General features: G+C 47.0%; 96 protein-coding genes, 1 tRNA gene and 3 pseudogenes (1 of these 100 running past the window's edge). 33 read left to right on the top strand and 67 right to left on the bottom strand.

Translation table 11 applies throughout. From position 1 onward, the window contains the following. Together DW642_RS09765 and DW642_RS09760 are read left to right on the top strand one after the other, a co-directional pair. A protein-coding gene (locus tag DW642_RS09765) for a sensor histidine kinase (RefSeq protein WP_055267777.1) crosses the window boundary here: on the top strand, positions 1-705 show its 3' portion. It extends 198 nt beyond the left edge of the window; 705 of the gene's 903 nt are visible here — the last part of the coding sequence; its start codon lies off the left edge, out of view; its stop codon occupies positions 703-705. A gap of 6 nt (positions 706-711) precedes the next feature. After that, positions 712-1,212 (top strand): DUF4368 domain-containing protein, encoded by a 501-nt coding sequence (locus DW642_RS09760; protein ID WP_117510059.1) that lies wholly within the window; start codon positions 712-714, stop codon positions 1,210-1,212. Between the two features lie 139 nt (positions 1,213-1,351). On the opposite strand, the gene DW642_RS09755 is transcribed toward DW642_RS09760, so the two are convergent. From DW642_RS09755 to DW642_RS09650, 21 genes are all read right to left on the bottom strand, one after another. Beyond that, positions 1,352-2,932: a glucose-6-phosphate isomerase gene (locus DW642_RS09755; RefSeq protein WP_022462042.1), complete on the bottom strand. Its 1,581-nt coding sequence runs from the start codon at positions 2,930-2,932 to the stop codon at positions 1,352-1,354. 123 nt (positions 2,933-3,055) lie between these two features. Then, positions 3,056-4,048: a 6-phosphofructokinase gene (gene pfkA / locus DW642_RS09750; protein WP_022462041.1), complete on the bottom strand. Its 993-nt coding sequence runs from the start codon at positions 4,046-4,048 to the stop codon at positions 3,056-3,058. 81 nt (positions 4,049-4,129) lie between these two features. Further along, a complete protein-coding gene (locus tag DW642_RS09745; protein WP_022462040.1) occupies positions 4,130-7,603 on the bottom strand; it encodes a DNA polymerase III subunit alpha in 3,474 nt (1,157 codons plus the stop codon). An 11-nt stretch (positions 7,604-7,614) separates the two neighbouring features. Continuing rightward, the gene (locus DW642_RS09740; RefSeq protein WP_117510058.1) at positions 7,615-10,791 is read right to left on the bottom strand and encodes an ATP-binding protein; all 3,177 of its coding nucleotides are present in this window, start codon (positions 10,789-10,791) and stop codon (positions 7,615-7,617) included. 178 nt (positions 10,792-10,969) lie between these two features. Next, complete coding sequence (locus tag DW642_RS09735; protein WP_022462037.1) at positions 10,970-11,821, bottom strand: CvfB family protein; 852 nt, start codon at positions 11,819-11,821, stop codon at positions 10,970-10,972. Positions 11,822-11,834: 13 nt separating this feature from the next. Further along, on the bottom strand, positions 11,835-13,304 hold the full coding sequence (locus DW642_RS09730) for a nicotinate phosphoribosyltransferase (protein WP_055218976.1): 1,470 nt from the start codon (positions 13,302-13,304) through the stop codon (positions 11,835-11,837). 66 nt (positions 13,305-13,370) lie between these two features. Further along, positions 13,371-14,075: an acyl-[acyl-carrier-protein] thioesterase gene (locus DW642_RS09725; protein WP_117510057.1), complete on the bottom strand. Its 705-nt coding sequence runs from the start codon at positions 14,073-14,075 to the stop codon at positions 13,371-13,373. A gap of 78 nt (positions 14,076-14,153) precedes the next feature. Then, positions 14,154-14,225, bottom strand: a tRNA-Gln gene (locus DW642_RS09720). A gap of 135 nt (positions 14,226-14,360) precedes the next feature. Continuing rightward, positions 14,361-15,539 (bottom strand): cation diffusion facilitator family transporter, encoded by a 1,179-nt coding sequence (locus DW642_RS09715; protein ID WP_117510056.1) that lies wholly within the window; start codon positions 15,537-15,539, stop codon positions 14,361-14,363. Between the two features lie 337 nt (positions 15,540-15,876). Continuing rightward, positions 15,877-17,466 (bottom strand): ABC transporter substrate-binding protein, encoded by a 1,590-nt coding sequence (locus DW642_RS09705; RefSeq protein WP_117510054.1) that lies wholly within the window; start codon positions 17,464-17,466, stop codon positions 15,877-15,879. A gap of 237 nt (positions 17,467-17,703) precedes the next feature. Continuing rightward, entirely contained in the window at positions 17,704-18,171 is a 468-nt protein-coding gene (locus DW642_RS09700; protein ID WP_117510053.1) for an Hsp20/alpha crystallin family protein, read from the bottom strand. A 505-nt stretch (positions 18,172-18,676) separates the two neighbouring features. After that, on the bottom strand, positions 18,677-19,267 hold the full coding sequence (locus DW642_RS09695) for a hypothetical protein (RefSeq protein ID WP_005423172.1): 591 nt from the start codon (positions 19,265-19,267) through the stop codon (positions 18,677-18,679). Further along, complete coding sequence (locus DW642_RS09690) at positions 19,264-21,702, bottom strand: glycoside hydrolase family 3 C-terminal domain-containing protein (protein ID WP_242991165.1); 2,439 nt, start codon at positions 21,700-21,702, stop codon at positions 19,264-19,266. Before DW642_RS09690 ends, DW642_RS09695 begins: the two co-directional genes overlap by 4 nt. 26 nt (positions 21,703-21,728) lie before the next feature. Next, entirely contained in the window at positions 21,729-24,590 is a 2,862-nt protein-coding gene (locus DW642_RS09685) for a glycoside hydrolase family 3 C-terminal domain-containing protein (protein ID WP_117510051.1), read from the bottom strand. A gap of 183 nt (positions 24,591-24,773) precedes the next feature. After that, a complete protein-coding gene (locus DW642_RS09680; RefSeq protein WP_117510050.1) occupies positions 24,774-26,081 on the bottom strand; it encodes an ATP-binding protein in 1,308 nt (435 codons plus the stop codon). Positions 26,082-26,104: 23 nt separating this feature from the next. Then, complete coding sequence (locus DW642_RS09675; RefSeq protein WP_117510049.1) at positions 26,105-26,809, bottom strand: LytR/AlgR family response regulator transcription factor; 705 nt, start codon at positions 26,807-26,809, stop codon at positions 26,105-26,107. Positions 26,810-26,838: 29 nt separating this feature from the next. Then, on the bottom strand, positions 26,839-27,588 hold the full coding sequence (locus tag DW642_RS09670; RefSeq protein ID WP_055226331.1) for an ATP-binding protein: 750 nt from the start codon (positions 27,586-27,588) through the stop codon (positions 26,839-26,841). A gap of 67 nt (positions 27,589-27,655) precedes the next feature. Then, positions 27,656-27,850 carry a hypothetical protein gene (locus tag DW642_RS09665; RefSeq protein ID WP_015542178.1) on the bottom strand — a complete coding sequence of 65 codons (195 nt, stop codon included), beginning with the start codon at positions 27,848-27,850 and terminating at the stop codon, positions 27,656-27,658. Between the two features lie 16 nt (positions 27,851-27,866). Further along, positions 27,867-29,015, bottom strand: coding sequence for a cobaltochelatase CobT-related protein (locus tag DW642_RS16250; RefSeq protein ID WP_242991164.1), 1,149 nt, complete (start codon positions 29,013-29,015; stop codon positions 27,867-27,869). 675 nt (positions 29,016-29,690) lie between these two features. Further along, entirely contained in the window at positions 29,691-30,623 is a 933-nt protein-coding gene (locus tag DW642_RS09655) for an AAA family ATPase (RefSeq protein WP_117510047.1), read from the bottom strand. 85 nt (positions 30,624-30,708) lie between these two features. After that, on the bottom strand, positions 30,709-31,479 hold the full coding sequence (locus DW642_RS09650; RefSeq protein ID WP_055226248.1) for an ATP-binding protein: 771 nt from the start codon (positions 31,477-31,479) through the stop codon (positions 30,709-30,711). A 168-nt stretch (positions 31,480-31,647) separates the two neighbouring features. Between DW642_RS09650 and DW642_RS09645 the strand changes: the two genes are divergently transcribed. Further along, positions 31,648-32,295 (top strand): TetR/AcrR family transcriptional regulator, encoded by a 648-nt coding sequence (locus tag DW642_RS09645; protein ID WP_019162593.1) that lies wholly within the window; start codon positions 31,648-31,650, stop codon positions 32,293-32,295. Here the strand turns inward: DW642_RS09645 and DW642_RS09640 are convergent. After that, a complete protein-coding gene (locus DW642_RS09640) occupies positions 32,217-32,843 on the bottom strand; it encodes a DUF3786 domain-containing protein (RefSeq protein ID WP_055226247.1) in 627 nt (208 codons plus the stop codon). The genes DW642_RS09645 and DW642_RS09640 overlap by 79 nt on opposite strands. 230 nt (positions 32,844-33,073) lie before the next feature. On the opposite strand from DW642_RS09640, the gene DW642_RS09635 reads away from it, so the two are divergent. Further along, positions 33,074-33,595: an Rrf2 family transcriptional regulator gene (locus DW642_RS09635; protein ID WP_330410129.1), complete on the top strand. Its 522-nt coding sequence runs from the start codon at positions 33,074-33,076 to the stop codon at positions 33,593-33,595. On the opposite strand, the pseudogene DW642_RS09630 reads toward DW642_RS09635, so the two are convergent. Then, positions 33,517-33,912: pseudogene (locus DW642_RS09630) on the bottom strand (MATE family efflux transporter); the annotation flags it as partial. The gene DW642_RS09635 and the pseudogene DW642_RS09630 sit on opposite strands and share 79 nt — an antisense overlap. Before the next feature lie 229 nt (positions 33,913-34,141). After that, complete coding sequence (locus tag DW642_RS09625) at positions 34,142-34,363, bottom strand: hypothetical protein (protein ID WP_055221757.1); 222 nt, start codon at positions 34,361-34,363, stop codon at positions 34,142-34,144. 357 nt (positions 34,364-34,720) lie between these two features. Between DW642_RS09625 and DW642_RS09620 the strand changes: the two genes are divergently transcribed. The 6 genes from DW642_RS09620 (at position 34,721) to DW642_RS09590 (ending at position 40,033) form a co-directional block, all read left to right on the top strand. Continuing rightward, the gene (locus DW642_RS09620) at positions 34,721-35,614 is read left to right on the top strand and encodes a DegV family protein (protein WP_055267132.1); all 894 of its coding nucleotides are present in this window, start codon (positions 34,721-34,723) and stop codon (positions 35,612-35,614) included. 171 nt (positions 35,615-35,785) lie between these two features. Beyond that, entirely contained in the window at positions 35,786-36,337 is a 552-nt protein-coding gene (locus tag DW642_RS09615; protein WP_117510046.1) for a stage V sporulation T C-terminal domain-containing protein, read from the top strand. A 255-nt stretch (positions 36,338-36,592) separates the two neighbouring features. Next, the gene (locus DW642_RS09605; RefSeq protein ID WP_022462693.1) at positions 36,593-37,537 is read left to right on the top strand and encodes an ABC transporter permease; all 945 of its coding nucleotides are present in this window, start codon (positions 36,593-36,595) and stop codon (positions 37,535-37,537) included. Between the two features lie 77 nt (positions 37,538-37,614). Further along, entirely contained in the window at positions 37,615-38,418 is an 804-nt protein-coding gene (locus DW642_RS09600; RefSeq protein ID WP_022462692.1) for an ABC transporter permease, read from the top strand. Between the two features lies 1 nt (position 38,419). Further along, on the top strand, positions 38,420-39,298 hold the full coding sequence (locus tag DW642_RS09595) for an ATP-binding cassette domain-containing protein (RefSeq protein ID WP_117510044.1): 879 nt from the start codon (positions 38,420-38,422) through the stop codon (positions 39,296-39,298). A 3-nt stretch (positions 39,299-39,301) separates the two neighbouring features. Then, a complete protein-coding gene (locus tag DW642_RS09590) occupies positions 39,302-40,033 on the top strand; it encodes an ABC transporter ATP-binding protein (protein ID WP_117510043.1) in 732 nt (243 codons plus the stop codon). A 2-nt stretch (positions 40,034-40,035) separates the two neighbouring features. On the opposite strand, the gene DW642_RS09585 is transcribed toward DW642_RS09590, so the two are convergent. Then, complete coding sequence (locus DW642_RS09585) at positions 40,036-41,019, bottom strand: dipeptidase (RefSeq protein WP_117510042.1); 984 nt, start codon at positions 41,017-41,019, stop codon at positions 40,036-40,038. Positions 41,020-41,305: 286 nt separating this feature from the next. On the opposite strand from DW642_RS09585, the gene DW642_RS09580 reads away from it, so the two are divergent. From DW642_RS09580 to fucO, 5 genes are all read left to right on the top strand, one after another. Next, entirely contained in the window at positions 41,306-42,703 is a 1,398-nt protein-coding gene (locus DW642_RS09580) for an alanine/glycine:cation symporter family protein (protein ID WP_117510041.1), read from the top strand. Between the two features lie 147 nt (positions 42,704-42,850). Beyond that, a complete protein-coding gene (locus DW642_RS09575) occupies positions 42,851-43,939 on the top strand; it encodes a hypothetical protein (RefSeq protein WP_117510040.1) in 1,089 nt (362 codons plus the stop codon). 66 nt (positions 43,940-44,005) lie between these two features. After that, complete coding sequence (codB, locus tag DW642_RS09570) at positions 44,006-45,250, top strand: cytosine permease (RefSeq protein WP_117510039.1); 1,245 nt, start codon at positions 44,006-44,008, stop codon at positions 45,248-45,250. 136 nt (positions 45,251-45,386) lie between these two features. Beyond that, positions 45,387-45,968, top strand: coding sequence for a TetR/AcrR family transcriptional regulator C-terminal domain-containing protein (locus DW642_RS09565; RefSeq protein WP_117510038.1), 582 nt, complete (start codon positions 45,387-45,389; stop codon positions 45,966-45,968). Between the two features lie 187 nt (positions 45,969-46,155). Further along, positions 46,156-47,304, top strand: coding sequence for a lactaldehyde reductase (gene fucO, locus DW642_RS09560; RefSeq protein ID WP_117510037.1), 1,149 nt, complete (start codon positions 46,156-46,158; stop codon positions 47,302-47,304). A 238-nt stretch (positions 47,305-47,542) separates the two neighbouring features. Here the strand turns inward: fucO and tig are convergent, their stop codons facing one another. Further along, the gene (tig, locus tag DW642_RS09555; RefSeq protein WP_158555010.1) at positions 47,543-48,778 is read right to left on the bottom strand and encodes a trigger factor; all 1,236 of its coding nucleotides are present in this window, start codon (positions 48,776-48,778) and stop codon (positions 47,543-47,545) included. A 243-nt stretch (positions 48,779-49,021) separates the two neighbouring features. Between tig and DW642_RS09550 the strand changes: the two genes are divergently transcribed. After that, positions 49,022-49,477, top strand: a complete 456-nt coding sequence (locus DW642_RS09550; RefSeq protein ID WP_117510035.1) for a hypothetical protein — start codon at positions 49,022-49,024, stop codon at positions 49,475-49,477. Between the two features lie 61 nt (positions 49,478-49,538). Here DW642_RS09550 and DW642_RS09545 read toward each other — a convergent pair whose 3' ends face one another. The 7 genes from DW642_RS09545 to ispE all read right to left on the bottom strand — a co-directional run bounded on the left by DW642_RS09545 (position 49,539) and on the right by ispE (position 56,894). Further along, positions 49,539-49,991: a DUF1934 domain-containing protein gene (locus tag DW642_RS09545; RefSeq protein ID WP_022462143.1), complete on the bottom strand. Its 453-nt coding sequence runs from the start codon at positions 49,989-49,991 to the stop codon at positions 49,539-49,541. A 39-nt stretch (positions 49,992-50,030) separates the two neighbouring features. Then, positions 50,031-50,855, bottom strand: coding sequence for a glutamate racemase (gene murI, locus DW642_RS09540; RefSeq protein ID WP_055221779.1), 825 nt, complete (start codon positions 50,853-50,855; stop codon positions 50,031-50,033). Positions 50,856-51,052: 197 nt separating this feature from the next. After that, entirely contained in the window at positions 51,053-51,799 is a 747-nt protein-coding gene (spoIIR, locus tag DW642_RS09535) for a stage II sporulation protein R (protein WP_117510034.1), read from the bottom strand. Positions 51,800-51,895: 96 nt separating this feature from the next. Further along, entirely contained in the window at positions 51,896-53,632 is a 1,737-nt protein-coding gene (locus DW642_RS09530) for a GerAB/ArcD/ProY family transporter (RefSeq protein WP_117510033.1), read from the bottom strand. 3 nt (positions 53,633-53,635) lie between these two features. After that, on the bottom strand, positions 53,636-55,168 hold the full coding sequence (locus tag DW642_RS09525; RefSeq protein WP_117510032.1) for a spore germination protein: 1,533 nt from the start codon (positions 55,166-55,168) through the stop codon (positions 53,636-53,638). A 144-nt stretch (positions 55,169-55,312) separates the two neighbouring features. After that, positions 55,313-56,026: a GntR family transcriptional regulator gene (locus tag DW642_RS09520; RefSeq protein ID WP_055221789.1), complete on the bottom strand. Its 714-nt coding sequence runs from the start codon at positions 56,024-56,026 to the stop codon at positions 55,313-55,315. Further along, entirely contained in the window at positions 56,013-56,894 is an 882-nt protein-coding gene (gene ispE / locus DW642_RS09515) for a 4-(cytidine 5'-diphospho)-2-C-methyl-D-erythritol kinase (RefSeq protein WP_117510031.1), read from the bottom strand. Before ispE ends, DW642_RS09520 begins: the two co-directional genes overlap by 14 nt. A gap of 356 nt (positions 56,895-57,250) precedes the next feature. On the opposite strand from ispE, the gene DW642_RS09510 reads away from it, so the two are divergent. Beyond that, positions 57,251-57,994 (top strand): AzlC family ABC transporter permease, encoded by a 744-nt coding sequence (locus DW642_RS09510; RefSeq protein ID WP_117510030.1) that lies wholly within the window; start codon positions 57,251-57,253, stop codon positions 57,992-57,994. After that, positions 57,984-58,286: an AzlD domain-containing protein gene (locus DW642_RS09505; protein ID WP_330410127.1), complete on the top strand. Its 303-nt coding sequence runs from the start codon at positions 57,984-57,986 to the stop codon at positions 58,284-58,286. Before DW642_RS09510 ends, DW642_RS09505 begins: the two co-directional genes overlap by 11 nt. 60 nt (positions 58,287-58,346) lie before the next feature. On the opposite strand, the gene DW642_RS09500 is transcribed toward DW642_RS09505, so the two are convergent. The 3 genes from DW642_RS09500 to DW642_RS09490 all read right to left on the bottom strand — a co-directional run bounded on the left by DW642_RS09500 (position 58,347) and on the right by DW642_RS09490 (position 60,589). Then, a complete protein-coding gene (locus tag DW642_RS09500) occupies positions 58,347-59,876 on the bottom strand; it encodes an alpha-N-arabinofuranosidase (protein WP_117510029.1) in 1,530 nt (509 codons plus the stop codon). A gap of 136 nt (positions 59,877-60,012) precedes the next feature. Then, on the bottom strand, positions 60,013-60,207 hold the full coding sequence (locus tag DW642_RS09495) for a hypothetical protein (protein ID WP_055226225.1): 195 nt from the start codon (positions 60,205-60,207) through the stop codon (positions 60,013-60,015). Further along, positions 60,194-60,589, bottom strand: coding sequence for a BrnT family toxin (locus DW642_RS09490; protein WP_330377069.1), 396 nt, complete (start codon positions 60,587-60,589; stop codon positions 60,194-60,196). Before DW642_RS09490 ends, DW642_RS09495 begins: the two co-directional genes overlap by 14 nt. Before the next feature lie 199 nt (positions 60,590-60,788). Here DW642_RS09490 and DW642_RS09485 point away from each other — a divergent pair, with 199 nt between their 5' ends. Further along, complete coding sequence (locus DW642_RS09485; protein ID WP_117510028.1) at positions 60,789-62,081, top strand: L-cysteine desulfidase family protein; 1,293 nt, start codon at positions 60,789-60,791, stop codon at positions 62,079-62,081. A gap of 57 nt (positions 62,082-62,138) precedes the next feature. Beyond that, a complete protein-coding gene (locus DW642_RS16785; RefSeq protein ID WP_368250375.1) occupies positions 62,139-62,258 on the top strand; it encodes a DUF6783 domain-containing protein in 120 nt (39 codons plus the stop codon). Positions 62,259-62,267: 9 nt separating this feature from the next. On the opposite strand, the gene DW642_RS09480 is transcribed toward DW642_RS16785, so the two are convergent. The 4 genes from DW642_RS09480 to DW642_RS09465 form a co-directional block, all read right to left on the bottom strand. Continuing rightward, positions 62,268-63,197, bottom strand: coding sequence for a nucleoside hydrolase (locus DW642_RS09480; protein ID WP_070103170.1), 930 nt, complete (start codon positions 63,195-63,197; stop codon positions 62,268-62,270). Between the two features lie 122 nt (positions 63,198-63,319). Then, positions 63,320-65,020: an ABC transporter substrate-binding protein gene (locus tag DW642_RS09475; RefSeq protein WP_117510027.1), complete on the bottom strand. Its 1,701-nt coding sequence runs from the start codon at positions 65,018-65,020 to the stop codon at positions 63,320-63,322. 73 nt (positions 65,021-65,093) lie between these two features. After that, complete coding sequence (locus DW642_RS09470; protein ID WP_055226220.1) at positions 65,094-65,984, bottom strand: carbohydrate ABC transporter permease; 891 nt, start codon at positions 65,982-65,984, stop codon at positions 65,094-65,096. A gap of 11 nt (positions 65,985-65,995) precedes the next feature. Continuing rightward, positions 65,996-66,952 carry an ABC transporter permease gene (locus tag DW642_RS09465; protein ID WP_055226218.1) on the bottom strand — a complete coding sequence of 319 codons (957 nt, stop codon included), beginning with the start codon at positions 66,950-66,952 and terminating at the stop codon, positions 65,996-65,998. A 403-nt stretch (positions 66,953-67,355) separates the two neighbouring features. Here DW642_RS09465 and DW642_RS09460 point away from each other — a divergent pair, with 403 nt between their 5' ends. Beyond that, a complete protein-coding gene (locus DW642_RS09460; RefSeq protein ID WP_158555009.1) occupies positions 67,356-69,023 on the top strand; it encodes a sensor histidine kinase in 1,668 nt (555 codons plus the stop codon). A gap of 84 nt (positions 69,024-69,107) precedes the next feature. Next, on the top strand, positions 69,108-69,866 hold the full coding sequence (locus DW642_RS09455; RefSeq protein ID WP_117510026.1) for a response regulator transcription factor: 759 nt from the start codon (positions 69,108-69,110) through the stop codon (positions 69,864-69,866). 95 nt (positions 69,867-69,961) lie between these two features. On the opposite strand, the gene DW642_RS09450 is transcribed toward DW642_RS09455, so the two are convergent. The 6 genes from DW642_RS09450 to DW642_RS09425 all read right to left on the bottom strand — a co-directional run bounded on the left by DW642_RS09450 (position 69,962) and on the right by DW642_RS09425 (position 75,282). After that, complete coding sequence (locus DW642_RS09450; RefSeq protein ID WP_055226212.1) at positions 69,962-70,588, bottom strand: GntR family transcriptional regulator; 627 nt, start codon at positions 70,586-70,588, stop codon at positions 69,962-69,964. 214 nt (positions 70,589-70,802) lie between these two features. Beyond that, positions 70,803-71,234, bottom strand: coding sequence for an RrF2 family transcriptional regulator (locus DW642_RS09445; RefSeq protein ID WP_055226207.1), 432 nt, complete (start codon positions 71,232-71,234; stop codon positions 70,803-70,805). Between the two features lie 147 nt (positions 71,235-71,381). Then, entirely contained in the window at positions 71,382-71,750 is a 369-nt protein-coding gene (locus DW642_RS09440; RefSeq protein WP_199596440.1) for a prenylated flavin chaperone LpdD, read from the bottom strand. Beyond that, entirely contained in the window at positions 71,744-72,319 is a 576-nt protein-coding gene (locus tag DW642_RS09435) for a UbiX family flavin prenyltransferase (RefSeq protein WP_117510025.1), read from the bottom strand. Before DW642_RS09435 ends, DW642_RS09440 begins: the two co-directional genes overlap by 7 nt. 18 nt (positions 72,320-72,337) lie before the next feature. Continuing rightward, entirely contained in the window at positions 72,338-73,738 is a 1,401-nt protein-coding gene (locus DW642_RS09430) for a subtype B tannase (RefSeq protein ID WP_117510024.1), read from the bottom strand. Between the two features lie 74 nt (positions 73,739-73,812). Continuing rightward, positions 73,813-75,282 (bottom strand): UbiD family decarboxylase, encoded by a 1,470-nt coding sequence (locus DW642_RS09425; RefSeq protein WP_055226200.1) that lies wholly within the window; start codon positions 75,280-75,282, stop codon positions 73,813-73,815. 229 nt (positions 75,283-75,511) lie between these two features. Between DW642_RS09425 and DW642_RS09420 the strand changes: the two genes are divergently transcribed. Next, positions 75,512-76,411 carry a LysR family transcriptional regulator gene (locus DW642_RS09420; protein ID WP_158555008.1) on the top strand — a complete coding sequence of 300 codons (900 nt, stop codon included), beginning with the start codon at positions 75,512-75,514 and terminating at the stop codon, positions 76,409-76,411. A gap of 101 nt (positions 76,412-76,512) precedes the next feature. Continuing rightward, a pseudogene (locus DW642_RS16650) lies at positions 76,513-76,767 on the top strand (beta-galactosidase); the annotation flags it as partial. Positions 76,768-76,885: 118 nt separating this feature from the next. Here the strand turns inward: DW642_RS16650 and DW642_RS09410 are convergent. Then, on the bottom strand, positions 76,886-78,193 hold the full coding sequence (locus tag DW642_RS09410; RefSeq protein ID WP_117510022.1) for an O-acetylhomoserine aminocarboxypropyltransferase/cysteine synthase family protein: 1,308 nt from the start codon (positions 78,191-78,193) through the stop codon (positions 76,886-76,888). 358 nt (positions 78,194-78,551) lie between these two features. On the opposite strand from DW642_RS09410, the pseudogene DW642_RS16780 reads away from it, so the two are divergent. Then, positions 78,552-78,650 (top strand): annotated as a pseudogene (locus tag DW642_RS16780) (DUF6783 domain-containing protein); the annotation flags it as partial. A gap of 27 nt (positions 78,651-78,677) precedes the next feature. Here the strand turns inward: DW642_RS16780 and DW642_RS09405 are convergent. The 5 genes from DW642_RS09405 to DW642_RS09385 all read right to left on the bottom strand — a co-directional run bounded on the left by DW642_RS09405 (position 78,678) and on the right by DW642_RS09385 (position 86,523). Beyond that, on the bottom strand, positions 78,678-79,586 hold the full coding sequence (locus DW642_RS09405) for a LysR family transcriptional regulator (RefSeq protein ID WP_117510021.1): 909 nt from the start codon (positions 79,584-79,586) through the stop codon (positions 78,678-78,680). Positions 79,587-79,708: 122 nt separating this feature from the next. Then, positions 79,709-80,641, bottom strand: a complete 933-nt coding sequence (gene cysK / locus DW642_RS09400) for a cysteine synthase A (RefSeq protein ID WP_117510020.1) — start codon at positions 80,639-80,641, stop codon at positions 79,709-79,711. Positions 80,642-80,781: 140 nt separating this feature from the next. After that, a complete protein-coding gene (locus tag DW642_RS09395) occupies positions 80,782-81,306 on the bottom strand; it encodes a spore maturation protein (protein ID WP_117510019.1) in 525 nt (174 codons plus the stop codon). 77 nt (positions 81,307-81,383) lie between these two features. Next, the gene (locus tag DW642_RS09390; RefSeq protein ID WP_117510018.1) at positions 81,384-83,594 is read right to left on the bottom strand and encodes a glycoside hydrolase family 36 protein; all 2,211 of its coding nucleotides are present in this window, start codon (positions 83,592-83,594) and stop codon (positions 81,384-81,386) included. Between the two features lie 178 nt (positions 83,595-83,772). Continuing rightward, a complete protein-coding gene (locus DW642_RS09385) occupies positions 83,773-86,523 on the bottom strand; it encodes an alpha-mannosidase (RefSeq protein WP_117510017.1) in 2,751 nt (916 codons plus the stop codon). 301 nt (positions 86,524-86,824) lie between these two features. On the opposite strand from DW642_RS09385, the gene DW642_RS09380 reads away from it, so the two are divergent. Next, positions 86,825-87,970, top strand: coding sequence for a substrate-binding domain-containing protein (locus tag DW642_RS09380; protein WP_055226181.1), 1,146 nt, complete (start codon positions 86,825-86,827; stop codon positions 87,968-87,970). A gap of 7 nt (positions 87,971-87,977) precedes the next feature. On the opposite strand, the gene DW642_RS09375 is transcribed toward DW642_RS09380, so the two are convergent. Further along, the gene (locus DW642_RS09375) at positions 87,978-89,015 is read right to left on the bottom strand and encodes a helix-turn-helix domain-containing protein (protein ID WP_158555007.1); all 1,038 of its coding nucleotides are present in this window, start codon (positions 89,013-89,015) and stop codon (positions 87,978-87,980) included. A gap of 476 nt (positions 89,016-89,491) precedes the next feature. Between DW642_RS09375 and DW642_RS09370 the strand changes: the two genes are divergently transcribed. Continuing rightward, entirely contained in the window at positions 89,492-90,238 is a 747-nt protein-coding gene (locus tag DW642_RS09370) for an SDR family NAD(P)-dependent oxidoreductase (protein WP_199596439.1), read from the top strand. Positions 90,239-90,525: 287 nt separating this feature from the next. On the opposite strand, the gene DW642_RS09365 is transcribed toward DW642_RS09370, so the two are convergent. Beyond that, entirely contained in the window at positions 90,526-91,287 is a 762-nt protein-coding gene (locus tag DW642_RS09365; protein WP_117510014.1) for a sulfite exporter TauE/SafE family protein, read from the bottom strand. Between the two features lie 140 nt (positions 91,288-91,427). Next, the gene (locus DW642_RS09360; protein WP_055226165.1) at positions 91,428-91,850 is read right to left on the bottom strand and encodes a MarR family winged helix-turn-helix transcriptional regulator; all 423 of its coding nucleotides are present in this window, start codon (positions 91,848-91,850) and stop codon (positions 91,428-91,430) included. A 225-nt stretch (positions 91,851-92,075) separates the two neighbouring features. Between DW642_RS09360 and DW642_RS09355 the strand changes: the two genes are divergently transcribed. Next, positions 92,076-93,416, top strand: a complete 1,341-nt coding sequence (locus tag DW642_RS09355; RefSeq protein WP_117510013.1) for an MATE family efflux transporter — start codon at positions 92,076-92,078, stop codon at positions 93,414-93,416. 210 nt (positions 93,417-93,626) lie between these two features. Here the strand turns inward: DW642_RS09355 and DW642_RS09350 are convergent, their stop codons facing one another. The 3 genes from DW642_RS09350 to DW642_RS09340 form a co-directional block, all read right to left on the bottom strand. Beyond that, the gene (locus DW642_RS09350) at positions 93,627-94,367 is read right to left on the bottom strand and encodes an energy-coupling factor ABC transporter ATP-binding protein (RefSeq protein ID WP_117510012.1); all 741 of its coding nucleotides are present in this window, start codon (positions 94,365-94,367) and stop codon (positions 93,627-93,629) included. Positions 94,368-94,478: 111 nt separating this feature from the next. Continuing rightward, on the bottom strand, positions 94,479-95,249 hold the full coding sequence (gene cbiQ / locus DW642_RS09345; protein WP_117510011.1) for a cobalt ECF transporter T component CbiQ: 771 nt from the start codon (positions 95,247-95,249) through the stop codon (positions 94,479-94,481). Positions 95,250-95,270: 21 nt separating this feature from the next. After that, on the bottom strand, positions 95,271-96,263 hold the full coding sequence (locus DW642_RS09340) for an energy-coupling factor ABC transporter permease (RefSeq protein WP_117510010.1): 993 nt from the start codon (positions 96,261-96,263) through the stop codon (positions 95,271-95,273). 505 nt (positions 96,264-96,768) lie between these two features. Between DW642_RS09340 and DW642_RS09335 the strand changes: the two genes are divergently transcribed. Then, positions 96,769-98,226 (top strand): alpha-L-fucosidase, encoded by a 1,458-nt coding sequence (locus DW642_RS09335; protein ID WP_117510009.1) that lies wholly within the window; start codon positions 96,769-96,771, stop codon positions 98,224-98,226. Between the two features lie 259 nt (positions 98,227-98,485). Here the strand turns inward: DW642_RS09335 and DW642_RS09330 are convergent, their stop codons facing one another. From DW642_RS09330 to DW642_RS09300, 8 genes are all read right to left on the bottom strand, one after another. Then, the gene (locus DW642_RS09330; RefSeq protein ID WP_117510008.1) at positions 98,486-99,937 is read right to left on the bottom strand and encodes an RNA-guided endonuclease TnpB family protein; all 1,452 of its coding nucleotides are present in this window, start codon (positions 99,935-99,937) and stop codon (positions 98,486-98,488) included. Beyond that, entirely contained in the window at positions 99,924-100,547 is a 624-nt protein-coding gene (locus DW642_RS09325; RefSeq protein ID WP_055220391.1) for a DUF6088 family protein, read from the bottom strand. The genes DW642_RS09330 and DW642_RS09325 overlap by 14 nt, the downstream gene beginning before the upstream one ends. Before the next feature lie 152 nt (positions 100,548-100,699). Beyond that, entirely contained in the window at positions 100,700-101,680 is a 981-nt protein-coding gene (locus DW642_RS15860) for a hypothetical protein (RefSeq protein ID WP_158555006.1), read from the bottom strand. Further along, positions 101,681-102,181: a hypothetical protein gene (locus DW642_RS09320; protein WP_117510007.1), complete on the bottom strand. Its 501-nt coding sequence runs from the start codon at positions 102,179-102,181 to the stop codon at positions 101,681-101,683. 32 nt (positions 102,182-102,213) lie between these two features. Then, positions 102,214-103,092 carry a hypothetical protein gene (locus tag DW642_RS09315; protein WP_055220385.1) on the bottom strand — a complete coding sequence of 293 codons (879 nt, stop codon included), beginning with the start codon at positions 103,090-103,092 and terminating at the stop codon, positions 102,214-102,216. 22 nt (positions 103,093-103,114) lie between these two features. Continuing rightward, complete coding sequence (locus DW642_RS09310) at positions 103,115-103,684, bottom strand: hypothetical protein (protein WP_117510006.1); 570 nt, start codon at positions 103,682-103,684, stop codon at positions 103,115-103,117. Between the two features lie 63 nt (positions 103,685-103,747). Further along, on the bottom strand, positions 103,748-104,314 hold the full coding sequence (locus tag DW642_RS09305) for a hypothetical protein (RefSeq protein WP_117510005.1): 567 nt from the start codon (positions 104,312-104,314) through the stop codon (positions 103,748-103,750). A 24-nt stretch (positions 104,315-104,338) separates the two neighbouring features. Next, complete coding sequence (locus tag DW642_RS09300; protein WP_117510004.1) at positions 104,339-109,240, bottom strand: hypothetical protein; 4,902 nt, start codon at positions 109,238-109,240, stop codon at positions 104,339-104,341. A gap of 272 nt (positions 109,241-109,512) precedes the next feature. Here DW642_RS09300 and DW642_RS09295 point away from each other — a divergent pair, with 272 nt between their 5' ends. After that, a complete protein-coding gene (locus DW642_RS09295) occupies positions 109,513-110,262 on the top strand; it encodes a LytR/AlgR family response regulator transcription factor (RefSeq protein WP_117510003.1) in 750 nt (249 codons plus the stop codon). A gap of 5 nt (positions 110,263-110,267) precedes the next feature. Then, positions 110,268-111,599, top strand: a complete 1,332-nt coding sequence (locus DW642_RS09290) for a sensor histidine kinase (RefSeq protein WP_117510002.1) — start codon at positions 110,268-110,270, stop codon at positions 111,597-111,599. Positions 111,600-111,638: 39 nt separating this feature from the next. Here DW642_RS09290 and DW642_RS09285 read toward each other — a convergent pair whose 3' ends face one another. Next, positions 111,639-113,432 carry a family 43 glycosylhydrolase gene (locus DW642_RS09285; protein ID WP_117510001.1) on the bottom strand — a complete coding sequence of 598 codons (1,794 nt, stop codon included), beginning with the start codon at positions 113,430-113,432 and terminating at the stop codon, positions 111,639-111,641. A 394-nt stretch (positions 113,433-113,826) separates the two neighbouring features. On the opposite strand from DW642_RS09285, the gene DW642_RS09275 reads away from it, so the two are divergent. Both DW642_RS09275 and DW642_RS09270 read left to right on the top strand, forming a co-directional pair. Further along, complete coding sequence (locus DW642_RS09275) at positions 113,827-114,813, top strand: aldo/keto reductase (RefSeq protein WP_117509999.1); 987 nt, start codon at positions 113,827-113,829, stop codon at positions 114,811-114,813. Positions 114,814-114,902: 89 nt separating this feature from the next. Beyond that, positions 114,903-115,277: a nucleotide exchange factor GrpE gene (locus tag DW642_RS09270; protein ID WP_158555005.1), complete on the top strand. Its 375-nt coding sequence runs from the start codon at positions 114,903-114,905 to the stop codon at positions 115,275-115,277. Positions 115,278-115,343 lie beyond the last annotated feature (66 nt).

Below are 115,343 nucleotides of genomic sequence, written 5' to 3'. Positions count from 1 at the left end.
TATAATGAAAAGCAAAGACAGTCCATTGCAAGCACATTACGGCACGAAATGTATTTGAAAGAGTCCATTGCTAATATTTCACATGACTTGCGTACCCCTCTGACGGTAATACTTGGCCATTTACAATTATTAAAAAAGGAGAATTTATCAGCAGGTCAAACACAGCGTATAGAAACCATTTATAATAAAGCAGAAAGAATGAAAGCGCTGATACAAACCTTTTACGATGTTTCTGTAATAGACGCAAAAGAAGTAACTCCTGTGCGTGAAGATTTCAACTTAACAAATTTGCTGATAAATCTTATCACAGAGAACGCCCCAGCATTGGAAGCAAAAGGCATATCTCCTGTAATTGGTCTGCCAGATCATTCCGTTTATCTCCATTCGGACTATGGTATGGTAGAACGTATTTTTCAAAATCTTATTATAAATGCTATTCGATATTCCTCTGGCTCGATTAAAATTGACCTGAAGCAAGGCAAAGAAAAGAGTGCTATTTTTATCATTGAAAATCCCATTGATAGTAAGGTGGAAATAGACCCAAACCGACTATTTGAAAGATTTTATACCGGGGACAAATCAAGGCATAATAGTGGTACAGGAGTGGGGCTTGCTGTGGTAAAACTATTAACTGACAAGCTCGGCGGCAATGTGTTCGCTAAAATTGAAAATGATACACTAACCATTTCATTGGAAATCAAATAAACAGTATTGTTTCAACTGCCGGGCGACGGCAAAGAAAAAAAGCCGTCGTACAACAGCCCTTTTGACACGCCCATAAAACCAGCGGCGGCTTTGAGAAATCAAGGCCGCCGCTTCTCTTTGCCCAGCGCAGGATCGGCGGCCCACGGAGGGAGCCGCCATGCTGATATACTGTCCCGTGACTATGAATTGGAACAGACTAACCTTACAAACCTTGTCGAATATCTTCGGCAAGAAGTCAAGGAACAGGAAAAGCAGAAAGTCAATGTCAGACAGTTTATTGCAGCGGTCAGGAAGTACACTGATATGCAGCAGCTTGATGCCTCTGTTCTCCGGGAGTTTGTGGAGAAAATTTATATCTCCGAGGTTTATACGCCGGACGAGAATGAGCCGCGCATCAAGGTCAGAGAAATCGAGATCGTCTATAACTTCATTGGTGCATTTGATTTTGAGGACGCAAGGGAGCAATCCCAAGCAGCCCAAAAAGAAAAGAAAACCGGCGTAGCCTAAACTACGCCGATTCTCTCACATAAATGTTTTCTTACGTCACCGCCCCTAAGCAGGGCTTTGTCTACAGTCTGAAATCTCCCGGAGTTTTTCCGGGAGATTTTTTTCACAGGACGCCTTTTCTGATCAGAAAATAACGCTTTTAGATATTGAGCAGATCACTGAATACTTTCAGTGCTCCGTCTGTCTCGTGAGCCAGAACGCGTTTTGCAAGGACTTTACCAAGCTGTACGCCTTCCTGGTCGAAGCTGTTTACGTTCCACAGGAATCCCTGGAACATGATCTTATTCTCGAAGTGTGCAAGCAGTGCTCCCAGCGTCTTCGGATTTACCTGATCTCCGATAATGATGCTGGACGGACGGCCGCCTTCGAAGTTTTTGTTTTTATTCTCATCTGCTTTACCGCAGGCAAATGCAACGATCTGAGCTGCTACGTTTGCGCAGAGTTTCTGCTGGCTGGTGCTGCCCTGGATGTCGACATCGGTCTCCATCTGGTTATTGCGGAAGCCTACAAACTGCAGCGGAACGATATCAGTTCCCTGATGCAGCAGCTGATAGAAGGAATGCTGTCCGTTGGTACCTGGCTCGCCGAAGAGAACCGGACCGGTCGGGTAATTGACCGGCTCGCCGAAGCGGTTGACCGATTTACCGTTGGACTCCATATCTACCTGCTGTAAGTGAGCCGGGAAACGGTTCAGTGCCTGGGAGTACGGAAGAACTGCAGTGCTTGGATAGCCAAGAACGTTTCTCTCGTAAACACCGATCAGCGCATCGAGCATCTCCGGGTTCTGTAATACGTCTTTGTTTGCAGAAAGTTTATCTTCTGCTGCAGCGCCCTCGAGGAATGCTGCGAATACTTCCGGTCCGAAAGCCAGGGACAGAACAGCGCCGCCGACTGCGGATGTGGAAGAATAACGGCCTCCGATGTAGTCATCCATGAAGAATGCTGCCAGATAGTCGTCGCTCTTTGCCAGCGGAGAAGTCTCACTGGTAACGGCGATCATATGCTTGGATGCATCCAGGCCTGCATTTTTCAGAGCGTCTTTTACGAAGGACTCATTGGTCAGAGTCTCCAGTGTGGTTCCGGATTTGGATACCAGAACGAAGATGGAATGTGCTACGTCGATCGAATTCAGAACAGCTGCTGCGTCATCCGGGTCAACGTTGCTGATGAATTTTGCTTCCATTTTGAAGCAGCCGTTTTTCTTTGCCCAGTTTTCCAGAGCCAGATACATCGCACGCGGGCCAAGGTCGCTTCCGCCGATACCGATCTGCACAACGGTGGTGAATTTTTCACCTGCTGCGTTGGTGATCTCACCTGCATGTACTTTGTTCGCGAACTCTGCGATGCGGTTCTGCTGCTCTACGTAGAAAGCACGTTTGTCTACGCCGTCTGCCGTAACGGTGTTTCCGAGCTGGCCGCGGGTCAGCTGATGAAGCACGAGACGGTTCTCTCCGGTGTTGATGACAGCACCGTTGTAAAGCTCCTCAAATTTTTCAGAAAGCTGTGCCTCTTCTGCCAGTTTTACGAGTGCGGCAAGGACATCCTCATTCACCTGTTTTGCTGCGTAGTTATACGCAAGTCCTTCTGCCATCGGAACGCTGTAAGATTTTACGCGCTCTGCTCCGTTTTCGCCGGACATCACCTCGGCAAGATTGACACGCTCCACTTTTTTCAACTCCTCAAAAGAAGCCAGTTTATCAAGATTGTTCCAGGTAACCATTGTTAAGTTCCTCCTGTTTTTTTATTTTGTCTCTCTATTCCGTCCGCGGAAACATTTTTATTCCCGCTATTATACCAATGAAACAGACTGCTTGCTAAAAACAGTCTGTTTCGTGATATTTTTTTATTTCGTATAGTTATAAGAAAGAGCTCTTGCGATCTCCCACTGATATTCCGGCAGAGTCTTTGTCATGGACAGTGCCTCATCGATATCGTAATCTACATACTCACCGTTCTTGTATGCAACAACGCGGTCTGTTTTGCCTTCCAGAAGAAGGTCAACTGCGTAAGCACCCATGATGGACGCATATACACGGTCTTTACATGTCGGGCTTCCTCCACGCTGCATATGTCCAAGGATCGTTGCACGGGTCTCGATGCCGGTTGCAGCTTCGATTCTGCGCGCCATGCTGGTGGAATGGCCGATGCCCTCAGCATTTACGATGATATGATGTTTTTTGCCTTTTCTACGGTTCTCGATGATGTTGTTGATGATCTTCTGCTCATCGTAATCGTATTTCTCCGGAAGAAGAATATCCTCTGCGCCGTTTGCGATACCGCACCACAGAGCGATATATCCGGCATTACGTCCCATAACCTCGATGATCGAGCATCTCTCATGGGAAGTGGAAGTATCTCTTACTTTATCAATGGCTTCCATTGCAGTGTTTACCGCGGTATCAAAACCGATGGTATATTCTGTGCAGGCGATATCCAGGTCGATGGTTCCCGGTACACCTACGGTGTTAATTCCAAGAGCTGCCAGTTTCTGCGCTCCTGCAAAAGATCCGTCTCCGCCGATAACTACCAGTCCGTCGATGCCGTGTTTTCTGCAGACATCTGCAGCACGTTTCTGGCCTTCCGGTGTACGCATCTCTGCGCAGCGGGCGGTATAAAGGATGGTACCTCCGCGCTCGATGGTGTCGGATACATCGCGGGCTGTCATGTCGATGATTTCTTCGTTCATCAGTCCGTCGTAGCCTTTCAGGATACCTTTCATCTGAACGCCCTTCTGCAGACCTCTTCTTACGGCTGCACGGATCGCTGCGTTCATACCTGGTGCATCACCACCGCTGGTAAGCACTCCGATTGTCTTTACCTTGTTAGTCGTTGCCATATGAATTCCTCCATCTCATCACACACATTAATAAACGAGTAGTTTTATTTATTAATCACACACAGTTTTATTTTAAAGCATTCAGGCCCTTTTTTCAATACTCTTTTCTACAACTTTCACGTTTCCGGTACCGAATTTTGCCTGAAGTGACGCCACCAGACGGGCATCTGCCTGCACATTGCGGCTCGGCGGCAGTTTTTTCATCGCTTTGATCGATTTGATGTAGAGAATCACGCTGTCCTTGCCGTCGGATTCATGCAGCATCTGGTACAGATCCGCCACTTCTCTCTCGTACGTTTCCTTGTCCGGGAACTGGATCCAGAGCTCTTTCGGGATGCCTGCAAACGGGAAAATTTTCTCGCAGATCAGCTTGCTCGGCTTATCATCCTCCGCGGAAACACGGCCCTGGATGAAGACACGCGCATCGGTCTGCATCATCGCTGCGTTTTTCTCGTAATCGCGCGGGAATACGACGATTTCCATACTGCCGACGAGGTCCTCGAGTGTGAGAAATGCCATTGTCTTGTTATTCTTTGTATATTTGATTTTTTTATCCGTGATAATGCCGCCGACAATCTCTTTCGCGCCGTCGGTGACGGATGGGAAACCCGTCTCCTCATCCGGCTGGAAGTCTGTCGTTACCGCGGAAATGTTCTTCCGCCAGCACTCTTCCTGCTCCTCGAGCGGATGACCGCTGACGTAGATGCCGAGCACCTCTTTTTCGAGCGCCAAAAGATCACTCTTTTCGTATTCTCCGACATCCGGGTACACCGTTTCATACGACCGTTTGGTCGTCTCGTCTACGAAGTCAAACAGACTCATCTGGCCGCTTAACGAATCTTTTTTCTCGCGCGCCACATCATCGAGCACATTGGCGTAGACGAACATGAGCTGCTTTCTCGTCACGCCGAAGCAGTCGAATGCGCCCGCCTTGATAAAGTTCTCGACGGTCCGCTTGTTGACTTCTTTTCCGCTCAGACGCTCCGCGAAATCCTTTAACGAGCGGAACGGTCCGTTTGCACTCCGCTCCTCCACGATCGCCTCCATGACCGGCTTTCCGATGCCTTTGACCGCCGCCATGCCATAGCGGATCGCCTGGCCGTCTACCGTGAATTTTCCTTCGCTTCGGTTGATGTCCGGCGGCAGAATGGAAATGCCCATCTGGCGGGAACTCAAGATATACTCTGCGACTTTTCCCGGGTTATCGATGCAGGAGGTCATCAGAGCCGCCATGAACTCAACCGGGTAATAGTATTTCAGCCATGCCGTCTGGTACGATACGAACGCGTACGCCGCCGCATGGGATTTGTTGAAGGCGTATTTCGCGAAGTCGATCATCTCGTCGTAGATCTTGTTCGCTGTCTTCTCATCAATGCCGTTTTTGATACAGCCCGGCACGCCCTCGGCCTCGTTTCCATAAACGAAATTCTGGCGCTCTTTTTCCATGACAGATGCCTTTTTCTTCGACATCGCACGGCGCACCAGATCGGCCCGTCCAAGCGAATAGCCCGCCAGTGCCTGTACGATCTGCATAACCTGTTCCTGGTAGACGATACAGCCGTACGTCGGCTCCAGAATCGGTTTTAAGAGCGGTGTATCGTACGTAACGGATTCCGGGTTGTTTTTTCCTTTGATGTACTGCGGAATAAAATCCATCGGGCCCGGACGGTACAGGGAAATTCCGGCGATGATGTCTTCAAGGCTCTGCGGTTTTAACTCCTTCATGAAGTTTTTCATTCCCGCACTCTCGAGCTGGAACACACCGACCGTTTTCGATGCGCCGATCATGCCGAGCACTTTCGGATCGTTGTAATCGATGTGAAGCAGATCAATTTTCTTATTGCTGTAACGCTCTGCGAGCTTTGTCGCATTCTGGATGACGGTCAGGGTCCGAAGCCCTAAGAAGTCCATTTTCAGAAGTCCCAGTTCCTCGAGCGTCGTCATCGTGAACTGCGTGACGATCGTTCCGTCGCTTCCTCGCGAGAGCGGCACAAATTCCACCAGCGGACGCGAGCCGATGACAACACCGGCGGCGTGCATCGACGTGTGGCGCGGCAGACCTTCAAGTCTCCGTGACATGTCGATCAGATGTGCAACCTCTTCATTGCCCTGGTACAGCTCCCGCAGCTCGTGGTTCATCTGCAGTGCCTTGTCGATCGTGATATTCAGCTCATTCGGAATCATCTTCGCAATCGAATCGACCTGTGCATACGGCATATCCAGCACACGGCCGACATCGCGAATGACACCGCGCGCCGCCAGTGTACCGAATGTGACGATCTGTACAACGCGGTCCTTGCCGTATTTTCTCGTTACATAGTCGATGACCTCCGGGCGGCGTTCGAAGCAGAAATCCACGTCGATATCAGGCATGGTAACTCGTTCCGGGTTCAGGAAACGCTCGAACAGGAGCTGGTACCGCATCGGATCCAGCTGTGTGATGCCAAGGGTGTAGGAAACAATACTTCCGGCCGCCGATCCTCGTCCCGGTCCGACCATGATGTCGTGGTCGCGCGCAAATTTGATGAAATCCCACACGATCAGGAAGTAATCGACGTAACCCATCGTTTTGATCGTATCAAGCTCGTATTTCAGCCGCGCTTTCAGTTCATCCGTCGCCGGGTGATACCGTTCCTCGAGGCCGTCGTAGCAGAGCTTATTTAAGTATTCCCAGGAAGTGTATCCTTCCGGCACATCGAATTTCGGAAGTTTTGTGACACCAAATTCAATCTCCACATTACACCGGTCTGCAATTTTCTGTGTATTTTCGATTGCCTGCGGTGCATAGGGGAAGAGCGATGCCATCTCCGCCTCGGATTTCACGAAATACTGGCCGCCCTCGTAGCGCATGCGGTCCTCATCCGTGATCTTCTTTCCGGTCTGCAGGCACAGAAGAATATCGTGGGAATCCGCATCTTCTGCGTACGTGTAGTGAATATCATTCGTCGCCACCAGCTCGATGCCGGTTTCTGCCGAGAGGCGCATCAGCTGCTGATTGACCATCCGCTGCTCCGAGATGCCGTGATCCTGCAGTTCCAGGAAGAAATTGCCTTTTCCGAAAATCTTCTCATACCGCAGTGCGGCCTCTTTTCCCATCTCGTACTGGTTCCGCACCATCGCACGCGCCACCTCACCTGCAAGGCAGGCGGAAAGCGCGATAATGCCCTCGTGATACTTTTCCAGAATCTCCATGTCGACACGCGGCTTATAGTAAAATCCATCGATAAAGCCCGCAGAAACAATCTTCATCAGATTGGAATAGCCCGTATTATTTTCCGCCAGCAGAACCAGATGGTAGTACCGGTCCTCTCCGCGGCTGGTTTCGCGGTCGAAACGGGAACCCGGCGCCACGTAAACCTCACAGCCGAGGATCGGCTTGATGCCCTGCGCGCGGGCTTCTTTATAAAAATCGATACAGCCGAACATGACGCCGTGATCGGTGATCGCGGCGCTGTTCATGCCAAGCTCCTTGACTCTGGCAACGTACTCTTTGATCTTGTTCGATCCGTCCAGAAGGCTGTATTCGGTATGTACATGTAAATGCGTAAAACTCATCGTTTTCTCCTCTATTTTCCAAAGGCATGTTCCGTTGTCTCCAAGATCGTCTGCACCAGGCTGTCCGGCTCGATCGGCTTGGTCAGATGGCTGTTCATGCCCGCTGCGCGGCATCCCTCTTTACTCTCTTCGGAGGACTGCGCCGTCATCGGGATGATCGGGACTTGTTTTGCTTCCGGAAGCTCCATGGCGCGGATCTGCCGCGCTGCCTCAAGACCGCCCATCACAGGCATCATCAGATCCATTAAAATCACATCAAATTTCTGCGGATTCGCCGCATACTTTTCGACCGCCTCGCGGCCGTTCCATGCCTCTTCCACCGTCGCACCGTGATCGGTCAGGTAAAACTCGGCGATTTCCATGTTGATCTCATTATCCTCGACAAGCAGAACGTGGAAGTGGACAAGCTCTTTTCCTGCGATCCGTGTCTTTACTTCCTGAATCCGCTGTCCCTCGCAGTCAATGTAAAACGGAAGCCGGAATACATACGTCGTTCCGACGCCCTGCTGGCTCGTTACCTCGATCGTGCCCTGCATTTTTTCGATCAGTTCTTTGACGATCGACATGCCAAGGCCCGTTCCCTTGTACTGCGTTCTCGCACCGGACTTCTCCTGTGTGAACGGATGGAACAGCTCTTTTTCGATAAATTCGCTGCTCATTCCGATACCGCTGTCCATGATGCGGAACTCGTAGACGACCCGGGTTCCGTCGCAGGAGACTTCGCCCGCATACGTATCGATCATTCCGCCTGGCTTGTTGTACTTGATTGCATTGCTGAAGAGATTCAGCATAATCTGCCGCAGGCGCAGCGGACTGCCGATCAGTCTCGTGTGCGTCAGCTCACCGCGGTGCGTACGGTGGGTAATGCCCATCTCCGTAATCTGCGCATTGACAAGGGATGCCACATCATCCATCAGATGCGTCAGGTCAAAAGAAGCGCTCTCGATCGTCTCTTTTCCGGACTCCAGCTTATTCATATCGAGCACATCGTTGACGAGTGCCAGCAGATGGCTTGCGGAAAGATTGATTTTATCGAGGCAGTCGTCCACTTTTGCCTCATCCTGCCGGTTTTTGCGGATGATATCCAGCATGCCCATAATGCCATTGATCGGCGTGCGCACATCGTGGCTCATGCGGTTCATAAATTCTGTTTTTGCACGACTTGCACTGTCTGCAGCTCTAAAGGCATCCTGAAGCTGTATCTTCTCCCTCTCTTCCCGGCTGTGGAACTCTGACGTATCACGGAAAAGGATCATGCCGTGTACCACAACGCTCTCCCGCTTTGTCTTTCGGTCGTAGACGGTATCCTGTGACATAAGAACCGTCTTCTGCAGCCATATTCTTCTGCCGGACTCATCTGTTTCCTGATACTCCACGACTACCTGCTTATCTCCGTTTTCAAAGCGCTGCAGCAGTTTCTTCGAGGAATCCACAATGCGGTATGATTCCAATGTCTCCTCCGCGACAAACGCACTGCATTCCCCGCAGTATTTCTCGTAGGAACACGGCAGATCTATATTGAGGTCAAATTTCTTCTGCCCGCTGTGGTAAAAAATCTGCTCCAGCGAATCATTCGTCAGATCAACGGCGAACACGGCCTCGGCCGTCTCGAGAAGTGCCTCGGCGTAGTGGCTGTTTTCAATGATCGACTGTTTCATCTGTTCATAGTATTGGTCGAGCTGTTCTTTTTCATTCCGAGCAGCTTCCCCATTGGAGCGGAACCGCTCAAAGCCCATCAGAAAATGGTGCAGTCCGCCATCCTCGGCCGCGTCGTAGAACAGAATGGTGACTTTTCCCCGGCAGAGCGCTTCCCCTTCGCTGCCCTCCTGATACTCGTACAGAATTTCTACGCTCTCTTCTCCCTTCTGATAGCACTCCTTCAGATGGGTAAGATCCAGCATTCTACGCATTTCCTTTCTCTTTTCCTCATCCGTGATGCCCTGCACAATATGCTCGGCCGCACCGGTATAGCTGCCGTCCTCGGCAAGGAAAAAGCCCGAAACGGCACGCAGAATCCGGTACTGGTCCTGTCTTGCATTGCAGTAAATACAGTTGGAAAAATGGTATCCCTTTTTCTTTACGACGTCCAGCGCTTCCAGGCTGATCTTCCGCTCTGCGGCGGCTTCTTCCATCTTCGCGCGGTTTTTGTCGATATACATGTTCTGGTCCGCATGGCGGAACAGTTCCCGGATATCACAGTCTTCAAATTCCGTGGACAGTGCATAGCCTCCGGCGTAGCTGATCGGCATCTCCGGGTGCTGGCGGGAATATTCTGCCGTCTGCGTGCGGATGTGATTCATGCACGCTTCCACTTCTTCGCGGTTCAGTCCGCGCAGAATGGCAAGAAACTCATCTCCGCCGTTTCTTCCGACGAAATACTCCTCCGGGACTGCTTTTCGAAGCTGAACGGCAAAGGAACGGATATATTCGTCTCCCTTGTCGTGACCCAGACTGTTGTTGATCGTGCGCAGATTGTTGAGGTCAAACACGCAGACCGCATACACGCCGGAAATTTCTTCTCCTCCGTCGCTTTCCTCCAGAATCTCTTCGCATTTATTTTTATTTGGCAGGCCCGTCGCCTCATCGAGATAGACTTTCTTCTGCAGAATACGGTTCATCGCCGCATAGCGGACGGCCTTGATCAGCTCCATGCCGATGACAAACACCAGACCGATGATATCTCCTACTACCACCTGCTCCAGCTTCTTCAGCGAAGACGCCATTCTCTGCGAATACGCTTCCGCAAGGCCCGTCGCCTCGTCACAGATTTTGAAAAAGGTCTCACTCTTTTCGATAATCGCGGTATTCTCATATCCTTTTTCACGCACCAGCAGAATCTCTGCCTTCAGCTCTTCAAAATACGATGCCAGCTCCGTCATCTTATCCTGAAAATCCCGGTCATCCAGGCGCACCAGATCCAGCTCGCTGCTTCCGTTCTGCAGACCGTCGATATAAGCGTTGATGTCTGCAATCATCGTATCCTGCGGTTCTCCCGCATCCTCCAGCTTGATAATCCGCTGCGTTTTTCCGCGCACCAGACCGGCATAGTTGACAACGCGGGCCGTTCCCTGTATTTTCTCGACCATCGACATAATGCAGAAAAACAGAATAATCAGAATGATCGTCAAAACCGTCATTGCGGTTTTGGAAATAAAAGATGTTTTTTTCTTACTTTTCTTTTTCTTCATCGCTCTCCATCAGATCCTGTGTCATTTTTTGTCATATAGATCATATTATAAGCGCAATCCTCTCTTCGCGCAACCGCAAACCGGGCGCAGAAAAAATTTCAAAATTTTATCTGCTGTCTGACACAAAAAAAACGGACACCGGAGAGGATGTGCTTCCTGTCCAGTGCCCGATTTTTTCTTATTTTGCTTTTTCTGCCGTCCAGATTTTACCGTCGCGGATGACAACCTGTTTTTCTTTCATCAGATGGCCGACCGCACGCTTAAATGCTGCTTTGCTGAGGCCGAATTCTCTCTGAATCACTTCCGGTGATGCTTTGTCATCAAATGGAAGGACACCTGCAAATTCCTCGATCACAGAAAGAACGCTCTCTGCATCGATTGCGATCTGCTCGTACGCTTTTCCGCGTGCGGACAGGGAGAGTTTTCCGTCCTCTTTGACTTCTGTAACGCGGCACTCAAGTTCCTGGCCGACATGATAGTCTGCCTGTGCTTCTCTCTTTGGAATCAGGCCGGAGTAGCGGTCATCAACAGCAACGAAAACGCCGAAGTTTCCGCTGATCTCGTAGATTCTTCCCTTTACGATATCGCCTACGACGTACGGAGAATTGGTTTTCAGGAAATGGTAAACCTTCATCGTTGCGCAGAGACGGTCGCTCTTGTCGATGTAGAGGGAAACCAGAACCTCATCACCTGGATGGAGGCGGCGGGTCTGCTGTTTAAACGGAAGAAACAGATCTTTTTCCAGACCCCAGTCCAGAAATGCTCCGATCTTTCCGGTAGCAGCTACGTTTAAGACAGCCAGCTCTCCAAGCACCAGCTTCGGCTCTCTGGTTGTCGCAATCAGACGGTCGCTGGAATCGCGGTACAGAAATACTTCCAGCTCATCTCCCTCTTTTGTTCCTTCCGGCACCTGTTTGATCGGCAGAAGAACACGTTCCTTCTCGCCTGCTTCCCGGGTCTCCCCAAGATAAATACCGAATTCTACTTTCTTTACTACTACCAGCTTTTGCTTTCTTCCTATATTTAACATTTGACTTCCTTTCTTACTGCTCGCCGAGAGCCTTCATGCTCATCTCCTCGAGCAGGTCGCTCTTGATGTGGTACAGCTTGTCAGACAGATCCACATAAACCTCATGCGGATTGACCAGACGTTTTGACTCCTCCCAGAGGGTATCTTTCTCTCTGGTGCAGATGTCGCGGATCTCCATGACGGATGGAGAAGTGTAGACGCATGCGCCCTTCTGGAAAATCGGAACGAGGAGCTCGCGTAAGGTGTAGGTTCCGCCTTTGATCTTCGTCTTTTTCCAGGTCTCGATCGGGTCGAAGATGATCATATCTTTGCTCTCGTCGAAGGTCTCGTCTGCGAGGCAGATCAGGTCGGCACGGATCTTTCCGGTTTCTTTATCATAAATACGATAAATCGTCTTATTGCCCGGGTTTGTTACTTTCTCGGAGTTCTCGGACAGCTTGATCTTCGGTGTGAATTCTGCGTCATCTTTATCTTTTGCTGCTGCCAGCTTGTAAACGCCGCCGAATGCCGGCCAGTCACCGGATGTGATCAGGTTGGTGCCGACGCCCCAGGAATTGATCTTCGCACCCTGGGTTTTCAGGCTGTCGATCAGGTACTCATCGAGGTCACTGGATGCGGAAATGATGGCATCACCGAAACCTTCTGCCTCGAGCATCTGATATGCTTTTTTCGACAGGTAAGCCAGGTCACCGCTGTCGATGCGGATGCCGTAGCCCTTCATCGGTAAGCCCTCTGCTCTCATCTCTTTGAAGACGCGGATCGCATTCGGAACACCGGATTCGAGAACATCGTAGGTGTCTACGAGAAGAATGCATGCTTCCGGATACATTTTCGCATACGTTTTGAATGCGGTGTACTCATCCGGGAAGCTCATGATCCAGCTGTGTGCGTGGGTTCCCTTGACTGGAACGTCAAACATCTGTCCGGTCAGGACATTGGAGGTTCCGATGCAGCCGCCGATCATGGCAGCACGCGCGCCGTAGATACCGGCATCCGGTCCCTGTGCACGGCGGAGTCCAAACTCCATGATGCCGTCGCCCTTTGCCGCGTAAACAACGCGGGATGCTTTCGTCGCGATCAGGCTCTGATGGTTGATCATGTTCAGAATCGCGGTCTCTACAAGCTGTGCCTCCATGATCGGAGCGACAACTTTTAAGAGCGGTTCTCTTGGAAATACGACGGTTCCTTCCGGGATCGCATAGATATCTCCGGTGAAATGGAAGCCTCTTAAATACTCCAGGAAATCATCGTTGAAAATATGGAGGGAACGGAGATAGTCGATGTCATCCGGTGAAAAGTGAAGATCGCGGACATACTCGATTACCTGCTCAAGTCCTGCACATACGGCGTATGCGCCGCCGCATGGATTCTTTCTGTAAAATGCATCAAATACCACGATCTGATCGGACGGGTTCTCGTAGTAGCCCTGCATCATGGTAAGTTCATATAAATCGGTTAACAGTGTAAGGTTCTGCGCTCTCATGGCAAATTCCCCTTTCCTCATTGTGTTTATTACGTTCGTATCTTATTCTTTCCGATTGTACCACAATCATTGAAATTCCACAACTACGTATGGCTGTCCTTTTTCATCGTTCAGCGAGATAAAACAGCCGTTTTCCGTCTCGGCGCGCAGCGGATGCAGGACATCGCCGAGGTGCGCCTGCTGTTTGTATTCGGCGCGCATCCGGCGCACGGTGAAGTTCTTCGGAAGGCATTCACCGGCAAGGGAAATGAACTGTGCGTTATTGACGTGGTGGTTCGTATCGAGGTTGTGCGGCTGCACCGGGAACGGTTCGCCGATGAAATCTGCTTCCGGCATTTTCACTTTGCGCTCGCCGAAATCCTCGTCGATCGGATCGTCAATGCCATAGGCGTCTGTCGTCTCTTTCGGTGCGCGGACGGGATGACCCGTTTCCATATTGACGTAAGACCAGATGGAGTTGGCACAGGCGAGCATTTCGCCGTCTTCTGTTTCCATCGTGAAGTTACGCATGCCAAGAAATCCTTTGAAGCCGCTCGCCCATGTAGTGATTTTTACCGCTTCACCAAGGGATGGATAGCGGCGCACATGAATCTGCCACGCGGACAGCACCCAGGCGCAGCCTCGTTTTTTGAGCTCCGCAACGCCCTCGCCGATCGCTTCCGACTGGAAGGTACTGCAGTCCTGAAAGTAATTGATCAGCCCCGGCAGGGTGAGATTTCCGTCCTCACCGATTTCGCTGTAGCGGATTCTGCTCGTAAAGGAATACTTCATCGTTTCGTTCCTCCTGCTGTATTTGTTTTTGAGCATCGAAAAAGGCCTCAGGTACGAGACCTGAGACCTTTTAATGAGCTGGGCTACCTGGATTCGAACCAGGAACTGACGGAGTCAGAGTCCGTTGCCTTACCGTTTGGCGATAGCCCATTGCCTTGCGACAAAATGTATAATACACTATCGCAAGTGAAAAGTCAACACCTTTTTTGAAATTTTTTTATTTTTTTCAAAAAACTGACTTTTGGAACATTTTGGAAGGGATTTGACGGCTCAACCCGGCCGTTGTCACTCTCCCGCCACGTATTTTTTGTCGATGTTGACGACGCATTCATACTTCTCATCCATTTCCTTCATCAGCGCCCCGATCTGCCCGATCACGCGATCACAGTCTTTCTTCTTATAAGAATACGGGATTTCAAGATCAAAAATCAGCTTCTTTTTCTCCGCCCCGTTGATCATACGGAAATCGTGGAAGGAAAGCTCCGGATCGAGAATGGAAATTACGTTTCTTACCTTCTCCTTTGTCGCAAGAACCGTCGCATCGTGGATCTCCACCGGATCCATGTGGATGACCAGCAGAATCCCCAATTTTTTGCCGACCTCATGTTCAATGCGGTCGATAATATCATGCGATACCTCGATATCGACATCTCGCGGCACCTCCGCATGGATCGATGCCATACTTCTGCCAGGCCCGTAGTTGTGGACAATCAGATCATGGGTTCCTACAATTCCTTCATAGGAAGCAACCTCTTTCATGATCCGTGCATACAGATCCGGATCCGCGCCCTGCCCGATCAGCGGTTCCAATGTATCTTTTGCAATGGAAATACCGGACCACATAACGAGTACCGCCACAACAAGTCCTGCGATTGCGTCGATATTAACCGAAAGGAAATGGCAGATCAATATAGAAGCGATCGTTGCGCTCGTCGTGATCACGTCGCCCATGGAATCCGCCGACGTTGCCAGCATCACCTTCGACTGAATGCGGTTTCCCAGTTTTCGGTTGAAAAGCGCCATCCACAGCTTTACACCAACCGAGAGCACCAGAATCAAAAACGGAACCATCTGAAATGTGATCTCTTCCGGATTGCGAATTTTCTCCAGGGAGCTCTTTAAAAACGTAAAGCCGACTTCAATAACCAGAAACGAAACGATCAGCGCTGCAATATACTCGATCCGTCCATGCCCGAACGGATGCTCTTTGTCGGCCGGTTTGTTTGCCATCTTGACACCAACAAAGCTGATGACCGAAGATGCCGCATCGGAAAGGTTATTGAACGCATCCGCCATGATCGCCAGAGAATGCATCCCAACACCGATCAGCAGCTTGGCGGCAAACAGCAATACATTGCAGCAGATTCCTACCATACTGGATAAAATACCATATCTCGTCCGCACATCCGCATTGTCAGTGTTCTCATACTCTTTTACAAAACATCTTACCAGAAAATCTGTCATGGGTTCCCCTTCTTTCCACAATACATTCAGAAACATTAGCTTAGATAAAAAGGGCCTCACGCATCGCCGCGAAGCCCTTATGTTTTTTCTGTCTTTTTCTATAGTAGGCAGTGTTGAAAAAAAAGTCAAGCCTAACATATTTTCGGAGATTCTATCGACAGAGAGAAAAAGCAACGCAGACTGCTTCTTTTCAGCAATTCTGCGCCGCTTTTTCTCTGTTTTTTCAGATTTTATCTCTTTTCAGGCAGATTTGACAATCGAATGAGAGTTTTTCTTTTTCCTGCCTGAAATAGCGTTACCGCCCACCGGTACCCAGCGAGCCGTAACGGAATAGCTACTATTTTACTTTATAAATTTTCGCCATATCCTGCACATACAGCGGATAGAACCGATAGCCCGCAAAATCGCTCCGAAGTGCAACCTCACATGCCATATCCTCGATATACAGGTTTGCCGCATCGTCACAGAGCAGTGTTTCCATTTTTTTGTAAATCTCAACCTGCTCCTCTTCATCCGTGCTGGTCTTAACCTGCTGATACAGTTTATCATACTCTTCGTTGCTGTAGTTGATAAAGTTCTTGGATGATGTTGAGGTAAACCGTTCCAGCAACGCGCGTCCGGTCAGATATGCCGCATCAACGCCGACAACCGTGGACTGGAACTTCCGGTCTGCATATACATCCGACAGCCAGCTGTCCCACTCGACCTGCTGAATTTTGGCAGTAACACCGATCGCTTTAAGCTGCTCTACCAGAACCTGGGCTGTATCGATATGCTGCTGATAATTGTTCGGCACTGTAATCGTAAGCTCAAATCCATCTGGGTATCCGGCTTCTTTTAACAGTTCTTTTGCCTTCTCAATATCCTGATTATATCGCTCTGACAGTTCCGGCACATAATATTTTCCAAATGCCGGGAACATGCTGCTTCCGATGATCGTTCCTTTTCCGTCCGCAATCATATCCAGCACTTCCTGGCGGTTTGCCGCATAGCACAGCGCCTGGCGCACCTTCACATTGTTGAGCGGTTCCACGGCATTGTTCAGATACAGCGCCTGTACCAGGTTCATACCGCCGTCATAAATCGTAAAATCGGAATCTTCGGCAAGCTGCGCTGTCTGTGTGGAACTGAGACGTGCATACATGTCCAGTGTACCGGATTTCAGGTTTGTTACGACTGCATTGCTGTCCTTGACAATTCGAAATGTTACCTTGTCCAGATACGCCTGATTTTCCGTATCCCAGTAATCGCTGAATTTTTCAAGGACAATGTTTTCCTGCGGGGACCGTGATACATAGTGGAACGGGCCTGTTCCGACCGGATCTGCTTCCAGATCTTCCACATGCTCAGGTACAATCGCTACCGTCAGATAGGCAAGAAACTCGGTGTCTGCCTCTTTTAAATAGATGTCGATCGTGCTCTCGTCCGGAATTTCAACCTTGTCCACATTGGAAAATGCCTCTACCAGAGGCGTTCCGTCTCCGTTGATACCCGCACAGCGTTCGATTGAATATTTTACATCCTCTGCAGTGACGGTCGTTCCATCGTGGAATTTGACACCATTCCGGAGCTTGAAGGTATAAACCTTTCCATCCTCCGAGATCGAATGACTCTCTGCCACCGCATCGTTCAGATTTCCTTCTTCATCGGGCTTTACAAGGCCCTCATAAATATTGAATAGGATTTCTTTCGTTCCTGCCGCAACAGATTTGTGTGGGTCAAGACTATCCTCAATGTCCTGAGGAATTCCTACCGTGATGGAACCTCCCATAACAGGTTCCCCTGTCGGGGTTGATTCCGTTGATACCTGAGAACTTGTGGTATCGGAAGAATCTGCTTTCCCATCCTTGCCATCCTGGCATCCGCCAAGTACAACAGTAAGAGCTGCAACTAAAAGCAGCGCAAGTACGCTTCTTCTTTTCTTCATGATTTCTCCTTTTGATACGAGTTCTCTCATTTTGTAATTGTCACGCCTATTGTATCCGACCTGTTCCCAAATAGCAAGTACATTATTGTATACAATTTATTTTCCGAATCCGAAAATCACGTATATCCGCCCGCGTATTCCGGATTCTTTCCCTCGGGATGTACCAGAAAAGATAAAAATTTTGCCGCCCGGGAATTTTAACATTCCCGGGCGGCAAACGCTTTTGCTTTTTTTCTTTTATCCTTCAATGGAGATTGTCTTTTTCTGCTCCACAGCCGGTTTTGCTTCCTTCTTCGGTACAAAGAGTTTCAGCAGACCGTGTTTAAATTCAGCCTTGATATCCTCTTCGGTAATATCCTCACCTACATAGAAGCTTCTGCTGCATGCACCTGCGTAACGCTCTTTACGGATGTAGCGGCCGCTCTCTTTTTCTTTCTCGTCTTTGTCAAGACCTTTCTCTGCACTGATGGTCAGATAACCATTTTCCAGTGTGGCCTGAACTTCATCTTTTGTGAAGCCCGGAAGGTCAACCACTACCTCGTAGCCATTATCCAGCTCGCGAATATCTGTTTTCATCACATGGCTGGCTTTGCGGCCATACAGTTTCTTTTCTGTATTCTTCATCTCTTTGTCATAATCATAGAACGGAAAATCGTTGAAAAAGTCATCAAATAAATTTTCTCCAAAAATACTAGGCATTAACATAAGTCATCGCTCCTTCTTATTCTTCTCATGGAACCTGATCCATGCTTTTTCTCCGGTTTTTCTTTTCACCGGATCTTTTTGTTTACCTGTTTCTTTGGAACGGAAAGGCTTCCGGATACCGGAGGTTTTCTTCTTTTCCTCTCTTTGTATCCCTCTTCCTTTGTTCTAGCTGTAATATAACACTTATTATTAGCACTGTCAAGAGGCGAGTGCTAATTTTTTGTGAAGAATTTGTGAACGCTACGAGCCATGCAAAATGGTGAAAAAAGACGCCCTGCTAGTTTACTTGCAAAGGCGTCTTTTTTTGCTATTTTATAGGGCGACAGCCCTACAGCGAGGGAATTCTTTCCCGAGCTGTGCATGGCGTAACATTCTCTTTCGCACTCGATTTTCTTGGTTTGACCACATTTTTACGACAAATTCTTGGAAAAATATATTTGTCTGATTTTCTTACTACTCCTCATCTCTTTTATTATTAGATTTCAGGCATACTTGCTAATTTCTTCTATTCAGCCTTCCCCTCTGGGAAAATAATTTTAAACACAAAGAAAAAAATCACCATGGAAACTCCACCTGTAATAATTGTCACAAGCATGTTATAGACTGCCGGTGCCACATATGCAGATGCAACCGGCATCCACAGATTATTAAATCCATTACAAATCAGTGAGATTACCACCCATGCAACAAAATACCAGATTGCCTGATATACAGGATTTCCATGGCTTTTAAAAGTAATATTTCTCTGCAGTGGAAAATTAATACACTGTGCAAGAAATGACCCCAATTCATAACTGATAAAATAGCCAAGTCCACCACCGATCAGTATATTCCCCGTTGCATCACGCAATACATTATACCCCAGCAAACTCCATGTAAATTTTACTCCAAACAGATTCATGGAAACCTTTGGCCACATAAATTCTGTACCAGCCAGACCAATTCCCAAAATCCCTGGTAAAAATGTAAATACAAGATACTGGAATACTGTCACGCCCATACTGAATATAACAAAATAGAATATCTGATAAAGCCATTTTGCAATAGCAGAATGTTTCTCTTCAAAACATTTCCATATATTTTTTATATGATTCATCTGCACTTCCCTCCGGCTCCTTTTAATAATTTTTCATATTTCTTATTATTTCTTCTGTTTCTGAAATATCCGCCAACTACTTTTTTTACTCCAAGCATAAAGTGACCATTCACAGCATCGACAATTCCATATACCATTTCCATACTGACTGCCCCGCCGGTCATCTTGGCAATCCCCCGGAACGGCATATTGTAAATAAAAAGAATATTCAGATCTGGCTTTCCCTGTGCCTCACTCTTCTTTTTCATTTTTGTGAGACATCTATATATCAGTCTTGCAAGTCGGCTTTTTGCATAATACATCTGACAAATTGCATCATTGATTTCCAGATTTCCACTCCATCTTCTGTTCGGTATCTCATGGCCAAGAAGTTCACGAAATTCCTCATCTGATATTTTCTGCACGATTCCTGTATAATAGTAAGGCATTTTTGCCGGATTATACGGATACCCTTTACTATTTCCTGTTCTCTCGGTCATACCTGTTAAACGAATATCTGCAACACTGGCTCCTACCATAATCTGATAAGTTCCTGTTTCTATTTCCCACTGTCTCGTTTTTATATTCCAATAACGGAATGTCTTATCATCAAAGGGAATCCTGAGCTGTCTGCTTTCTCCTGCCTTTAGATAAACTTTTGCAAAACCTTTCAGTTCTTTTTCCGGTCGGAACACGATTGCATTAGGAAGTCCTACATACATCTGAACAACCTCAGCTCCATCTCTGTCACCTGTATTGGTAACCGAAACTTTGATTCCATCCTCTTCTATGATAAGATCAGAATATGTAAATTCCGTATAGGAAAGTCCAAAACCAAATGGAAACTGCACCCGTACTTTTGAAGTATCATAATAGCGATATCCTACATAAACACTCTCGCGGTATTCCGATGTTTTCTCATTACTTGGATAATATCGAAATGCCGGTGTCTGTTCATAAGATATGGGATATGTTTCTGCCAGTCTTCCTGATGGGTTCACCTTTCCGGTCAGAATATCCAATGTTGCAGAAGCGCCTGCCTGTCCATTCAGATAGCCATGCAAAATCGCTTTGCAGCAGGTGTGCCATGGCATTTCTATCGCAGATCCTGCACTCAGTACTCCAATAATATTTTCATTCACTTTACTGATATCCTGCAGAAGATCTATCTGATTCTGCGGAATACGCATATGGGTTCTGTCCAGTCCTTCTGATTCACTGATCTCATCAAGACCAAAGCAGAAAATTACAATATCCGCATTCATAGACAAATTTAATGCAAACTTTCTATCATTCTCATCTACATCTCCATTTCTATGATAGCCTCTTGTCATTCCCAGAATATTCAAATCATATTGTTGCAAAATCGATGACATATCTTCTACTTTTGTTGGATTGACCATAGAAGATCCTGCCCCCTGATATCTAGGTGAAAAAGCAAAATCTCCAATAACAGCGATGGATTTTTTGGTATCCAGCGGAAGAATCTGTTTTTCATTTTTTAGAAGAATCATGCTTTCTGCTGCTGCTTTCCTTGCCAGTTGATGATGTGCGTTTCTGTCAAAGTTTTTATCTGAAAGCTTCTTCCCTGATGTCAGTTCCATCACTGCATCCACCAGTTCTCCAACTCTTTCATCCAAATCCGCTTCCTTCAGCTTTCCATTTCGGACAGCTTCAATCACTTCTCTTGCAGAATCGTACCCACAGGACGGCATCTCCAGATTTGATCCGGCAGCAACACCTTTCACATGGTCATTGCTTCCGCCCCAGTCTGTTACTACAATTCCATCAAATCCCCAGTCTTTGCGCAGGATATCTGTCAAAAGATGTTTGTCCTCATTAGCATAAATCCCATTAATCTGGTTGTAACTGCTCATGATTGCTTTTGCGTGTCCTTCTTTAACAGCTATCTCAAAACCGGTCAGATATATTTCTCTTAATGTCCGTTCGTCAACAACTGCGTCCATTGCCATTCTCCGAAGTTCCTGACTGTTAACCGCCAGATGCTTCGGGCAGGCATAAACGCCTTTACTCTGTATTCCACGAATATATGATGCTGCCATCTTCCCGGAAAGATATGGATCTTCTGAAAAATATTCAAAATTTCTTCCACATAATGGGCTTCTTTTAATATTCAATCCCGGACCAAGCAGGATATTTACATCCATACTTGCTGCTTCCTCTCCAAGAGCCTGTCCAATCTCTTCCCCCAGATCCTGATTCCAGCTGTTTGCTATCGTCGCTGCTGTGGGAAAACAGGTTGCATTCAAGGATGCATTCAGTCCCAGATGATCTCCTGCTCCCGCCTGTTTTCTGATTCCATGCGGTCCATCTGAAAGAAAGATGGACGGGATGGAAAGCCTGTCAATTTCTCTGGTCTGCCAGACAGTTTTTCCACTGAGTATCGCTGCTTTTTCTTCTATTGTCATCTTTTCAACCAATTTTTGCTGCTTCATAACTGTTTTCCATCCCTCTTTCATCCTTATTCAGCATTCTTTCTTTTCTTATATCCTCTGATTACCAATACTTCCATTCCTGCTATGAAAAGTGCTATTACTACGTCGATACCAATTCCTGCTTTTTTCCAGTTTTCCATACCTATTTCTTTGTGTTTTCCATCATAAGCCCAGCTGCTTACAACTGTATACATGACATTTTTGCAGGCATTTCTCATCTGAAGTACAGATGTTGGATGCTCCGGATTAGCTACATTGTTCTCTTCTCCGTTGAATGTGGACAGCATTGCATCTACTCCATTTGCCAATGCTGCATCTGCATTCATAAATCCATGACCATTGTTTCGGAAGAAATCTGTAAGTGCCATTCCTCTGAATCCCCATTCATCTCTGAGAACTGTCTTCATAAGGTTGCTGCTTTCTCCAGTCCATTTATCTCCAAGGAAACTCCAGGAAACCATAACCGCATTTGCGCCACCCTGTTTCACAGAAATTTCAAATGGTTTCAGATAGATTTCCCTGATTGCCTGCTCGTTCGACCAGACACTTACCATTTTGGCGTTGCCTTCATACATAGCAAAATGCTTGATGTAAGAATAAACTCCATAGTTTCTTGCTCCTTCTACTGCTTTTGCTCCCATATTTCCTGAAAGAACTCCATCTTCTGAGAAATATTCATAGTTTCTTGCACCAAATGCAGTTCTATGAGTATTCATACCTGGTGCATACCAACCTTCTGCACCCATTTCCTGGCTGATCTTGCCCATGCATTCACCCCAGGCCTGTGCAAGTTCCTTATTCCATGTGGAAGCAACCACAACTTCAATTGGAAATCCAATAGAACCAACTCCTGTAAAGTTGTTATTAATTGCTGCTGGTCCATCGAAATCAAGTGTAGCCACTTTTCCCACAGAATCCATCGCAGCTGTCTGATAACCAGCCATTGCAATCATATTTGCCATTTCATCAACGGTAAGCTGATCCAGAAGTTTTTCCCAACGAGGATCGTCATAATCAGCATCACGCATATCAGCTAATGTAAGTCCATTATCTGCTCCCGTTGTCGGCATTACATCCTCATCATTGAGGTATGTAGTCTTATCAAAGTTGCTGTTCAGATGATATTCAGAAACATATGGCTCACCCAGTTCTGCAGATGCCGGCGCTTTTGTAGCCTCTTCATAATTTGCAAAATGCTCTGCTCGTGAAAGATATGTCACATCGCCTTTTGCATTTTCAAATACATTTGATGCTGCAATATCATCTGATGCTCTTTTATTTTCTCCCTTATATACTACATCATCACCTGCAGTATAAGTTTTCTGATCCAGCACAGTGTGTGAATCGCTGTTGATTGAAATCACATAATCCCCTTTTTCAAGAACATATGCTTTTGCATTATTCTCATCATAAGAAGCCATATCTTCTATACTGAATGTAACTGTAACAGTCTGAGTTTCTCCCGGCTGAAGCAGATCTGTTTTTGCAAACTCGATCAGATTTGCAGAAGATTTCTCGATTCCGCCATTTGTATATGGCGGTTTATAATACACTTCTACTACATCTTTTCCGGCAACATATCCTGTGTTGGTTACTTCTACATCTACAGAAATCTGTCCGTCTTTTTCCTCCAGTTCACCCATTTTCTGTTCAAATTCCGTATAACTCAACCCATATCCAAATGGATACTGTACAGTCTTATCGTAATCAATCGAACCTTCCTGTGCAGCTGTTTCATAATACTTGTATCCTACATAAATGCCTTCCGCATAATTCGTAAATGCCGGAGCATACACCTGAGCGGTTCCTGCGTTCATTCCTTCAACAGCCATATCTGCCAGATTTGTATACTCCGTTTTTTCTGCATTATTCCACCACGGAGCAGTCGTCATATCATAAATGAATGTATCCGGTGTTTTTCCGGAAGGATTGACTTCACCTGAAAATACTTTACCGAGTGCATTAAATCCCACATTTCCCGTTCCTGGGCACCATACAACAGATTTAATCTGAGGATATTCATCTACGAAACCAAGTTCAAACTGATTTGCTCCATTATAAATTACGATCACATTGTCAAAGTTTGAGCAAACCATATCCACCATATCTCTCTCAGTTTGTGAAAGCTGTAAATAATGTTCTCCCTCCGGGAAATCGTCATACTTATCTGAATTATTATCATATGCCGCTTTACTTACATCCATAGGAATATCATTATGACCTTCACCTGCTTTTCTGGAAAGAACCACAACTGCCACATCAGAATATTCTTTCGCGCTTTTAATAAGCTCATCACTGTAAGTATCTACAGGTGGCTCCGGTAATGTCCAGCTCTGTTTCTGGATAGACATTTCCGGATTATCTGCACCATAATTGTTATAAAAATTAACCAGTTCCTGGTTAATAGAAAATCCGGCATTTTCAAGTCCCTGATTCAGACTGACAATATCATACAGATCATTAATTCCACCGGAACCAGCTCCTCCGTAAGCCGGATTAATAGATTCCCATCCAAAAATATTCAGTTTTTTTGTTTCATTTAAAGGAAGCAGGCTTTCATTTTTCAGAAGAACAATTCCGTCTTCCATTATCTCTTCCGCTACTCCTGCAGCTTCTTCATTTGTTGCATCGCTTAAAGTTCCATTTCCCGTTGCAAGTCCAATCAACGTAGCCATTGGTTTAAAACAGATCATATTCACGCAGACAACAACTGCAAGAACCATTGCGATCGCAGCTTCCCCTCTTATCAGAAATCTTTTGTCCCTGGACATCCTGCGGCATGTGATCATAATTACGATTCCAATTACAAGTGCAGTAACAATACCGATAATATACGGTTTACATAATTGTAATACCGCCAGAACATCTTCCATTTCAACACTGATCATTCTCTTTTTTCCTCCTTTGACTCTCTCGTCTTTTTCAGGTGTCATTTCCTGTTAGCATTACTATAACATGGTTATTATTTCATGCCGTTTTTGGCACCAGATGCAGCAAAGATGGCACAAAATACTAAAAAAGGTCCACCGGACCTTTTTGTCGTATGCTTGGCAACAAAAATACCCAGAGCATCACAATACTCTGGGTAAAAGAATCTTTAGTTCAAACCAATTCTGCTGTACTCCAAATACTACAGAACCATCATATTTTTCTACAGCTGTACGAATACTCTTCAATCCAAAACCATGGTTTTTACTATCCTTTTTTGTTGTTGTAACCAGATCCTCTTCATTTTTGGAAATTTCTGCTTCACAATAATTCTCTATCTTGATAAACACAAATCCTTTTTGAGCGGATACTGTCAGATGGATCAGTCTTTTTTCCGGATCTGGAATCAAAATTACATGTTCAATCGCATTATCCAAAGCATTTCCAAATATAGAACATATATCTGTTACATGCATATAATCCAATAATTTTCCGTCTGCCACACAGGTAATCTGTATATGATTTTTTCGACAATGGAAAATCTTAGCTGCCAAAATCGTATCAAGTACCTGATTCCCCGTTCTGCTTATATTTTCAAAAGCAGCGATTTCCTTTTCCATGGAATCAATCCATTTTTTTCGTTTCTCTTCATCTGATTCCGCACGAAGTCCCGTTATCTGGTGTTTCAGATCATGGTATTTCATTTGTATAAGATCCAAGCTGTCCTGATAATTTCGGTATTGATCATACTGGCTTTTCAGCATCACATTCATTACTGAAAGTTCTTTCTCGGCAACATACTCACTGATTCTGCTCTGATAAGCATGCAGGATTGCAATTCCTCCAAAATCGATTAGTGTTCTGATAGAAAAAACATCTGCACGTTCTCTGCTCGCAAATGGTGCATTTTCATTTAAAAAACTCAGATTACTAAAAGCAAAGGTTGCAACAGCCATGATGGCCGCCGCTGCTACTTCCTTTACTGTCATCTGTTCAAGGTAATTCTGCTTCAGAAGATCTTTTTCTAAATAAATGTCAATCGTAAAGCAGCCTCCAAAAACAACCATCGTAATCAGAATTTCAACCCAGATTCTCTGATTTCCCCATGTCTGTACACCAGATACCATCTGCCACTGCAGCGAAGCTGTAAACTCAGCAAGAACAAATGCGCGGGCACAGCAATAAGCCGCTCCCAGAGGCTTCATATTTCCTCCGACCATAAGAAATCCATACATCATACCTGCAGCGATCATCATACAGGGAATCCACAAAATTTCAGTTACGCTGCCTGTTAAAGTCAGAAAGATACTCTGCATTGCCAGCATGAAAAGACTGCCTGCCAGAAAATGTACAGATTTCATGTTTTCTTTTTTTAGGATATAAAGATAAACCAAACATGATCCCCACTCTGCTATTGCCGTATAAATTCTCGGAATATCCTGATATAACATAGTATCCTCCATTTCACATGAAATCATTCCATATTGAGGTTTTGCAAAAGCAGATTCATGAATTCTTTTTTTCTGGTTCTGCTGACCGGTATATGCACATTATGGATCACGCAATCAGAACCAACAAATCCCTCTACATGATTCATATTTACCAGGTATCCCTTTGCACATCGAAAAAAATTATGTACCGCAAGTTTTTCTTCGAGTTCTTTCATCGTAATTCTTGAACAGTAATCTCCTCTCGAAGTATAATAAATTACATTATGTCTCTGCCCCTCAATATAATAGATATCTGCTATATCTATCTTCACAACTCCTTCCCCAATCGGAATCGTAAGGAATTCTTTAACCTCAGAGCGCATACGTCCAACTGCTTTATCCAGTTTCTGCGAAAAAGAAAAGTACTCAACTGGTTTTACCACATAATCCATTGCATCAACTTCATATCCACGTACTGCATATTGAATCATATTTGTAATAAACATAATAATTACTTTCTGATCCATCTGACGGATTTTTTCTGCTGCTGTCATACCGTCCATGAACCGCATCTGAATATCCATCAAAATAATGTCAAAACCGCCACTGTAATTCTCAGTGATATCTTCTCCATCACCAAATACCGTAACCTTTATTGATCTTCCCCTTTCCGTTTGATATTTCCGGATATACTCTGTTAATTGTTTTACGTAAATTTCTTCATCTTCCACAATTGCAATCTGTATCATCCTATACCCACCTAAATCTCCTTATTCTGTTAAATAGAAAGTAGAAATTCTGTTAAGTTTTCAATAGCATCTGGTTTTTCTGATAGTTCTTTCCCCATCAGTCCCTCTCCCATAATACCAGGATCCGCACTAAGAGATACAGCGACTCGACTTGAATTCCATACAGCTTCATACATCATTTCCTGATTCTCTTTTGTTACTTTATTGAGAACGTAATAAAATGGTTTTTGAATACTTTCCGATAATTCCCCGATTTTTTTGGAAAGCTGTAGGGATTCATAGGATGGATCTATGATTATCAATATCAAATCTACACCGTTATCAATTCCACGTCCAAAGTGTTCAATACCAGCCTCCATATCCATTAGCGCAAATTGGTCTTCTGTAAGCCTGAGATTTTGGATAAATTGAGTCATAACAGTTCCCATAGCACAAGAGCACCCTTCATTTGCCTGATGAATTTTTCCACTTGTCATCAGTTTTACACCGTCCTTCAGACTATAATAATCTTCCGGTATATCATCTATAGTCCAGGTTTCCTCAAAAAACTGATGAGTAAATTTTGATAACATCATATCATTTAAAACATTTTGCTTACCACCGAAATAGTCTGTAAAATCTCTGGGAAGCTTCATACCCAGCTGTCGGTGTAGACCATAATTAGATTCATCGGAATCAATTACCAAAATTTCTTTTCCTCGTCTGGCTAAAGCCTTAGCCAAAAGACTGGTTACTGTACTTTTTCCACATCCACCTTTTCCGCAAACTGCTATTTTCATCTCTATCTTTACTCCTTTTCTTTTTTCTAAATAATAAGCATTACATATGACCATACTTCAAACTGTCTTACTCCACTTCCTCCAGTTCTGTTCCTTCTGGAAGAATATATCCGCAGTTATCACATACTCCATCCTCTGCAAGTATCCCGTCTTTCACAAAGGCTTCAATACCTCCCGGTTCATGACAGCGTGGACAATCTAATTCCTGTATCTTTTTCTGATTTCTTACATCCTGGCAATTGGCAAATTCAATTTTACCCATAGTGATTCCTCCATTTTCATTCCATATCAATTTGTCTTCGCAAAAAAGTTCCTACCATACGGGAAAAATTGCTGATATTACGAATATAGGCAAAGTCTTTTCCATAGATTCTCTTTTCCACGGAGAGCTCTTCTTCATTCCCTACAAAAATACCAATTACGAAAATTCCCTGATTTCTGGCCCGACGTACCTCATATGCAGTATCTTTCACAGCTTTTTCTCCGTCATAGATCTTGGGCTGGCGGGTTCCTGGTCGTTGTATGCTCATATCACAGGGTTTTCCATCACTTAATACGATTAAAATCTTATTTTTTTCCGGTCGCTCCATGAGAGAGGAACCGACTGTTTTCAGTGCAAGCCCATCTCTGTTATTGGCATATGCACGAAATTGAAAGATTCTTTCATTTGTTTCCCTTGGATCTTCATAATCCCGAAATCTCTGAAGTACTGTATATCCCCAGAAAGCACAGTATCCTGTCACCCGATGAGGAATTCCTGCCTGGCTTAATGCTTCACTGATAATATATCCCTGCGCCGCTACCTGAGCCTGTCTGTCAGCCTGGGAACCACTGGAATCAATCAGGACGTCTATTACAAACTCAGAATCGTCAGATCTCTTTTTTCTATTAAATAACTTGTCATCGTCTGTTCTTCCAATTTTCCATAATCTCTCAGGAACAAGCTGTCCTGCATCAGATCTGCTGACAAAATCATCCTTTCGGATTATAAAGGCCCGTTTCAGTGACTCTGCCAACACAGAAATATTTCTTTTAATGATCCAGTGATTATTTCCATAATAGGCTTTATTTTTTTCAAACTGAAGCTGAGAAAAACGGTATTGATTATTTTTAATCACAGGGCTCTGTAATATTCCATCTGTAAGATACAGGTTACAGTTTTTATGGATTCCTGTACAAAATTTCCGGTTGACTCTGGCCTGCTCCGATTCACTTAGATACGATTTTCCGTAATTCAGTTCCACATATTCCCGTATCCGTCGCACTGCCTGTGGATTTATATTCTCCGAGCTTTCCGGAACTTCTTCATTTTCCGGAGAGAAATAAAATCTTTTTTTCTTTTTGTTTCTGATATCCAGACTCATCATCTTTTTTTTGAGATTAGAAAGATATTTTTGAATGATGTCTTCCATCTGTTCATCTGTCATGCATTCCTGCCACGCGTCATTGGTCAATGCCATATCCGGTAAATTCAGAATCTTCTCCAGATTTCCATTCTTTTTTTCAAAAGAGGGATCCAGAACATGATTATAAATCTCATCTATCACGTTTATGACATCTTCCGTATTTTCCGCATCCTTCAGAGAAAGAATCTTGTACAATGCAATCTCTGCCTGTGGATCCATTCCCTCATCGTCTGTGTTCTCCAGAACATGCCTTATATACAGAAGCCTAATCCTGTGAATCAGGTCTGTTCCAGCTTTGTCTGATACCTGTTCTTCCTCGGCCTTTTCCAATTCTCTGAACGCCTGTTCTCTGATTTCCTTTGTTCCCAAACGTTCTCGAATGATAAAACGATTCACTGCAGCATCCATGCATAATCCAGCAAGAGGCAAAAGCATATCTTCTCCAGCAGAAAAATGTATTTTTTTCATCAAATACATGCCAAGTTTCTTCTGATCAAAATATCGTGCAAAGGCACCCTGTTTCACTGCCTCATACAGAACCGTTTGTTTTGAATAAACATATTTTTCTGTGTCCGGTTCAAATTCCATATCATAATCACCACTGACTGTCCAAAAAAGATTTCTGATACGATTGCTGATCTCCAGACGATGTTCTTCCAGTTGTTTCGCCGGCCATCTGACATCCTCCATACAAGTTTACCCCCATATGTCTTTTCCGGTCCAGGAAGATGGGATTCTGGTAGAAACCACATCTTCTACGATCTCTTTTTCAAATACATCAAAACTTTTATTTATGATTCCCATCTGGATTGCATCAATTGGAGAAAGTCCGCTTCTTGTTGCTTTTACAGCAGAAACCAATCCTCTCAGGTCAAGAGATTTTGTTGAGATTTCTCCATGGTAAGCTTTGATCTGCAAATCCAGAAACAGTCCTGCAAAAGCTTTCAGTGCACTTTTTTTCCCATCTGGAAAATGTTGCCTTAATACAAAAAGGACACTATCCTCATCCATTTCAGGCATATCGATTACCATAAACCTTGAAACCAATGCTTCATTTAGCTCTCTGGTACCTGCGTAACCATAATTCATCGTGCCGATAAATCGTGTTGCCGGATGAAGTAAAATCCTGTTATATCCTGGAATATCGATTCTGCGCCGATGATCCAGTGTGGCATGCAGTACAGAAACCGCATCATTTTTTGCCATATTGATTTCGTCCAGGATTCCAAATCCTCCAAATTCCGCGCATTGGTAGATGGGGCCTTTCCGAAGGCGAACCTCATTATTTATAAAGGTATCCGTTCCAATCAGATCGGCACTGTCTGTATTTACATGAAAAGAAATGTCGTATTCCGGTCTTCCGAATATCCATGCCAGTGTCTCACATAGTACATTTTTCCCTGTAGCTTTCGCACCGGAAAGTAACAGGTTATCTCCCTGAAGAAGCGCTGCTATTGACATTTCCAGAATCTTTTTCCCATAAAACAGGATATCCGGTTTTTCTACCCGTTCCTTTACCTGATCCTCTACCTCATAACGCATGTGAAAATCTCTCAGTTCTCCAATTAGTTCCTGCGCTATCTTCTGGTCTTCTAAATATTTTTCTATTTCTGCCCAATGATTTCTCATGAAGATTTTCCTTTCTTTACAATTAGTTATGCCAAATCAGATAATATTTCTGTTTACTCAATCTTCAAACTTTCAATCCTCCAACTCACAATCCCAACTTCTTTACAATTTCTCCCAGTGCACTTCTTACAGGAGAATCTTTCGGAAGCTGTATGATCGGCTTTCCATCACAGTCATACTGATATACCTGGTCATCATGTGGCACAACCCCTAACAATTCCAGTCCCTGATTTCGAATTTCTTCCAGAGTTCCGGCATCCAGTTTTCCATCCGGAACACGATTCACGATTAATCCAGTTTTCTGTGGTTTAAAGTTTAACTCCTTCATCAGCTTTGCAATACGTCCGGCTGCCTGAACACCTCTTCTGGAACAGTCACTTACAAGAATGGCAACTTCCATCATTGGCAGGATTCCTCTGCTGATATGTTCCATACCCGCTTCGTTATCAACCACAATATATGGATAATGGCTTTGCAGTTTCTGAACCTGGGTCTGCACAAGACCATTTACAAAACAATAGCAGCCCTGTCCCTGGGTTCGTCCCATTACCATCAAATCATAATCGTCTTCTTCTGCAATCGCATCAGAAAGACGCATTTCCAGATATGCCTGTTTTGTCATACCGGAGGGAATCTGATATCGTGGGTCTATGCCTGCCCGCTCAATTTCTTCTCTCAGCTCCCCAAGTGTGACCTCCGGCTCAACACCGAGCACTTCGTTCAAATTTGCATTTGCATCTGCATCCACCGCCAGGACCGGACGTTTTCCGCTTTCACATAAATACTGGATCAACAATCCACAAAGAGTTGTTTTTCCTACGCCGCCTTTTCCTGATACTGCAATTACATGTCCCATGTTTTTCCTCCTAAAATTCTGAACAATCTGTTGACTTTTTCTTTAAACCTCATTATAGTTGTTACTATATAAATTACAATAATCAATCTGTGAGATTTGTATGGTTACTCAACACATCAGAAAAATTGTTGAGAAATTATATGATACTAACTAATACAGGAGTATATAATGTCAGAAAAAACGAGAAAACAAGATCGCCGTACCCGCTATACCAGGCAAACCATAAAAGATACGTTCTTAGAGTTGTTAAATCAGAAAAGTTTTACGAAAATTACAGTTACAGAGATCTGCAAAAATGCTGAAATCAACCGTGGCACTTTTTATCTTCATTACTACGATATCCATGATGTATTATCAGATATTTTTAATGATATGACTCAGGATATGTTAACAACGGTAGATCATTTATTCTGTCTAAATCAAAAAAGCTGTTCCTATCCGTTCTGTCAGAAAATACAGATGGAATCACAATACAGGGCACTGTTTCTGGATGATGCAATTGCCCCTATTCTTCTGGAAAAAATAGCAGAAAATACAAAAGAAGGCTATGTGACCTGGCTTATGTCACACAGCCTCCTGACCTTTGAACAGGCAGAATCGGTTTTTTATTTTCAAATGAATGGCTGCCTTTCCATCAACAGACTGATGCTCCGCAATCATTGTAATGACTGGAAACAAATTCAGACAGTAATCGACAAATTTATCAAAGCCGGGTTGGAAAGTTTTCTGATTCATGATCAGAGAGAAGAAAAGGCTTCCGATAATTTTTGCAGCAAAATTTCTCCAACTGTTACCGCATCTTCTACACTCAGATAATGATCGGCATGATCCTGAAGAAATATTTTGCCAGATGCAGGAAATTCTTCATCTGCAAACCATATCTTTAAAGTTACCGGATATCTTGGCAGAACTGGAAAAACAGCACACAGATCCGCCTTTGTTTCTGTGAATTCTGCACCCAGGTTTTTACATGCTTTCTGAATTTTCTCAGGATCTTTATCCTGCAAAAGCTTTTCCAGTTTCTGCTCTGCAGTCCGGTCAAACTTGGTTCCCCGTATCAATCCATCTTTCAGGTTACCAAAAGTAATGAGCTTCTGTGAGCCTTCTGTGCCATCGGCCATATCCAGATAATGCAGCAATGTCAGATAATGCCATTCGTCCACGTTTGAGTTAATACGAAACTCAGGGAGTTGAATTTCAATTGTTTCATAAAAACTCAGTACTTCAAGCACATTCCGGCTGCTATGAAAAACAGCCCCGCTTTTTGCAGCAATCTCCTCTCCGGAACGATTTTGCAGCCGTTTTACTGCTGCCTGCAACATTTCCTGAAATGCACGATTTTCTGTTTGATTTTTGTATTCCATAAGTTCTCCTTTGTGAACATTTATAGTATCTGTGTTGACTTTTCCTTTAATCTCCATTATAGTTGTAATTATATTATTTACAATCATCAAAGCATTAAAAAATGTACAGTTTATCAACACATTAAAAAGAACTGTTGAGAACTTAGGATGTTTTAAACAAACCAGAAATATTTTCATCCCAAAAACGTGAAAACAAGATCATTATATCATACTACAAGGAGTTTCTTATCATGAAATATTCAACGAAATTAAGTGATGCTGTTCATGTGATGGTTCTGATTGCTATCAACCAGGAAAAATCCCTCTCCAGTGCCTCAATTGCAGAAAGTGTCCATACAAATCCCGGCTTTGTACGCCAGCTTATGTTAAAACTAAAAAAAGCGGAACTTATGACAAGTGTAGCCGGACATGCCCGTCCTTCTCTTTCAAAACCAGCCGATCAGATTACATTGCTGGATATTTATAAAGCAGTTGAAGGTGATAAACCATTGCTTCATTTAGATACTCATACCAATCCAGATTGTGGCGTTGGCATTAACATTCAGTTATCTTTGCAGGGATTTTATAATGAAATTCAAAAGGCTGCCGAAGAAAAAATGAATACGATTACTTTACAGGATATCATAGATACCTACTATCAGCGGATATCTATAGAAAATAACTTACAGAATATAAGTACTTCTGTGTCTACTGTCTGCGATGAAATATATGCTTTCACCCCAAAGATACCAAATAATAAGCAGACCACATAAATGATCACACCAAGAAACAGACTGTTTCCCGCTACCTTTGCAGCTTTTTTACCGTTTCCCTGTCCAAGCGTCCTTGCTAGAAGCGCATTGGTTCCTACACCGGTTCCGATTCCTACTGCCACCATAAGCATCTGTACCGGAAATACCAGTGTCAGTGCATTTAATGCCTCTTCACTTCCCACTCTCATATTTCCTACAAATGCACTGTCTACAATGTTATAGACTGCCTGCAATGCCATAGATAAGATCATCGGAATTCCCATCCTGATCATCAGCTTATTCACCGGCATCTCCTTCATCTTGTTGCTTTCCGCCATTTTGTTTTAACTCCTTTCTTTTTGGCACAAAAAAAGTGTTCACCTTATCTTATAAGCTGGACTTACGCTGACAGGCTACACACTTTTCACGGCAATATTTATTTTCTGCAAACCAAAAACGAGCAGCCGGTAAACTGGATTTACGCTTACTCGCCACTCGTTTTCTGTAATTATATTGCCTCTTTTTTCAAAAAGTCAAACAAAATTTTCTCCTTACCGACCGGCACTTTTATTCCGTAAAAGTATAGCGTACAAAAGAACCTTTATTATCTCCTGTTACTATTACAACATCTCCACTTTCATTGCACATGGATTCAAGAACCGGAAATCTTCCGTTTTCTTTTACATAAGCTTCCGGACTGACTGCTTCTGCTTCGATCAAAGTTTTTTTACTATGTTTCTCCCCTCCACACGGATTTATTTCTTCAATAAAGATTTCATACTCATGCATATACGGTTCCTCCTGAAAATAGTTTTATAAAAGCGAGCAGTATCATATGGTTTTTTCCCACATCATTACACTACTCGCTATGATTCTATTATAAAACGATTTTATTTTTATTTCAAAAGCGGTTTTTACTAAAAATACATCTGCCGTTTTTAGTCATTATTACTATGCATTGATACCTGGTCAAATTTCTTCCGAAAACAGATGATTTCAGGAATCAACTTGTCGGCACACTCCTTTGTAGTATGTTGTCTATCTTCCATTGAAATCTCTCTTCTTTGGTGATACAATGTGCTACAATGCTTATCAAAAGTTACATCATTTTGGGGGACATTTACACTACAAAGGAGAATTTTATTTATGTTTCAGGTTTTTGTTGATTCAGCGGCAAATCTGCCTGCTGTTACTGCGAAAAAATACGATATCCATGTCGTTTCTTTCGTCAATCTTGTGAATGGAAAAGAGCTGGTCTGCTTCGACCCGGATCTGTCACCGGAAGAGGAGCTTTCCAAAGGAAAAGAATATTACAATGCCATGCGCACCGGCTGTGAAATCAAGACCGGACTGATCAGCACCGCAAATTTTGCGGATGCGTTCCGCACCGCTCTTGAGGCAGATCAGGATGTCATCTATCTTTCCTTAAGCAAAAACATCAGCGGAACTTATAACTCCGCAAGACTTGCTGCCGAGGAGCTTCTTGAGGAATACGGCGGAAAACGTAAAATCCGCCTCGTCGATTCCCTGAATGCCTCTCTTGCACAGGGCATCCTCGCCATCTATGCCAGCGAAATGCGCGATCGGGGCATGAACGTAGACGAAGCGGCAGATCTTCTGGAAACCTACGTTAGCAAAATGAACGGTGTTTTCACCGTCGGCGATCTGAAATATCTTTCCCGTACCGGAAGAATCAAGGGAAGTGTCGCTGTGGTCGGAAATATGCTGAAAATCAAACCGATTCTGCGTGGAAGTGAAGATGGCTATATTGTTTCCTACAAGAATGTCCGCGGACGCAAAGCCGTTTTAAATGAACTGATCCGTCTTTTCTGTGAAACGATCGAAGAACCGGAAAAGCAGATCGTCGGAATCGCACATGCAGATGCCTATGAGGAATCTCTTTATATGATGGAAGAAATCCAGAAAAGAGTGAAGGTGCGTGAGTTTATCAATACTTCCTACGATTACTGCACCGGAAGCCACGTCGGACCGGATACGATCGCTTTGTTCTATCTCGGAAAAGACCGCAGTCTTCTGTAAAAGGAGCAACCAGACTAACCACTGCTGTTCCACTGTATTTTTCCGAAATTGCTGCAAACAGCGGAAATACTGTTTCTTTTTTCCATGCATAATTCCACCTGTTTTTCCACATACTACCCATACAGCACAAATTATGGAAAGTACATTGCGGAAACAGGAGGAATTTTTCATATGAAAGCGACGGGAATTGTTCGAAGGATTGATGATCTGGGGCGTGTGGTAGTTCCCAAGGAAATCCGGCGCACGATGCGGATCCGGGAGGGACAGGCCATGGAAATTTATACCGGACGGGAGGGTGAGATTATCCTGAAGAAATACTCACCGATCGAAGAGCTGGCGGAATGCGCAGCAGGGTTTACAAAATCAATTTCAACGGTGACCGGATGTCTCGTCTGTGTTTCGGATCAGGAACAGATTGTGGCGGCAAACGGGCCGGAACAGAAAAATTATCTTGGCAAGTCCATCAGCAGCCGGCTGGAGGAGGCGATTCTGAACCGGAAAACAGTACTTGCGCGTCCCGGTGAAAAGGCTTATTTTTCAATTTTGGAAAACACAGACAATACTACTCCTCTGCCGGAGCTCATTTTTCCGATTCTCTCCTCCGGTGATGCCATCGGTTCGGTCATTCTCTGTGGCAAAGACAGGGATTCCCTGCCGGGCGACACGGAAAAAAAACTCCTCCAGGTAGCGGCAACGTATCTCGGACGGGAAATGGAAAACTAAAAAGGTGACTTAGTAAAGGCAATTTAGCAAAGGCTTTCGCAGAATCCGCACCGGTTATGCAAAGGCCTTTTTCTGTTGCAATACCGTTCGAGATATTCCAAATTTACCTTGCTATTTGTACCTGCATTGTCTACAATAAAAATGACGTGCACGAAAACCTTCAGCCGATACGCCCGAAGCTTTTCTGTGCCTGCTTTTATAAGCCGGGAAAAATTCCCGGAGTATCCTACATTACACAAGGAGGAATTTCCATTCATGAAATACATTGCAAAGAAATTCGGCTCTCTCCTTCTTACGCTGCTTCTTGTATCCTTTTTATCGTTCTTTGCCTTTTCCGTCATACCCGGAGATGCGGCAAAATCGCAGCTTGGAACGGAGGCGACGCCGGAGCGGATTGAGGCTCTGCAGAAGGAAATGGGGCTGGATCGGCCGGTTCTGGAACGGTACGCTTCGTGGGTAACCGGCTTTTTTCATGGAGATCTCGGCACCTCGTATTCATACTCGATGCCGGTCGGAGAACTGATCCGCGATAAAGTTCCGATTACCATCGCTATCACCGTTATCGCATTCCTGATGATCCTTGTTGTCTCGATTCCCATCGGCATTTTCACAGCACAGCACGCCGGAGGCCATCTGGACCGGCTGATCATGACGATCAATCAGGTGATCATGTCTGTGCCGGGATTTTTCATCGGTATTCTGATCACGTATCTTTTCGGTCTGATTCTCAAATGGTTTCAGCCGGGCGCCTATGTGCCGATTTCTGAAAATTTTTCCGGTTTTATCGGTTATCTTGTTGCACCGTCTGCCGCTATTGCACTTCCGCGCTGTTCCATGGCTGTCAAAATGCTGCGCAGCTCTGTGCTCTCGCAGCTCGATGCCGACTATGTGCGCACCGCCTATTCCCGCGGAAACAGTACACGCCGTGTTATGTATCACCATGTGCTGAAAAACGCCCTGATTCCGGTACTGACCTTCTGGGGCATGACAATCGCAGATATTGTAGCAAACAGCATTATTCTGGAACAGGTTTTTTCGATTCCGGGCATGGGCAATCTTCTGATCACTTCGATCTCCAACCGCGATTACCCCGTGGTTCAGGGCATCCTTGTACTGATCGCCGCCCTCATTATTATCATCAATTTCGTGGTAGATCTGCTGTATGGCAGAATTGATCCGCGTATCCGCGTAAAAGACTGACGGGAGCTTTCGATCATCAGCTCCCGCGACCGAAAGGTCGCAGGGAGCCGCCCACGACAAAGGAAAGGGTTTTCATTATGAAAAAGAAACGCAATCTCACGCTGATCATCGGAGCTGTTCTCACCGCTTTTATGCTTCTGTTTCTTCTGATCGGCTTTTTCTACACACCGTACGACCCGGATGCAATGAACGGCGCAGCCAAGTTTGCTGCTCCCTCTCTGTCGCACCCGTTCGGCTGCGATCACTTTGGACGCGATATTTTCAGCCGCGTCTTAAAAGGAACCGGTACAACCTTCTTCGTCGCTTTCGCTACTCTGCTGCTCGGCGGAACCATTGGTGTCCTCGTCGGTGCGTTCACCGGGTATTTTGGCGGATGGATTGACGAAATCCTGATGCGCATAAACGATGTCATTGTTTCCTTTCCGGGAATCCTGCTGGCGCTGGTATTTATCGCGCTGCTTGGCCCCGGCAAATACAACGTGATCCTTGCACTCGGTATCGTATTCATTCCGAGCTTTGCACGTATCACCAGAAGCGAATTTCTCGCACGCAAAGATATGGACTATGTCAAAAGTGCCCGTCTGATGGGTGTTTCCCATCTTCGGATCATATTTGTACATATCCTGCCAAATACGGTCCCGTCCCTTCTTTCGATGGCAGCAATCGGTTTCAACAACGCCGTTCTCTCCGAGGCCGGCATGAGCTTTCTCGGCATCGGTGTCCAGCCGCCCGATGCCTCGCTTGGACGGATGCTCTCAGAATCCCAGACGTATCTGATGACTGCTCCCTGGGGCTCTGTTTTCCCCGGTCTTGCTGTCATTTTACTGGCGCTTGGCGTATCGCTCCTCGGCGACGGATTACAGAAGAAAGGCGGTAACTGATATGGCACTTCTCGATGTACGTGACTTAAAAATTGCATTTTACGATACCACGCCACCGACCGAAGTGGTAAAAGGCATCTCCTTTTCCTTAGAAGAAGGTGAGACGCTTGGCATTGTCGGGGAATCCGGTTCCGGCAAAACCCAGACGGCGCTCTCCATTCTGCACCTTTTAAAGGAAAATTCCGCCGTATCCGGCGGAGAAATTCTCTACGAAGGTTCTTCCGTTGCGCACGCTTCCAGCCAGGATCTGCAGCGCATCCGCGGAAAAGAAATCAGTATGATTTTTCAGGAGCCGATGACCTCTTTAAATCCGGTTCTGACCATCGAAGAACAGATTGCAGAGGGACTGCTGATTCATGAGAGCTGCACACCGGCAGAACGTCATGAAAAGGTTCTTGCCATAATGCATGAGGTCGAGCTTCCCGACCCGGAAAAGCTTTGCAACAAATACCCTCACCAGCTCTCCGGCGGTCAGCGCCAGAGGGTGATGATCGCTGCGGCGCTTATTACAGAACCGAAGCTTCTGATTGCAGACGAGCCGACAACAGCTCTTGATGTGACGATTCAGTCGCAGATCTTAAAGCTGCTGAAAAAAATCAATGAACGCCATCACACGGCGATTCTTTTTATCTCACACGACCTCGGCGTCATCCGTTCGCTCTGTGACCGGGTCATCGTCATGAATCATGGGACGATTGTGGAATCCGGCAGTGTAGACGATGTCTTTTTCCACCCGAAGGAAGACTACACCCGCCGCCTGCTCGATGCAATTCCGAACCGACGAACATCGCTGCGAAAGCGAATCAAAATCGCTCCAACAGCTCAATGGCCGACAGGCTCTGACAAAAAAGCTGCTCCGCCGGCGGAAAAGGAGGAATAACCCATGGAAGAAATCAGTCCGAACAACATTCTGAAAGTCAGCCATATTTCTGCCTCCTATCAGGAGGGAAAGCAGAGAAAAACGGTGCTTCATGATATCTCTTTCGAGCTTCATGAAAATGAAATTCTCGGTCTCGTCGGAGAGAGCGGATGCGGAAAATCGACACTCTCCAAAGTGATCTTAGGATTTATCCGCCCAGATGAAGGCGAAATAATTTCGCAGGTCGACCATCCGCAGATGATTTTCCAGGATCCGTTTTCTTCCCTGAATCCTGCGAAGAAAATCTCCTGGATTTTAGAGGAGCCGCTTCGGATGCAGAAGGTTCCAAAAGAAGAACGAAAAAAACGGGTTCTTGCGATGGCCGAAAGAGTCGGCCTCTCCGCAGAGCACCTGAAACGCCGCCCGCATGAGCTCTCCGGCGGCCAGCGCCAGAGAGTCAGCATCGCGGCCGCACTGATCCAGGGCTCACGCCTGATCCTTGCCGACGAACCGGTTTCCGCTCTCGATGTGACGATTCAAAAGCAGATCATGGAGCTGATGGTTCAGCTTCAGGAGGAGCTTCAGCTCTCGATTCTCTTTATCTCGCATGACCTCAACGTGATCTATCAGATGTGCGACCGGGTTCTCGTGATGAAAGAAGGCCGGATTGTGGAGAACGCGGAGACGGAAGAACTGTTTGCGCATCCGCAGAATGATTATACAAAGGAGCTTCTGGCGGCATCACCGGAGCTGTAGTTTTATTTCCAGCATTCTCTAAACACCCGAAGTACATTCTTGGAAAAGACCTTCTCGATCTCCTCATCGGTGAAACCGTCGTGGCTCATCACATCTGCGAGATGCTGCATATGCGCGGTGTCCGGCACATCCGTTTCACCGCTGAAACCGTCAAAATCGGTTCCAAGGCCGATGATATCGATACCGCCGACGTTGCGCAGATATTTCATATGGCGTACCATATCCATCGTCGATGCCTTTTTCGTTGCCGGCTCCTCCTCGCGCAGAAACGACGGACAGAAATTGATACCGGTGACGCCGCCACGCTCTGCGAGCTGACGAATCATTTCATCCGAAAGGTTTCTCAGATGGAAGCACGCGCCGCGCGCATTGGAATGGGACGCAATGACCGGACCTCTCGTATGCGCAAAAACGTCGCGGATTCCGGCATCATTTAAGTGTGATAAATCGATCACTATGCCGAGCCGCTCCATCTCCTCGACAAAGGCAATACCGGTCGGTGTCAGCCCGTTTTCAAGATCCGGAAGATATGGCTTTCCCTCTTCCTGCGCCGGGTTCGGGAATCCAAGCTCATTCGGAAAGTTCCAGGTCAGCGTGGAAATCCGCACACCGAGATCGTACAGTGTGTGCAGTTTTTCGATACTGCCTTCGTAAACACCACCCTCTTCGACGGTCATCACCGCACCTATTTTTCCTTCCTTCTGTACCTGCATCAGATCCGCATACGTTTTGATCTGACAAATGCGGTCCGGATACCGTTCCACCTCTGATTTCCAGAGATCAGCCAGCTTTCTCACATGCTCAAACGGTGTTTCGTCTTTCAGTCCCTTCAGGAACGTAAACAGAGAAAAGCACTGGCAGAGGCTGCCGCCCTTTTCCAGCTTATCCAGATTGATCTGAAGATCCGCATCCGCAAGATGCTCCTGTTTTTCCTTCCACTGCAGCGCCGGGATGGTGTCGCAGTGCATATCAATTACCTGAAACATGGCAATAATCCTCTTTTCTGTTTTTTCTCTATTCTATCATATTTCGCTGCATTCCTTCACAAAAACTGGAAGAAAACGGAAAAAACCGCCTGGCTCATGGTAAACCCATAAGGCTAGAGAAAATATATCTTTCCGGAATCGCAAAAAATTTGGGGGTTCCGCGTTTTTTCTCGAAAAAAACTTGCAAATCTCGTCTGAGATGATATACTTTTTGCATTGTGTTACTTTATGAAAGCACTGATCTTCCAAAAAAGTGCTTCTGCTTATGAAAAAGAAAGAGGTATCTATGCTCCAACTGATTGAAACCATCAACAATGCCGTGAACAATTTTATCTGGGGTGTTCCGGCTATGATCTGTATTTTCGGTGTCGGTCTTTACCTGAGTCTGCGCACCCGTTTTCTCCAGATTCGAAAATTCCCGTATGCGATCCGCACAACGCTCGGAAGAATGTTCCGCAAACGAGATGCTTCCGATGGCGCAATTACACCGTTCCAGGCGGTCTGTACAGCACTTGCCGCCACGGTCGGTACCGGTAATATTGCCGGTGTTGCCGGCGCTATCGCTATCGGCGGACCCGGCGCCGTGTTCTGGATGTGGGTTTCCGCCCTGCTCGGCATGTGTACGAAATTTGCCGAGGTAACACTGGCTGTTTTCTATCACGAGAAAAATGCCAACGGGGAACTCGTCGGCGGACCGATGTATTACATCAAAAACGGTCTCAGCAAAAAATGGCATTTTCTGGCCTATCTTTTCGCTGCTTTCGGTGTACTGACTGTGTTCGGAACCGGAAATGCAACGCAGGTCAACACCATCACAACCGCAGTCAACTCCGCACTGATGAATTACCATGTGATCTCAAAGGACGCGGTCCCGACCTCCAACCTGATTCAGGGTATCATCATTGCGGCACTCGTAGCGCTGATCCTGCTCGGCGGTGTCAAACGGATCGCACAGGTAACAGAAAAGCTCGTTCCGTTTATGGCTCTGTTTTATATTGTCCTTGCCATCGGTGTAATTTTGCTGAACCTCAACCGGATTCCGTCTGTTTTCGTTTCGATCCTTGAGGGCGCCTTCCGTCCCTCCGCCGTTACAGGCGGTATCGTCGGAAGCATGCTTATGAGTGTAAAAAAAGGTGTGTCCCGCGGTATTTTCTCAAACGAGGCAGGTCTTGGTACCGGTTCGATCGCGCACGCCTGTGCCGACACAAAAAAGCCTGTCAAACAGGGTATGTTCGGTATCTTTGAGGTATTTACTGATACGATCGTGATTTGTACCTTAACTGCACTTGTTATTCTCTGCAGCGGTACTTCCATCACCTACGGACAGGCTGCCGGCGCAGAGCTGACCATCAGCGGTTTTACCCTTACATACGGAAACTGGGTTTCGCTGCTCACCGCGTTCGCGATGTGCTGCTTCGCCTTTTCCACGATTCTCGGATGGGGACTTTACGGTGCACGCTGCATCGAGTTTTTATTCTCCGAAAGAATCACAAAATATTTTATGGCCGCCTATGCGCTGGTTGCCATCCTTGGCGCCACCGCAAACCTCGGCCTGATGTGGAGCATTGCCGAGACCTTCAACGGTCTCATGGCGATCCCAAACCTGATTGCGCTCTTCCTGCTTTCGGGCAAGGTTGTGGAGCTTACAAAGGAATACTTTTCCGGAGAAGGCAAAACCCGGTAAAATTCCTTTTCTCGCGGCGCATTCCCTTCTTCTGTAAGAAAATCATGTAAATTCGCCTTTTCCCTTGACAATCAGGTTGCTACCCCTTACACTGTTAAAAGTTTATAACATGTTTACCAAAGAGGGAAAACCGGGAGGAACTTTTGAATGGAAAAATGGAATGAAGTAAAACTGGTGCCGGAGTTTTCGGAACAGGGCGTGGACTGCTACCGCCTCGCAGGCGGCGATTATGAGAACGAATACTATGTCGTTTCCGAAGCAGAGACAAGAAAGCTTCTGAACACACCGGAGGTTGTCGGATATGAGGTTTATCACTGCCTGATTCCGTCTACTTCACAGATGCTTTATTATTTTAAAGAGCAGGGAAAGGTAACCGCAGCCAACATCCTTTCCATCCTGCGCGGCGCTTTGAATTATCCGCTGGAGGAAAGCTGCTACCGTGAGCACATTCGTGTACATGACATCAGTTTTCTGTCAAGTGAGCGCGTCTTTAAAGAGGAAGAAATCGCAGGGCTGGAAATCAAATACAGCAAGCTGACGATGGTTCCGGGAAGCACACTTCTGATCGGCGATATTATCGCAACGGGTGAGACGCTGATCCACTGCCTGCGCTACGTAACCGATTTCTATCGTGAGCATGGTGCTTCCCTTCGCAACATTATCATCTTTACGATCGGCGGCACAACCGGAATCAAAATCCTGGAACGTCTCACAAAAGAAATCCGCGAGTTCTGGCCGGAATTTGAAGGCTTTATCACCGTATATTACGAAGGAATCTTCAGCACCTATCAGGACAAGGGCGTATCCGGAATCAATCTGCCGGATGTCGATTTCTACTGGAAAGACGGTATCATTGCACCGGAGTTCCGAAGAGAAACGCTTTCCATGCGCGATCCGCTGTTTGAAAAATGCATCATCTACGATGGCGGTGCAAGACGCTATGAAATCCACGAGCATGTCGAGGAGGTTCTCGATTTCTGGAATAAAATGCTGGAGAAGGCCGACCGGATCGACTTCACCAGACTGCTCGAGGAGAAGCTCGGCTGCCCGCTTGGCGCATCCTACGAAGAGTGGATTCACATCAATCACTACGAAGAAATCGATGAACGTGTGGCCAAATGGCTGTACCGCCAGGAAAAAGGCTATATTGCAAGCCTTGGCGATGCTACCCTGAAAGAAATTGCGGCTGAACGAATTGAAGAGTTTACCGCAGCACTTCGCAAATACATGCTGTAACAAAAAACCATTTCTTACGGTTCGCTGAATTTCGGCGAACCGTAATCACAGTTTTCAGGAGATATTATGGAAAAAGAAAAGAAAGTAAAAGATGTTGACTTCGCGGACAGCGCGGTTCCGTCTTCTGCCCGGAAAAATGTAGTAACCATGTTTATGATCATGCTTGGCTTCACCTTCTTCTCGGCAAGCATGTGGGTCGGCCAGCAGCTCGCTGACGGCCTCGATTTCTGGGGCTTTTTGGGATCACTGATCCTTGGTGGAATCATTCTTGGTATTTATACCGGTCTGCTCGGCTACGTCGGTGCAAAAACCGGTCTGTCACTTGATCTTTTGTCCCAGAGAGCCTTTGGCGAAAAAGGTTCCTATCTGCCGTCAGCCATGACCAGCTTTACGCAGATCGGATGGTTTGGTGTCGGTCTTGCCATGTTTGCAATTCCGGTTTCCAAGGAGCTGCTCGGCGGAAGCACTGCGGCACAGTGGGGACTTGTTATTCTTGCCGGCGTCTGCATGACCGCCTCTGCCTATTTTGGTATTGAATCTCTGACCATCGTCAGCTATATCGCTGTACCAAGTGTTGCCATTCTCGGAACGATCGCCATGGTCATGGCCGTAATGAGAGGCGACGGAACGATCATCGATCAGTTTGCCAAATCCAGCGGATCTCTGACTATCATCGGCGGTGCCGGTCTTGTCATCGGCTCCTTCGTTTCCGGCGGAACCGCAACCCCGAACTTCGCACGTTTTGCAAAGGACGGAAAAGCGGGTGCCATCACCACGGTTGTGGCCTTCTTCATCGGAAACTCCCTGATGTTCTTCTTCGGTGCCGTTTCTTCCATCTTTGTCGGCGGAAACGATATTTTTGAGGTTATGGTCCGCCTGAACCTGTTCTACCTGGCTGTTCTCGTTCTCGGTCTTAATATCTGGACTACAAATGACAACGCTCTGTACACCGCAGGCCTTGGTCTTGCCAACATCTTCCATCAGAGGAAAAAACCGATGGTTCTCCTTTCCGGTATCATCGGAACGGTTGCCTCCGTATGGCTGTACTACAACTTCTGCGGCTGGCTCAACATTCTGAACTGTACTCTGCCGCCGGTCGGCATGATTCTGGTGCTCGCCTACTTCATGAACAAAGAGGACTTTGAAGCCGATCAGCCGAAGCTTAAAACCGTAGACTGGTTTGCGGTTGCCGGTGTCATTCTCGGTGCCATTGTTGCGAACCTCTTACACTGGGGCATCGCTTCCATCAACGGCATGGTTGTTGCCGCTGTATGCTACTGTGTCGGACAGGCCGTAAACAAAAGAAAATAGGCAAAATCGTCCTGAATATGTTCCTGTATCTTATCTCCGGAACATGTTCAGGGCTTTTTATTTTTTCGGATTCGCGTTATAATATATGCATAACTCTGCATAGTTACAATTTTCGAAACGAAAGGAAACTGCCCGGATGATCCATTCCACCGTATCTGCTCCCAAAGGAGAAAAAACAAAATACCGTCTTGCCGAATCCATGAAGGAGTGCATGAAAACAACGCCCATCGAAGAGATCACCGTACGCCAGATCTGTGAAATCTGCGGTGTTACCCGCCAGACCTTCTATCGTAATTTTCTCGACAAATACGATCTGATTAACTGGTACTTTGATAAATTACTGACAAAATCCTTCGAACATATGGGGCGCGGAACGACCGTTTTTGACAGTCTGGAAAAGAAATTTACCTATATTCAGAAAGAAAAAGCTTTTTTCGCCGCTGCCTTCCGCTACGACAAACAGAATTCTCTGCGTGAACACGATTTCGATCTGATTCTCGCGTTCTACGAAAATCTGATTCACGAAAAAAGCGGCAGTCCGGTTTCACCGGAAATACATTTTCTTCTCGAAATGTACTGTCAGGGTTCCATCACCATGACCGTAAAATGGGTGCTTACCGGCATGGATCTGACACCTTCCGAGTTTGCCGCTCTTCTCGTCCGGGCAATGCCGGAGGACTTAAAAAAACTGTTCCGGAATCTGCAGCTGCTCTCTTAGAATTTCCCGCAAACAGCTCTTGTTATTTTTCACAAATTTTGTTCTGTTGTTTTTGTCACAATGGCGATTTTTTTTAAAGTGTTACACTTCGCTTCTTCTGTCACTTTCTTTTTCCCTTCCGGATTTGTTAATATAATAACAAGTTCAGTAAAACCATTTATTCATTTTAGAAGGGAGTTTTTCAAACATGGCAAATCGTATTAATTTAAATGCAACCTCTTATCACGGAGCAGGCGCTATTGCCGAGATCGCAAATGAAGCAAAGGCACACGGCTTCAAAAAAGCATTCGTATGCTCTGACCCGGATCTGATTAAATTCAACGTTACTTCCAAAGTAACCGATATTCTGACCGCAAACGGACTCGACTATGAGCTTTACAGCGATATCAAGCCAAACCCGACCATCGAAAACGTAAAACACGGCGTAGAAGCTTTCAAGGCATCCGGCGCTGACTATCTGATCGCCATCGGCGGCGGTTCTTCTATGGATACCTCTAAAGCCATCGGTATCATCATCGCAAACCCGGAGTTTGAGGATGTCAGAAGCCTTGAGGGCACCGCACCGACCAAAAATCCGTGTGTACCGATCATCGCCGTTCCGACTACAGCCGGTACTGCTGCAGAGGTTACCATCAACTACGTTATCACCGACGTAGAGAGAAAACGTAAATTCGTATGCGTTGACCCGCACGATATGCCGATCATCGCAGTTGTTGACCCGGATATGATGTCCTCCATGCCGAAAGGCCTGACCGCTTCCACCGGTATGGACGCTCTGACTCACGCAATCGAAGGCTACACCACAAAAGCTGCATGGGAAATGACTGACATGTTCCATCTCAAAGCCATCGAACTCATCTCCAAATCTCTGCGCGGTGCTGTCGCAAACACCAAAGAGGGACGCGAAGGAATGGCTCTTGGCCAGTACATCGCAGGTATGGGCTTCTCCAACGTAGGTCTTGGAATCGCTCACTCCATGGCACACACCCTTGGTGCTGTTTATGATACCCCACACGGTGTTGCATGTGCCATGATGCTTCCGATCGTTATGGAATACAACCAGGAGTGCACCGGTGAGAAATACCGTGAAATCGCACGTGCCATGGGCGTTGCAGGTGTAGACGAAATGTCTCAGGAAGAGTACAGAAAAGCAGCGATTGATGCTGTTAAGAAGCTGTCCACAGACGTTGGAATCCCATCTGTTCTCGAGGCAGTCAAAGAAGAAGATCTGCAGTTCCTTGCAGATTCCGCACACGCAGATGCCTGCGCACCGGGCAACCCGAAGGATGCAAGCGTAGAAGATCTGAAGGATCTGTTCCGCAAAATCATGGCGTAACGAACACAATTCGTTTCCCACATGCGAAGCGGATATTCGCAATCCGCTTCGCTACTTGCTCATAACCAAATAACTGCTCCGCAGTTTATCAGAAGGAGCTTGCACTCCTCCTGATACAAGCAAGTCCCCACCCACTGCTTATTGCTTTTCGCAATGGAAGCAGGGGACTTACTTGATTCGGTTAAATCACCCCGGAAAACAGAAATTTTTATCCTGTTTTCCGGGGTGATTTCTCTTTTTATTCTACTGTATTTCCGTCTGCATCCACAGTCACAGTATTGACCGTTGCATTGTCGAGAACTATATTGATCATGCGCTCCATCATGATATTGCGCACTACCGTATCTTCCCCGTAATAGTCATTGGCTGCCTTCAGGAAATCTTCCTGCGACATATTGGCATTGGCTGCCTCGTCGTTTAAGATCTGCTGGTAATCCTGGTCATCTGTAGTCCAGCCTTCTGCCTCTTTTACGGCATCCAGAAGAAGGGCACTTTTTGCCATCGTTCCTGCATACGTTGCTTTCTCCTGATTGTAGGTTGCTCTGTCCGCATACTGCTCCAGATAGTCGTCCAGGGAAATGCCGTAATTCTGAAGATAAGTGGTATACCGTTTATCGTAATCTTCTTCGCCAAGGGTGATATAGGATTTCGGAATTTTGTGAAACGTACAGCCGTCTGCCATCTGCTGCATCGCGTCATTCTGCAGATTATTTTCCGCTGTCGTCTCATTTGCAGCCTCCAGCTCTGCGCGTTTTCCGGCACGGTATTCCTCCACAGTGCTGTAATCTGTATTCTCTGCTACCCATGCATCGTCGAGTTCCCATCCGTCAATGTTTTCTGCCGGGCGGGTAAACGCATTTACCGTAACGGTAAACACAACATCTTTTCCTGCCAGATCGGTACTCTGATAGCTGTCAGGGAATTTCAGGTTCAGATCCTTTGTCTCCCCTGTTTTCATTCCAATGACACCATCCTCAAATCCATCGATGAAGGTACCGGATCCGATCACCAGATTGTAGGAATCGCTACTTCCGCCGTCAAACTCCTTGCCATCAACTTTGCCAACATAGGCAATATCGGCGGTGTCGCCTTTTTGTACGGTGGCATCCGGATCGTCCATGGTGACAGCTGTCTCTGCCATAATGGCCGTCTGTACGTCATCATCCGTTACCTGCTCTACTTTCTTTTCCAGTGTGAGCTTTTTGTAATCTCCAAGTGTTACACACTCTGCCGGATCAACTTCCTCATCGACAACCGTAATCCCGTCTACATCACTCGGGGAAGCGTATTCCTCAGAAGCTGTGCTGTCGGACGATGTGCTGCCTGCGCTCGACGCATCGGATGCTGAGGAAGCGCTTGTGCTGCTTGCGCTTGATACGGAACTGCTGCTTGTTGTATTGTTTTTTCCACATCCGCTCACACTGGCTGCTCCCAGTGTCATGAGCAGAAGCATGACTGCTGCTTTTCTTTTCATTCTTGAATTTTCCTCCATACTACGCCGTTCCCGGCGCGTTGTAAATCTCATTTTACCATACTTGTCTGGTAAAAAAAAGGCTGGGGCTCCGATTTTAGAAATTCTTATGATTTTCGACCGTAAAATCGCCTGGATTGCGCTAAAATGTGTTTGCGTTTTGCCGAAATCAATGTTAGAATGTTCATAGACTGGCATTGTATGTTCCGATGCCCACATTATTTTTTGCAGAGGAGGAATAGAGGGATGAAACCCTGGATTATCGTATTAATCGTATTAGCTGTCATCGCTGTCATCCTTGGTCTGCTGTATTACTTCGGTAAAAAAGCACAGACAAAACAGGCCGCACAGCAGGAACAAATGGAGGCCATGAAACAGACTGTCTCCATGTTGATCATAGATAAGAAAAAGCTTCGCATGAAAGATTCCGGACTTCCACAGATGGTCATCGACCAGACACCGAAAATGATGCGTCGTGCAAAACTGCCGATCGTCAAAGCAAAAGTCGGTCCGAGAATCATGACCCTGATCTGCGACGCTGCTATCTTCGATCAGATCCCGGTAAAAAAAGAAGTCAAGGCTACCGTAAGCGGTATCTATATCACCGGAGTTCGCGGCATCCGCGGTTCTTTAGAGCAGCCGGCAAAGAAAAACGGCTTCTGGCAGAAAATGCTCCGCAAGGCACGCGGCGAGGAAAAATAAAATTTCATCTGAAAATGCAGATACCCGAGTTGAATGATTTTCATTCTTCCCGGGTATTTTTTTATAAATTCAGTTTTCCGCCTTCCCGCGGTCTTACCTCGATATCGATTACGCAGTCCCCCACGTAGCTGTCGTTGATGTCGAGCGCGTATTCTGCCTTCAGTAAAATCTGATCCGGCGTCTCTTTCATTCTGACCTTCGTCGCCGCAACTCCCATGTTGATCATGCCATATGGCGTATGATAAAACGAAATGTTCTTTTTATCTTCCTCAAAAATCATATGGACATCAATGAGGCCGCGCTTGCGCACCTCGAGGGCGTTTTCCGTAAATTTGATCATGTTGTGCGTCATCATGTCAAAGCCTTCGGTTGCCTCGTCGTAGATCAGAAAGTGATGGCCGTTTTTCTTGTAGTACGAACCCGTCGTCATAACCTCCACCGGTTCTTGTTCGCCGGATTCCTCATCCATCAGATACTGCAGTCCGCGGATGCTGATGAGTACGTCTTTTTCCATCCTTTTCTGGTGTTCCTCTCTCTTTTCTGTATGTCGTTTTTAATAGTTTTCAATCTGTACCTGTTTCGTATCGCTGATCTGCTCCGGCAGAACGGAATGTGCGAAGGCATTGAACCGCTCCACGCCGTCGCTTGCGAAGAACTGGTATTTCTGACGGCCCAGCTCATCGTTTCCCGGATTCTCCAGATCCAGCTCCCGCAGCAGTCTGCGCAGTGCCTGTGAGGTTTCGTATGCCGGGTTGACGAGTGTTACTTTTTCTCCGACTACTTTCCGCAGCAGAGAACGCAGCAGCGGATAGTGGGTGCATCCCATAATCAGCGTGTCGATGTCTTTATCCAGAATCTCTGCCAGATAGCGGCGCGCCACTTCCTCGGTGATCGGATCTTTTGTCCAGCCCTCTTCCACGAGCGGCACAAACAGCGGACACGGTTTTCCGTAAACGGTGATCGCCGGATCTGCCTCGGTAATGAGCTGCTGGTAGAGGCCGCTCTGAATAGTGCTCTCGGTTGCGATGACGCCGACGCGCTTGTTCTGCGTCGTCTCGACGGCCATCTGTGCACCCGGTTTTACCACGCCGATGATCGGGAGATCAATCTCTTTTTCGATCGTATCGAGTGCCAGCGCACTTGCGGTGTTGCAGGCGATGACGATTGCCTTGACCTGCTGGGTTTCCAGAAAGTGTACGATCTGACGGGAATAACGGATGACGGTGTTCTTCGATTTGGAACCGTACGGCACACGCGCAGTATCTCCAAAATATACGATTCGTTCGTCGGGCAGGTTTCGCATAATCTCACGCACTACGGTCAGTCCGCCAACACCGGAATCAAAGACGCCGATCGGCGCCTGTCTGTCTGCTTTCATACTTTCCTCCATTTTTCATCCGGCATTACTTTTTTGTCATGCCGAATGGGGTTCATTTCTATATTTAATATATCTGAATTTTTACATTTCTTTTTTCATTTCACGACCCTGGTTAAAATAGGTCGCTGATACATTATTTTAACCCGAATGGAGGAATATTGCAATCATTTCTCTTGAAAGTCTTTCGAAAAATCCGCTTAACGCCAGAAAAACCGGAACGAAATCCGGTCACTTTTCAGGATTTCGCGGTAGGCGGCGTCACTCAACAGATTCTGCAGCGGAATCCGGCTTTTTTCGACTTTTTCTGCACTTTCGCCGTCCTCGTTTACGGGGCGCAGGGCATCCGAAAAGCATATGGACGGATACAGCATGCACCACCAGTTATGCCCTTTGGCTCTGCCGATGTTGATCTGAAGAGCGTCGTACGTTCCGGCGGGGAGAATATAATTGCCCGTTTCTTTTTCCTCAAAACTGGCTTTTCCGTACGTTACGGTGATATCGTCAGTACTGCCTCCTGCGCGCAGCGTCTGAAGGGCGGCGGCACGGATGGAGGGCTCGTTTTCACGCAGGATTTCTTCGGTTTCTGCTTTTGTTTCGGCTCCGTGCAGGATCGTCTGCAGTTCTTCGGCAACGGCATCGCGTACCTGAAGCTTGATCTGCTGGTCGGAGGCGCAGTCGCTGTTGGCTCTTACGTGAAAGCGCACGATCTTTGCAGCGACTTCCTGCTGCAGACGGGACTCGCGGAGAAGATTGGCGGTTCCGGAAAGGATCAGCGCCGCAATGCAGACGGGGAGCCAGCGGCGGCAGAAAATTTGAAATGCCGCCTGGAATTGACTTCTATGCTGGTTCCCAAATGTATTTCGGGGCTGCGCCTGCCTGTCCCTGGATTTCTTCTGTGTCTGATTTTGATTCCGTTTCCGGCTCTGTACTTTTTTCTCATTCATATGCTGCCTCCTGTTTTTTCCAGTTTTGCCGGATTTCAAAACTTTTATACACAGACACTCACTACCCGCTCCGATATTCCATACACTTTAAACCTTTTACGGCGCTTTCGGAATCCACGGAATGCTCCTTTCGTTTTCCAACGCATAGCACAAGTCCGCCAGTGTCACCGCCTCTTTTCTTTTCACCCGGTTGTCATAAATTCCGCACAGGTACTCACCGACGGACTCCACCTGTTTTCCGTTCTGCTCCATGATATCTTCTGGTTTTTCTGCGTGAAACAGATAGGCACTGTGTCCAAGCGCACGGTCCTGTTCCAGGTACTTCAACAGTTCTTCCATCCGTCCCCGGTCACTGAGCAGTGCATCGGAAAATACAATCGCCTGGACGTGTCCGGTGTCGAGATCATATTCCTCTGTGCTGTCATATTGCTGCGCAATCTCCTCAAACGTCTCCGCTTCAAAGAACAGCGATGCGGGGTCCTCGTCGGTTCCCTCCTCCTGCTCATCCTTTCCCTGGCCGGTCACCACCGCAAGATTCGCAGGCGCATACCAGACGCGCCATTTACCGCCAGCCGTCTCCTTTTCTCCGCCGCTCTCACTGACCGCCGTCCCGGTTTCTTCCCCAGTTTCACTGTTTTCCGGCGCAGTCGCCTCTTCCGACATATAATCAAAGGCAACCGCCAGTGGATACAGCCGCTTTTCCGGCTCTACTGCCCCGCAGGATGACAGGAAAATCATACTGCCCAGCGCCAGACACACAAGCCGCAGTTTTTTCATATGCTTCTGGCAGAAGCCGAGCAGCACCGTGATGGCAAGGAAAAACGGAAAGTAACCGTATCGGACCGACCAGCCGCTTTCCGCGCATGACAGCAGCCATATAAAAAGCACTGTACCGATCTGTACATAGAGATTCTGCGGTTTCCACAGTCCCGTCTTCTCTCCGATCAGCGATACGTAAAACAGCAGACTTCCCAGTGTGAACAGCAGTCCCATCAAAAGAAATGCCATCCACAGAATATCAAACCGCTCCAGAAATCCACCTGGCAGGCTCGTTCCTGCCATTAACAGTAAGAGCGGGTCCTGCGCCGCAGCCGTGCCGCGCCGGCCGAAAACGCCGAGCAGCGCCATGCTTCCTGCAATTACAAGAAGCCCCGTTTTCCAGATACTCTGCGTCACCGGAAGAATGACACTCCTGTGCTCTTTCTGCACATGCCCCAGTAAAAACGGCAGCAGCGCAATCGGTGTTCCATTTTCCAGTGTTCTCCACACATTCCACCCAAAAAGTATTCCGTTATCCACAATTTCAACAGACTTTGCTGTCTTCCAGGCATCCTCAAACGAGGAAAAATGCATCTGCGGAACCGTCAGCAGAAGCAGAATCAAAATCCCGCCCACAATCCACGGATAGAGTGCTTCCGCCAGCCGTCCTCTTTTCTGTACTTCACTGCCGACACCAAACCCGGCCGCCGCGAGCAGAAACAGTCCGCAGAGCTCCTGCGGTACACCCGCTGTCAGATACGCGGCGGCAAGCTCTGCCATTCTGCGAAGCAGTGTTCCGCCGAGGAAAAGCAGATAACACAGATACATCACTGCCAGAAGGAGTTTCCCAGCCTTTCCCATCACGCTTTCCAGGCGGCAGTAAAGCCCGCCAAGGCGCACGAGATAAATGCACCACACCGCCAGCAGCCCATATCCAACGAAAATCCCTGCCATACCGGGCAGGCCGTCCGATGCGCTGTACGCCGCGAGCTGCCAGAACGCCGGGCAGAGCAGAACGAGCACGATCTGGCGTTCCATCTGGCGCTGTGAAATTCTGTCATTTTCCGAAAACATGCGTCACTCTCCCCTTTCCTGTTTTTCTTCCGGCTCCGCAGCTTTTCTGTTTTTCCGCAGCCGCACTCTCTGATTGCGCTTTGTAAAGACCGGCCGCTCCCGCATCTGATGCAGCGGCGGCCGCCATACGGAATCCTTCGGCGCATGGTAGCCCGCAAGTCCTTTCCCGACGAACGGCATCAGATAGGGAATGCCAAAACTCGTAAGCCCGGCAAGATGACCCGCGAGAAGAAACGTGCCGAGCACCATGCCGAAAATGCCGAGCCATCCGCCGAGCAAAATGAAGCCGAACTTCAGCAGCCGGAACGGCGCACCAAACTCTTCGTTCGGAATCGCCAGCGAACAGAGCGCCGAAACCGCAACCACAACGACGGTCATCGGGCTCACCAGATTGGCGGAAACCGCTGCATCTCCGATGATCAGCCCGCCCACAATTCCGATCGTCCCGCCAAGCGGCCCCGGCATGCGCACACCGGCCTCGCGGATCAGTTCAAAAGCAAATTCCATCAGAAGAATTTCCAGAATGCCGGGGAACGGAACGCCTTTCCGCGCTTCGGCGAACGCCAGCAGGAGTTTGGTCGGAAGCACCTGCGTGTGAAAGCCCGTGACAGCCAGGTATCCGCCCGAAATCCACAGGGCGAGAAAGACCGCCGCATACCGCAGCAGCCGCTCAAATGAGACGATCAGAAAATGATGATACCGGTCCTCACTGACCTTTAAAAAGCTGTCAAATGATGCCGGGAAGAGAATCCCGACCGGGGAATTATCACATAAAAGCAGGATTCTTCCGTCCAGAATCTCCATCGCCGCGCGGTCCGGCCGTTCGGTCGTCTCGAATCGCGGGAACGGCGATTTCCACTGCGGTTCGCAGAGCTGCTCGACCATGCCGCTGTCAAAAACGCCGTCCACCTCCCAGCCGGCAATCTGCTGTTTTACCTCTTCCAGAAATTTCGGATAAATCAACTCTTTCTCATACACCAGAGCCAGAACCGTATCAGAACGCGCACCAAAATGTATCTCCTCCACTTTCAGATCGGTGGTCCGCAGACGCTTGCGGACGAGTGCCGTGTTGGTTTTGACAGAGTCGGAAAAACCTTCATTAGAGCCGCGCAGCACTTTTTCGGACTCCGCTTTTTGCACTCCTAAATTGGGATAACCCTTCGATCCGATCTTGACTGCACGGTCATAATGATCCACAAAAAGAATTGCATTTCCCGCAAGCATGGAAGCGAACGCAGCTTCCATGGTATCAAATTCCAGTGCATCCGAAATTCCGAGCTGATTTTCCGAGAGAGCCCCCGGGATATCTGCCTCGGGAACCTCCATCAGACGGTTCAACAGCTTCCCGATCACGGAATCCTTCAACATAACGCAGCTCACCGCCACTTCTACGTAGATCAGCAGCGCACCGGTTCCGCCCGTTTTGCCGAGTTTCATCGGGCGGATCTGAATATCATCGCAATTTTCACACCATGTACGGATCACGCTTTCATTTTCCGCCAGTGTGAGTGAAATCTGCGTCTTCTCTTTTTCCATGCCTGCGTCCCTCCTTCTCCTCCTTTTGAAAGCTTCCGAAAAACCATCTGGAGAAATATACTCTGCAAAATTTCATAAAAAAACATTCTGTCACGATTTTTTACTCTGTAACAGAATGTTCCTTTTTCGAAATTTTATACGCTTTTATTTTTCTTCTACACCCGTCATGCTCTGGTGATGTACGGTCTGCATAATACTCTCCTGCTGTCGCTCGATATGCTCGCGGATCATCTTCTGTGCGCCTGCAAGATCCCGATTTTTCATACGTTCATAGAGGGCATCGTGCTCCTCGACCAGGGAACGTCGGGATTTTACATCCTTTAAATATTCAATCCGGTAACGGTACATTTGCTCCCGCAGATTGTTCAGCAGCTGAATCAGGCGCTCGTTGTTCGTCGCCTGATAAATCACATCATGGAATGCCACATCTGCCTGTGCAAGCTTCTGCAGATCATCCGTCTCTGTTGTCTCCAGCATTTGTTCAAAGCTGCGCGATGCCTGATAAAGCTTCTGCAGTTCGCTCTCTGTAATCCGCTGACACGCCAGTTTTACCGCCAGCTCCTCGAGTCCGAGCCGCACCTCCAGCACATCGTTCAGATCTTTTTCCGTGATCTGCGCCACCTGTGCACCCTTTCGCGGCACCATGATTACAAGGCCATCCAATTCCAGCATGCGAATCGCTTCACGGATCGGCGTACGTGAAACGCCGAGCTGATTTGCCAGCCGGATCTCCATCAGCCGTTCACCCGGCTTTAACTCCCCGCGCAGAATCGCCTGGCGCAGCGTGCGGAACACGACATCGCGGAGCGGAAGGTACTGATAATCCTCCATCTGCAGGTCTAACTCATTTTTTGCCATACTTTGTACCTCCCGGTTTTGATACAGTAGTCAGGAATGTCTGTTTCGACAGTCCGCTTATTTTTAACTGATCGCGGGCAAATTCTGCCTTGTCCGGATCGTCGAAAATGCCGAATACGGTCGGGCCGCTGCCGCTCATCATCGCATTGACCGCACCGTTTTTCATCATCTGTGCCTTGATCTCATCGATCACCGGATACGCCGGACACGTCACGGATTCCAGCACATTTCCCATGCGGTCCGTGATGCCGTACAGGTCATGATTTCGGATCGCCTCTACCATGCCGTCGATATCCGGATGCTCCGTCACCTCATCAAGATGCAGGTTTCCATAGACAAATTTCGTCGAAACATTGATGCCCGGTTTTCCGATCAGCACGTAGCACATCGGTACGCCGGGAAGGGATGTCAGCTTTTCGCCGATTCCTTCTGCCAGCGCTGTACCGCGCATCACACAGTACGGAACATCCGCTCCGATCTGCACACCCCGCTCCATCAGCTGGCGTTTTGTCAGACCAAGCTGAAACATGCGGTTAATTCCTACCAGTGCTGCTGCCGCATCCGAGCTTCCGCCCGCCATGCCGGCCGCTACCGGGATAAATTTTGTCAGGTTCATATCGACTCCCTGATGGATATCAAATTCATCCATCAGAAGCTTGGCCGCTTTGTATACGAGATTTCCGTCATTACACGGAAGGAACGGCAGATTGGTTGTCAGCCTTATGCCAGGTTCTTTGCTCTCCTTTATTTCCAGCTGATCGTACATCTGGATCGTCTGCATTACCATGCGGACTTCATGGTAACCATCCTCTCTTTTTCCGGTCACATCAAGACCAAGATTTATTTTTGCAAGCGCACGCAGTTTCATCGTAGGCACCACCTTCGGTAATGTTTTTTGTATACATAGATATTAATGGATTTTTCTTCTATTTTCAAGCGTTATCTTCTGTTTTTGTACATAATTTTATACAATTCAGTTCAACAGACTTAGAAACGCAGGTGTAAGCAGTGGCTGCGTGAAACGAACAAGAACAAAATAAGAGTTTACGAACCTGTCGAAACTTGCTATAATTTTCACCAGAAGATTGCGAGAGTGCAAAGCACGTAGCAATCTGGTATCAGACCATGTCTGAAAAAACCTTTTCGTAAGCTGCGAATCCCAGATTACGGAAAGGTTTCTCAAACAAACTCTGATTTTTACGCAGGAGAAGGAAGTAATTTTTTATGAGTTCACAAAGATCTTATTCATTTTCCCGCCAGGTTCTGATCAATGGAATCCGCGATGGTATTCCGATCGGGCTTGGCTATTTTGCGGTCTCGTTTTCGCTCGGCATTGCAGCGCGTAAGGCAGGTCTTAGTCCTTTTCAGGGCTTTCTCGCCAGTCTTTTCAACAATGCTTCCGCCGGAGAATACGCTGCCTTTACACTGATTGCCGCCAACGCAGGCTATCTGCAGGTCGCTATCATTACGCTCATCGCCAATGCGCGGTATCTTCTGATGAGCTGTGCGCTTGCCCAGCGCTTTTCGCCGGACACGCCGTTTTTCCACCGTTTTCTCATTGGTTACGATGTAACGGATGAACTGTTTGGCATCACAATCGCGCGCCCGGGCTGGCTGAATCCATATTATACATACGGTGCCATTCTCGTCGCTGCTCCCGCGTGGTCGATCGGCACGGCTCTTGGCATTATTGCCGGAAATCTGCTGCCGCTGCGCGCTGTCAGTGCCTTAAGCGTGGCGCTGTACGGCATGTTCCTTGCAATCATCATTCCCCCGGCGAGAAAGAGCCGTGTGGTAGCGGGTCTTGTTGCCGTCAGCTTTTTCTTAAGCTTTATCTGCAGCTATCTCCCGGGCATCTCCACTCTCTCCGACGGAACCAGAACGATTCTGCTCACCGTTCTGATTTCCTGCGCCGGAGCTATCCTGTTCCCGGTAAAGACAGAGGAGGAAAATGCTGATGTACAATAATTATATCTATATCGCCGTCATGGCTCTGGTTTCCTACACAATCCGGATTCTGCCGCTGACGCTGATTCGGAAGCCGATTAAAAATCAGTTTATTCAGTCGTTTCTGTACTACGTTCCATACGTGACGCTGTCAGTCATGACCTTCCCGGCGATTGTCCATGCAACACAGAGCCCTGTTTCCGGCGCACTCGCGCTTGTCGTCGGCATCGCAGCCGCATGGTTTGGTGCAAGCCTGTTTCAGGTTTCGGTGGCATGCTGTGCCGTGGTGTTTGTGATTGAATTGTTTTTGTAATAGAAATGAGCCGCCCTGTGGGAACAATCCTTTTCCCCGGGGCGGCCCGTTTTGTATGTATTACTTTTCTGTTTCTGTTTTTCTGAAATGATAAACGCTGACCGAAGCCGCCGGCAGTGCAATCTGGAAGGAGTCTTTTTCCCGTGCAGGTGCTTTTCCTTCTTTGCAGCGGACTCGGTTCGGATGTTTCGCATCGTTGTAGTTCTGCGGATCTTGGGAGTACAGTGTTTTGGCCTCAACAAATTCCGGATACTGTTTGAATTTCAATTCGATTTTCTTTGATTCGCTGTAGCTTGTATTTACGAGGTTGACGTAGATATCATCATTTTTGATCGAAGCAAAGATGCAGACCTCAGGATCTTTGTTCTTTTCCTCAAAGCCAAGCGTATACGCACCCTGATGCACCTGATACATATCGAACACATCGTAGTTTGGTGTCAGAATACAATGCTCACCATCCGTCAGGAACAGGGAATTCAGGACATTGACAGACTGTGCCACACATGCCATGCGCACATCCCCGGTATTGCGGTGGAAGATGTCGAGCGTCAGTGCGGTTGTAACGGCATCGCGCATCGTACACTGCTGATACAGCGCCGGGCGTGCATTAAACGCACTGCTGTGCCAGTTGCCCCACTCACCGACAATCAGTTCACATTTTCTCGGTGCCGCCTGGAACGGACCCTCCGGTTTCGGAAGTGCCTCAAGACCAGCGTCTATCAGGCGGCGCTGCTCGTGAATGACATTTTCCAGCTCTTTGCATCCATTGATCACATCATACCACTGTTTTTCATCAAACTTTTTCTCTGTCTGAAGCTGTTTCAGATTCCAGTTGTAAAAATGGAGATCATAGCCGTAAAGCGATGGCATACGGTATTTTCCCATCTCCTTAAAAAAGTCTTTCGTCCACGCAGCACGTTCTTTCGGCTTATTTCCATCCGGGCCGCTGGCGATGCATTTCATGGAAAATGCCTGATCGCCGCCTCCAAACGACGGACAGGAGGAACTGAATTTCCGGTATTCGTTCGCATACATCTGCGGCGTCATTTTTCCACCGCCGTCCCATACTTCATTTCCGATACCCCAGTATTCAATCTCGAACGGTTTTTCATGGCCGTTTGTTTTTCGTTCCTGCGAAAGTGCCGTCGGCTCTTTGCGGTTACAGTACTCCATCCACTCTCGCATCTCGGATGGAGAGCCGGTCATCATATTGATATTAAACCATGGCTTCGCGCCGATCATCTCGCAAAATTCCATCATCTCGTGTGTACCGAACTGATTGGGATCCGTCTCGAAAGTACCGAAGTTTTCATTGTATGTAACCGGCCGCTGCTCCCGCGGGCCAATACCATTCCGCCAGTGATACACATCCGCAAAGCATCCGCCCGGCCAGCGGATCACCGGCGGGTGCAGCTTCTGAAATGCATCCACAAGGTCTTTTCGGATTCCATGATAATTCGGAATTTCCGAATCCTCTCCAACCCAGATTCCATCATAAATACAGGAGCCAAGAAACTCGATAAAGTGTCCCTGCAGTTCCGGGTAAATATATTTTTCTCCAGCTAATTTTCGAAACGTAATCTTCTGCATAAAAATCCTCCAAATGAAAGGGTGGTGTGTATTTTTGCTACTTTTCAGTATAGGACACTTTAAAGGAAAATACAATTTATTCTGAAAAGATCTCCGTAAAACTAGGATTTTCTGGTTTTACGGAGATCACAAATTTTTATGCTCTTTTTTTGCCTGCTCCCCTCGGCGGATTTACCCGTCGAAATTTTAGCGCCCGTTCTGGAGTCGTTTCCGGACAATCTTCATCAAATACAATAGGTTTTTCTTTTGCTGCTTTTAGTTCCCTTAATTCTTCTTCTGAAAAAGCGAGTTCTTTTATCAGGCTTTCTGTCATTTCTTTAGTATTTACCATAATAAAGCCCCCTTTCAAAATTGGTTGCATATCTTGCAGAGATTAATCTTGTCACATCTATTTCTGCCCCATTTTCATTTTTCCGTATTCTTTCCGTATACACTACAAACAAAACATCATCACTTTTTATATTTCCGATCATAATCTCTGTATTACGCTCTATTTGCGCTGTCCCTGCAGATAAATCACCTATGATATCATATCGATCTTCAACATTACTATTTTCCTCATCATAATATTCTATTCGATCATAATCAAAAAATACACGGGCAGCACTTTTAAATGAAATTCCATGTTTTTCTATATTAATTTTATTCTTTTTCTCATCATATTCGAAAATCATTCCACCAAGTGAAAATGTTACAGTTTTGCTATTCTCCAATGATTACCTCCGATTTCAGTATTTTACTGTTTTTATCGTATCATCTTTTCTTTTCTGCGTCAATGCATGATGTTAATTCACAAATTGCAATTCTCTACTTGACATCTGATATTATCAGTGATATATCAATAGTATAATCAGAAAGAAATGCAAGATTTACCAGTTGATAACGCATAAAAAACTATACAGGAGAATTTTCATGGATCAGAAATTATATGACAGTTATGTAAAGATTTTAAAAAACGAGCTTGTTCCGGCGCTTGGCTGTACAGAGCCGATTGCCATTGCATATGCGGCAGCAAAAGCACGCGAAGTACTCGGACAGATGCCGGAATCGATCGAGCTTTGCTGCAGTGGAAACATCATCAAAAACGTAAAGGGTGTTAAAGTTCCAAATTCCAACGGTCTGAAGGGCATTGATGTTGCGGCAACGCTTGGCGTCGTCGGAGGCTGTGCCGAACGTGAACTTGAAGTACTTGAAGATGTGACCGAGGCAGATATTGAAAAGACAAAAGAACTGGTACAGCAGGAATTCTGTACCTGTACTTTAAAAGAAGGCGTAGAGAATCTCTACATTGTTGCAAAAGTCATTGCCGGAGAGCACAGCGCGGAGGTAACGATTGTAAACCGTCATACCCTGATTTCACGCATCGTAAAAGATGGTGAGATACTTTATCAGATTGCGGCTCATGAGGATTCCCCTGAATACGTTGATAAAAGTGTGCTGAACGTCAAGGATATTCTTGAATTTGCCGATACTGTGAAGATCGAAGACATCAAAGAAATTCTTGACCGTCAGATCACCATGAACTCTGCCATTTCCGATGAAGGTCTCCGTCATCCATACGGTGCACAGGTTGGCCGCACGCTGCTGAATGAATACGGCAATGACGTAAAAATCCGCGCCCGCGCCCGTGCAGCGGCAGGCTCCGATGCGCGTATGAGCGGCTGCTCTCTTCCGGTCGTCATCAATTCCGGCAGCGGAAACCAGGGCATGACCGTTTCCCTTCCTGTCATTGAGTTTGCAAAAGAATGGAACGTTTCCCAGGAAAAACTGTACCGCGCACTCGTTGTCAGCAACCTGATTGCGGTTCATCAGAAAAAATATATTGGAAGTCTTTCCGCTTACTGCGGCGCCGTCAGCGCAGGCTGTGGAGCCGGTGCCGCCATTACCTATCTTTCTGGCGGAACTTATGAAGATGTCAGTCTGACGATCGTCAACACCATTGGAAACGTCGGCGGTATTGTCTGCGACGGCGCAAAATCCTCCTGTGCGGCGAAAATTGCATCCGCTGTTGACGCTGCTATTCTCGCCCACTACATGGGCCAGCATCACAGAAGTTTCCAGCCGGGCGAAGGTATCGTGCGGGAAGATGTCGAGGATACGATCAAGAGTATGGGATACATCGGAAGAGTCGGCATGAAAGATACCGATACGGAAATCCTGAATATTATGATCGACCGTGTGGATATTGACGAAGTGTGTAAATAACGAAAGTATTACGATAGACAGCCATCTGGACAAACTTGCACAGATGGCTGTTTTTATATTGCTCTTTCTGTCCATACAAAAACCCGCTGCGACGCCCTCTGTCGAACAAAATTTCCGATAAATTGTGACACACATCTTGTGGAAAGCTTTTTTCAAACAGGCTCTGATTTTGATTAGCAGTCCCTGTCACATCCCATAATTCAATTTCAGTTTCGCAAAAAAGTCTCTCAACGTCAGCTCCGCATTCGGATCATGGTAAACGCGAATTTTGCGGTTCTTTCCGGTGAAGTGATAGCTCATGTCCTCATAGCTGATTTCCGGCGCTTCTACCATTTCATAGAGGTCGGTACGCTGTACCTCTGCCAGCAGCAACCCAACTGTCGGAGAATCGCCGAGACCCCAGATTTCGCCGTGCGGCCATTCCTGGAACTGATAGAAGGTGTTGTTAAAGTCTACCATCTGCTGATACAGATAATTTCCAATTTCTCCACATGGCTGAACATTAAGCTGCAGCTCGGCAAGAGAAACTGTTACTTTCTTGTATACGGTAGACGGAACCTGCCATACCTTCATGCCGGATTTCATCACAACGTTTGCAGCTGCGATATCCTGGCGGAGGTTGAACTCTTCTCCCCCTTCCGGATACGGTGCTCCGCCGATCCAGATGGCGGTCATGCGGTCTGCGATTTCCGGTTTCATCAGAAGTGCGGAGGCAACGTCGGTCAGTGCTCCCTGGCAGGCGATGAACAGCGGATGCGGATCATCTTTCATGGCTTCTTCGGCGATCAGCTTTGCGCCATCCGACACGGCCGGAGTCTGCTCGTCCTTCATCGGAAATTCCGATCCTTTGCAGACCGGGCATACGCCCTGCCGATCCATCAGATCCAGCACTTTATTGACCTCGTCCATGCTCGCCTGTGCCGTGTGGCCATCGCCATAATCGCGGGAGAACATGTTGAAGTGACACGGAACGATGCCTTTCAGAATAAACATCGGTGTCATCAGGTGATGTGCCAGTGCGAACTGGTCGTCCGCCTCATTTTTGCAGTCTGTGCTGACAATCATACGCACGCGTTTGTTGTCCGGCACGGAAAATGTGTAATTCATTTTTTTCATAGTAAATCCTTTCTGCTGTAAAAGCCAAAAACATACAAAGCAATCCGCCCGAAGACCGCACAGCTTTACGGTTTCCGGGCGGATTTGCCTTAGATCTAATTATACCTAATGTTGATCTTTCGTTAGTTTGCTTCTTTTGCTGCTGCAATCGTATCAAGGTTAGACTGCGGAGTTTCTGTAGCTCCTCCGTTTTTATCCAGCCATTTATCCAGCTGCTCCTGTTTTGCATCCATAACAGTCTGCAGTCCGGCTGCATACAGCGCATCATTCAGTTTCTGGAGTGTTTCTTCTACACCAGCAACTCCGACAGAGCCTGTCTCAAGTGCTGGACGATACGTATTCAGTGCATTCTGCAGAGCTGTGATCTGTGTAGAGTATTCAGAAGAATCCCACATAAATCCGTATGCCGGTGAATACTGTGCCCAGTCGTTATGGTGCTGCAGTTTATCCCAGTAATTTGCATCCTTGGAACCATCATTCCATACGTATGTGTTAAACTGATTGCCCATAAACCATCCTGTATTCTGATGATATTTAAAGTTAGAAGCATCTTCACCATCTACATAATAAGCAGTACCATCATCCAAAACTTTATAGTTTACATCCTGAATACCATTCTGCCACAGATTCATAACCTCCGGATCTGTATACAGCGCGGAGATAAACTTAAAGGCCATTTCCGGATCCGCACTGTTGGTTGCGATACCAGTATCATAAAAACTTACGTTTGTAGTTGAATATCCACCTTCTACATCCTGTCCAAAATACATTGCATAGCAGTCTGTTCCTGTAGATGCCTTTGCCTCAACAAGATAGCCCGGTTTAATTGCTGACATATAAGAGAACGTATTTCCGGCTTTCATCATAACTGCAGATCCCTGTGTATCCGTCAACGCATCCGGATAAATGTATCCTGCATCAAACCATTCCGCCAGCTGGGTTACTGCTTCTTTGTAAGTATCGGTTTCAAACTCATTCACTACGGTTGTGGAGTCATGATCAGCCTCCCAGTCCAGAACACCGAACTGATCCGCTAACTCGTCGAAAAATGCAAGACGTCTCATCGGGCTTGCACTTCCCTGCAGATACAGAGGTGTCATTTCCGGATGTGCTTCTTTTACTTTCTTGAAAATTTCAGTTGCAACCGACCAGTCATACACTTTTCCGGTGTATTCATCCTGATTCAGCTCCAAACCATATTCTTCTGCGATACCAAGCTCATCACAGATATCTGCTCTCATAGTCAGACCACCAAGTTCAACCGATTCCTTCTGTGCCGGGAAGCCGAACAGAATACCATTCATGGAACCTACCGTTGCATTTGCCTCACCAAGTACATCCTTAATGGCCTGTCCTTCCGGAGTATCCATATATTGATTCATGTCGACAATACCATTCATTGCAATCCAACTGGAAGCATTGCTGTAATAAATTGGCATAACATCCAGCTCATCACCACCGGAAATCATCAGCTGAATCGTCTGCTGATATTCTGCATACTGCAGTGGAAGAAATTCCACTTCAATATGGTATTTCGGAATCATATATTCATTCAATGCATCCTGTACTGCAGTACGTGCTGCGTCATCCTGCTCGTAGAACTCGACGAAGGCAAATACGAGATGATAAGGATTTTCTTCCGTATACTCACCAAGCTCTGTTTTTGTTACGGAAGCATCTGCCTCGCCAGATGCCGATGCTGTTGATGTTGTTCCAGAAGAGCTCTTGGATGAGCCGGAAGTGTCTCCACTGTTTCCGCAGCCGACAAGCAGGCCGCCCACCATTGTCGCTGCCAGAAAAGCAGCAAGCATTTTTCTTTTCATATAAAAATTCCTCCTTAAAATAAGTTTATCACGAAGCAGCCCTTTTCGCTGCTAATGATTCATTCCATCTGTATCAGCCTTTGACTGCACCAAGAGCGATACCTTTTGCATAATATTTCTGGAAAGATGGGAAAATCAGCATAATTGGCAGAATTGCTACAAATGCGATTGCCATCTGGATTCCCGTTGCCGGAATGGTCGATGCAGCTGCTGTCACATTCGAGTTGGAGCTCTGTGTCAGGAACTGAATATTCTGTACCATCTGGTTCAGAAGGTTCTGTACGTTGTACAGACCTGTATTCTTAACGATATAGTACAGACCATTGGTCCAGTCATTCCAGTAAGCAAGGCCTGCAAAGGTGCCCATTGTTACCAAGATCGGTTTTCCAAGCGGAAGTACGATTTTCCAGAAGATGGTAAACTGGCTTGCACCGTCAATCTCTGCCGCCTCGTATAATCCATCCGGAATGCTTGTGGTAAAATAAGTTCGAATCATCATAACATTCCATGCAGAAAGCAGGAAGTTTGGAAGCAGCTGTGCAAAAATCGTATCTTTGATATGGAAGGTACCTGTCCACATAATGTAAGATGGAACGATACCGCCGTTGAACAGCATGGTAAAGAACACGAAGAACATCATCACATTTCTGCCCGGAAGATTTTTTACTGACAAAGGATAGGCCATCAGAGCAGACAGAAGGACATTCAACAGAGTTCCGACTACCGTGACACCAATACTTACTCCATAGGCCTTCAAAATCTGACCTCCGGATTTGATGATGTAGGAATAGGACGCGAGGGAGAACTTCTTCGGAAAGAAGGAGTATCCATTCGCTACCAGTGTGTTTTCATCTGTAATAGAAGACATAAATAACAGAATAAACGGTAAGATAATGGCAAGCGTCCAGATAATCATGACAGCGTTTGCTAAAATCTGATATTTGGAAAATGGTTTTTCTTTCATACGTGATCTCCTTAGAACATTGCGTTTTCTTTGCTGACTTTACGTACGATTCCGTTTGCGGTAAGGACAATGATAAATCCGATGATGGACTGATAGAAGCCGGCTGCTGCAGACATTCCGACATTTCCGGATTTCATCAGGCCGCGGTATACGTAGGTATCAATAACATTGGTTGCCGAGTACAGAAGTCCTGAATCACGTGGTACCTGATAGAACAGACCGAAATCGGAATAGAAGATACGGCCGACACTCATCAATGTCAGGGTGATTACGGTTGGTTTCAGGAATGGAAGCGTAATGTTTTTGATCTGCTGCCATTTGGTTGCGCCATCCAGAGAAGCTGCCTCATACAGAGACGGATCAATGCCATTGATGGTAGATATGTAGATCAGACATCCATATCCTACACCCTTCCAGGTATTTACAAAAATCAGAATGAACGGCCAGTATTTCGGTTCTGCATACCAGTTCACAGCATCTTTTCCAAGTGCACTTAAAATCGAATTGTTTACAATACCTGTACTCTGACTTAAAAATGCATATACAATGTAGCCAAGAATAACAGCCGACATCAGATATGGAAACAAGATTGCACTCTGATAAATTTTCTTTAATTTTTTATTAAACGTATCGCAGATAAAGATTGCAAAAATAATTCCGACTACCGTGTTCAGAACAATAAACGCCAGATTGTAAAGTAACGTATTTCTTGTAATAGTCCATGCATCCGATGATGCAAACAGAAATTCAAAGTTCGCCAGTCCGCAGAACGGGCTCTTCCAGATTCCCAAACGGGCATTGTACTTCTTAAATGCTACGATAATGCCTGCCATCGGAATATAATTGTTAATGAGCAGATAGATCGCGCCTGGAAGGAACATCAGATACAGCGGAAGGTATCGTTTGAATTTTGCTGCTTTGCTGTGGCTGCTCCCGGATGATGCATGGGATTTTTTTAAAGATGCCATGTTTTTCCTCCTCGTTTCCTCTTTGTTTTCTCGTTTTTTTGTCGTTGCAAGTATGTTCGAACAAAATTGCTTTGACTATCAACTGTTGTTATTATATAATTTTAATAAACTTTTTAGCAATTCACATTGCTTAGGTTTTATTGCACTTTTCTTAGAATCTATGTGCAAATTATATATAATTACGGAGGCATCCTTCTTGAATTCATCAAAACATCGTACTTTTTCACTAAACTTCAATTTTTTTGACCACACTATGCACAAACACAAAATATATTCCCTAAAGAAAAAAGCATTTTGGTATTGGATGCGTATTTTAATAATGTTCAGTATTTTATTGCTGTTTTTAATTTTTTATATTTCCAAACAGCTTCAGCATGAAACCTACCAGGGAATTCATCAGACAATGGATCTTTATGTCCAGCAGTTAAATAAGAGTATGGAAACTGCTGAAAACTGTCTCTGGGAATTCGCTAATAACAATACTGATGTTGTCGATACGATCACTTCCAAAAACAACCCAAACGCAGTGATTTCCCAGATTAAAGCCTCCAGGCTTTTGGATAATACTTTAAGTTACATGACAGACATTGACGGTATGTTTGTTTATGGAAAAGCAAACGACCATTTTGTCTGCCGCTATAAAAATGGGGGCTCCAATGACTGTAGTTCCTACATGAAAAAGCTTTTACGTCAGTCGGGAGAGGACGCCTCCGCTCTCAACTTCAAGAGTTGGTATTATATAGAGCTGGAACGCCATACCTATCTGATCCGAATTATCAATGATCTCCATGGCTATCTTGGTGCCTGGATCCGTCTGGATGAACTGAATACTCCATTTGATGATTCAAATACCATTTTTCTGTTTGCTGATGAAAATGGTATTCCATACGACAACGAAAGCTGGTCCGATTTTAAACTGTCTACCGACTTTTCTACCCAGAAACCTCATCGGATCCGCGGAAAGGACGGTATACAATATTTACAGGTCGCTGAAAAGCTTCCTTCTTCTACCTGCTCCTTAAATGCACTCATCCCCTCCGAAGAAGTCAACACTCCTATTTACAATATGCTCAAGCTTCTGCTCGGGGGTGCTCTGCTGATTTTCGTGGTTTCTCTTTTATGGACCGTTTCCTATGAACACCTGATTTCAAAGCCTCTTGATCTGATCCGGAAAATGGCATCACAGGTCAAAGAGGAACAACAGGTGCCGCACCCGGATCTTTCCAATGAGCGGTGTGAGGAGGTTCTGGAAATCGGTGAAACACTGAATAAGCTGATGAATCGAATTGAGAAGTTAAAAATCAATGTTTATGAGGATAAATTAAATCTGAAGGCACTGGAGATTCAGTATCTGAAATCCCAGGTAGCGCCGCACTCTCTGATCAACTGTCTCTCCGCAATCGCATCAATGCCATTCACGGAAGAAGGAAGGCGGCTCACAAATGAATTCGTCCGCACACTTTCGAATCATTTGCGGTACACCCTGCAGGATAAGACAGCCGTTCCTTTGAAAGAAGAACTGAAATACGTAGAAAATTTTCTGGAGATGACAGAACTGCGGTTTCCAGGCTGTCTGAACTGGGAAATCCATGTGGATGAGAAATGCAGGAATGCTTCTGTTTTTCCGATCATTCTGCTGATGTTTACAGAAAATACCATCAAGCACAACATGATCATGGGCGAAGAGCTCCGTGTCCGTATCACCGGCAGCCTTGTGGAGCGCAATGGTGAAAAATATGTGGTTCTCACTCATCTCGACTCCGGCAGTGGTTATTTTGAAGAGGATCTGGAATACCTGAACCGGCCAGTTTCCCAGCAGGTTCATGACTTTGATGGAAAAAAAATCGGAACCTACAATCTGCTCAAACGGCTTTATCTTGTTTATGGAGAAAAAGCCCATGCGCATTTTTCCAACGAACCCGGATGGGGTGCAAGATCAGAGGTTACGATTCCATACATTCCATACCGGGAGGATGGCAATCCGCCGGAAAACAAAATTGAAACATCGGAACCTCTTTTTTCACATGCTTCCGACACACCTCAGGTCCCCGGCAAAAGAAACGAGAGCTAAAGCTTGTTTGAAAAAGGCTTTCGGCTTGCTTTTTGTAACGATTCAAATCCATGCGAAACGGAAGAAAGGAACAGGGCTTTTACAATGAACATTTTAGTAGTGGATGATGAATATTATATTGTGAAAAACATTATCGAAACGACAGACTGGTCGGCGCTCGGGATTGAGCAGGCGTTTCCTGCCTACAGTGCCAGCCAGGCAAAACGAATTTTTGAGGGTTCCCAGGATATTGATATTCTTTTGACTGACATCGAAATGCCGCGCGAAACCGGTCTGCAGTTAGTGGAATGGCTGCATGAGAACAATTTTCATCCCATCGTACTCGTTCTGACCGGCCATCAGCGATTTGATTATGCGCAGGAAGCGCTGAATTTACATATTTTCTCCTACCTGTTAAAACCAATCGACCCGGATCAGTTTATGGAAAAGCTGGCGGCGGCTGTGCAGGAGGTGAAAAAAAATGCATGGTATGAGAAAGAGCGGCTGAATATGGAAGAGCACCTCTCCACCGATGCCTCGGACCCGATCAGCGTCATCAAGGACTATATCCGTTCGCATCTTTCCGATCCTGAACTGGGCCGCACCTCCATCGCCGAGAAAATCCACATGAACCCGGACTACCTGTCCCACATTTTCAGTACGAAAACAGGAGCGTCGCTCAGTAGCTACATCATGGACGAACGTATGACAACCGCAAAACGTCTGCTTGCCACCACCAGCTTCTCCCCTCAGCAAATCTGTGACCAGATCGGAATCGCAAACGTTTCCTACTTTTACCGGCAGTTCAAGAAAAGCAGTGGAGTGACACCGCAGCAGTATCGGGAGAAGCATTTTCATGGATAATCACGAGCCCTGGAGCGTGCCTGGAAAAGGTCTCCAGCGCACAAAAAAACAGAGTGTATTGGAATTCTTCGTTTCCATACACTCTGTCTCATTTCTTACCCACAAAAATCCGCCAGATCCTCTTTCAGATAGTTCTGCGTCTTCTCCAGATCTTTCTCCCGGATACTCTGCATAATATCGTTATGATGCGCAATGTCCAGTGCCGGGTTTACGTTGGACCAGGTCTGCCAGTAAAACTGGGCGTAAGCGCGTTTTAAGACGTTCATGGTGCGTTCAAGCTCCTGATATGCGTAAGCGTTGCCGGAGAAGGAAATCAGCTTCAGATGGAATGCTGTATTTGCCTCCCAGTGATCCCATACGCTGTCGGTGCTCTGTTTGCATCTCTCATCAATCTCGGCAAGCTCCGCCAGATTTTCTTCGGTGATATGTCCGATCGACTGACGAAGATATCCGCCCTCGAGAACAAGGCGGAAATCCAGAATATTCTGTGCCTCTTCGCGGGACACGCTGACAACCTGGTAGCCGAAGCGCGGGAAGCTGCGGAGGATTCCCTCATTGCAGAGCGTCACAAGGGCTTCACGGATCGGTGTCTTGCTGCAGCCGAATTTCTGTACCAGCTCCTGCTCGTTGATAATTTGATTGGGTTTATATTCATCGGTAAAAATGCCGTTCAAAATGGCCTGATATACCATATTTTTAAGGCTTTCCTGTTGTTTTTTCATAAGGGGAAACTCCTTATCTTTTATTTTCTTCACTTTTGCGCATCCTGATTTTTTTCTTCTCCAAATGCGCCCTATTTTTTATCTTAACAAATTTTTTTTTGCTTGTAAATGCCGTGCTCCCAGATTTTTACCGGTAAAAAAAAGGAAAATGATGTTTTCACCATTTTCCCTCTTCTGTTCCCTCATTGGACGTTATCGCTTATTCTGTCTGCCGTCAGATTACATACTCATTCGACTTCTGCATCTGCCATTCTACCAGATCTGCCAGCGTAATATTGTCCACCACACTGTTGATGGCATCGTTCAGTTTTTTCCAGAGCATCACCGTAACGCACTGATCTTCCCTGCCGCAGTCGGCGCCGTCTTCTACACAGTCCACCGGCGCAAGGCTGCCCTCGGTCAGACGCAGGATCATTCCCACGGTATATTCTTCCGGCTTTCGTTTCAGGGAATAACCGCCCGCCGGGCCGCGCACACTTTTTACGAAACCAGCTTTATTCAAAATCGAGATGATCTGTTCCAGATATTTTTCCGAAATCTCCTGCCGCTTTGCCACATCTTTCAAACGCACCGGTTCGCCGGTATTGTTGAGTGCCAGATCCAGCATCAGACGAAGCGCATACCGTCCTCTTGTCGAAACTTTCATTTTATTTCCTCCGAATATATGTCATGATAAAAATACTTTCTTTTATTTTATCCCATATTCTCTACATATTCAATAGGAAATATAACACAAAACCAAAGCATGTCCGAAAAATGCAATGACTTTTTATCCGCTTTCCATGCTTACTTATCATCTCAAATCCTGCGCAATCTCTTCTCCCATCTTCTCTACCGCATCCACAATCTCCCGGATCTGCTCTCCGGTAATTCCATCGATATGCACGCCACCGGTGCAGACGGTCACGGTACGGCAGGCACAACAGATTTTTTCCGCCAGCATCCGGCACAGTACCTCATCTTTATGTCCGGTGCGGTTCCACACCGAGGAAGTCGCACTCCAGCTCCCGTCTCCGGTCAGCGATTCCCGTGGTACGGCCTGCACCACACAGCCGATATGCGGCTTTTCTCCTCCGGCGAGACAGATCTGAAAGTCCTCACCAATCTTCATTACCGTCACTTCCATCATGCATCCTGCGGCTGTTGCCTTTTTCGTCAGCATCCCTTCCATCTCCGATACTCCTTCACTTCCACGCCGAACGGCGACAGCAGCTTCGCCGCCAGATGCGTCACCATATCGTCAATCGACTCCGGTTTCTGATAAAACGTCATCATTGGCGGAACAATCCACACATTTGACATGCGTGACAGCTCGTACAGATTCCGCAGATGAATCTCACTCATCGGTGTCTCCCGCGCTGCCAGCACGAGCGGACGTTTTTCTTTGATGGTCACATCCGCCGCGCGCAGCAGCAGATTGTCGGTGTATCCGCTTACAATACCGGCCGCCGTTTTCATGCTGCACGGCACAATCACCATGCCTTCTGTCCGGTACGACCCGCTCGCCGGGCCTGCACCGATGTTGTCCTGCTCGAGCACTTCATCTGCCAGCGCTTCCACCTGCGAAACACTCCAGTCTGTCTCCTGTTCCAGCGTCAGCTTTGCACTGCGGCTCATCACCAGAAGGGAACGGTATTCCTCACTATCCCGCAGAATTTCAAGGCACTTCATCAGCAGCGGCATTCCACTCGCCCCGGAAGCGCCAACTACAATCCGTTTTTCCACAGCCATCCGTCTCGTTCCTTCCTTTTATCCACAGATTCCATCGATCCATGCGAATAACTCGTCGAGGTCGTAGTCGCCTGCATGCGGCGTATTCCATGGGGAATGGTAATCAACCTCACAGCCCGCCTCGCGCAGTTTTGCCGTCAGCATCGCCGAGATCACCAGAGAGGTGTCGCGGTCGCACTCGCCGTGGCGGATGCGGAAATGCTGTGCTTTTTCTGCTTTTTCGTCCATAATGTATTCCATTGGATTCATCATTTTCACAACTTCTGCTTCCGCACACGCGCCCTGTGCTTTCGTGTGTGCTGTGCTGTATTCCGTGAAGTGACGGCAGTTTGTCGTCTCGTTTCCAAACAGATCATTCTCCGGGCTTTCCAGATCCAGCGCATCAAAAGCAGGTGCCGTTTTCATCCGGGTGATGTCTTTGACATAAGCGGTAAAATCCATGCCCTGCACTTTGCCGTTCTCGACGATCAGCCATGGTTTATCTGATAAATCCACACCCTGGTCAGATGCTCTCTGCGCAGATTCCATCACAACGCGTTTTACATATTCCTTCAGGGATCCTTCTCCATCTGCATCAAGTGTCAGTGGATCTCCGTTTTCATCCTTCAATCCAAGGCTGTTTACATATGCCGGAAACATTGCTTTTTCCTCTGCTGAAACAAGGATCTGTTCTTTCGTCATCTCGCCATCCACTGGTGTGAAAACCGGGCGGCCGCCCTCATCCATTTTCATGTTGGCACGGTGAAAATCATTTACTCCGCAAAATTCCCATTCATACGCCATGTCTGCGTGTTCAAGGTTTGTGATCGGGCAGTAGCAGGAAGCCGCAAACACGTTATCTCCGGCATCCGCCGCGCCAAGTGCCTGCAGATACGGCTCATAGTCCGGGTGATTTCCCGTGCTTCCCATCAGGGATGACAGCGCACCTCCGGCACTTGTTCCATTGATGATAATTTTGCTCGCATCGCCAGGCAGCTCATCCGCGAAGAAGTGGAGATATCGCACGGCCGCTTTATAATCAACTACGCAGGATGGTGCTTTTCCGTTGTACCGGCCATCTGCCCCCTTCTGCACTCTGCCGCGGATTGCCGGGGATGCCACAACATAGCCGTGCTGCAGTGCACGAAAAATCGTGTTGGGTCTGCCCTGTAAAAATGGATTCTTTCCAGGCTCATCCGCCGGACCCGGCATGTAGCCGCCGACCGTATTCGGCATGAAAACCGGCGCGCTCCTTAAATCATAGCCATGCAGGGATGCTCCCTCATAATAGCATTCCGGCACAAAAAGATTCATCTTCTGAAACTCTTCATTAACCGGTTTTTCCACATAAATCAGGTCGCGGAACGCCCGAAACCGGATCGTCTCGCCACACAGTGTTACTTCTTCTATTGTATAATCGTTTTTCTCAAATTTCAGCATATCAGGCTACTCTCCTTTTTTGACAAAATATACTTTTTAGAACACAATATAACACTTTTTTGCAAAACATGCTTTTATTCCTCGTCCAGCCAGTGTTTCGGATCAACTTCCAGAAACCTCGCCCGCACAAATCTTTTCTTCTGATCATACGGCACGGTACAGTCAAAAATTGTCTTGCATGCAATTCCGTGATCGCGGATCGATGGCGAACACGTCGGATCGTTTGACGGATCGAGCGGATGACACCGGACACCTGGGATCGTGATGATATCCGCATCGCCCTGGAATCGTGTGTTCATTGCCCAAAGGACATCGTTCATATCGAAGCAGTCCACGTCCTCATCCACGAGAAATACATGTTTCAGTTCACTGAATGCAGAAAAAGCCAGCAGCGCCGCCTGACGCTGTCTTCCCTCATCACTTGGACCAAGCTTTTTAAATTGAAGAACAGCCATATATTTTCCGCCGCCCGCAGAACCACAGTACACATTCCGGAGTCGTCCCGGCATTGCTTTTTCTACCATGCCATAGATACTCGCTTCCGTCGGAATGCCCGCCATGGAAACATGTTCCTCGCTTGGTCCGATGCAGGTCTGCATGATCGGATTTCGCCGGTGTGTTACCGCTTTTACTTTAATCAGGCGGCACTGATCGCTCGCCGGACCGGTATAACCCGGAAATTCCGGCATGGCGTAACCGGTGTGGCTGTTCTGATCTTCCTGCACACGCACGCCCGGGATAACCTCGCCCTCGATCACATACTCTGCATTCGCAATTGCCATCTCATTTACCGAAACGCAATGGCACAGTTCCACCGGCTCTTTCCGCAGCGCACCTGCAACCGAAAGCTCATCGTAACCAAGCGGTGTTGTCGGCGGCTCAAAGCAGGAACCGATCTCAATCGCAGGATCGACGCCGATGCTGATGGAAATCGGCAGTTTCTGGCCAAGCTCCTCCGCACGGTCTGCCATCGCGCCGATATGGCGTGCACCCGGCGTGAAGAAAATCGAAAGTTCGTCTTTTCCCTGAATACAGAGACGGTGAATCGTCACATCGTGCAGCCCGGTATCCGGGTGGGAAGCGTAACACATGCCAAGCGTGATGTACGGGCCTGCGTCATCCGGCGTGTTGGTCGGTGCCGGGACGAGGCGGTTCAGATCAAAATCGGGATCCGTCGCCAGATGCACAACCTCCTGACACGGCGGCGCACCCTGAAATTCCACCGGTGCAACCGGCTTTTCCACGCTGTGATACAGCATTTTCCCAAGATTCTCCGGCTCACAGTCCAGAAGTGCAGCCACACGCTTCCGGCTCGCCAGGACACCGATCGCAACACTTGCGTCCGGGTGGCCTTTGATATTGCGGAAAATCATTGCCGGTCCTTCTTTCGTCGGACGTTTTACCGTTCCGCCCGCGCCGACATAGCGGTAAACTCCGGCAAGCTCCGCCATCGGATCAACTGCAACATCCGTCTCGGCAAGCTGTCCCGGCATATTTTTCAATCGTTCCAGCGCACTGCGCAGATCTCTTACTTTTTCAGCCATAATCATTCTCCTTATTCCCCAAATCAAAACTGTCTCATAGAATGTTCTTTTTTGTACTCCATTCAGCCAGCAAATCCATCGGATCCTCTCCATCCACTTTCCCTGCTGCATGTTTTATCCTTTTTTATTTTAAAAAGAAACCTTTGTGGAATCAATTCGATCTGTGGTACAATTGTTTCCAGAATGGAATGAATGAAATAGAATGATTTTCAAAAGGAGGTTCTCTCTTATGACCATGGAACAGATCGACTTTTTTCTGATGACCGTCCGATGCGACACTTTTTTAGAAGCTGCAGAAAATCTTCATATCGCACAGTCCACGCTCTCGAAGCAGATCCAGAAGCTGGAATCCGAACTGAATCTCACCCTCTTCGACCGCACCCGCCGCCAGGCGGTTCTGACTCCGGCAGGCGAGCTGTTCTGCCAGGAAGCCTCAGAGCTCTCCCGCCAGTATCATCAGATGCTGCAGAAAATGCGCCACTTTAAAGAGTCGGAACGCCAGCCGCTCCGCGTCGGCTCTCTTCCGTTTCTGACGCAGTATCATCTCACCTCCCGCATCCGCGCTTTCGCACATACGCATCCGGAGGTTGAACTGATGCTGGAAGAGTGTGAAGAAAACGAGCTGATGGACGGTCTGCAGTCCGGTCGTTTTGATCTTGTCATTGCACGGGATTCCATGATCTCACCGCAGAAATATCACTTTGTACCTCTCGCAAAGGATCGTCTCTGTGTGATGCTCCCCATCGATCATCCGCTTGCAGAAAAATCTTCCCTGACAATCGCTGACATTGCCAGAGAACCTCTGATTCTTATGCATCCCTATACCTCGATTTATCAGCTCTGTATGCAACTATTTGAAAAGGCAGACCAAAAACCGCACATCCTGCGCACTGCCCGCCTGGAATCCATAATAAGCTCCGTGGAAGTCGGCGAAGCCTTAAGCCTGTTTGCCGGGAGTAACTTTGCATTGTTCCACCACCCAAACGTCACCGCCGTTCCTCTGCGCGACGCACCGCCTCTTGTGATCGGTGCCGCGTATCCGCTCAAAATGAAAGCATCAAAAAAGCCGGGAAATATCTCTGCACAGACGCTGAAATCATTTGTCTTTTTTATTCAAAATCCCGTATAAAAACACGCTTCTGGTGCTTTCAAACATGCCAGCGGCGTAACGCTGACGCAGCATGAGACAGACCTATGGTTAATAGCAGGCAAAAACAAAAATAGCTGGTAAAATGTCTGACGATCGCCGGAACCGATATTTACCATCCGATCCAGGACGATCTGACCGGTGCGGAAATCGCGTTTGGCGGTGATATGATTCGTTCTCTGAAAAACGACAACTATCTTGTTATGAAAACCGAGGCACAGGGATTTCCAGGATGGACGCCATACAAGGGCCAGCTCCGCCAGCAGGCTTACAGCCATCTTGCCTCCGGTGCAAACAGCGTCATGTACTGGCACTGGCATTCGATTCATAATACGCTCTGGCATCATAATTTCCCATGCGGTTTATCTAAGCCCAAAAAAGAAGCATGTTTGTTTTTTCAAACACGCTTCTTTTTTTTGTATGCTTTTTTATATTCTCTTTTACTTTGTATCCTTTTTACTGAACTGCCTCAAATGCCTCATCCAGATCCTCGATGATATCGTCGATGTTCTCGGTACCGATGGAAAGACGGATGGTGTTTGGTTTGATTCCCTGATCCAGCAGTTCTTCCTCGGTGCACTGGCTGTGTGTAGTGGTTGCCGGATGGATCACCAGAGATTTTACATCGGCAACGTTAGCCAGCAGGGAGAACAGCTCCAGATTGTCGATGAAATCTTTTGCTTTCTGTGCATCGCCTTTGATTTCGAAGGTGAAGATGGAACCGCCGCCGTTCGGGAAGTATTTTGCGTACAGTGCCTGCTGCTCCGGATCATCGGATACAGACGGATGATGTACTTTTTCTACCTGTGGCTGGCTCTCCAGATATTTTACAACCTTCAGCGCGTTCTCTACATGACGCTCTACACGGAGAGACAGTGTCTCAAGTCCCTGCAGAAGCAGGAAAGAGTTGAACGGAGAAAGAGTTGCTCCTGTATCACGCAGAAGGATCGCACGTACTTTTGTAACGAATGCAGCAGGTCCAACTGCTTTTGTGAAGCTGATGCCGTGGTAGCTCGGGTTTGGCTCGGTTAGGGATGCGAATTTGCCGGATCCCTCCCAGTCGAATTTACCGCTGTCTACGATCACACCGCCAAGGGTAGTTCCGTGACCGCCGATAAATTTAGTTGCAGAATGAACAACGATGTCTGCGCCATACTCGATCGGACGAACGAGGTATGGAGTTGCGAAGGTATTATCGACAACCAGCGGAATTTTGTTCTCATGTGCAATTTTTGCAAGTGCTTCGATATCGACAACATCAGAGTTCGGGTTTCCGAGGGTCTCGATATAAATGGCTTTTGTGTTCTCCTGAACGGCTGCGCGAACCTCATCCAGATCGAATACATCAACAAATGTGGTGCTGATGCCGTACTGTGGAAGGGTGTGTGCCAGAAGGTTGTAGGAACCACCGTAAATGTTCTTTGCAGATACGATATGGTCGCCTTTCTGTGCCAGGTTGATGATGGTGTAGTTGATAGCTGCTGCTCCGGAAGCTACTGCAAGTGCCGCAACGCCGCCCTCCAGTGCTGCCATTCTCTGCTCGAAAACGTCCTCGGTCGGGTTGGTCAGACGACCGTAGATGTTTCCTGCATCCTGGAGTCCGAATCTTGCTGCCGCATGATCGGAGTTATTGAATACGAAAGAAGAGGTCTGATAGATCGGCACTGCTCTTGCTCCGGTTGCCGGATCCGGATTTTCCTGCCCTACGTGAAGCTGTAAGGTTTCAAATTTAAGATTTCTTTCTGCTCTTGTTTTTTTGCTCATGATTGTATTCTCCTGTTCTGTTTTTCGTTTTTCTATTTCTTTTCATGTTCGATTTTCTATTATTTATCGGAACCGGTTGTCATCTTGCTTTGTCCATGCTGCAATGCGGCTCCGTTTTCTTTCGGTTTTATCTGCTTACACTGCAACACATGACATCATAGATCACGATTCGATTCTCTGCGAAAACTGCTCTCATTCACTTCGCTTCCTCTCGTTTTGGTGATATTTCCTATCTGTTTACAAGGATTATTATAGCGACAGTCTTCTGCTTTGTCCAATATAGAAAATTGATGGCTGGTTATAGGCTTTTCCTATAGCTATTCTTTATCGCCAATATTTTTTCTTCTGAAATTTCTATATCCAATCATGCTACATAAAACAAGATAACAAATGCAATTCATCTCCCACAAGATGGGACTCGCAGCTTGCGAAAAGCCTTTTTCAAACACACTCCGAAGATCAAAGTCTTCTTGTTTCTCCTTTTTTACAGCACAAGCTCCTTATATTTCCGAATTTCTTCCAAATACTGCTGTCCCAGTGCGCTGATCGACATACCCTTCCTGGAAATATAACCGATCATCATGTTTTCCTCCGCGTGAAGCGGCACAGCGCGGTAGTCACTGCCGTTTAATTCCTCACAGATAATGCCGGAGCAAAGCGTATAACCATTCAGTCCGACCATCAGATTCAGCATGGTCGCACGGTCATTTGCCTTAATGATTCTCTTATATTCATACGTCGAAAGCACTTCCTCTGCCAGGAAGAACGAATTGTTGCTTCCCTGATCAAATGACAGGCATGGATATTCCTTCAGCTCCTCCATGGTGATCTCCGCCTGATCCGCAAGCGGATGATCTTTCCATAGATAGACGTACGTTCCGCAGGAAAACAGGTCGTGAAACTCGAGGTTATTATCCTTCATCAGCTTGTTCAGCACCTTCGCATTAAAGTCATTCCGATACAAAATCCCAAGCTCACTCTTGAAGTTTTTTACATCCATCAGCACATCGTACGTTCTCGTCTCATAAACCGCAAACTCGTACTCATCCATACCAAACTGCTTCACCAGCTCCACAAACGCCTTTACGGCAAAACTGTAATGCTGCATCGACACGCTGAATTTTTTCTTTCCCTTGGTGCGATAAATATAGCGGTTCTCGAGAAGCTGATACTGGTCTGTGACCTGACGTGCGTAACCCAGAAACTCCTCGCCCTCCGGGGTCAGTACTGTTCCGTGGCTGCTGCGCTTGAACAGCTCAATTCCAATCTCTTTTTCCAGCTCCTTGATTGCTCCGGAGAGACTCGGCTGTGAAATATAGAGTGCCTTTGCCGCCTCATTCATGGATCTGGAATCTGCGGCCCGAATTACGTAGCGAAGCTGTTGTAATGTCATAAGTAAAGTTCCCTTTCTGGTATAAATTAATATGCGAAACTGCCATTCGCGGTGGAGAGAAAATGCCGCGGATGGCAGTGTTCGCTGATATCTATTATTTTAAAATCTGAAGCTGTTCCCTTTTATTTGGCAAACAGGGCTGTGGAATAGTATCTGTCTCCGTTATCCGGCAGGAGCACAACGATGGTTTTGCCTTTATTTTCCTCTCGTTTTGCGAGCTGGATCGCCGCATACAGAGCTGCTCCGGAGGAAATTCCTGCGAGAATCGCTTCCTCGGCTGCCAGATATCTTCCGGTCTCGAAAGCGTCCTCATTTTCTACTTTGATGATTTCATCGTAAATGCTGGTGTTCAGGGTATCCGGCACAAAGCCTGCGCCAATTCCCTGGATTTTGTGCGGTCCGGAAACGCCGTCGGACAGTACCGGGGAGGATGCCGGTTCTACTGCTACGATTTTTACTTCCGGTTTTTTCTCTTTTAAATATTCACCCGTTCCGGTGATGGTTCCGCCGGTGCCGACACCTGCAACAAAGATATCAACCTCTCCGTCGGTGTCTTCCCAGATCTCCGGTCCTGTTGTCTTTTTGTGGGTTGCCGGGTTTGCCGGGTTCACAAACTGGCCTGCGATAAAGCTGTTCGGAATCTCTTTGGCAAGCTCATCGGCTTTCTCGATTGCACCATTCATTCCCTTCGTTCCATCGGTCAGAACAACTTCTGCGCCGTATGCTTTTACAATATTGCGGCGCTCCACACTCATTGTCTCCGGCATGGTAAGGATCATGCGATAGCCTTTTACGGTTGCTGCCGCTGCCAGTCCGATTCCGGTGTTTCCGGAAGTCGGCTCAATGATAACGGAACCTTCTTTTAAGAGACCTTTTGCTTCAGCATCCTCAATCATCGCTTTTGCAATACGGTCTTTGACGCTTCCTGCCGGATTGAAGGATTCTACTTTTGCGATCAGTTTCGCCTGCAGTCCTTCTTTTTCTTCAATTCGTTTCAGTTCTACCAGCGGTGTCTTTCCCACAAGATCCAGAATGCTGTCATATACCTTTGCCATCGTTGATTTCCTCCTTACTTTTGCGCTCTTTTCTCTATTTCCTTATTTCCTATTGAGTTTGTATGTTTTAAGTTGGTTCCATCTTATTCCAGTTGGATGGAAATGTCAACACATTTCACTGGTATGATTAGAAAAAATCCTTACACTCCCTTTGCCAGGGCAATACTGACCGCCATTCCGACCAGGGAAGAGAGCAATGCACCCGCCAGTGTATACCGCGTTTTTTTGATGTGGACCGCTCCGAAATAGACCGCCATCGTATAAAAAACCGTCTCCGTGCACGACATCATAATCGAAGCCGCCCGTCCGGCAAAGGAGTCACAGCCCGCCTCTTTGTAGAGATCCAGCAGAAGACCCACCGCCGCGCTGTTGGAAAAGAGACGCACAACACCGAGCGGTACCAGCGCAGACGGGATTCCCGCCGGTTCCAGCACGGTTCCAAGCAGTTTTCCAAATTCCTCCAGAAATCCCGATGACCGCAGAACACCGACCGCTGCCATCAGCCCGATCAGAGTCGGCACAATACCGATCACTGTCCGCATGCCGTCCTTCGCCCCGTTCAGAAAATCGCCGAACACATCCTGTTTCATCAAAAGCCCCAGTCCGACCACATAAAAAATCAGCACGGGAACCATCAGATCCGAAAGTGCCGAAAGAATACGCAAAAAAATCCCCTCCCCGGAAAAATCCTATCAGATACACTCCGATACAATTTATTCCGCGGGCGGGGATTTATGTAATTTTATTTCACTTTAATCTGAAACAGACGCGCCATATACGTCTCCGGGAAGTGAATCTGCAGCGTCTTGCTGTAGTCATCGTAATGGAACACATCGCCGCAGGCCTTCGGGTAAATGCAGCTTACTTCCAGCTCTTTTCCCGGGAATGCACGGTCAAGCGGAACCTCAAAACCGGCCTCTCCGCCGCGTCTCCACACACCAAGATAAATTACATCTCCCGGCACACGGATTCCGGCTGCGAGGTGTTTTTCTTCATTGTCTGCCCATCCCATCGGCCAGAACGGAACGCCGTCCTTGATGCCGCTGCGGATCTCTTTGTAGCAGTCAATTCCCTCTTTTACAAGTTCAAACCGCTCCGGCGAAATTTCTGCGAGATGGCCGCTTTGGTGAATACGAAGCAGCAGCGCATTGACCATATTGAAAATAACTTCCTCTTCGGTGCCGTCCCGCAGCGGATACGACCAGATCGCCGCCTGCTCCGGCGTCACGCCGATGGCTGCATTCGCCGAAATCGTCGCATAATTGCGGTAATCCTCCTGATCGCTCGTCGACTGAATGCTGTTTCGCGCCAGCATCGCATAGTCCATCCGAAGACCGCCGCTCGAGCAGTTCTCAATGACAAGATCCGGATACTTTTTGTAGATGCCATCCAGCCATGCCAGATACGCTCTCTCATGCTCCAGAAGACCGTCTCCAAAACTGTCTGCATCCACTTCCGTACCAATACCAGGCTCAATATTGTAGTCCATCTTGATATAGCCGACACCGTAGTCCCGTACCACACGGTCGATGACTTCGGTCACATGCTCAATCACAAGCGGATGACGGAAATCCAGCTGATAACGGCTTCTGTCATACACACGCTTGCCGTGGCGCAGGAAGAAGCACTCATCCGGCAGAATGGAAGCCTTCTTACAGTTGATACCCATAACCTCCAGCTCCAGCCAGACACCAGGAATCATGCCCTTCGAACGAATATAATCCGTCACCTCACGCACTCCATTCGGAAAGCGCTTTTTACTCTCCTGCCACTCACCGACACTGTCCCACCAGTTGCCGTCCGCATACCAGCCGGCATCAATGACAAAATACTCACATCCGGCCTTCTCTGCCGCATCCACCAACGGGAACTCTTTTTCTGTGGTCGGATCTCCAAACAGACAATTCATATAATCATTGAAAATAACCGGCAGATTTTCATTATCTTTGTTCGGACGGCGGATCTTTCTGCGGTACTTCGTCAAAGTACCAATCGCTTCCTCGAAATCATCATGACCTACGCCGACAGCCACCGGAACCGTTGTAAAGGAATCTCCCGGCTTCAGGTTCTTCGACCAGTGTGACTGAATCTCTGTCGGACCGCTCACCGCCAGATAAAAATGGCAGTTCTGATCTCCGATCTCATAATGCCAGGAACCACTGTGGTCAATCTCAAAAAACAGACTCGAATCTGCCGCACTGTTTCCAATATATCCCATCGGCACATATTTCTTCGCCGACCAGTTGCCCGTATTCGTAATCTCAATCGTCTTCGAAGTTCTCTGATAATTATGCGGCTGCGTCTGCGCCATGCCAAGATCTGCAAACCGGTACTTCTTCACCGTCAGCTCCTTCTGCCATCCATTGTGAACCACAACCATCGACATCTTGTCATCCGAGCTGACAAACTCCGGAATTCCCTCTTTCTGTTCCTTCTCAATACCCCAGTAACTAAAACTCGAAATGTACTCCAGTGTCTGGTCTTCCTTTCCTTCGTTCGTCACTGTATTGTACATTCTCGCAACCGGAATCCCATCAAAAAACTGCATCACAGACTCCACCTTCGTGCCCGTCACATCATCCGACTGCACAATCCGAAGCAGATCACCCTTCTCATTTCTCTCCTCCGAAATCGAATCAAACTTCAGCATAAAGCCCGGAGCCGTCACAATATACTTATTTCCATGCTTCTCATACGGCCGGTTATACCCCGAAAAATTCACCTGCACCAGCTGGAAGCTCTCCTTAATCTGAGCTTCCCGCATTCCTTCCATCATCCACACTCCATCCGGCTTCCGGCAAAGATTCTCCGCGTCAAACGGTGCATGTGAAAAATGAAACAGCTTCAGCTGATTCTCTTCCGTCACCCCAAACACAATATGAATTCCATTCACATCATAACAAATCAGCTCTGCCTTGATCGGGGTCTCAATCCTGCTCGTCCATTTCTGCATCTTAAAAACCCTCCTTTGGAAATTTTTCTCATATTTCCAGCATATAACTTGTCCCCTCTAAAGTCCAGCACATTCTTGCTTTTTCCATCCTATTCTTTTCAACCATCTTGCGCCGATCCGCCCTTCAGGCGGATCCAGACTTTCCTCCCGTTCTCACTCCCAGCTCACGCGCCAGCCGTTATTTCACAACCCCAAACGTCGCAATCTCAAACTCCCGGAGTGTCACATGATACACCCCGTTCTCATCCGGGCAAAGTACCTCACCCTTCTCTTCCACTACATTACTGCGGTAAACCTCTTTCATCCAGCTCTCCTTTCGGAAGGAAAGCACCTCATCCTGCGGCATATTGTTCACAAACCGCACAAACAGATCGTCCTTTGCAAGTCCCTTCTTAAACGCCGTCAGATGAATTCCTTCCCCTTCAAAGCGGAGGAAGCTCATTTCCAGCGGCATCTCGCCCGATACGAGTTCCGGTTTTACCTGACCCGGCTTTCTGAGCCATGCCTTTGAAAGGCCGGCCTGTGCTGCTGTCAGATCCTGCTGGAATGCATAACCCTCGGCAAATGCCTCGCCTGTCTTACCAGCTGCATAAGGCACAACTTCAAACTCCAGGGTAAACGTTCCGATCTGCTGCGCCTTTGGCGTCGGGAAATAACCCCAGTCGCCCATCTCCGCAACGGAACGAAGCAGCGTTACCGCAATCGCATTCTCCTCATCCGCCAGAACCTCATATTCATACAAGCCTCGGTTTGCCACAAGAAGACCATTTGTCTCATCTTCCATTGCAGCAAAACACTGCTGTCTTTCACATCCGCAAGGATTCGTCCAGGTACCATTATGACGGTTATTTCTCTTCACAACCTCAAAGGCAGAATCTGCCAGATGCGTAGACGTATTCAGACCCGTCGGCATTACAACGCGGACTCTGTGATCCTTTGCCTGATTACAGATCGTCGTTGCGACATGCAGACCTTTTCCCGATTTTTCCAGTGTCAGAACCGTCTTTACTTCCATCGGAACCAGTTCCTTCGAACGGTTTGCCACACGCGTATATGGGTCAATACACATCTCACGCTGTCTCTGCAGTTCCTCTCCCATACCAGACGGAATCATCATTTCGTGACAGATCTCAACTACCGTGCGGAATGTATTTTTCTCCACACAGCGAATCTCAGCTTTCATGCCTTTCGTTGTGATTGTCTGTTTTCCAGAGTCCTGAATATAAATATATTCATTTCCCATATCTCCGGTATCTTCATAGAATCCCAGATTTTCATACGTTCTTCCGGTTTCCTTATTCAGAATCTGGTAGGAACCGTCCTCATTGACCGTAACTTTCAGGTTTTCATTTTCCAGAACACGCTCATTCGCAAAATCTGCAGAGGTTTCCTGGTTCTGATCCGGCTCTGCCTGCTCCAGATAATATGTTGCATATCCCATCGCCGGAACTTCTGCCTCAAACGTTACCAGCACCTTCTTTGCCATATATGGCTGACGGAACCGGTCATCCGGCAGATCGTACCCGAAGGAAATTCCTGCATTTTCGATTTTTGCCGGAACTGCATTTCCGTTTGCATCGCGAAGCACCAGATTTGGCATTTCTACAGCCTCCGCCGCCTCATAACCATCCCATACAAACAGATTGTAATCGCGGAACAGGTGCAGTTCTTTTGCAATGACCTGTTTTTTCGCGGTGCCAGAAGTATTCCATACAACGAACGGAATCTTTTCGCTGTTTCCAGGAAGTGCCGCGGTATTCACCTGATCGGTCAGATATTCTACACTCTCATCGTAAATCGCATCCGCCACCTGTCTGCTCTTCGCAAAGCGGGTTTTCATTTCTTCATTTACTTCATCGACGCTGCAGCCGCAGATGCTGTCATGCGGATGATTCTGCATCAGCTTTTTCCAGCTGTAAATCATCTGGTCTTCCAGGTATGCTTTGCCAAGCACCTCTGCCATGGCTGCCGCCGGTTCTGCTTTCCGCTCCAGCGCTGTTTCGCCGGCACGGTTGTCCACTTTCAGTCCCATCCAGGAAGAAGCGGTGTTTGCCAGTGTCCATCTTCCGTCTGTTTCCTGGCTTGTCAGCTCGCCTTTTACCGTAGAGAAATTCTCGGAAATTTCTTTTTCCATTGCCTTTACATAGGTTTTGAAATCCGAATGAATAAATTCAATGTCCGGGTACAGTTTCCGTGCGACACGGATTGCCTCGGTAATGTCCTTCTGCAATGGCTGATGGTCGCATCCGTTCATCATCAGAAGCTGATGTGTTGCCGCAAATTTTCTCGCATCGGCCAGTTTTTTGTCCCAGTAAACTTTTGCTTCTGCCTCATCCACCGGAATCTCCACTCCGTTGTTATACCAGTTTGCAAACAGAATACCCGGCAGTTTCGTTCCGTCCGGGGATGCCCACATCATTTCGGAATACGTGGACTCATACTGTCCTCCGGTTACCTCATTATTCGGTCCGATCGGTTTTACGCCGCGTCCGAATACAACCGCATCCATGCCCGCCTGCTTCAGCACCTGCGGCATCTGTCCCGCATTTCCGAATGCATCCGGGAAATAACCGACATTTCCGATCGCTCCGTAACGCGCTGCTTCCTGCATGCCGACCTGAAGATTGCGGACACATGCCTCACCGCTGGTCAGAAACTCATCCTGCAGAATGTACCACGGGCCAGTCTGGATTTTTCCTTCACGGACGCATTTTTCCACCTGCTCGCGTTTTTCCGGGCGCACTTCCAGGTAATCGTCCAGGGCAATCGTCTGTCCATCCAGGAAAAATCCGCCAAATTCCGGATCGTTCTCTGCTTTTTCCAAAATATTGTCTACCAGCTCAATCAGTTTCATTCTGTGTTTTTCAAAAGACTGATACCACTCTCTATCCCAGTGGGAATGGGAAATAATATGAACAGTTGTTTTCATGATGTGTTTCCTCCTGTTATAAAAATGATTTTCAAACTTAAAACTCTTTCTATTTAAGTCTTGTTCCTGTATTGCCATGTTGATTTGATATATCATATCATAAAAAAACGCAATGCTTCTGTCAAGTATTTCTGCATTTTTCCTACGTTTTTCCATGATTTTATATCATTTTCTTTTTATTTGATATATCATTTTTAGTTTGACTTATCTTTTTCCCGAGATTATAATACAAAGCAAGTCGATATCACACTTTTACAAATACAGTTGTCACCAATCATACTATTTGAGGAATTTTACAGACATGGATAGAAATAAAAGAATAACGAAACCCAAATATGAAATCATCAAAGAAGCTCTTTTAGAGCGCATCCGCACCGGACAGTTTTCTTCCGATGCCGTGTTCTGCACGGAAAAAATGCTCTCGGAGCAATATGAGGTAAGCCGCATCACAGCAAAGCGGGCGATTGAAGATCTGGAACAGCAGGGAATCCTGTATCGAAAACGCGGCGTTGGAAGCTTTGTCTCGCAGAAAATCCCACCGGTTTCCTCCTCCGCATCAGAAACCGACAGCAAATCAAAAATGGTTTCCCTGCTGCTTCCCTTTGCCACAACACAGGGAAACATTTCGGAAACGATTGGTTCCTTAAGTGCCGCACTGGCGGAAAAAGGATACTTTTTAAGCATTCATATCACCGGCTCTTCCTCTCCGAAGGAACGTGCCACACTGGAACTGCTCCGTTCTCAGAATATCGCCGGACTTGTCTACTATCCCAAGCGTGACAATATCCACCTGGAACAGTTAAACGATTTCCTGTTTGCAAACCGCCCGGTTGTCATCATCGACAAGCAGACCGACTGTCCGTATTTAAACAATGTTGTCTGCGACAATTACGATGGCGGACGGCAGCTCACCCGCCACCTTCTGGAACAAGGGCATCGCAACATCGCCTTTTTCACAACAGCTCCCCTTTCCGAAACCTCGTCGGTCCGTGATCGTTTCGGCGGATTTTTGCACGAAATAAAAGCCGCCGGAATCATGCCCGATTCCCGGCAGCTTATCACCTGGCCACATGCACTTTCTACAGAAGATGCCCTTTCAACAGAAATCACACCTTTTCAACAGCAGCTCCTTACCCTGCGGCAAAATGGAATTACTGCACTTCTCGCAGAAAATGATCAGGTTGCCGAACTCATCTTTCTCGCCTGCCGTACCATTGGCCTTAGGATTCCGGAAGATCTCTGCCTCTGTGGTTTTGATGACACGAGTCTCAGCCGGAGTCTTGAAATTACCTCTATTCATCAGGACTTTGAAAGCATCGGACGGGAAGCCAGCCGGATTCTCCTTTCCACACTGGAAAACCCTGCGGCGGAACCGGAAAAAATTGTACTGCCGGTGACACTTGTTCCCCGGGCATCCTCGCTTCGAATGATAAAAACAGAATCCTAAAACCAGATCATTTTTCATCTGAATTTTCTTCCAGAAATTTTCGGATCTTCTCTGGCGGCAGCAATGCATAAATACTTTTATGGAATGTTGCCGCCACTTCCAGTTCTCCGTAATATCCTGTACGCACATCACAATTTCCCTGGAACGCCTCCCGCAGTGTCGCATTCAGCGCTGCTCCCTCATCACTGTCCATAAAATCTTTCAGCATCCGGCAGCAGGTGTGCGTGTTTTCATAATAGCGGCGGTATGCCGGATGAAATTCCCGCATCCATCCGCTCACGGATACACAGAACAACGCCGTCGGATGGATCACCGGCTGATAAAGAAGACGCCATTTTTCCTGCTGTACTGGATCTACCGCAAACGCAAGCAAAGAAACTTTCAGCTCTTCCATAAAACCCGGATAATCTTCCTCCGTCAGAGAGATAATTTTCTGATTGCGCAGATACTGGTTGATATTCGTCGCATCAATCTGCTCCGGAGAAATGTACTGTAAATAACGGGACATCATTTTCAAATCCGTACCTGCGTGCTCAATCGTATGCTGTGTGATTTTCTGCCACAAAAACTGCTGATATTCCGTAACCGGCGTATCCAGATATGCCATCCACAAATACTGTGCCAGCAGCCGGGCATCCCGGGATTCCATCTGATTCCGGGTAGGATCCTCCGGGCAAAAATCGGTATCTGCAAGCATCCCCGCAAGCTGTTCAAGCGACTGGCACACAGGAAGCTGTCCGCTCAAACGATCCATTTCGCTGATCGTCTGCTGAATGGTAAGCATCTGCGACTGGAGTGCATTCAGCTGTTTATGCAGATAAAATGGTGTTGTGCGCGGCTTGTGAAGAATCGCGCGGATATCCGCCAGTGAAAGTCCTGCCTCGCGCAGCTTGCGGATGATAAAAAGTTTTTGAATATCTGCTTCTGAAAAATCATGGTAACCGTTATGTTCATCAACAACAGGCGAGATCATCTTCTGATCGATATAATAATAAACCGTCCTCCTGGACAATCCTGTTTTTTTGATTACTTCCTGAATTCTCATTGTTGCACCCCGTTTTTCCTTTTGTCCAGTCATTCCCCCGCATTCTGACTGTTTCTCTTTTTTTTCACTCTTTTTCTTTCTGTTTTTCCGCTTTTTTCGTTTTGATTTTATAAAAGCATACACCTGGTGTATACTTTTGTTTCCTATTATATCCTGTTTTCCCTCAAAAAGCCACGTAACAATTCTCTTTTTCCATAGAAATCTTCTGCTTTTGAGAAAAGAATGCTGTTTATTTCTGAAAAAATTTGCATTGACTGTCCACCAACGATATCCCGTATAATAAAGGAAAAGATTTGCAACAAAATTTAAGAGAAAGGAAATATCCCGTTTTTTGTATTCTCCAAAACGAATCGTCATTCAGAGTCAAATGATTTTTCATGCAAAATTCATTTTTCTCCGAATCGTTAAAAAAATAAAAACTACAGCCTGCATAATCAGTTTTCATTGATATAAAAAAACGGGATCGGGTGAATGGTATGATGTTAAAAGATAAAGTTGCAATTGTTACCGGCGGAACCAGAGGAATCGGCTATGCCATTGTGCACAAATTTCTGCAGAACGGCGCGAAAGTCGTCCTGTTTGGATCCCGGGAAGAGACCGTTGCAAAAGCGGTTGCATCTTTAAAAGAAGAAAACCCGGACTGGGAAGTTTCCGGTGCATGGCCAAAGCTGACCGATGCAGCTGCCATGGTAGATGAGATCAACAAAGTCAAAGAAAAATACGGCAAAATCGATATTCTTGTGAACAACGCCGGTGTCTCAGACAGTACGCCAATTGACAAGTATACCGCAGAGCGCTTTGCCAGTGTCATGGATCTAAATGTCAACGCCATGATGAACGGCATCCTTCCAACCGTTGCTATTATGAAAGAACAGGGCGGCGGCTGTATTTTAAATACCAGCTCAATGGTCAGCATCTGCGGCCAGCCGGGCGGCGTTGCCTATCCATCCAGTAAATATGCGGTCAACGGTCTGACCTGGTCCCTCGCACGGGAACTTGGTCCTTTCCATATCCGTGTAAACGCGGTTGCACCTGGCATCACCCGTACCGATATGGTTGCCGCACTTCCAAAAGAAATGATTGATCCACTCATCAACCGCATTCCTCTTCGAAGAATTGGTGAGGCAGAAGACATTGCAAACGCATTCCTCTTCCTGGCAAGCGATATGGCTTCGTATGTAACCGGAGAAATTCTTTCCGTGGATGGTGCGATGAGATCCTGATTTATTTTTCATCCAGTTGTACACCATTTTCTGATTTTGAGGTTATCTACGTAAAATCTATAGTTTTATAATAGGAAAAATCCTGCAAGACGTTAAACTATCTCTCAACCTTCCGCTTTTCATTTTGAAGATTGGGAGGCCGTTCATGTCCCACAGGATTTTTTCCTATATAGCAGCAGATATTCTCAATCCGATTCGCTGCTTATTGTTTTTCACCATGGAAGCAAGGGACTTCCTTGATTTGGTTAAATCATATTTGGAAACTTCTAAAGTGTCAGTCGACGTAGTTAGAAAAACAGCATCACCAGCCCCAGCGCACAAAGCAAAATTCCCGTCACGCGGTTCAACATTTTCACATTTGCCCCGTTGGCCCATTTCGCTCCAATCTGTGCAAAGACCAGGGTACTGATGACACAGGCAATCAGAATTGGAATGTCCGGCGCGCCGCCGATATAAAAATGAGAGATTGCACCGGTCAGAGCTGTAAAGGTCATAATAAAGACGCTCGTTCCAACTGCTGTTTTCAGCTCATATCCGAGCACGCTTGTCAGCACCAGAAGCAGCATCATGCCACCGCCTGCTCCGACAAATCCACAGATAAATCCAATCACAACACCGCAGAGAATCGACTGCTGGATTTTCTGTTTTTCTGATTTGTTTGCCTGTACTTCTTTCGTCGTCATGATCGGACGGATGATAAATTTCAGTCCGACAAACAGTGTCATCACTTTCGAAAATCCGCCCATGGTTCCATTTGGCACAAGCGAAGATACGAAGCTGCCGACCAGTGTAAAAATCAGAACAGATATCAGCATAATCACGCCGTGGCGGATATCAATGTTTTTATTCTTTTTATAAGTCCAGGCACTTACTCCTGATGCCAGCACATCCGATGCCAGCGCAATGCCAATCGCCTGATAAGCCGGCATGTGTAAAAAGGTAATCAGCATCGGTGAAACAACGGCCGCTGCGGAGAGTCCCGCAAGTCCCGTGCCAAGGCCGGCGCCAAGACCAGCCACAATACATACGATAAGTTGTGTTATTGTCATAGTTTTTCTGTCATCCGCTTAGATCCGTTGCACTTTTCCTGTACTTTGCCATTTAGGGGCAGATGACTGTTTTCCTCCTCTTTCTGTTTTTGTTTTGTCTTATTTTTCTATTATGTTCTTCTCTCTGGCTTTCAGCGTTTTTATTTTTCCGTCACGTTCCTCCGAATCAGCTCGCATAATCTGAGAAATTCTTCCCTGTCTTCTCTGGAAATTCCGGAAAACAACGATTCTCCAAACGCTCTCTGGCAATCCTGTCCAAAGCGGATAATTTCTGATGCACTTTCTTCTAGCTTCAAATGCACTTTCTTGCGATCCGCCGCATCTGTTTCTTTTTGAATGTATCCTTTTTCACACAGCTTGTTCACTGCCAGTGAAACATGCGATTTCTGCATTTTCCGCACACGCACAATATCCACTGCAAGATCAAACTGGCTGTTATTCGCAAGAAACAGCAGAACATCCACTTCCGCAGCTGACAGATCATAACGCACCATGACCTTTTTTCGGTACTGGTTGTATTTTCGTTCTACCTCCACTGCAAATTGCCATTGTTCATCAAACATACTTTTTCACCTTCTTTTTTAACTTGATATTCTTATTTGTTCTATTTTGAACTTTTTTGTATAATAGTTCTTTTTTGAACATTTGTCAAGGAGTGTACACGGAAAACGTTCGAACTTATAAATCTAAAGTATTTTTATAAAGTGCAGAAAATTATATTCTTGACTCTATAATTATTGTAGGGTTTACTATAATCGTAACATTCTACAACAGGAGGTTTCCCTATCATGGAACGAAACTTAACAACCGGCAGTATCTGGAAAAATATTTTCTATTTTTCGCTGCCTTATCTCTTATCGTATTTTCTGCAGACGCTCTACGGCATGGCAGATCTTTTCATCATCGGTCAGTTTGACGGTGCGGCCGGTACAACAGCCGTTTCCATCGGCAGTCAGGTTATGCATATGATTACCGTTATCATCGTGGGACTTGCCATGGGAACGACTGTCAGCATCGCGCAGGCCGTCGGCGCAAAAGATAAAAAGCAGGCATCACGCTGCACAGGAAATACCATCACTTTATTTCTCGGTGTTTCCGTCGTGCTGATGGTAATCCTGCTTCTTCTGGTAAAGCCGATCGTACTTGTGATGTCCACACCATCCGAAGCCGTTTCCGGCACCGTCGCTTATCTGACGATCTGTTTCATTGGTATTCCATTCATCACCGCGTATAATATCATCAGTTCCATCTTCCGTGGACTTGGTGATTCGAAAAGCCCGATGTACTTCATCGCAGTCGCATGTGCGGCCAATATCGCACTCGACTATCTCTTTATGGGCGCCCTGCATCTTGGTCCATCCGGTGCCGCGCTTGGAACCACGCTTTCCCAGACACTCAGCGTCATTCTGGCACTGATTGCGATCCGCAAACGTGATACTGGCATCCGTCTTACCCGGTCGGATCTCTCCCCTCAGACAGCTGTGATGGGACAGATTCTTAAAATCGGTGTTCCGATCGCCCTGCAGGATGGTTTTATTCAGATCGCCTTTATCATCATTACCATCATCGCTAACCGGCGCGGTCTGGAAGCAGCGGCTGCAGTCGGTATTGTAGAGAAAATCATCAGCTTCCTGTTCCTGATTCCATCTTCCATGCTTTCCACTGTTTCGGCGCTCGGCGCGCAGAACATCGGTGCTGGAAAGCAGAAGCGTGCCGAACAGACCATGTGGTGTGCTGCACTGATTGCTGTCGTTTTCGGACTGATCGTCGCTATTACGATTCAGTTTATTTCCGTTCCTGTGGTCTGTCTTTTCACAACAGATGCGGAGGTTGCACGCCTCGGCGGTCAGTATATCCGCGGTTATATCTGGGACTGCATTTTTGCTGGAGTCCACTTCACCTTCAGCGGCTATTTCTGTGCCTGCGGACGGTCGGAATTTTCCTTCCTGCACAATATCATTGCCATTCTGCTTGTTAGAATCCCCGGTGTGTATCTGACTTCCATCTGGTTCCCGGACACGCTGTTCCCGATGGGCATTGCAACGGCATGCGGATCTCTGACCTCTATTATCATCTGCCTGCTGGTGTTTCGGTACTTAAAGAAGAAACCGATTCGTACTGCTGTATAAATTTTCTTTGGAGATATCTTTATGACAGACGATCGCAGGAAATCACCTTAATTGACAACGGAATGACAAGCGATCCAGAAAAATTTGTAACAGAAATCCGAATCCCGATTCGACCTTCGGATTCTTTTTAAAAACAACAACCGGGAATATCTGATTTTTTGATTTCAGATATCCCCGGTTGTTGTTTTCTTTTGTTTTTTTCGGCCTTTTCTACCACACCGGCTTCTGCAGGCAGAACGGCAGTTCCAGTCCATTTTCCTCGAGAAGTTCCTGGTTCGTCAAAATTTCTTTTGCATCTCCATCGCAGACAATGCACCCGCCGGACATCAGAATCACGCGACTGCACGTTTCCAGAATCATGTCGAGATCGTGCGATGCGATGATTTTCAGATGTTCAAAATCGTTCAGAATGTGGATCAGTGATCTGCGGTTTCTGGGATCGAGTGCAATCGATGGCTCGTCCATCAGGATAATATCCGGTGTCATAGCGAGAATCGTCGCGATCGATGCCATTTTTTTTTCTCCGCCCGACATTTTGTAAATTTGTTTGTCCCGCAGATGCTCGATGTGAATCTGTTTCAGTGCATGGTTTACACGTTTTTCCACCTCTTCCTCCGGCAGCCCGTAATTTCGCGGAGCAAATGCAACATCCTCAAATACCGTCGACATGAAAAGCTGGCTGTCGGAATCCTGGAATACGTAGCCGATTTTTTCGCGCACTTTAGGAAGCATCTCTTTTACAACCGGCATTTCCTCCACACGGATGCTGCCCTCGTAGTCCAGATTCAGCCCCACCAGAAGTTTCAGCAGCGTCGATTTTCCAACACCGTTCGCACCGATCAGTCCGATGCTGTCATTTTCGTGTGCAGTAAATGTGATGTCCTGTAGAATCGGGACTGATTTTTCGTAAGAATAATTAACATGTTCAAAATTGATGTGAATATGGCTCATTTTTGATATCTCCCGACAATTCTTTTCTCTTCCCGCGTGCAGGCAACTGCACCAGGTTGCTTTTCTACTTCTTCCGACTTGTTGCAAATAGATGTCTTCCCACGCAGTGCTTCATCCCGTTACTTTCAGTACGGCAAAAAGTACAAGCCACACACCCATATACAGCCAGTCCTTCGCTTTGCACGGCTCCTTCGCTGTATAGTAAAATTCTCCCTGATAGCCACGCAAAGTCATGCTTTCATACACCTCATTTGCGCGGTCCATGCTGCGCAGAAGCAGCTGGCCGGCCAGTGTTCCCCATACCTTGAAATGAACACCCTTCTGATTCGGCGCGCGCAGACTGTACGCCTGGGTCATACGGTTTGCCTCTTCAAGAAGTACCGTGACATAGCGGTACGTCAGCAGCACCTGTGTCACCAGAATGGCAGGGATATGAACCAGACGCAGTGCATAACAGATTTTCTCGATGGATGTTGTCGCAATCAGAAGATACGCCGCCAGTACGCTGTAAATACCTTTGATCATCAGCGTCACCATGGAAAGCATCCCTGCTGTCAGCGGAGCAGTACCAATATGCCCGATTACCTGACGGTCAAAGATCGGATTGAACAGCCCCACAAAACAGACGAGCGGCAGAACAATCCGAAGCCGCCGGATGCTGTCGCTTAACGAAATTTCGCCGACAATAAAGAGCACAATCGGATAAATTCCCATGCGCAGCAGGCCGGTCAGATCGTACTTTGGAAAGGACATCGTTACGGTCAGAAAAACAATCGTCAAAACGAGTTTAACCAGTGGATGAATTTTGTTCACCCACTGGTCTTTCGCCGCAAGCATGTCCATATGATGAATTTCATATAATGCATTGCCAAGTTTATTCATTTTTCTCCTGTTCCGTGCAGCTTATGACTTTTTCTTTTTAAAGAAACGGAATGCATAGCATGCACCGACACAGACAATAAGAACAACTGCGGATCCCGCAATTCCGGAAAAGCTGGTTCCAAACGTGGAATCGGAATTTTTAAATCCATAGTCCGGCAGAAGTGCCGTTTTTTCCTGAATTTCTTCCGCCGCTGCATGTGCGCCGGTTCCGTCGTTTTCCAGTTCCGTCGAGCCAGTCAGACGCTCCATGGACCACTCAAGTCCATCCGGATTGGAGGATGCCGCAAGAGAAACAGCTCCGCCGATCACCAGTGCTGCGATGCCTAAAATCGCAATTGTCTTCTTGAAAGAAAATCGGCTCTTTGCCCTTTCTTCGCTGCACGAAAGCATCTCCGGGCGGGCTTCATAGACGAACAGCAGAACGGCCGCTGTAATCAGGCCTTCTACAAGACCAATCGCGAGATGAATCGGCTGCATTGTTGCCACAAATACCGAAAACGGCAGATCCGTTATGCCGGATGCAAGTGTTTCCAGTGCCACACTAAAAGCGCCAAGCTGCAGCGTCACCACGCACCCAAGGATGGAAGCACCTACAATCTTTCCGCGCGACATTCCCTTTTTCATCATCGGACGCCAGAACAGGAAATAGCCGAGAAAGCACCCATAAAACGCCATATTCCAGATGTTGCACCCGAGCGCCAGAAGACCGCCGTCCGCAAACAGCAGACACTGGATCAGCAGCACACCGATCATTGTTAAAAACGCGGCATACGGTCCGAGCAACGCAGTCAGCATCATACCGCCGCAGAGATGACCACTCGAGCCTGTGCCTGGAATTGTAAAGTTAATCATCTGCGCCGCAAAGACAAACGCACCCATCACTCCCATCACTGGGATCTTTTTCGGGTCGCTCTCCAGGCGTACTTTTTTTACAGAAAAACCAGCTGCTCCGCCGGAACAGACATACATTGTTGCAGCCACTGCAGGCGCAACCAGCGCATCAGCCATATGCATAATGTTCTCCTCCTTTTCGTTTTCTGTTTTTTTCTTTTTTTACTTTACTACGCTAAAATTCGTCCTGCAAGCCCCCGTGGGGGTTATTTTTTCAGATTTTTCCGCGATCCTTTTTGTTCACTTTTACCGATTTTTTATGAACATTTTGTTTAAAATTAAAGGGTGACTTTTTAACATTTATATGGTATTCTATAGACAACACAGACGGATACCCCGGTGTCGGGAGTCCGTACACACACTATCTCGAGGACAGGATTCCTGTCCGATCCGCGGCCGCCTGCACGTCATCGGGTCGCCGCGGTTTTTTCTATAGAAAAAAGCCCTCCGGGCAGGATCGCACTGCGGAAGCGAGGAATTATGTCGCTTTTTCAACCCGCTGCAGCCAAAGAATCCCATAAAGCAGGATTCTTTCTTAATTGTAGTGCCAAAACCGGTTCTTTACGGGTTCTGGCTGTATTTTCGAGTATTGGTGTGAATTTTATCTTGATGAGAAGGAGACTCTCTTATGAGCACAGAGAACTTAGAACACGAAGATCAAAACAGAACACCAGAACCGACCATTGATATCCGGAGCAATGAAGCACCCGCTGATCCGGAACAGGAAATTGTTTCCCAGGGTGTTCACAACTACAGCGCCGCTGAAACGTATGTGCGTCCGACCGATCCGGCCATTCTGCAGCAGCTTGAGTGGTTCCAGGACCAGAAACTGGCACTGATGATGCATTTCGGTCTGTACTGCCAGCCGGGTATGGTTGCTTCCTGGGCATTAAGTGACAAGGATTCTGACTGGTCCCGCCACCAGGTAAACTGGGCAGACGGAGAAACGTTCAAAAAACAGTATTTTAATCTGAACCGTTCGTTCAACCCAGTCCGCTTCCAGCCGGAGGAGTGGGCACAGATGGCAGAGGACTGCGGGTTCCGCTATCTGATTCTGACCACAAAGCATCACGACGGATTCTGCCTCTGGGATACGAAATATACCGATTATAAGACAACCGCAGAGGACTGCCCGTTCCATGAGCACAAAAATGCGGATATCGTGAAATCCATGTTTGATGCATTCCGTGAGAAAGGCATCGGCATCGGCGCTTACTTTTCCAAAGCAGACTGGCACTGCCCGGACTACTGGAATGAGAAGCTTAGAAAAGACGGCATGACATCCCGCGGACCATCCTACGATCCGAAGGAGTACCCGGAAGTGTGGAACCGTTTTAAAGAATATACAAAGAATCAGGTGCTGGAGCTCTGCGAGAATTACGGCAAGCTGGATATTCTCTGGTTCGATGCCGGCTGGGTGTGCGAGCATAACGGACAGGATATTGATCTTGGCGACATCGTTGACGAAGCGCGTAAGATTCAGCCATGGCTGCTTTCTGTTGACCGTACCATCGGCGGCGCTTATGAGAACTACGTTACCCCGGAGCTCTGCATTCCGGAAGAGCCGCTCGGTGTTCCGTGGGAGAGCTGCCTGACACTCGGCGTAGACTTTACGTACGAATACGGCGATCACTACAAATCTCCACGTGAACTTGTCGGCCTGCTTGTCAACATCGTTGCCAAAGGCGGAAACATGGCACTGAACGTCAGCCCGCAGCCAGACGGCCGTATCCCGGTCGACGCCTGGGACAGCCTGAACGGCTTTGGACAGTGGATGAAAACATACGGCGACGCCATCTACGGAACCCGTATCTGCGCACCGTACCAGAGCGGAAACCTTTCGTTCACACAGAAGGGTGACTCCGTGTATGTATTCCGGCTGTATCCGACGGTGCAGGAATCGGTAGAGGCTGAGATTTTCGTGCCGTATACAGAAGAGAAGATTTCGGAGATCTGCATGGTGGAGAATGGGGAAACGGTTGCTTTCAGAGAAGTGGAAGGCGGACTTTGCATCACCGTTCCGGCAGGATACCGAAGAGGCTCAGCACCGATTGCGTTGGTGTTTGAGATGAAGAAAGCGAAATAATTTTTTTAATCAATAAAATACCGGAACAATATCATTTTACTTTGACATTGTTCCGGTATTTTTACTTTTGATATCTTTCTATCCTGCATTCATGCTCTTTCGTAGCCTTATCTTGACACTCCCCACAGCTAAAGCAGGGGATTCTTGTTTCTTCCACTACTGCATTGACGAATACCTTACGGTACTGCAATGTCTTACACAGTGTCCACAAGCTATGTTTATCCTGTTCCCGTATGCCCTACGGTACAGCTTTTCATCTTTATGCAGACTGCATCTGCAGTGCTTTTTTCAGAATATTAATGCTTGCACTCGTATCCCGGTCATGAACTGCATGGCATTTCTGGCACTCCCAGATACGAATGCTCAGATTTTTTATCCGTGGATTTCTGTAGCCGCAAGAGCTGCAGGTTTGACTGCTCGGATACATCGTTGGTACTCTGTGAAGTTCATTTCCATACCAGCTGGCTTTATATTCCAGCATTTCGAAAAACTTTGCCCAGGAAACACTTGCTATGGATTTTGCCAGTTTATGATTCCGGATCATTCCCTTCACGTTCAGATCCTCGATACAGATGGTTTGGTTTTCGCGCACCAGCATCGTTGACTGTTTCTGCAGGAAATCATTCCGCTGATTGGCTATTTTCTCATGCACTCTGGCTACCCTGAGCCGCTGCTTCCCGCGGTTATGGGAATCTTTCTGCTTCCGGGAAAGTCTGCGCTGTTCTCTTATGAGCTTTCGCATGGAGCGTTCCAGATATCTGGGATTTGATACCGTATTTCCATTGCTGTCAGAATAGAATGCTTTGATTCCGACATCAATTCCAATCGTTCCTCCAGCATTTGGGCGTGGTTCCGGTTCGAAATAATCCGCTGAAAAATAGCTTGTGATTGTTTCATAGTCCTCGCGATAAAAATCTGCATCACAAAACTCCCGGATAATCTTTGTCACATCAACACCTTCTCCCGCCGAAGGACAGATTTTCATTGTTTTCCTGTGTTCTCTTATTTCATAATACAGTTTTTCAAAATTTGCATCAAACGAAATATGCTGTGTCAGTTTATAAATATCATATAAATGCCTTAAATATCTTTTTGATTTGTTTTGTATATAGTAATCACACAGTGCAAAAATCTTATCAATATACGTTCTTTCCAGTGCCTGCACCTTCATTTCGAATTCATCCAGACGAAATTTTTCCGCTAGATCTTCCCTGCCTCGCTTTCTGAAATATTCTCCAATATAATTCCCAATTTTGATTTTTTCTGTCGGGAATGCATACGAGCCCAGCGCAGTTTCCAGTTTTACCGATGACAGCATTCGATCATCGTCCAGATTCCATACCGATTCATAAGAAAAATAATACGCATTGTAGTCTCTGTCGCTCTGTGTGCTCTCCCAGTTGCTGATCGGCATACAAAGCTCTTCACTGATTCCTTTTAAAATCTGATTTTTCAGTTTCTTTCTTCTCGCTTCTCCAATATGTTCATCAAAAGTGATGTCTATATCCTCTGAAAATCGGTTGATTGCATGATATCCTTTTGACAGTGAAGTTCCGCCTTTAAACACTACATTAGAAAGCTGTTCCGAAAGCAATCTCAGAATCAGTGTCACATAGTAATCTTTTTCGATTACCGCGGCCGCCCGCCCAGTGTCAGTTGAAACCAGTTCTATCATTTCCTGGAAGTTTTCTTTATTTTCATGCAGATACATATTTCACCCCCGTCTCGTAAATTGCTTTATAGATTTTTAATGGATAATAAATCAGAAGCGGGTCAACCTGTTCTCTGGTGATTTTGTGCTGTTCTATGAAGGCTGTCAGAATGGTTCCGCAGGATTTCATATCTTCTTCTGCTGATTTGTCAAGATCCTTCAGGCAGTCGAGGAGTTGGAGTACATAGGCATTTTCCTCGGTTATTTCTGCCATCGGGCGCCGGATAATGTATGTTCGGTCCTTGATTTTGATTTCGCGTACCTGCGCCGGTGCATAGTTGCTTGTGATCTCCTCTTTAAACGGAACCTGTGTTGACAGTCCCAGACGGTTCGCAAGGGTATATCCGGAATAAAAGCCAACCCGTTTTCCTTTTCTTCGGATATATTTGTGCAGCGCCACTGTCTCCGGCGAGAGGATCTGCTTTTCTCCTAACAGATTCGTTTTGGGGCAATAATAAATCCCCGGCGCAAAGCGGCTGATTTTTCCATCGTCTGTCATTCTTTTCAAATGATATCGGAGATTTTCTTCTGTCATTCCTTCCATGCAAAGATCGGAAAGGAAAATCGGCTCACCCTTTTCATAATTTTCTAACAGATATTGTTCTATCATTCTTTCACCTTCTTTTAAAAAGTAAATACTTCTTTTACTTATTGTTAGTATACTTGAAAAGAATTCCCCTGTCAAAAAAATTTTATTCTTCCATACGAAAAAAGCTCAGACGCAATATCAAATAAAAATGACATTGCTCTGAGCTTTTGTTTTTATGATTCCTGGTTATTTTCTTTCTTTTTCCTGTATACCGCCAGAATTCCGATGCCTGACAGGATCATTCCGGCCATCCATCTTCCCGGGGTTGTTGGGTCGCCGGTGGATGGGTTTTTGGTGTCTTTTCCGGTCTGGCTGTCTGGGGTTTCGGTCGGAGACAGGGTTGGTGAGACGGATGGGACTTTGGTCGGGGATGGGATCAGGCTTGGAGTTTTGGTTGGTGTCTTTGTTGGGGTTTGCGTTGGTTCCTGAGTCGGCGTCTGGGTTGGAGTTTGAGTTGGCTCCTTTGTTGGCGTCGGGGTTGGAGTCTCGGTTGGAGTTTCCGTCGGAGTTGGAGTTGGCGGGTCGGTTGGGTCTTTTTCGGCCAGAATGTAGTACGGGCTTCCGTCGGTTTGGAAGGTGTAGGTTTTTTCTGTGCTTTGGAGTGCCAGCTCTTCGGCGGTTCCGTCGGGGTTCAGGGAGTAGGCGGCTGGGTGGGTGAAGGTGTCCGGTAAGGTGATTTCCGGGGTATCGTCTTCAGCCGGGATGTCGTCTAACGCAAACACGGCAACGGTTTCACAGGTTTCCGACAGGGTGATCTGGACGGGGACTTTGTCGGCGGGGATGCGGGTTCCGGTTTCGTCTTCGAAGTAGATTTCAAAGGGGAGGATGCGGGTTCCGCGGCCGTTCATGCAGGCGGTGAACCATTCCCATGCGTCTTCATCCTGCACGGGGATGAGGTAGACGATGAGGGTCAGGTTTTCCTGCGTGACGTCCTGCACCGAGATGCGGATGCCGTTCGGCAGTTCGATTTCGCATGTGCCGTCCGCCTCCACGCGCGCGGAGAAGTAATCGTTTTCGCCGGGCTCGTAGGTCGCGTAAATGTCAAAGGAAGTTTCTTCGTTTTCTTTGTTCAGCGTCGCTGTCCCGCCGTAGCAGATCATACAGGAGGAGGCCAGAATGGTACCTGTCAGAATAAACGAAAACAATTTTTTCATTTACGCCGCCTCCTTTCTGATCTGGGTATTTAAGGTTACCGCTCCGGCGGAGTAATAGGTTTGCGGCTCGTATGCCATGATTTTCAGTTTGATGGAGCTTCCGTCTGAAATGTCTTTATCGATCGAGACGGATTTGACATACTCGCCGGGTTTTATAAGGCCGGTCTCCCCGATGATGTTACCGTCCTCGTCCAGGACCCGGAGTTTCAGCCAGACTTCCTGTTCGGAGGAATTGGTAAAATACACATCGGCCGCGCCGCCGGATGCGATGACGTTTCCGCATATGGAACATTTGAACGCCATGCCGTCCTGATAGATTTCCGTCCACCCAAGCTCCTCCGGAACCGCAGGGATTCCGCTTTCGGCGGAGGAGTCGAAGGGCGGCGGGGTGAAGGAAGATGACTGCGTATGCGTTCTGCCGAAAATCAACGCCAGTACCATACTGACCAGAGCAAGGATACACAGGATGCCTGCCAGGAATAGGGTCTGGGTTTTCTTCATAGAGTGCCTCACATTTAAAAAGGTTATAAAATTTAGCCGACTTTTGTTACAGTTACTGTAACTTTCATTGTTTCTATATTAATAGTAAGTACATAATGATAAGTACCTTCTTCCCTTACGTAAAACGCACTGTTCCCTTTAAGCGAACTTGAATATTTTTCCAGACCAAATTCATCAGTTTTTCCTCCATAAACACGCTGTACAGAATTAGTTGGCGTTATTACACACTCTTCATCATGTATCTTCAATCCCTCTAATTTAATCCGTCCATTCGTGTCAAATGCACTACTATTTCCTATAACTGTTCCTTGCGCTGTAAATACATTATCATCTGCAGTGGTATAAAGCTTAAGGTATGACGCTTTAATAATAGTTTTATTAGCTTCTTCCGGTTGAAAATCTCCAATCGTAACCTTAACACTTCCAACTGTACTGTCCTCATTTTCCGCCATACTTCCATCTAACGTTAGAGTAACTGTTTCCGTTGGCGCTGCGTTTGCTTTCGTTCCATCTGCACTCTTTAAATTGAAATTTGTCTTATCAAAAGTTCCATTAACAGATTTATTTACCTGTTCATATTCAAAATTTGTCGAAATTGCTGTGTTGGAATGGTTGGTTACCGTAATTTTGTTCTGGTCATTATCACATTCCCAGTACGGATCCCCTTTAGTATCATACTTTAACGTTTCCGTATTCCAGGTTTTTGTTTTACTTGGATGATACGTATATTCCAGGCTTCCCCAATTCACATCCACGCTGTAAACGTTCTCTGTTAAAGTGTTTCCTTCCTGATAGGAGGCCTTAATATCCGCTGAGGCCTGATCTACCGTAATATTCCCTGCTGCATATGCAGGAGTACTCATAGAAAATGCCATTGTAAGTGTAAGTGCCGCTACTGCTAATTTTTTCATGTTGATATATCCTCCTTTCCGTTTACGGCTGCTCTGTTGTAGTATCGGTATCGGCAAATGCAATGGTTACTGTACCAATTTTTGTATTGGCTGTAGTTGTTTTATCTAAATCTCCTGATAATGAAACTTTTGCCGTTCCCGAAGATGCAGTCCCCGCTGTAGTTTCGCTTGCTCCCTTAGATGCATCCTCCAAACGAATCACTGGATCCAAAATATCTGCTTTAATCCCTTCGGTTTCGATTTTTGCTGTAATAGTTGCCGTGATCGCTTTGTTGGAATAATTTGTGACTGTAATTGCATTATCTCCTTCGTTAAAGAACAGCCACTTTCCAGTTCCTTCGAGAGCCTCCTGATACTCATGTGTTTCTGGGTTCCAGTGTCTGACGGTATCTGCCCCTTGGTACGTAAAATCCATAGAGCCCCACTTTACATCTACTTTATAAACCGTCGCAGGTTCTATCTGTGTATATTTTCCTGTTACATTTTTTCTTGTTGAATCCCCCTTCGAAGTCAGCGTATCTGCCATCGCCGCCGTTCCGCTGCCCAATACAAGTGCTGCTGCCATACATAAACTCAGTACCTTTTTCTTCATCTTCTTTCATCCTTTCTCTTTCTTATTTTTATTTACATTTTCTCTTTCAGAAAAATGTTCCCATTATTCCGCCACCGTAATCGCAACTCCCTCGATGGTGCTGTTCAGCACCGCTTTTTCGCCGGTGTCCGGATCGTAGTAGAGGACGTTGAATTTTCCGGTGTAGGTTCCTTCCGACAGTGATGCCGCGCCCTGAATCAAATCGAGAGTTTCGACTTTGTACCCCGGCTGCAGAGTTCCTGACTGGGCGATTACCGTCTCAGTTCCGTCGCTGCCTGTGATCACAAGCTGCAGCACAATGTCGTTCACCGATTTCGAAGGATTCTGGAACATCAGCGATGCCGTCTGGCTGGCGAGGGAGATCTGTACCTCCTTCTGATAGACCATGCTGACCGCGCCTCCGCCGCTCGTTGTCTCCATCTTTTCGTCATCCGAATCGCCCGGGATTGGCTCGGCGTGTGTTTCTATTTCCTGCGGCGCGTAATCTGGTGTCAGAACCGGCGTTGTCTTTCTAAAAAAGAGCGCCCATATCGTGACTGCCACGGCGACCAGTGTAATCAGAAACAATGCGGTAATGATGATCTGTGACTTTTTGTCCTGTGCTGTCGTTTTTTTCGTTGTTTTTCCCATAATTCCTCACCTCCCTGCATGTGCTCATTCTTTGATCACAATGTTGATTGTTCCAATGGTTTTATCAAAGCTTTTTGTCGGTTTATCGCTTTCCAGACGAAGTTCTGTTTTTCTTGGCACGTTGTCTGCCGGTACAGACAGGGTGTCCATCGGCTGATCCTCTTCATCTACGAAGATTCCCTGCAGATTTTTCACTTCGGTCAGATCCTCCGCAGCTGTAAAGCGATATTCCACATCGACATCGACATTTCCGTTGTTCGTAACGGTGATCGATGCATCATTTTCCTGGGTTGTTGTCCAGCCGCTCTCGGTATATTTGCATGTCTCCGGATTCCATTTGCTGTCCTGATACTCAAATTCCAGACTGCCCCAGGTGATACTAACGGAAACGATTTCCGGCTCTGTGATGGTAAAGGTTCCCATCTGGAGTTCACCGCCGTTGTACCGGGTGCCATCGGAAAGGGAGATCCAGACTTCGTATGTTCCGGCTTCGGTCGGGGCGGATGCAAGATATGATGTCTCATCACTCTTTTTATAGCGAACGGTGAAGGTTCCCATTCCGGTGATGCCGGAGTTCAGATAAACCGATGCTTCTTTTTTCTCCCCGTTCTGCTCCAGATTTTCCGGAGGAACAAAGGTAAACAGCTCTGCTGTCGGTGTTTCAAAGGTGTCATTTTGATAGGTGCCTGCCTCGTTTGTGTAAACAATTCTGCCGTGGAAGCCCGGGAATGCGTTTGTGGCAAGTGTCTGCCGCCATACAACGGAATCGTCGGATTTCTGATCATTCAAAAGCCAGGTGACTTCACCGGATTTGAACTGCTCCAGCGTTTTTCCTGTGCCCTGCCATTTAACATCTCCTTTTGTTTCAGCGACAAAAAAGCTGGGTGATATGTTTTTACTGCTTCCGTTGCTGCCGATCAGTTTTTCATAAGTGGTGTACAGGTGTGAGCAATCCTGGTCCTTATTCATTTCAAACAGATAGCCTATGACTCCCCCCGCGTATGTCACATTTTTAAATACAATGGTTCCGCTGCTGTAGCAGTTCTGCATCTTTGCATAAGCAGCAACACCGACGAGCACGCCTCCATATGTGCACAAGTCTGATGTTTTTATTTCTGCATTTTCAATACCAAGATTCTGAAGCACTGCCTCTACACCAAGATAAGCAAAGAAACCTGTCGTCCGATAATTATAAATCCATTCATTGTTTACGCTCTGCGATATGCTCAGGTTCCGAATCACATGGCCATTTCCATCAAAAACTCCCGTATATCCCTCCCCATCCGGGCACATCGGCTCCCATGTAATCCCTGAAAGATCGATATCTGCCATCAGTTTTCCTTTTGCCTCCGGATGATCTGTATTGACATACTTTCCAAACCACACCATCTGCTCCGCCGTCGAAATTTCATAAACTCCATTTACCAGCGGCGGTTCTGCGCTCTCACATCGGAAAGTATAGCTCCGCACGCCGCCGTGTTTTCCATTTACAACATAAGCTGCAGAAATGGTATACGTTTCACCCGGTGTCAGATTTTCCAGTTTTGCAGCTCCGTTTTTCCCGTTCAGGGTGATCTGCGTTCCCCTCTGGATCAGATCTTCCACGCTGGCTTCTTTGTCACTGCAGGTATAGTAAATGGTGCCGCCCTTTTCGATTCCCTGAAATTCTACATCAGCGCTGTCCGTTCCAATCTGTCCGAGTTTCATCTGGAAATTGGATAATACAATCGGATCTTCTTTCGTTCCCTGATACGTGATTCCTGCAAAGGTGCCTGACAGAAGATTTCCTTCTTCGGCAGAAAGATAAATGTGCAGCACTCCCTTGTCATCCGTTTTCATATTCTGGAACTGATAGCCCTGTAATCCTTCGACATCGGTTACTGCTGCATTTTTTCCATAGATCTCCGAAACGTCTGCTCTTGCATAATACACATTCTGTGCATCCGCGCCGGTTCCGTTTTTCGCTGTCGGCCGGATTTCGGCCTCACCGCCATCGCTTCGGTAAATGCTTCCACCGGCAATCACCAGCGTATCTGCATCGATGGCGCCCTGTTTTACAATCACATTTCCGCCGGAAATATTCAGGTTACAGCCGTTCGTACTTGTTTTTCCAAGTGCCGTATTGCCTGTCTTATTTTCAACGGTCACTTCGCCGCCGCTGATTTCCACTGATGCGGAGCCATCTGTTTGAAAATCATCTGAGCACCTCTGCGGTCCGATTGCCGTGCCATCTCCATTTGTTGATGCCAAAATCACGCCGCCGCGGATCTTAATCTCCGCCTCGCCTTCATTTCCAACGCCGATTGCGGCCGGTTTTGTTTCATATGCTGAGCTTGCCTGTACCGTAAGATTGCCGCCATTGATTTCGATGCTTCCGCTGCTGCTGTACGCACCAATGACTGGCGTGCTCTGTCCGCCGCTTGCGAAAAGGGATCCGCTGCTCTCCTCAAAAATCAGATGGCAGTTTCTCAGCAGATCCTGACTTGGATTTCGTATTTTTTCCATCAGGATGACGCCGGTTTTGCATCGAATCGAGTTTTCGCCTTCCAGATAAAGGGCAACGGTTCCTTCTGTTGAAAGGGAAATTGCGCCTTTTAACTGATTGAAGTCATATCCAATATTGGTCCGGTCAATCTGTACATTTTTAAGTTTCAGATTCAGTCGGTAATCTTCCGCAAGATAGATCCGCACCTGATGATCCGTCACGGCGCTGGTCGTAATGGTGTAGGTCAAATCCCATGGCTGGTTTTCGTAATATCTGGCGTTTCCCTTTGCATCCGTCATCAAAATCGTCAGCAGCCCATTGGATACGCCGAAGGTGATGTCTCCTTTTGACAGGTCGATATCGTCCTGCATTACTGCCGTATCTCCGCGGTACGCGAGAATCGTTGTTCCATTGCTGTCCGCCTTGACGGTTCCCTGTACGGTGATGACTCCATTTGTTCCCCATTCGGGTTTTCCGGTGTCGATCGTGAAGGTGTACGTTCCTTCCGGGAGCCATGCGTGGAGCATTCCGGTTTCGGGTTTGCCTGTTTCCGTCTGAATCACGGTGCTGTTCGCCAGCCTGCCGTTTGCTGCTGTATATTCTTCGTTGCTTTCATCGGTTACTTTCAGACTTTTGATTTCGATTTCTCCGGTGATGGCACTGTCCATGAAACACAGGTTTACGGGGTAAAATGGTTTTCCGATGGAGACGGTATGGTCTCCTTCTTCCGTAAAGGAAACGGTACTCTGCCAGTTACGGTTTGCATTCATATCTACAATGTTGACATCGATATCCTGTTTCAGAACGCCCTGCGTGTCTACCACACCGAGGCTGATCGTTCCAGTGTACGCTTCACTGATGGAAAGTTTACAGGAAAACATCTGATTGCCAAGCTGTACAACAGCACTGTGCTCTGCTGTTTCTGTTCCAAACCGTGTATCGTAGATCTGAAATCTGGTTTGATAATATTTGTAGGTACTGCCGGCTTTTCTCGGTACGATTTCGCCGCGTGTCAGTTCCAGCTGAACCGGTCCGGTGATGTCGACGCTGCCGCCTTCATTTTCACTGAGATCGAGCTTTGTTCCATACCCGATGTTTCCCTCTGCGTGGATAATTCCATTGCTGATGATGATTTCGCCGCAGGAAAGTTTTTCTCCGCCCTCCGATGCATTCCAGGAATTGTGGCCGGATCCGATGGCTACGCCGGAATAGTTGTACTGACTTCCGCCGATTGCGGTGATGGTTCCGCCGCTGATTTCGATTTTTTCTGTCCTTCCATTCGATCCGCCGCCGATGCCTGCCGCGTACATGCCGCCGACTGCGGTGACATTTCCACCGGTGATCTGGATTGTACCGCTTTTCGACTCTGTTGTTCCCCCGATTCCGGCGGAAGCTGCGGAAACACTGCCGTAGCTGTAGGAATTGTTTCCGGTGGCTTTTACGGTTCCGCCGCGGATGATGATGGTTCCCACGCTCTGGTTAGATCTGCCGTCTGCACCAATTCCGGCTCCGGCGTTCCAGCCGCCGCCACCAGTTGCTTCGAGGATTCCGGTGCTGTTTCCGGTGATCTCAAGGGTGCATCCTTCCGGAACAGTGATTCCGGCTCCAGCAAATCCGGCTTTTAAAACGTCGGTTCCTTCTAGGGTCAGATGGAGAACGGCTCCCTTTTTTAATACCAGCCCGGATGCGGGGCTGTTGTTGTAGGCGCCTGCATTCTGTACGGTCAGATCCCGGAAGGTCAGGCTGATTTCCACGCCGTCAATCACAAACTGGTTGACACCCTGATTTTCCAGTGTCCCTGTGATGACTTTTCCGTTGAACTGGTCTCTGTTTTCGCTGTTGATGGTAAGTTTTGTATTGTTTAGATCGTGGACTTCACCGGTAAAAGCGACTGGTTGTCCACTTTCTTCGGTCTGTGGGGCAATGTTTTCCACAATTGAATCAGGGTTTTCCGCAGATTGTGTGGATACGGATTCTTCGGATGGAGTTTCGACGGGTGTTTCTCCGGAAACAGTGTTCTCCGGAACTGTCTCAGCAGAGACCTCTTCCGGGTTTTCGTTTTCCGATTTTACTTCTTCCGGTGCCGCATTCTCTGATTCTGTCTCTCCCGGTGCTGGCTCCTCCCGCACGGTTTCCTCTGTCTTTGGTTCTTCCTGCGCTGGTTTCTCTGGCGTCGTTTCTTCCGCTGGTGCTTCTGCCGCAACAGGCTCTTCTGCCTCTTTGTTCTGCAACGCAACAGATTCTGCCTCTTCCGCCGCCATTTCCTGTACAGCAAGTTCCGTCTCAGGGCTTTCCGTGGTTTCCACGTTCTGTTCCACTGCCGCTTCACTCTCGGTATCTTCCGCCCGTGCCGTAACTCCTGTATTTCCCAGTGTCCCAAGTATCATCAGCGCCGCCAGGCCGATTGCTGTTATTTTTTTCTTTCGGTCTTTTCTTCCCATACGCATCCCTCTTTATTTCATTACCGATCATTATTTTTTCTATCTTTTTCTACTATCTGTTACGTTTTCTTCTTGTACACGTACGCTTTTCCTGTTACACTGTTCTCAGATCAAAACGTATTTATTTGTGACAGAAAGCTCATTAAATTCAGACGATTATATCGTTCACGCCAATTTTCCTGTTTACACAGTACCATATTCTGTCAGAAAAATCATAACCTCGGCGCGAATGGTCGATCTGTGGCATAAACGGTCGAAAGGAGGTTTTTTCGGTGCATTTTGCGATTGTTGAGGATACCGAATCGGACCGGAAAATATTACATGAACTGATTCTGGAAAACTGTTCCCGCCATGGAGAATCGGCGGATTTTTCTTTTTTCCCGAGCGGCGAAGCTTTTTTAGAAGCGTTCCGGCCGGGGCTGTTCAGTGTTGTTTTTATGGATATTATGCTGGACCGCAATGGAAAAAATGGGATGGAGACGGCGAAAGAACTTCGGAAAACGGCGCTCCGCCTGCCGATCATTTTCACGACGACGGAACCTGAGTTCTCGCTGGAAGGATATGAGGTGCATCCGCTCGATTACCTGTTAAAACCCGTCGACCCCTCCAAGCTGGACTGGTGTCTGCAGGAGCTGCGGGAGTTCTGGGCTGTCCCGCTTTCTTTTGAATTTCCGGAGAGCTCCGGCCAGGGAACGGCTTCTTCCCCGCGGCGTGTGGCGCTCGATGATTTCTGTTATGCGGAAAAATCGGGGCATTTTCTTTTGATTTACACGGTGGGGGACAACGTGTTTCAGACGCGGCTCTCTCTTGCCGAGCTGACTGCCCTTCTGCCGTCGACGAACCGCTTTTTCATTGCCGGGAAGGGGCTGCTTTTGAATTTTTCGCAGGTGAAAAGTATTGGAAAAGATGGCGCGGTGCTGATGAAAGACGGTTCGACGGTCTATTGCAGCCGCCGGAAGACGAAAGAGGTGCTGGAGGCGTATTCCTCGTATCTGTTTGAGGCTATTCGAAAGGAGTTTTAAATCGTATGGCATTATCAACGTATGTTCTTGCATTTTTCTGTGAATCGCTGCACATGGTGCCGTTTCTGATTCTGGCGTTTTTCCCGTTTTATCAGCAGCTCCGCATGCCGGCGTGGGCAGTTGCCCTTTTGTGCGTCGTTTCACAGTTTATGCAGTCGGCATTTTATCTGTATCTGATGTATCATCACCAGTCACTGCGGCCGACGGATTATGTGTTTCCGTTTTTCTGCTTTATCATCTATTTTGGCTGCATCAAGGCGGATTTCTGGAAGCTGCTGTATCTTTATATTTTCGTTTTTGACTATATTATTTTTGTCCGCGGCGTCGCTTTTTTTCTGGAATCCTGCTTTAACCGGGATCCGAACTGGGATTTTTATTCCCTGCACACGATGCTGCTGATTATGACGGTTTTTATTGTATCACTGCCGTTTGCCCTCTGCTTTTTAACGAAAACAAAGGATCGTGTTTTTGAAGTGGACAACCCCGGCTTCTGGAAGAAAATCTGGCTTCTTCCCTTTGCTTCTACGATGCTGATCTGGATTTACACTCCTTCTGTCACCTGGGAACTCGTATTCAGTCTGGACTGGGTCTTATCCCGTCTCTTCCTGCTGCTTTCCATGCTGATTGCCTATTCGGTAACGCTTGATGCGATGGACACGATCCGCCATCAGACTGAGCTTGCCGAACAGACTTCCCGCCAGGAAATGATGCTTGCGATGCAGCAGACACAGTACCAGCAGCTCACCCGTCATATGGAATCGACGCGGGAGGCGCGCCACGATCTGCGTCAGCATCTGAACATCATTGACCAGTATCTGCAGAATGGGGATCAGGAGGCGCTGAAGACTTACATCAGCCAGTACCGGAAGTATCTTCCGCCGGATACACAGTATACGTACTGTAAGAATTATGCGGTAAATACGATTGTGTGCTATTACGCGGAGGTGGCGCGCAGAGAAGGTATCGCTTTTACGGTGGATCTGCGCATTCCCGAAACCCTCGCCGTTCCCGAGCCGGAGCTCTGCGCTGTGATTGGAAATCTGCTGGAAAATGCGCTCGATGCCTGCCGCGATATGTACGGAAAATCGCCGTTTATCCACATCCGCATGAAGGAGGAAAATAACCAGCTCGTTCTCGCCATCGACAACGCCTGCTCAGCGGCACCTGCTGAAAAAGACGGGCGGTTCCTCTCCACCAAACACGAAGGCTTTGGAACGGGAACTTCATCGGTGCAGAGCACAGCCGAACGATACCACGGAACAGCGCAGTTCCGGTGCGCGAACGGGGTGTTTTATGCTTCGGTATTATTGTATGGAGACGAAAAGAACCCTCAGTAGTTTTTGGCTGCTGAGGGTTCTTCTTATTTTTGATCTTTTTTATAACTCGATTACTTCTGTTCCTTCTATGATTCCATTCTCATTGAATGCATCCACTCTCACATACACCGTTTCGCCTTCTACCAGTGCACCGATGTTCTGCTCTGCCGTAAAGGTCATGCAGCTGTGATACAGTTTATCCGGCGCAAATCCCCAGAGGACGTTGTATCCGACGGCATCTGCCTGCGGCTCGATGGTGATGCGCATATCCATTGTTCCAACGCGCTCTGCCTGGTACTGCGGCTCGGTTGGTTTTTCGCCGTTTCCAAGACCGAAGACGCGGAGACCGGAAACGCATGGATTCTGGCTGTACGGTACTTCAAAGACGGTGAGTTTCAGATAGCGGATCTGTACGCCTTCTTCTTTTACAACGAAATCATGCGGCAGGTTTGTCTCTGCGTTGGATTTGTCTTCTAATACAAAATAGTTCGTGCCATCGGCGGATGCCTCAAGGAGCCATCTTGTCTTGTGCTGGCCCGAGTCGATGTATCGTTCGCCCTGACGCTCGCCCGGCAGGGGCGCGTCGATTTTATCGTCGGCGAAGTTCATCTGCACGGCGTGGACATCTTTTACCCCGCCAAGATCCATTGCCAGCCACTCGCCCGGCTGATTTCCCGCGGCACGCCACCAGGTCTGGACATTTTCATCTGCTGCAAAAGACGGCTCTCTGCCTTCTTCGCAGGAGGAAGCGGTCATCGCTTTCTGATAGCTTAAGAGATACCACTCCGGTTTTGCCCACGGATCTTCTTTCGCCTGCTCGACTGCCATCGGCCAGTCACCGAACTGCTGGTTGCAGAACAGGACACCGTCTTTGTCGAAGCCTGCCCGCCAGATGCCGACGCGACGCTCCATATCGTGGTTTTTGCTGATCTGCATTGTCGCGGTGTGCCACCAGTTTCCATAGCGGTCTTCCATCGTCGAACCGTGGCCGGCTCCGCGCAGGAATCCGCCCGGTTTGTAGGAGTACGGATTATTCTTCGCCAGATGGAACGGGCCGAGCGGAGAATCGCTCTCGTAAACACCATCGCCGTAAACGTTAAATTCCGTTCCCGGACCAGCGTACTGGAGGTAATAGTTTCCGTCGTGTTTCGTCATCCATGCGCCCTCGATGAATGGTCTCTGGCTGAACATGATTTTGGCAAATCCAATCTGCTCCTCCGTCAGTTCATCGACCGGTTTTCCCTGTGCTTTCAGAAATTCTTTAAATTTTTCTACAGCTTCCTCTTCGCTGAGCGGCATTTTGGAATGGTTTTCTCCCACACGCTCATATCCGATTCTTTCCGGATTTCCGTAAATCAGCTCGATCCGCTCGGTCTTCGGCACCATTGTCTCTTTGTCGAGCTCGACGCCCCAGATCGGAGTCACGTTATTGCATCCCCAGTAAAAATAGAGCTTTCCGTCATCATCAAGAAACAGGTTCGGATCCCAGAAATCGAAGGTTCCCGGGATGCGCTCGAACGGACCGTTCAGGATATCTTTTGTGCGGTAAAAATCACAGATCGTGCCACGACGGGATGCGCTGAAATACACGTAATCGCCGACCACGCGCACATCCGGCGCATAGTCATACAGCGGCAGGCTGTCCGGCAGCCGGTGGCTCTCCCAGTGCACCATATCCTCCGAAACCCAGACACTCAACGTCATGGACGCAAAAATATAATATTTTCCCTGAAATAAAATCATCGACGGATCGGCGGCCTCGCGGGAAATCTTGTCCTCGCCGCTTCTCATATCCTGAATGAACTGGTAACGGTAATCCATATTTAACGGATTGCAGAAATACTGTTTTTTCATCAAAATTCCTCTTTCCGGACCGTACGTAAAAACCCCTGTTCGTACATCCTTTTTTCTCATTATAAAAAAAGTTTAGCATATCCTGCGCGGAAAGGAAATGTTCTGATTTGACTTTTTTGTTGCACTTTTTGGACTCTTTTCATCCCCGGACAAAAAAAGAACGGAAGCCGAAGCTCCCGTCCCTTTTCCATGCTTATTTTCTATTTGATGATGTATTTCGCAAACTTCTCATCCACCAGCTTCTCATCGTCGGTATCCGCAATGAGTTCCAGCGGCAGATCGACGTAGCTTGCATGGCCGGATTTTTGCCTCAGGTATTGGACAAATTTTCGTGTTGGATTTACAATGAAGGTATCTTAGGGTAAAAACAATGCACATACAGGGAGGTATTTTTATGGAGTACACAAAGCTTGGAAATTCGGATTTGAATGTGTCAAGGATCTGCATGGGATGTATGGGGTTTGGCAATGCGAAGAGCGGAATGCATTCGTGGACGGTTGACGAGGAGCATTCCCGGGAAATTTTAAAACGCGGACTGGAGCTCGGGGTGAATTTTTTTGATACAGCAGCCGGTTATCAGGGCGGAACGAGTGAGCAGTATCTCGGACGCGCACTGAGGGATTTTGCGAAGCGCGATGAGGTTGTCGTTGCAACGAAATTTTTCCCGCGCAGTGCGGAGGAGATCGCGAACGGAGTCAGCGGAAAAGAGCATATTTTAGGGCTGCTGGACCGGAGTCTTACGAATCTTGGCATGGATTATATTGATCTTTACATCTGCCACATGTGGGATTACCACACGCCGATTGAGGAAGTGATGGAAGCGCTGAATACCGCGGTTACTTCCGGAAAAGTACGTGCGATCGGTATTTCCAACTGCTTTGCATGGCAGCTCGCAAAAGCAAATTATATTGCGGATAAGAACGGCTGGGCCAAATTTGTTTCGATTCAGGGACATTACAATCTGCTATTCCGCGAGGAGGAACGCGAGATGGTTCCGTTCTGCAAGGATCAGAATATTGCACTGACACCGTACAGCCCGCTGGCTTCCGGCCGCCTGGCAAAAAAACCGTCGGAGCTTTCCAAACGGCTGCAGGAAGATACGTACGCAAAAGGAAAGTATGATGCGACGAAAGAAAAAGACGCCATCATTATCGACCGCGTCGGTGAACTTACAAAGAAGAAGGGGCTGACGAGAATCCAGATTTCGCTCGGATGGCTGCTCACAAAAGTTACTGCTCCGGTTGTCGGGGCGACAAAGGTATCGCATATTGAAGAGGGCGTCAAAGCCATCGGTGTACAGCTGACACCGGATGAGATTGCTTATCTCGAAGAGCCATATGTCCCGCATGCACTGGTCGGCGTAATGCGCGAGAATCCTTGATAAAAAGTAACTGCTCCGTATCTTCACCGTTATGAGTCAGGCGGATATTACGGATGCTTCACGAGAGAAACACAGACGAAGAAAACTTTATGCCGGAAGCAGAAAGCGCGGTTTCTTCTACCCTGGAGCCTTGTTCGATTCGATATTGTATTGCTCTGATGAAGGAATTGAAAATGGATCTTCAAAAAACTGCATTTGCACAGATAAGCGATTGTGTGCTTGCCCTTTCTGTACCGGAAATTATAACGCAGAAAAATGTACGGACCGCCATGGAAAAAGCAGGCTTTCATGTAATAAATGGTGCAATATTTGATCCTCATATCCATGATGCAGTACACATCGAAGAGACAGACCGGGTGGAAGAAGACAGAGTTGTCGAGGAAATACAGAAAGGCTACTTCTTCGGTGAAAAACTGTATCGACCGACAAAAGTTATTGTTTCTCAAAATCCCTGTCAAAAGTAATGCTCTGAATACCGGTGAACCTCACATGACTAAAGCCACGTGCTTCCGGCCGCTTTAAGCGGCAGA

Source organism: Blautia sp. AM23-13AC (genome assembly GCF_003435675.1).
GTDB lineage: Bacteria > Bacillota > Clostridia > Lachnospirales > Lachnospiraceae > Fusicatenibacter > Fusicatenibacter saccharivorans.
This window is presented reverse-complemented; position numbering and strand designations above follow the sequence as displayed.

Excerpts from the sequence above, each read along its gene's own strand:
- DW642_RS09595 (WP_117510044.1), top strand. The coding sequence starts at position 38,420 with ATGGCACTTCTCGATGTACGTGACTTAAAAATTGCATTTTACGATACC.
- DW642_RS09650 (WP_055226248.1), bottom strand. The coding sequence starts at position 31,479 with ATGGGACATGTAATTGCAGTATCAGGAAAAGGCGGCGTAGGAAAAACA.
- DW642_RS09685 (WP_117510051.1), bottom strand. The coding sequence starts at position 24,590 with ATGATCAGTGTTGAAATGGAAGATGTTCTGGCGGTATTACAATTATGT.
- DW642_RS09480 (WP_070103170.1), bottom strand. The coding sequence starts at position 63,197 with ATGAAAAAAATGAATTACACATTTTCCGTGCCGGACAACAAACGCGTG.
- fucO (WP_117510037.1), top strand. The coding sequence starts at position 46,156 with ATGGCAAATCGTATTAATTTAAATGCAACCTCTTATCACGGAGCAGGC.
- DW642_RS09305 (WP_117510005.1), bottom strand. The coding sequence starts at position 104,314 with ATGGGAAAAACAACGAAAAAAACGACAGCACAGGACAAAAAGTCACAG.
- DW642_RS09405 (WP_117510021.1), bottom strand. The coding sequence starts at position 79,586 with ATGACATTACAACAGCTTCGCTACGTAATTCGGGCCGCAGATTCCAGA.
- codB (WP_117510039.1), top strand. The coding sequence starts at position 44,006 with ATGGAAAAAGAAAAGAAAGTAAAAGATGTTGACTTCGCGGACAGCGCG.
- DW642_RS09740 (WP_117510058.1), bottom strand. The coding sequence starts at position 10,791 with ATGAAGAAAAAGAAAAGTAAGAAAAAAACATCTTTTATTTCCAAAACC.
- DW642_RS09525 (WP_117510032.1), bottom strand. The coding sequence starts at position 55,168 with ATGGAAAAAGAGAAGACGCAGATTTCACTCACACTGGCGGAAAATGAA.
- DW642_RS09745 (WP_022462040.1), bottom strand. The coding sequence starts at position 7,603 with ATGAGTTTTACGCATTTACATGTACATACCGAATACAGCCTTCTGGAC.
- DW642_RS09450 (WP_055226212.1), bottom strand. The coding sequence starts at position 70,588 with ATGAAAAAACAACAGGAAAGCCTTAAAAATATGGTATATCAGGCCATT.
- DW642_RS09550 (WP_117510035.1), top strand. The coding sequence starts at position 49,022 with ATGAAACCCTGGATTATCGTATTAATCGTATTAGCTGTCATCGCTGTC.
- DW642_RS09465 (WP_055226218.1), bottom strand. The coding sequence starts at position 66,952 with ATGGCATCTTTAAAAAAATCCCATGCATCATCCGGGAGCAGCCACAGC.
- DW642_RS09600 (WP_022462692.1), top strand. The coding sequence starts at position 37,615 with ATGAAAAAGAAACGCAATCTCACGCTGATCATCGGAGCTGTTCTCACC.
- DW642_RS09625 (WP_055221757.1), bottom strand. The coding sequence starts at position 34,363 with ATGCATGAGTATGAAATCTTTATTGAAGAAATAAATCCGTGTGGAGGG.
- DW642_RS16250 (WP_242991164.1), bottom strand. The coding sequence starts at position 29,015 with ATGACAGATGAACAGATGGAAGACATCATTCAAAAATATCTTTCTAAT.
- DW642_RS09680 (WP_117510050.1), bottom strand. The coding sequence starts at position 26,081 with ATGTTATATCAGGATATTCCGAGAATTTATACGGCAATAGCAGAGTGG.
- DW642_RS09425 (WP_055226200.1), bottom strand. The coding sequence starts at position 75,282 with ATGGCTGAAAAAGTAAGAGATCTGCGCAGTGCGCTGGAACGATTGAAA.
- DW642_RS09380 (WP_055226181.1), top strand. The coding sequence starts at position 86,825 with ATGGATAGAAATAAAAGAATAACGAAACCCAAATATGAAATCATCAAA.
- DW642_RS09635 (WP_330410129.1), top strand. The coding sequence starts at position 33,074 with ATGAAATATTCAACGAAATTAAGTGATGCTGTTCATGTGATGGTTCTG.
- DW642_RS09575 (WP_117510040.1), top strand. The coding sequence starts at position 42,851 with ATGGAAAAATGGAATGAAGTAAAACTGGTGCCGGAGTTTTCGGAACAG.
- DW642_RS09605 (WP_022462693.1), top strand. The coding sequence starts at position 36,593 with ATGAAATACATTGCAAAGAAATTCGGCTCTCTCCTTCTTACGCTGCTT.
- DW642_RS09365 (WP_117510014.1), bottom strand. The coding sequence starts at position 91,287 with ATGACAATAACACAACTTATCGTATGTATTGTGGCTGGTCTTGGCGCC.
- DW642_RS09460 (WP_158555009.1), top strand. The coding sequence starts at position 67,356 with ATGGATCTTTATGTCCAGCAGTTAAATAAGAGTATGGAAACTGCTGAA.
- DW642_RS09350 (WP_117510012.1), bottom strand. The coding sequence starts at position 94,367 with ATGAGCCATATTCACATCAATTTTGAACATGTTAATTATTCTTACGAA.
- DW642_RS09445 (WP_055226207.1), bottom strand. The coding sequence starts at position 71,234 with ATGAAAGTTTCGACAAGAGGACGGTATGCGCTTCGTCTGATGCTGGAT.
- DW642_RS09435 (WP_117510025.1), bottom strand. The coding sequence starts at position 72,319 with ATGGCTGTGGAAAAACGGATTGTAGTTGGCGCTTCCGGGGCGAGTGGA.
- DW642_RS09355 (WP_117510013.1), top strand. The coding sequence starts at position 92,076 with ATGGAACGAAACTTAACAACCGGCAGTATCTGGAAAAATATTTTCTAT.
- DW642_RS09410 (WP_117510022.1), bottom strand. The coding sequence starts at position 78,193 with ATGAGCAAAAAAACAAGAGCAGAAAGAAATCTTAAATTTGAAACCTTA.
- DW642_RS09675 (WP_117510049.1), bottom strand. The coding sequence starts at position 26,809 with ATGATACAGATTGCAATTGTGGAAGATGAAGAAATTTACGTAAAACAA.
- DW642_RS15860 (WP_158555006.1), bottom strand. The coding sequence starts at position 101,680 with ATGAAAAAATTGTTTTCGTTTATTCTGACAGGTACCATTCTGGCCTCC.
- DW642_RS09580 (WP_117510041.1), top strand. The coding sequence starts at position 41,306 with ATGCTCCAACTGATTGAAACCATCAACAATGCCGTGAACAATTTTATC.
- DW642_RS09360 (WP_055226165.1), bottom strand. The coding sequence starts at position 91,850 with ATGTTTGATGAACAATGGCAATTTGCAGTGGAGGTAGAACGAAAATAC.
- DW642_RS09455 (WP_117510026.1), top strand. The coding sequence starts at position 69,108 with ATGAACATTTTAGTAGTGGATGATGAATATTATATTGTGAAAAACATT.
- DW642_RS09320 (WP_117510007.1), bottom strand. The coding sequence starts at position 102,181 with ATGAAGAAAACCCAGACCCTATTCCTGGCAGGCATCCTGTGTATCCTT.
- DW642_RS09725 (WP_117510057.1), bottom strand. The coding sequence starts at position 14,075 with ATGAAGTATTCCTTTACGAGCAGAATCCGCTACAGCGAAATCGGTGAG.
- cbiQ (WP_117510011.1), bottom strand. The coding sequence starts at position 95,249 with ATGAATAAACTTGGCAATGCATTATATGAAATTCATCATATGGACATG.
- DW642_RS09340 (WP_117510010.1), bottom strand. The coding sequence starts at position 96,263 with ATGCATATGGCTGATGCGCTGGTTGCGCCTGCAGTGGCTGCAACAATG.
- DW642_RS09310 (WP_117510006.1), bottom strand. The coding sequence starts at position 103,684 with ATGAAGAAAAAGGTACTGAGTTTATGTATGGCAGCAGCACTTGTATTG.
- cysK (WP_117510020.1), bottom strand. The coding sequence starts at position 80,641 with ATGGCAAAGGTATATGACAGCATTCTGGATCTTGTGGGAAAGACACCG.
- pfkA (WP_022462041.1), bottom strand. The coding sequence starts at position 4,048 with ATGGCAACGACTAACAAGGTAAAGACAATCGGAGTGCTTACCAGCGGT.
- DW642_RS09325 (WP_055220391.1), bottom strand. The coding sequence starts at position 100,547 with ATGATAGAACAATATCTGTTAGAAAATTATGAAAAGGGTGAGCCGATT.
- DW642_RS09470 (WP_055226220.1), bottom strand. The coding sequence starts at position 65,984 with ATGAAAGAAAAACCATTTTCCAAATATCAGATTTTAGCAAACGCTGTC.
- DW642_RS09755 (WP_022462042.1), bottom strand. The coding sequence starts at position 2,932 with ATGGTTACCTGGAACAATCTTGATAAACTGGCTTCTTTTGAGGAGTTG.
- DW642_RS09370 (WP_199596439.1), top strand. The coding sequence starts at position 89,492 with ATGATGTTAAAAGATAAAGTTGCAATTGTTACCGGCGGAACCAGAGGA.
- DW642_RS09705 (WP_117510054.1), bottom strand. The coding sequence starts at position 17,466 with ATGAAGAAAAGAAGAAGCGTACTTGCGCTGCTTTTAGTTGCAGCTCTT.
- DW642_RS09330 (WP_117510008.1), bottom strand. The coding sequence starts at position 99,937 with ATGTATCTGCATGAAAATAAAGAAAACTTCCAGGAAATGATAGAACTG.
- tig (WP_158555010.1), bottom strand. The coding sequence starts at position 48,778 with ATGAAAAGAAAAGCAGCAGTCATGCTTCTGCTCATGACACTGGGAGCA.
- DW642_RS09735 (WP_022462037.1), bottom strand. The coding sequence starts at position 11,821 with ATGTTAAATATAGGAAGAAAGCAAAAGCTGGTAGTAGTAAAGAAAGTA.
- DW642_RS09315 (WP_055220385.1), bottom strand. The coding sequence starts at position 103,092 with ATGAAAAAATTAGCAGTAGCGGCACTTACACTTACAATGGCATTTTCT.
- DW642_RS09290 (WP_117510002.1), top strand. The coding sequence starts at position 110,268 with ATGGCATTATCAACGTATGTTCTTGCATTTTTCTGTGAATCGCTGCAC.
- DW642_RS09655 (WP_117510047.1), bottom strand. The coding sequence starts at position 30,623 with ATGAGAAATCATTGGGCAGAAATAGAAAAATATTTAGAAGACCAGAAG.
- murI (WP_055221779.1), bottom strand. The coding sequence starts at position 50,855 with ATGAAAGCAGACAGACAGGCGCCGATCGGCGTCTTTGATTCCGGTGTT.
- DW642_RS09420 (WP_158555008.1), top strand. The coding sequence starts at position 75,512 with ATGACCATGGAACAGATCGACTTTTTTCTGATGACCGTCCGATGCGAC.
- DW642_RS09715 (WP_117510056.1), bottom strand. The coding sequence starts at position 15,539 with ATGACAGATTTTCTGGTAAGATGTTTTGTAAAAGAGTATGAGAACACT.
- DW642_RS09440 (WP_199596440.1), bottom strand. The coding sequence starts at position 71,750 with ATGCTGACGAAAAAGGCAACAGCCGCAGGATGCATGATGGAAGTGACG.
- DW642_RS09335 (WP_117510009.1), top strand. The coding sequence starts at position 96,769 with ATGAGCACAGAGAACTTAGAACACGAAGATCAAAACAGAACACCAGAA.
- DW642_RS09590 (WP_117510043.1), top strand. The coding sequence starts at position 39,302 with ATGGAAGAAATCAGTCCGAACAACATTCTGAAAGTCAGCCATATTTCT.
- DW642_RS09640 (WP_055226247.1), bottom strand. The coding sequence starts at position 32,843 with ATGGAATACAAAAATCAAACAGAAAATCGTGCATTTCAGGAAATGTTG.
- DW642_RS09390 (WP_117510018.1), bottom strand. The coding sequence starts at position 83,594 with ATGCAGAAATGGACGAGCAGGATTGAGACCCCGATCAAGGCAGAGCTG.
- DW642_RS09665 (WP_015542178.1), bottom strand. The coding sequence starts at position 27,850 with ATGGGTAAAATTGAATTTGCCAATTGCCAGGATGTAAGAAATCAGAAA.
- DW642_RS09430 (WP_117510024.1), bottom strand. The coding sequence starts at position 73,738 with ATGCTGAAATTTGAGAAAAACGATTATACAATAGAAGAAGTAACACTG.
- DW642_RS09475 (WP_117510027.1), bottom strand. The coding sequence starts at position 65,020 with ATGAAAAGAAAAATGCTTGCTGCTTTTCTGGCAGCGACAATGGTGGGC.
- DW642_RS09510 (WP_117510030.1), top strand. The coding sequence starts at position 57,251 with ATGAGTTCACAAAGATCTTATTCATTTTCCCGCCAGGTTCTGATCAAT.
- DW642_RS09485 (WP_117510028.1), top strand. The coding sequence starts at position 60,789 with ATGGATCAGAAATTATATGACAGTTATGTAAAGATTTTAAAAAACGAG.
- DW642_RS09385 (WP_117510017.1), bottom strand. The coding sequence starts at position 86,523 with ATGAAAACAACTGTTCATATTATTTCCCATTCCCACTGGGATAGAGAG.
- DW642_RS09500 (WP_117510029.1), bottom strand. The coding sequence starts at position 59,876 with ATGCAGAAGATTACGTTTCGAAAATTAGCTGGAGAAAAATATATTTAC.
- DW642_RS09505 (WP_330410127.1), top strand. The coding sequence starts at position 57,984 with ATGTACAATAATTATATCTATATCGCCGTCATGGCTCTGGTTTCCTAC.
- DW642_RS09275 (WP_117509999.1), top strand. The coding sequence starts at position 113,827 with ATGGAGTACACAAAGCTTGGAAATTCGGATTTGAATGTGTCAAGGATC.
- DW642_RS09585 (WP_117510042.1), bottom strand. The coding sequence starts at position 41,019 with ATGTTTCAGGTAATTGATATGCACTGCGACACCATCCCGGCGCTGCAG.
- DW642_RS09495 (WP_055226225.1), bottom strand. The coding sequence starts at position 60,207 with ATGGTAAATACTAAAGAAATGACAGAAAGCCTGATAAAAGAACTCGCT.
- DW642_RS09520 (WP_055221789.1), bottom strand. The coding sequence starts at position 56,026 with ATGGCAAAAAATGAGTTAGACCTGCAGATGGAGGATTATCAGTACCTT.
- DW642_RS09700 (WP_117510053.1), bottom strand. The coding sequence starts at position 18,171 with ATGTTAATGCCTAGTATTTTTGGAGAAAATTTATTTGATGACTTTTTC.
- DW642_RS09530 (WP_117510033.1), bottom strand. The coding sequence starts at position 53,632 with ATGTTTTCGGAAAATGACAGAATTTCACAGCGCCAGATGGAACGCCAG.
- DW642_RS09565 (WP_117510038.1), top strand. The coding sequence starts at position 45,387 with ATGATCCATTCCACCGTATCTGCTCCCAAAGGAGAAAAAACAAAATAC.
- DW642_RS09690 (WP_242991165.1), bottom strand. The coding sequence starts at position 21,702 with ATGAAGCAGCAAAAATTGGTTGAAAAGATGACAATAGAAGAAAAAGCA.
- DW642_RS09285 (WP_117510001.1), bottom strand. The coding sequence starts at position 113,432 with ATGAAAAAACAGTATTTCTGCAATCCGTTAAATATGGATTACCGTTAC.
- spoIIR (WP_117510034.1), bottom strand. The coding sequence starts at position 51,799 with ATGAATGAGAAAAAAGTACAGAGCCGGAAACGGAATCAAAATCAGACA.
- DW642_RS09620 (WP_055267132.1), top strand. The coding sequence starts at position 34,721 with ATGTTTCAGGTTTTTGTTGATTCAGCGGCAAATCTGCCTGCTGTTACT.
- ispE (WP_117510031.1), bottom strand. The coding sequence starts at position 56,894 with ATGAAACTGCGTGCGCTTGCAAAAATAAATCTTGGTCTTGATGTGACC.
- DW642_RS09670 (WP_055226331.1), bottom strand. The coding sequence starts at position 27,588 with ATGAAAATAGCAGTTTGCGGAAAAGGTGGATGTGGAAAAAGTACAGTA.
- DW642_RS09645 (WP_019162593.1), top strand. The coding sequence starts at position 31,648 with ATGTCAGAAAAAACGAGAAAACAAGATCGCCGTACCCGCTATACCAGG.
- DW642_RS09730 (WP_055218976.1), bottom strand. The coding sequence starts at position 13,304 with ATGAGAGCGCAGAACCTTACACTGTTAACCGATTTATATGAACTTACC.
- DW642_RS09615 (WP_117510046.1), top strand. The coding sequence starts at position 35,786 with ATGAAAGCGACGGGAATTGTTCGAAGGATTGATGATCTGGGGCGTGTG.
- DW642_RS09545 (WP_022462143.1), bottom strand. The coding sequence starts at position 49,991 with ATGGAAAAAGACGTACTCATCAGCATCCGCGGACTGCAGTATCTGATG.
- DW642_RS09695 (WP_005423172.1), bottom strand. The coding sequence starts at position 19,267 with ATGAATCATATAAAAAATATATGGAAATGTTTTGAAGAGAAACATTCT.
- DW642_RS09375 (WP_158555007.1), bottom strand. The coding sequence starts at position 89,015 with ATGAGAATTCAGGAAGTAATCAAAAAAACAGGATTGTCCAGGAGGACG.
- DW642_RS09300 (WP_117510004.1), bottom strand. The coding sequence starts at position 109,240 with ATGGGAAGAAAAGACCGAAAGAAAAAAATAACAGCAATCGGCCTGGCG.
- DW642_RS09270 (WP_158555005.1), top strand. The coding sequence starts at position 114,903 with ATGCCGGAAGCAGAAAGCGCGGTTTCTTCTACCCTGGAGCCTTGTTCG.